Genomic DNA, 115,343 nt, shown 5'->3' with positions numbered 1-115,343 from the left:
AAGTGCTTGAATAAAGCTTTGTTCAATTTTTGGCGCTTTTACAAATGTTCCTTTACTTTTTACCCTATATAACCAACCTTCCTGAACAAGCTCAGCTACTGCTTGACGTACAGTCGTGCGACTAATGCCATAAATAGCGCTTAATTCTTTTTCGACTGGTATTGCATCACCTACTTGCAATGTTCCATCTTTAATATCGTTTAGAATCAATTCCTTTAATTGGTAATATAAGGGAATAGGTACTGATTTATCTAATTGATGAGCCATATTTATACCTCCAAAATGCAGTTGTTTAATCATGAATAAGTCCGTTTTTTAGTCAGTAAAGTTCCATCTATAAAAGGAGCTTTCCATAAGATTATTTTATATAAAGATTCTAGTTAAAAGCAAAGTATTCTGGAATATTTATGTATGTGCTTCTTCATAAATTTGATAATATTAGCAGTACATATTTTACAACACTTATTAATTATTGTATAAATTAGACTTTACTCATAGAATTCAAATGTAAATGACAAATTTTTATTGCCTATAAAAAATGGCTCATGATTTACTAATTCCATTAACATTTTGCAAAATTTTTATTCCCTTACAATAAACTAGCTTTTATAAGAAAGATATGTATGGATCGCTCACCTCTACATACAACCAATAATGAGGATGGGCTCAATAAAATAGGAAAACTAGTACTGCTCATTATTAGTTTATATTTTGCAATATTCAGACTTGACTAACTAGTAAACGCTTACTTATAGTTTATTATATCATTAAGTTGAAATATATCAATGTTATTATGTAGTGACATAATGATTTTAGAGGAGGAAGTAAGGAATGAAATACGGTGTTTACTATGCTTATTGGGAAAATGAATGGGCTACATCTTTTGAAAAGTATATTCAAAAGGTAAAAAAACTGGGATTTGATGTTTTGGAAGTAGCTGCTCTTGGATTAGTGAACCTCTCTAACGAACAGTTAAAACATCTTAACTATTTAGCAAAGGAGCAGCAAATTTCATTAACAGCTGGGATTGGTATTCCCCAAGAATATGATATAAGCTCACCTAACAAGGAAACACGAGAAAAAGGGCTTCAATTTATGAAAAATATATTGAATAAATTAGAAATAGCCGGAATAGATCGTATAGGTGGTACAGTTTATTCTTACTGGCCTGTAGACTACTCCCAGCCTTTTGATAAAGAAGAAGTACGTAAATATTCTATTGCTAGTGTGAAAGAACTTGCTGATTATGCAAAACAAAAGGGTATTACTTTATTAATAGAAACATTGAATCGTTTTGAGCAATTTTTGATTAACGATGTGGAAGAAGCACTTGTCTTTGTTCGCGAAGTTGACAAGGAAAATGTGCAAATTATGTTAGATACATTCCATATGAATATTGAAGAAGACTCTATTCCAGATGCCATTCGAAAAGCAGGGGAGCATTTGGGGCATCTACATATAGGGGAGGGAAATCGAAAGGTTCCAGGACAAGGAAACTTAAATTGGCAAGAGATAGGTGATGCTTTAAAAGATATTCACTACGATGGATTTATCGTTATGGAGCCATTTGTCAAGATGGGTGGACAGGTTGGAAAAGATATTAAAGTTTGGCGAGACTTAAGTAAAAATGCCTCCGAAGCACAATTAGACCAAGAAATTAAACAATCCTTAACGTTTGTCAAATCTATGTTCACGCGTTAGCATTCATTTCTTTATTTCCGTATAAAATAGCAAGGGGCTCTTCATTAAAAGATATATTGAATGAAGAGCCCTGTTTAAATTATTTTACATTATATACCTGTCAAAAAGTTATACAACTAGCTCTCACACCATACATCCCCTATTAGAAATACCATCCTGCACGGTTGATATTGGCATTGCATTCCTTCCTTTTTAAAAAAGAACTGCTTCAATAAATCGCAGCAAGTAGTATTAACAAAAGGGAGATTGCTATGTCATTAGCGGACATGTGGTGTCAAGAAGGCAAAGCAAAAAGACTAGCCGAAACAACCATTCTTTTATTAACACAAAAATTTGGAAAAGTGCCTTCAGATATGAAAGAACGTATCACAAAAATGGATACAGATAGCTTAAAAATATTATTTATCAATATCTTTAATTTCACAGCTATTGATGCAGCAAAATACTATCTTCAATAACTTTTTGGGAAAAAATAAAAATCAAACTATATTCTAAAATGTAGCCTGATCTTTATATAACATTATTTATTCACTAAAAATTGTACTCATCATTTGGATTTCTTCAGCCGTTAATTGGACATCCAATGTTTTTAAATTATTTAAAAGCTGCCCTGCTCGCTTATTCGGCTCTTCCAATAAAGCCCCATTTCTCCTACTAGATAAAACAATAAAAATGGATTTGGCAAACGAATTGTTGACCAAATCCATTTTATTCTTATTTAATTGGAATCCAAATTTCAGAGTAGGCATCAGGGCCATAGGCATCTTCATTTGGATAGACCTCAAGCTCAGCCGTCCCTGCTGGCTCGTATGGATTGGATGGGAACCACTCTGAATAAATTTGCTTCCACGTATTTTGCATCGCATCTGGCATAGGACCATGTACCTCAAAGATCACCCATTTAGATGCAGGTACTTCCATTGTAAGAAGCCCCTCTTCCGCATCACCTACATGATCTGTAGCAATCCAGTAATCAATAAAGCCTTTTTGTCCTTGGCTTGTATTTGGTACACAGACCCCTAGCACGCCATGGATATTACCATTATTTAATTGGAAAAGCTGATAGTCGAAGCCATTTTGATTCACCTCTTGCCAAAATAGCGGAATTTCTCGTGTGTTTTCTCCATCCTGACAATTATACGTTCTTTTTATACCGACAATTTGAAACTTTTCTTTTTCTACGATTTTATATTTCATTGGCTCTGCTCCCTTCAAGCTTACCTGAATAATCAGGCGATTGTATGATTGTAATGCTCCTTGCCTTTTTCTTGCTTCACTAGGCGTTACATAATGCTGCTTACGAAATGCTTTTGTAAAAGCCTCAGGAGTTTCATAGCCATATTTGTAGGCGATGTCGATTATTTTATGCTCTGTATTAATTAATTCTTCTGCAGCTAGTGTTAATCTTCTCCGTCGTATATAGTCTGCAATCGACATATCCGTTAAAATCGCAAATGTTCGTTGAAAATGAAAGACAGAAGCATTCACCTCCTGTGCAATCTGTGCAATGGTGATGTTCTCTAATAAATGCTCCTCTATAAAATTAATAGCCTTTTGAATCGACTCAATCCAACTCATTGCTCTCACTCCTTGATACCATCTTAAGTTAGTTCATGCTACTTATCCTGTCTTTTTATGCTATCCTTGGACAGTAAATTTTGAGAATGATGTTGTTAATTGTAGTGAGTTGGAAGGTACGTTGCATTTGTGGAGTATACGGATTTCAGCTAAGGTAGGGTAAAGCTCACTCATGATAACTATAAATAATTAGAGCTGAATGAATAATGGTTTGCTCCCCTATATAAAGAGTATTATATTTAATATCAATAATAAAAAAGTCACTTAAATCGACTAACGCACGATTAATATCATGTTCAAATTGCACAATATCATTATTTTGTATCGTCACAACTTGGGTTGTTTGTGTCATTGTCCACGCTCCTTTTCTCTAATCATAGAACAGAAGGAAGTCATTGTCACATACTAAAAATCCACTTCACTTTCCAATATAATGAAGTGGATGTTATCATTTCAAAAAAATGGCTTTAATACATCGTTAAATATTCCTCGCGCTCCCAAGTATGAACGCGTGTGCGATATTTATTCCATTCTATTTCTTTAGCGGCTGTAAATTTTCCTAAAATATGGTTACCTAATGCCTCACACACTACAGTATCCATCTCCAATTCAATAAGTGCATGTTCTAGTGAAGAGGGCAAGCTCTCAATGCCATTTAGCTCCCGTTCATCTTGAGACATTTTATAAATATTACGATTAACCGCATCAGGTGGTGTTAAATCCTTCCGTATGCCATCGAGACCAGATGCTAGAATAACTGCCATTGCCAAATAGGGGTTTGCGGCTGGGTCCACTGAACGTAATTCAACTCGCGTTGATAATCCACGTGCTGCAGGAATACGAATTAGTGGGGAGCGGTTTTGTGCAGACCATGCTACATAGCAAGGCGCCTCGTAGCCAGGCACTAAGCGTTTATAGGAATTCACAAGCGGATTCGTGACCGCTGTAAAGCCATGCACATGCTTCATAATCCCTGCTATAAAGCTACGTGCTGTTTGGCTTAATTGTAGCTCTGCATGCTCATCATAGAAGGCATTTTTATCACCTTCAAATAAAGAAAGGTTAAAATGCATGCCTGAGCCATTAACACCAAACAGTGGCTTTGGCATAAATGTCGCATGTAGCCCATGTCGTGCAGCGATTGTTTTCACAACAAGCTTAAACGTTTGAATATTGTCACATGCTTCAATGGCACTTGCATACTTAAAGTCAATCTCATGCTGACCGGGCGCTACCTCATGATGAGAAGCTTCAATTTCAAAGCCCATTTCTTCTAATTCCAGAACGATATCACGACGACAATTCTCTCCAAGATCAGTTGGCGCTAAATCAAAATAACCACCGCTATCATTTAATTCAAGCGTTGGATGCCCTTTATCATCCAACTTAAAAAGGAAAAATTCTGGCTCTGGCCCTAAATTAAATGATGTAAAGCCTAATTCCTCCATTTCCTTTAAGACACGCTTTAGATTGGAACGGGGATCACCCTCAAAAGGTGTACCATCTGGTCGAGTAATATCACAAATAAAACGTGCTACCTTACCCTTCTCTGCTGTCCAAGGAAAAATAACAAATGTATCATAGTCAGGCTTTAAATACATATCCGATTCCTCAATACGTACAAAGCCTTCGATGGAGGAGCCATCAAACATCACTTTATTGTCTAATGCTTTTTCTAGTTGACTAACAGGAATCTCTACATTTTTAATTGTTCCTAATATATCTGTAAATTGTAGGCGAATAAACTTCACATTTTCTTCCTTTATTCGGCGTATAATATCTTCTCTTGTATAATGTTTCATTCTTCACCACTCCAATGTAATTTAAATTAACATCAATTATTAATAACTGCTTTTAAATTACATTAAAAAGAATATTCACGCAATACATATGTTATATTTCATTACATTGTTTTTTTCGAAGATATTAATGTCTTTTTAAGATGAATGATGGTTGGTTCGATTATAAATAGTTACGTACAGTCCTAACATATGTGTTTTTTTACCAATTAAAAAACATCTCTAGTAGTGAATGATTTTAAACGCATGTTCTCAATCCCCTGCGATGCCCTAAAGCCAGTACTAGCAAAGAAATAAAGATTCCCGAGGGATGAAAAAGAAGAATCAGTGAAATGAAAGAGAACCTTCATCAATTAAGTTTCACTTTATATCACAAAAGTCTTGTATAATGGCATATTTATTGGTAAATTTATAGCAAATTAGAATTTTTATTTTATTCATGAGCTAAGTAAAGATGGCGTATATACTTATAGTTAGAAATTATTACATCAGATTCCTAGAATTCTTCTATTGAAAGATACATAAGGCGGTGAATTTAGTAAGCATGTCAGTATTAATTATTGGCAACGTGAGTAATGATGTATTGCGTCTGCAAAAATATTTTCATCGTATCAACATTCAAAATATTCATTGCTTTTCAACGCACGAGGCAGCAATGAATTATTTATTCAATTCTTCTTTAAAAGAAGAGCTGGAATTAATTATACTTGATGTTAAAATGACGCTTAAAAATTGCGAGGAAATTTGCCAGCACATTCACGCATTGAAAAACTGGATTGATGTCCCTATTCTGCTATCTACAACTTACGAAAAAACCGTTACAATTGATAGAGCTTTTGAAGCGGGTATTTTCGATTTTATTTTAAAGCCATTTGATTTCACCCAGTTTAAGACACGCATTCAGGTCGCCTCAAAATACCAGCAGGAGGTCAAGATTCGAAAACAGCAAGAGAGCATGATTCAAAAGGATTTATTTGTCGCAAAAAGGTTTCAAAAGAATGCATTATCTCCACCATTAAATCTCGAGTATGTTCAGATTGATGGACTTTATGTAACATCTAATACATTGGGTGGCGATATGTATTGCTGGTTTAAAATTAATGACCATTTAACGGGCATTCTTCTGTATGATGTAATGGGGCATGGCATCGCTGCGTCACTCGTTACTATGTCTATTCGATCTCTCTTAAAGGGCATCATTACAAAATTGATTGATCCAGTAGCAGCTATTCAGGAACTTAACCGCCAAATTTATGAACTATTTTCAGATGAAGATATGGATCGATTTTTAATAACCGCGATCTACATTCTAATAGATACAAAAAACAGAACTTTACACTATGTGAACGCGGCTCATCCTTCTGGTTTTTTATTTGGAAAATATGGAGAAACGGTATTCCTCCCAGCGAATACGCCTATCCTCGGACTATTCCCTACTATTCAAATAAATAAAAAGATGATACCTTTATCAGGTTGGCATCGTATTATTCTTTATACAGATGGCTTATTAACTGTGAATGGACAAAATTCAATTGATATGGACTTTTTCTATACGTATGCTTCACAAGATAATAGCTATGCGCTGCAAAAATTCTCTCAAGAATACAATTTATTTGATAATGATTACACTGATGATATAACAGTCGTTTCAATAACCATTACATTACAGGGTAGGTGATTGATGATGGAATTCACGCTCAATGTAAATCCTGATACACACGCTATAGCCTTTATTGATCAAGTTATAGAGAATTACACAAATATATACAATCTACCTTATAAAAGAGAATTACGCTTTGTTGTACATGAATTAGTTATAAATGCCGTCGAGGCTATGGGAAAAATAGAAACATGCACAAAAAAAGAGATTCAAATACATGTAATGCAATCCCTTGAGGAAATAACAATAACCGTCACAGATGAAGCTAAGGGGATTGCTGAAAGTGAGTGGGATAGTATTCTACAATTTGATTTAAACAAACTCGATTATTCCGATCGGGGCCGTGGTTTATTTTTTGTTAAAAAGATGGTCGACCATCTTTGGTTTGAAAATATTTCTGAGACAAAATTTTTAGTTGGTATTTCAAAAAAAATTCATCTATAACGCAAATTTGGAGGTATTTTCATGAAACTTTCTATCCGAAAAAAAATAAATCTGCTTATATTTGGCTGTATTCTATTACTTACAACCCTATTAGCAGGCATAAACTTCTTTATTGCTAAAAGTAACCTTTTAGAAAGTGCCGATACAAAGCTGTTATCAGATATTCAGGTAAGTTATGAATATTTAGATGCGAAGTATCCTGGAGATTGGTCTATCCAAAATGATCAGCTCTATAAAGGCGATGTTAATATGGTAGAAAACTTTGAGGTAGCTGATAAAGTTGGCGAGCTTACAAATGGGAATGCTGTATCTATCTTTCAAAACGATACGCGCATTAGTACAAATGTAGTTGAAAATGGTCAGCGTGCATTAAATACAAAAGTATCTGATGAAGTTGCGACTGTTGTATTAGGTGAAAAAAAACGTTTTATCGGTTCGGCAACTGTTTTAGGGAACATGCATCAAGCCGCCTATGATCCGATTTTAAATCGTCAAGGGGAAGTGATTGGCGTATGGGCGACTGCTGTTCCTATTGCTCCCTATGTCAGCATTGCCACAAAATCTGCACTTGAAAATGTAGCAGTGTCCGTAGTGATTGCCATTATCATGATCGGTGGAATTAGTTGGTTTTTACAAAAGCAAATTATTAATCCTATTAATATTCTAAGTACCAATGCTAAGGAACTAGCAGATCTGAATTTAGATGTAAAATTATTAAACCCTAAAGGTCAAGATGAGATTGCTGATTTAGCACGTGCCTTTAGTCATATGAAAAATCAGTTAACAGAGACGATATCGATCGTGGCTAGTAGCGCCAATCAAGTCGCCAACTCCTCACATTCTTTAGCCGAATCATCACATCAAACAAGTGAGGCGTCTAACCAAATCGCACTAACAATGAATGAAATCGCAGTTGGTACTACGACTCAATCTGACCAGGCTGAACAAATTGTATCCATGATGCAAAAAACGCTTGGGGAAGTATCAAACAGCTTACAACAGGCTGAAGCCACTTTAAATAGCGCAATTGAATCAACGCAGATCGCTCGTAAAGGTGAAGAAGCCATCAATGAAGCAATTAAGCATTTAAGTGATGTTACAAAAACCGTGTCTTATGCAACTGATTCTATCCAAAAATTGGGCAAACGTTCTGAAGAAATTGGTGGCATTATTACTGTAATCACTGGCATAGCGGAGCAAACAAATCTACTGGCACTAAATGCAGCGATTGAGGCAGCACGAGCAGGCGATCAAGGAAAAGGCTTTGCTGTTGTTGCATCAGAGGTACGTCAGCTCGCAGAACAATCAAGTTTAGCTGCTGGACAAATTACAAATCTTATTAATGATATTCAGGCCGAAACATCTGTAACCGTAAGAACGATGGAAAGTAATCTATTGGCTGTAGAAGAGCAAGTAACCATTATTAATAAAGGAGGAAGTGCCTTAAAGGAAATCGTGGAGAAGGTTGTTGAAACGGAAGAAGGCGTTGAGCAAATGAAAACTGCATTTACCAATGTAAATAATAATTCCTTAGGTGTGCAGCAGGCTATTCAAGATATTTCTCGTATCATTGAGGATTCTGCAGCAGCAACTGAAGAAATTGCCGCTACATCTGAAGAGCAATATGCAACGGTTGCAGAAATTACGCAAAATTCAGATGAGCTATCGTCAATTGCTGGTAAATTACAACACGAAGTAAATAAATTTAAGTTTTAAATTTTTAGAAGACTTGTAGCGTTGGCATAAGACCCCTATCGCTGACAGCTCAAAGTTTCACAAGAAAAAGAAAATGGAGGCGCTATAGTATGAATCAGAAGAAAATTGCGATGGACATTGGCACAAAGACTGATTATATTTTGATTGCGTTTACTGGTGATTTAGAATATGGGCTAATTGAGGACATAAAAAAGGATCTTCAAGCGCTTAACTTGAACACAAAGCATGGGTACATTATTGATATGCAAAAGGTAACGAATATTGATAGTACTGGTTTTGGTATGATCGTGAATTTTGCAAAAAAAGTATCTGTAAAAGAAAAGAAAATCGCCATTATCGTCGTCGATGATTTCATTCGCAACTTGTTTGCCATTTCGCAGGTCGATAAAGTATTCCCTATTGCAAAAAGCGAGGAGCAGGCAAGGAAGATGATTAAAGAAGATTGGCTAGGTGAACTATCGCTTAACGATTATTAACGCTATTGTGGCCCCATATAGGGTGTATTCCTAGGAGAAGGAATACACCCTATTTTCTTTAATATTGTAAAAGCATGTTGATTAGTACAACGAGAATCACAATGGGCACTACCACTAACATTAATATACGGTATGTCGAATAATACCCTTGTCCCAACTGACTGCCCATCAATAATTCTTTTTTCACAAATTCTTTATCCACAACATGGACAAGGAAAATGGCTATTAATAGATTTCCTAATGGTAGCATTAAGTTTGATACTAAAAAATCAGTAGCATCAAAAATACTCTTCTCAAAAAAGGTTACATTTGCTAGCATACTAGAGGAAAGCGCCGCTGGAATCGCTGCAAGAAATACGATAATACCTAGTAAAACCGACAACAGCAGACGAGATTTCTGAGTGATTTCCATAAATGCCGCTACAATAATTTCATATAAGCTAAATGAGGATGTTAATGTAGCAAATAAAAATAACAACAAAAACATTGCTAAAAATACTTCACCAAATGGCAGTTGACTAAATGCAGTTGGCAACACCATAAATAGCAAACCAGGTCCTGCTGTGGGCTCTAAATCAAAGGCAAAAACAACAGGGAAAATTGCTAATCCTGCTAAAAATGATACAAGCACTGTTAGTATCACCACAGACCCTGCTGAATTTGGCAGACTTACATCCTTTTTTAAATAAGAGCTATATGTCACAAGACAAGAAAATCCAACAGCTAAACCAAAGAAGGATTGACCTAATGCATCTAGCAACGCTCTTCCTGTAATATTCGAAAAATTAGGCCATAAAAAGAATTTTATCCCTTCCATTGCTCCCTCTAATGTTACCGCACGTACAACAAGCACGACGAACATGATGAAAAGCAATGGCATCATCCATTTATTTGCCTTCTCAATACCATTTTGTACGCCTAACGAAATAACAAGTACATTTGCTAGCGTAAATAAAGCTAGTCCTACTAATGTAATCCAAGGTGTTCCAATAACTTTGCCAAATAGTTCAGTTGGATCCGTTGCAGGGTCAATGACAGCACCACTTATACCAAGTCCGCTGTAAATAAAAATCCAGCCTCCTACAACACTATAGAACGTTAATAGTAAAAAACAGCCAAGCACACCCAGACGGCCAATCCAAGCCCAGCCTAGTTTGGTTGGCGCAATTTTTTTATAGGCGGTTACTGCCTCTGACTGTGTACCCCGCCCTAAAATGTATTCAGATAATAACATTGGTAAGCCGATTAATAATGTAAATAGCACAAAGATTAGGAAAAATGCACCTCCCCCACTTTGTCCTGTTACATACGGTAGCTTCCAAATCGCTCCTAGACCGATGGCAGCACCTGCTGATGCTAAAATAAACCCTAATTTGCTAGACCATTGTCCCTTTTTTTCACTCATCTCTTCAATCTCCTCAAACATGCTAAACTCATTCCTATTTTACATGAAAATAGCACACGCGCCTAGGGAGGGCTTCGCTTTTGAGCCCGTCTATCCATCAATTTTGAAGTTCTATCCTACACTTTCACAATTCTATCCGTCAGTCTACGCACTCTATCCACCCCTTCACCTCATCCACATAAAAAAACCTCAAGCATACCATATGCCTGAGGTCCATTTTCTTTATTTTGTTATATACATCGCGCGCTGGCGGTCGATCCATTTACGCATTGTTGTAAATAGTAACGCCATAATAGCCGTTAATAAAATACCTTTTACAATATTAAATGGTAAAATTCCAGCAACGATCATTTTGTAAAGTGAATCACCTACAACAGGCTCCATCCCTAAGAAGTACGTATACATTGGTAAAAATACAGCATAGTTTAAAAAGCTCATGCCTAGTGCCATTACCACTGTTCCAGTCGCTAAGCCACCAATTAAGCCTGTCATGGATTTAAAGCGATTAAAAATAAAGCTTACTGGTAAAATAAACAAAATACCTGTTGTAAAGTTTGCAATATGTCCTACTGGAACACCAGTTGGCGTACCTGAGAAAATCCAGTCCAACACATTTTTAAATAGCTCTACTAGAATTCCAGCCACTGGGCCCATTGTAATAGCTGCTAATAATGCAGGCATATCACTAAAGTCTACTTCCAAAAATGCTGGGAATGGCGGAATTGGGAAATTAAACAGCATTAATAAAAATGAAATACTGCTCAGCATGCCAATCGTAATAAACGATTGAAGTTTAACATTTTTCTTCATAGAAAACTCTCTCCTCTTTGCTGATTCAATCTCGCAAGAAGAAAGGTGACGATCTGCACAATCATTGTTCATATAAAAAACCCCTATGCATTGAAGCATAAGGGAGAAAGGCATGACTAATAAACGTCAGCATTAACTATTTTTGAACACTTTTGATAAAGACATACTAAAAAAGCGTTCGCTCATAGTTAAATTTTCATAACAATGAATGACGATCGTACCTCCATCTTCTCCCATCCAGACTTTAACTGTCGGCCTTGGAATTACACCAAGTCAGCCATGCAAATAAATTTACACAGGTCGCGGGCTGAAGAGTTTAGCATAAATCTCTCGAGTTAATGAAAAATCATTAACGATTTACAACTCTATTACCGCCGGTCGGGATTTTCACCCTGCCCCGAAGATGAATCATATTATTTTATACTACAACTTTACTATAAATAATTATGAGGGAAAAGTAAATAGTTCTGCTTAAAAAAATCCTATTAGTTTTGTATGTATTGTGAAGCAATTGCATCCGAGCCCTCTTGTCATCGCTCAACGCTATAGCTGAATTCAGTAATGCTTTGTACAGCCACTGAATAGCACCAAAAATGAAAATAGAGCATTCTCCTATTGTGAGAATGCCCCATTTCACTTTATTTCTTTGATTCTTCTTCCATGTATTGCTTATTTGGCCCTACAGGCTTTGGTAAATAATTTGTTAAATCGAATCCTTCCCAGCTTTTTTGAATAACATTGTCTAAACGCAGTTGTTGATCAAAGCTAGCAGCTGTCAGCATCATTGCCTCAATTAACTGTGTAGCACGAACTGCTTCCATTGCTGTTAAATCAAGCGGTAGATCAAATGTAACAACAACACCTGCCGTTTCCTCTTTTACGCTGTATGTGATATTTTCAGGAACAGCAGGTATATAGACATCATCATTTTTATTTTTCATTTGTGATAATGCCTCTGTCACTGTTGAGAATGTTTGGCGAAAATCAGGTGATAAATATTCGCTTCCATTTTCATCTTTGTATACATAATAATTAAAATGTTGAGGACCTGTTAAGGACATTGCTAAACTTGGTGTCCCCTCTTGAGAGAACTCATAGGGTGTCCCGTCTTCATTTTGAATCTCAAGTTCTGTATATTCAGAGTCAGAGAATGTATCTTCCAAGGTCCCTTTATACTCATTTTCGGTAGCCGTTGCCACATCATAATCATTTTCTTTCGGCAATACATGGACAAGCTTATCCTCTTCTTCCTTTAGCTCACCCTTATAAGGATGATAATCTGTAAAGCCCTTTGCTTCCTCATCAATTTGAGGAGCGTATTTTTCATACATCTGTAGGGTAGAGGGCTTTTCTCCTTCAAAATCAGCTGCTACACGCTCATTGGGGATTACATAGGTCATTGGGACACTTTCTGCGTCACGTCCTGCCAAACCAATACGGAAAGCAACAGCATCCGTTAAATCATCCTCATAGACAGAGGAACGTAAGGATAAAAAGCGTTCATGCTCCTTTACAATATTGGACTGGAGCGCCTCGTTTGATATAGAGGCATCCTTTGCAGCAGCGCTTTCCTCTACAGCATCGTTCTCTGGTGTAGCTGCATACTGAGCTGTTTCAGCAGTGCTAGCCTGGTCTTTTTGCTCAGCCTTGTTATTCATCAATACTGAGCCTACAAGTAGCGTTAACGCAAAAACTGCTGCAACGCTCATAAAAATCTGCATTTGACGAAGCTTCGATCGTGTTGTTGGTTCTTGTCCTGCAGAATGATCCTGTTGATTTTGTTCATCTTCTATTGGTTGTTGCATAGCTTCCTGTAGGTGAACATTATCTTGCAAGCGGGCATCCGCCAATAACCGATTTAATAGCTCTTCTTTAGAACGGTGGTCAGAAAGCTTAGGGGCATTGTGTAATACATGTTCAAGGTGTTCATCATCAAATTGCTTATGCGTCATTGCCGTTTCGCCTCCTGTTCTTTAATCGGCTGTAGCTGTTGCCTTAAAAACTTAATGGCACGATGCTGCGTTGTTTTCACCTTTGCTTCTGTCCAATCTAATATCTGTGCAGTTTCTGCAATCGATAAATCCTGAAAATAGCGCATAATAATGACCATTTTTTGATCACCTGAACATTTTTCAAGTGCTGATGCTACTTGCATAAATTCATCACTGGCCTGTAGCATATCCTCCGGTGATGGTGTGGTTGAATGGAGCTGTTCCGTTTCCCAGTCAAAGAAATCAAGTGAATGCTTTTGACGCACTGCTTGTTTGCGAAAATGATCAATGGCAACATTTTTCGCAATTGCAAATAGCCATGTTTTCTCACTGCTATTGCCTGCAAATTGGTCATATGAGCGCAATACACGGACATACACTTCATGCGCCAAATCTTCCGCAAGCGTACGATTTTTTACTAAGTATATTAGAAACTGGAACACGTCTTGATGATATGCATCGTATAGTCGATGGAACACGGAGTCATTCAAAGCACTCCACCCCCGTTCTATAATATTTGTCGTTTTACGTTCCCAGAAGTTACAGCCAATTAATAGTAATCACGGTTATTAATCGAACGGTAAATAAAACGTAAAGGTTGTGCCTTCCTTCAGCACACTGTCTACCATAATATTGCCTGAGTGTGCCTTGATAATATTTCTAGCAATGGCTAAGCCAAGCCCTGTACCACCTTTAGAGCGAGTGCGTGCCTTATCTGCCTTATAAAAACGTTCAAAAACATAAGGTAAATCTTCCTGAGGAATGCCATGTCCTGTATCCTGGACAGAAATTTTTGCAAAGGTTGGCTCCTGCTCTACTTTTACAGTGACCGCTCCTTCATCTGTATGTCGAAGTGCATTATCCACTAAATTTGTCAGCACTTGTTCAATACGATCCTCATCTATATTAATCATAGCATCATTATTAAATTCACTATCAAAAACTAAACGTACATGCTTTTCCTTAGCCACCTGTGCAAATTTTTGCGTAATTCGTTCGAATGTAGAATTAATCGGTAATTCATCTTTATACAACGTCATATGTCCTGATTCCATACGTGCCAAATCTAATAAATCTGTCACAAGACGTCCCATTCGTTTGGATTCATCATAAATAATTTTGGTAATTTCATTGCGCTCTTCCTGGTCTTGAATAAAATCATCATCCATCAATGCCTCTGAATAGCCTTGCAGCATGGCAATAGGTGTACGCAGCTCATGAGAAACATTGGCAATAAAATCTGAACGTAGCTTTTCTAAGCGATGCTGCTCTGTCATATCACGAATCACAGCGACAGCTCCTCGTATCATTTCACCGCTATAAAGGGGGCTAATCGTAAATGTGTAATAGCTACCGTCCATTTCAATTTCCTCTTCCAGCTTATCCTCAAACATTAACACATGATCAAGCATATGATAGAGCTCAGGTGGAATTGGCTTGGCACTTTGTGAGCCTTTATTAACAAACCACTTTTGCATTAAACGCTCTGCTGGTGGGTTACTTAACAGAATTGTACGGTCACGATTAAAGGTAATTACTGCATCTGTCATCGATGTTAAAATATTCGATAGCTGTTCATTTTCTTGATTAATCACCTCTAAATTATGCTTTAATTGACGCCCCATTTGGTTGAAGGCAACCGCAAGCTGACCAATTTCATCGTTTTGAGCTGTTGGCATTTTCGCTTCAAAATTCCCTTTCGCAATTTCAAATGCTAGCTCTCGCATTTTTCTAAGCGGCGAGGTAATACGCGAGGATAAGAAAAACGCAAAAAATGTTGTTAACACAAATGCGATAAAAGCGGCTAAAAAGACAATTTTCGTTGTTTCTTTAGACGTTTTATGTAATGCATCTGGACTTTGATAAATAAAAACAGCCCCGTGTACAGCATTCTCCACATTCAATGGAAAGCCAAGCACAACATAGGATTCCATTTTTTCTTGATCCACAGAGGACGGCATCATCATTTCTTTAGTGATGGGTTGATCTGATTTAAAAACTTCATGAAATGATCGATTCGCTAAGATTGTATCTTGTATTTCCTTTTTATTGACACCCTCTTGCATCGCAAAGGAAACTTCATTATTACTAATAGCGATAAGCGCGTTAGTACCTGTAGGCAAAATATCCTTTAACAATGCCGAAGTAGATTCCGTTGTTTCATTATCATCTACGATACTTGCGACTGTTGCAGCAGTTTGACGCAAAGACATTTCTGCTTGCTGCATATGATAGTTTTGAAGAAACTCAAGCATTAATACCGTGAAAACAAATAATACAAATGAAACGAGAAGCAATATGGTTACCCATAGCTTCCCGACAACGCTGTTCCATATTCTATTCATTGACAACCTCAAACTTGTAGCCAACGCCCCAAACTGTCACAATCATCTTGGCAGCGTTTTCTGACACACGATTGAGCTTTTCACGCAAGCGCTTCACATGTGTGTCAACTGTACGTAAATCCCCAAAGAAATCATAATGCCAAACCTCTTTTAGTAATTGTTCACGGTCAAATACTTTGTCTGGCGATTTTGCTAAGAAGTAGAGTAATTCATATTCCTTTGGTGTTAAATTCACCTCAATGCCCTCCGCTGTCACGCGATGTGCATCATGGTCGATCATCAGATGCTGGAACACCACTAAATCCTTTGAAGAAGATGCATTTGTTGCTGGTGAGAACGCTTGTGAACGACGTAAAATAGCCTTCACACGCAACACAACCTCACGAGGACTAAATGGTTTTACAATATAATCATCTGCGCCAAGCTCAAAGCCCTGTACACGATTCGCTTCCTCACCTTTTGCAGTTAATAAAATAATTGGTGTTGTTGCTCGTTCTCGAATTTCTGCACACACTTCCAGCCCATCTTTTTCGGGCATCATAATATCAAGTAAAATACAGTGATACTCTTTTTCTAAAGATTTTTCGATCGCTTGTTCACCATTTTCTGCCTCGTCAACAAGGTATCCTTCTCGCTCTAGGTACATTTTTAATAAGCGGCGAATACGATCCTCATCGTCTACTACTAATACTGAAATATTTTCTGACACTTTCACGATCCCTCTCTTCTAATCTTTCTCTACCTTCTATTGTACATGGTGTGACACATATTGAAAAGAAAAGAAAGCCTTTTCGCCACAGCGAAAAGGCTTATTGTGTCACAAGTTATGCGTAAGAGTGTAAACCTGCGAGAATTAAGTTAACAGCAATTAGGTTGAATAAAATAATACCGAAACCAATTAATGCTAACCAAGCAGATTTTCGACCTTCCCAGCCCTTTGATAGACGTAAATGCAGGAATGCCGCATAGAATAGCCATGTAATAAGAGCCCATACTTCTTTCGGGTCCCAGCCCCAGAAGCGACTCCAGGCAATCTGTGCCCAAATCATTGCAAAGATTAAGGCACCTAAAGAGAATAACGGGAATCCAATAAGCACTGAACGATACCCTATCTCATCGAGCAATTGTAAATTCACACGTTTCACAAATGGTTGGAAAATAGCACTAATACGTCGTCGCGCAATTAAGCGAATCAATATATATAAAATAGAACCTACGATTAATGACCAAACAACAGTTGTTAATTTTTTCGCATTAATAAGTGCTGGCATTTCAACGATTGGTGACATGCCCTGCTCTTCAATTGCTTCATATTCATGCATCCCAAAAATTGGGGGCAAATTATAAATGATTTTATGAGGCGCTCCTTCTTTATCAATATACGTGTAGCTAGACTCATAATCCATTGCATTAAATGTAGAGGTTACTGCCACAAACCCAATAACTACAACAAGACTATACATCACTGCCTCTAACCAAAAACGTTGTTTAGAGGGCTTTGTTAAATCCACTACTTTTAATAAATAGATAAGCCCTGCTACTGCACTAATAGCTAAAATGGACTGCCCTAATGCTGCTGTAATAACATGAATCGTTAGCCAATGACTTTGTAATGAAGGCACTAATGGGCTTACTTCATTTGGGAACATTGCTGCATACGCAATGATTAAAAGTGCTACCGGTAACGCGACTAGCCCAAGTGCCGTTAAACGATAAATAAAGTAAATTAAGATAAACGCTCCAACAATAAACATACCAAAGGCAGTTGTAAATTCAAACATATTACTTACAGGTGCATGTCCTGTATAGATCCAACGTGTAATAAAATAGCCAAGCTGTGATAAGAACCCAATAATGGTTACTACAATGGCAAGCTTACCCCATTTATCAATATTCTTACCAGTCGCATTTGCTTGTTTAATAGACCCGCCAAACAGTAATGTTGCAATTAAATAAGCAACAAACGCTACATATAGAAGGTTACCACTTATATCAATCAAACTCATCAGGTGTTGTCACCGTCCTTTTCTTTAATGCCACCATTTGCAGACTCTTCGTCCCCCTCTTCTTCCAATTGATCTTTATACGGAGGTAATACAGCAAATGCCGTGACAGTATCTAAATCCTTTTTCATGCTAAACATATTTTTATTAACATGGGCAGCCATTAACACACGGCCATCTGGTTCCACCTGAAGCCATAAACGACGATGATTCCAGTAAGATCCAATAACCACACCAAGCATAAAAATAGCACCGCCAATAAATATAATCGGAATGGTTTTATCTTTACGCACAGTAATACCTGACATATCACGCATCTCTGCCTCAGCAAACTTCATTCTATATTGATTTTCGCCCAGCGGCTCTAAAGGTGGTTGCATAATTTCTACAAAGCTTACCTCACCCTCTGGCGTTTCTGGTGTTGTCATTTTAAATAAAAATGCAGGATTATTTGGCACGGATGTTTTTGTTCGTGGCTCACCATTTTCAAAGCCATCAAAATCTGGTGTATAGACAAGAATCTGCACAGAAGAGCCATTGCCTAAATCATACTCTTTTTTAGGATTTGTTAAATCAATTTCCACCTTGCCAAGCGATTCTTCTGTTGTTTTATGCACTAATTCAAAATTCATTTGCTTTAATTCATTCAAGCGGTAGTCCATTTGATAAAGGGCAAAGCCATCTTCCTTCAAAGGATGATTAACACGAATCGAATAGTCTTTCACTTTTTCTAAATTTTCAGTGTCACCAGGTAGTGCATCTTCTGGCTGCTTATACAGCGTAACATCTGTTTGGAAGTTTTTTGCTACTACGTTAACACCTTGTTTTACTTGCTCTCCCTGTGGCTCATTATCATGTGTTTCTAAAATAAAATCACGATTTTCAATAAAATAACCATCCATGCTAGGAATAGCACGTGTTTCACCTTCACGCACCCAGATGGATTCATCCACATAGAAGCCTGGGAGCAAACGTAGCATGACTCCACCTAAAAAGATAATAAGACCCACATGGTTTATGTACGGACCGTAACGAGAAAAGCGTCCTTTTTCCGCTAAGAGAGCGCTACCATCTCGACGAACTGAATATTTCATCTCCGTCATTTTTTGTGCAACTTTATCAAGCGTTTCTTCAGCACCAGCCGTTACTTGCCCTTCTGCCACAATGCGTTGACGCTTCATAAAGGTTTCATGTCTTTTCACGCGTTGGTTCTTTAATGATTTATGCAGTGGTATCCCTCGGTCAAGACTCGCTACAATAATTGATACAGCTAGCATACCAACTAGAATTTGGAACCACCAGGAGCTATACAAATCTGAAAGACCTAATGCGTAATAAATTTTACCAAATACACCGTATACATCTTCGTAATAAGCACCCTTCTCCATATCGGAAGCTTTTACATAAAATTCTTGTGGTAGCAATGTTCCGATTGAAGCAGCAATTAATGTGATAATAATTAAGGCTATGCCCACTTTAACACTCGAAAAGAAATTCCAAATCTTATCAATAATTGATTTATTATAAGTTTTAGAACGAATCGCCATGCCATCATAGCGCATATCAACAACTTTATTTTGCTTCTCTTCTTCGGTTAAAGGACGACCACATTTTTCACAGAGCTTCGTGCCATATGGGTTACTATGACCACAAGCACAAATGATTTTTTCCATCGTCATTTACTCCTTATTTTGGTTTCACTGATTCCATGAACGAAGCAATATGTTCCTCTGTCATTTCACCTGTAATAATTTTTGCAACTTTACCGTCGGGATCAATTAGCACCGTAGCAGGTAATTGACCAACATTATAAGCTGTCATCACACTTTTTGTTTTATCGATGACTACTGGGAATGACAAATTATGTCGATCAACAAAGTTCTGTACTTCAAAATCCGTCTGTGCAATATTCACCGCTAAGGTTTGTACACCTTTGTCTTTAAACACTTGATATTGGTTGTCCATTGCAGGCATTTCCTTTTCACAAGGCTTACACCAAGTTCCCCAAAAGTTTAAAAATACTCCTTGCCCTTTATAATCAGACAATTTATGTTTTTCCCCGTTTAAATCGATTAACGTGAAATCAGGTGCTTCAGAGCCAATTGCCACTAACTCTACTTTTTCTTTTGTTGCTGTTTCATAAACCGTGTATCCAATTGCCAATGCTAAAACTGCCAAAATAATCGTGCGGAGTACAAGACGTTTTTTCTTTTTTTCCAAGCTAATAACCCCCCATTGCCTATTTTCAATAAAAGACGTCATCGAACTTTTTTATTATATCTACGTCTTTATACATGCTATAGCATTTTTAGATGAAATATGACATATGTGTACTATTCTCACCTATTATAGCAAAATGCTCTAAAAACACTTAGCGTTTATTTATGAATGATTTATGAACGTTTTCACCACAATGAAAGTGAAAACTTCACAGTAATCTCACATTTTACGGGCAATGTTCGGTCAATCGAGTTTTCCTGTTTCAGCTAACACACGCAGTTGCTTCACCTCATGCTTTGTCAGCTCTCGGTATTCACCTGGTGCAAGTCCATATAAATCTAAAAAAGCAAAGCGCTCACGTTTTAGCTTCACAACAGGTGTACCAATTGCCTCAAACATACGACGAACTTGGCGATTTCGCCCCTCATGAATCGTAATTTCACAGATCGCCTTGCCAGCCTTTTCGTCAAAGGATGTCATACTCACTTTGGCTGGTGCTGTTTCACCATCCTCTAATTTAATGCCGCGCTGAAGTTTTTTTAGCCCTTCAATCGTTGGAACACCTTTGACACGCGCAATATACGTTTTGTCAATTTTAAACTTTGGATGTGTCAGCATATAGGAAAATTCCCCATCATTTGTCAATAATAATAAGCCAGATGTATCATAATCAAGACGACCCACTGGGAAAATACGTTGCGGAATATGATGAAACAAATCTGTGACAGTTTTGCGTCCTTTATCATCTGTCACAGCCGAAATAGTCCCACGTGGTTTATACAGTAAGTAGTAAACCTTATCTTCCTTCTCAAGCTTTATTCCTTCCACTTCAATTGTATCAGCGTTCGATACCTTTGTACCTAGCTCACGCACTACTACACCGTTTACTTTTACCTTGCCCTCTACAATCAATTGTTCTGCCTTCCGTCTTGAAGCAACACCTGCGTAGGCAATCACCTTTTGTAATCTTTCCATTTTTTCACCTCTAGTTTTCTTTCACTTTCATCATTATATCAATATTTGATCTCGTTCAAATGAATAGGGTTATGGTTCCCGCTAATCTGTGAAAATTATGTCATACTTTTAGGCATTATTAAAGAAAAACAAATTTCACATTTGTTTTTAGAGTATTCGCAATAATTTTTCATTCATGAATTAATGGCAACCTTTGCTCATTATCGTTAGTATGCACTTTTTCCTAACAAGTGAATCGTTTTTCATATTTGCTATTGTAGACATGAAAAAAGCCACCATTTGGCAGCTTTTCTTACGGTTATTGTCAATTGACTTCTACTAATTTGTTAACAAGGAACCGTCCATGCCTGCAGAACAAAAGATTTTTTTACTTACACACTATTATTTTAATAATGTCAATATTCCTTGGCTCATTTGATTAATTTGTGCCATCATTGCTTGGGAGGATTGAAGTAATAATTGATCTTTTTTTAGTTTAGACATTTCCTGCGCCATATCAGTATCTCGTAGTAAAGATTCTGCATGTATTAAATTTTCCTCAGCATTTTGAACATTATTGTAGGCATATTCAAGTCGATTTTGAACTACCCCCACTTAGTTATTGAAGTGGGAGATTCCTAAGAACACCAGCGTCACCGCCAGTTATGGATTAGGCTATCCCCGTAGTCCCTACGGTTAGCAGTCTTATTGCTTCATTTTTAAGATTTTGTCCTGCGTTCATATCTCTATCATGATGTGTGCCACAAGAAGGGCAATCCCATTCACGGAGGTTGAGATGCTTAACGTCTTTGTTTTGGTAGCCACAAACTGAACATAATTGAGAACTTGCAAAGGTTTTAGATACAGCCACTACCTGTTTGCCATACCACTTTGCTTTGTACACTAACATCGTTCTAAATTGCGACCATGATGCTTCACTAATTGCTTTCGCTAGTTTATGGTTCTTCAACAGATTTGACACTTGCAAATCTTCGATACCGATGACATCGTGGTTTTTGATGATGTCAGTAGAGATTTTTTGCAAATAGTCTGTTCTTGCATGCGCTATTTTTTCATGAATACGCGCGACTTTCACCTTTTGTTTTTGGTAGTTTCTTGCTTCCTCTAACGACTTCTTTTGCTGCAATGCCATTTCTTTTCGCCTTGACAAAATACACTGTTCTTTCGCCAGTTTCTTTTCAAGTGAACGGAAAAACTTCGGATTTTTATACACCGTTCCAGTAGAAAGAATCGCAAAATCTTTAAGACCAACGTCCATACCGACAGAAGAGCCTGTTTTTTCTAATGGTTGCACGTCTGTTTCAGCAAGAATCGAGACAAAGTATTTACCACTTGGATTTCGTCTGATGGTCGCGTTAAGAATACGCCCTTCAACCTCACGACTTTTTGCAAACTTGACAAATCCAAGTTTGGGTAACTTGATTTTGTTTCCTACAATCGTAATATTGCCGTTCGTGTGCTTTGTTATGTAGGATTGTACTTTATTGTTTTTAGACTTGAAACGTGGTGCTTTATTCTGTTTCTTGAAAAATCGTGCATACGCATCCGCAAGGTTTTTAAGGGAGGATTGAAGCGCAATGCTGTCTACTTCTTTCAACCATACGAATTCTTTTTTTAACTGCGTTAATTCGGCAGAACATGAATGGTAAGTGAATCCTTTGCCTGTTTCTTTATAAGCATCCTTCCATTTTGCTAAAAAATAATTGAAGACAAAACGCGAACAACCGATTGTTTTAACCATGAGGATTTCTTGTTCTTTGTTTGGGTAGATACGGAATTTGTATGCTTTGTTGACCAACACACGAAACACCTCCCTCTTTACCCGAATGTTTGTTTCTATTTTAAACGAAAGGGAGTGGCTTTGGCTATCACCAACCGCCATTTATCGCCTAATTACGCATTCGGCTACGCCCTACCCATTCCTTGAAGGGGGCGTCTTCTGTTGGAAAACGATAAATTAGGGTCTGTAATCGTCCCTAATCCACCATCAACTGTTTGTAATAATAACAGACCATTTTGAATATTTCCTCCAGCCCTATGTAACCCTCTTATTTGCCCTCGCATTTTTTCGCTAATGCCTAAACCTGCCGCATCATCCGCAGCTTGGTTTATTTTATAGCCTGAGGACAATTTATTTAATGTGTTATTCAATTGTGATTGGGTATAATTGTAGCGATTTTGAGTAAATAGACCTTGATTATGTCGTATTAGCATTTCTTATCTCCTAATTGTGATTAGTTAAATTATACCACTTCGCGTTTAGTCGTCAATTAAATAAACAAGGAAATCCAGTATTCAAGCAATTTTAAAGCATATAAAAAAATCAGCGAACCGTTTTTTAACGATCCGCTGATTCCACTTTTACTGGCACTGCATAAATACGCTCTTCTCCCAAGAAAATAGATAACACAGCTTCTTGACGCTTTCTTGACACATGTAATACCTGCCGTACCTGCTCTTGCTCCTCTTTATTTAATTGTAAACGAATCGGCTGCTCTAAACGAATTGCTACTTTTTTATTAACATTATATTTACCCTTTTTCACAACTGTTTCAAGCCTATAATCTTGCCAAACTTTATTGGCTAGCCCTCTATGAACATTCCAATCATCTGATTCATTTAATGTCACGACAATACATATTTGCCCGTCCTTGTGAAAGGCTGTTGCGAGCGTGCGTCCAGCGACCTTTGTAAAGCCTGTTTTGCCTGCAAAAGCCATACCTGTAGCGGATTTTAAAGAACTAACAGGCTGCTCCGTTTCATCATCAATTTCTGCAACCGAGCCTGAGCCTTCCCTTAGTAGTCGATGTTTATTTTCCCAAAGCATACCATTGACCGTATTTGCTCGATAAAGGACCGTCGAAGCAATTTTTTCAAAGGTTTTATTTTGCAGAGCAATTCTTAGCATCTCCGCGGTATCTCTTGCTGAGGATAAATGCTCATCATGATGCAAACCAGAAGGATTCATAAAAACGGTATTGGTTAGCCCAGCAATAACCGCTCTTTCATTCATTAACTTTACAAAACCCTCCACAGAGCCTCCTACATGCTCTGCTAAAGCTGTTGCAGCATCATTGCCTGACCGCAACATTAGACCATATAACAATGTTTCCACTGTGACTGTTTCACCAGCTTGTAAATAGATAGAGCTTCCTTCAGCCATAGCAGCCTTTGGCGAGATCACAACCTCATCTTGTAGATTGCTATTTTCAATGGCGACAAGTGCTGTCCAAATTTTTGTTAAGCTTGCAATAGGTAGACGTGCCTCACTATTGGATGCTAACAACACACGCCCTGTATCTCCATCTAGCACAGCATAGCCGCTTCCTCCTCTTGCCAAGCTAGCTTGTGGCAATATTACCATTAACACAAAGGTTATAGTGATGATTAAACGAACGAAACGAAGCAACGGGCCACTCCTTATTCACTAAGATTAGATAGATGATGCCAATTATTTTGCATCGCTAAATGTTTCTTGAAATTTCGTCATAAATAAATCTGTTTCTTGCTCTGTGTCAGCAAATTCCTCCTCAGGTAAAGGCGGCATTTCCTCTAAACGATTTAAACCGAAATAATGTAAAAACTCTTTTGTGGTACCATACAGAATAGCACGTCCAGTTCCCTCTGAACGCCCAACCTCTTTAATAAGACCTCTTGACACTAATGTTTGAATTGGTCGCTCACATTTGACACCGCGTAAATCTTCAATTGCAACACGGGTAATGGGCTGTTTATAGGCAACGATTGCCAATACTTCGAGAGAGGCTTGGGATAATGATTGCGAGGTTGGATTTTCTACTAAGCGTTGAATCGTATCAGCAAACTCTGTTTTTGTAATAAGCTGATACACCCCTGCTATTTCTTTGACCGTAATGCCTCTTGTCAAATCTTCCTCATATGCCTTTCTTAAGGCAACCAATGTCTGTGTAATAACATCCTCTTGCTCACCTAAAAGCTGTGATAATTGTTTAATTGTTAAGCCATCATCGCCAACAACAAATAATAAGGCTTCAATTTTACTCTGTAACATCAATGCTTTCGTCATCTTCCCATTCCTCCTTCTGTAAGGTAACTGTTAAATCTTCAAAGTTACCAGCTTGCTCTACGATGACGACCTGACGTTTCATTAATTCAAGAAGGGATACAAACGTCAAAATCAGTGTTGGTTTATCCTCATAGGGAAAAAGCTCGAAAAATGATGCACGTCCACCTGTTAGGCGTAAAGAATCGACAACAGAGCGCATTTGATCTTTTACAGAACGTTCCTGCCTTGCTACAGTCGTTTTGAGAGGCTTCTTTAATTTTTTTCGACGCATTAATTTTTGAAACGCGCCCAGCATGTCATAAATATTGACATTCAAATCAAATAAAGCCATTTGTTCTTCTGAGGCTAAGCCTGTTAAATCAGCTGGTGGCCTTGTAAATACTTGTGCTCGGTCTGTTTCTAGCTCCTGTAAATGACTAGCTGCTTCCTTGTATTTTTTATATTCAATTAAGCGTTGGACAAGTTCTTCACGTGGGTCTGGCTCATCAACCTCTAATTCGGCATCCTCCATTTCTCCCTCATGAATTGGCAAGAGCATACGGCTTTTAATGGCCAATAAAGTTGCGGCCATCACCAAATATTCGCTTGCTTCATTCAATTCTAATACCTGCATAGCATGTATATGGTCGATATATTGTTGTGTAATTTCAGCCATTGGAATATCATAGATATCAATTTCCAATCTGTGAATTAAATGCAATAATAAATCAAGAGGCCCTGAAAAGGCATCTAATTTTACTTCATAAGACATGATTTTACCACCCTGAGATTTTCTGTTCTTTTAGTATAGTGGAAAGGAGTTTAAAATGCATCCACAGCATCATACTTTATTTATCGATTACTGTGCCTATTTCAATGGCAATCATGATTTTTTTGAGTGCCATGAGGTGCTTGAGGAATACTGGAAGGAAATTGCCCCAGGTGATAAAATGCACCCTCTTGTCGGCTATGTGCAGCTTGCAACAGGCTTCTATCATTGGCGACGTGGCAACGATATTGGTGCAAAAAGAATTTTATCAAAAGCACTTACTAATTTTCAGCGCAATAAAGGGCATATCTTTTTCCATGAACTTGATTATCAGCAGCTTCTAGCACAGGTAGCCGCTACTATTTCTGCCATTACTGTTGGGAAGCCCTTTCAAGCATTTCAGCTCCCGCTTTCACCAAACTTACGGGAATTGGTGATAACACGTATAGAGCTCCTGCCTTCAGCAACCTCAAACTATCTTCTTCATAAACATATGCTACGAGATCGCTCACATATTCTTGCAGAGCGACAAGAAAGCAAACAAAGAAAAAGCAGACGTCCTTAATCGTCTGCTTTTTCATCTATACAATTGATACACTTTTGCACAAAGGCACGTGTTTCATCAGTGGCACGTACACTTTGATACTGACCAAGTTCGGCTACTTCCTGAAGCATTTCCTTCGCAACGCCCTCGCCCCTGTAGGAAGGAACAACGGATACATGTTGAATAGTAGCATTATTATGCTCATCCGTTATAAGTCCAACGATGCCAATGTATTCCTCATTCTTTTTCCATAAATAAAGAACCCAATGATCATCATTTTCATAAGAGTCGATTGTCTCTGTAAGCTTTTTTACGTCTTTTTCGTTCGGCATAAAGGAGAGTAACCCCATCGCTATTTTCTCCAACGCTTTTTTATATCGAATTAACATATTTGTCTATTCCCTCTTTTTCTAGCTGTACATAATCTTTGACTATCCTACACGATTTGTACTTTTCCCGCAAGTCAATTTCTGTCTTACGAACCAGGTCCGAGAATACCTTTAGACGCCAACACCCAATAGACAACGCCCCATAATACAATAAAAACTGAAATGGACGCTAATAGTACCCATTTATTCTTTCTCAAATTTACTCACCCTTTTTTAACGTTAGCGGGAGATCGTTTTGCACAATATCTTCATAACTTTCGCGGCGAACAGCTAGTTGATGTTGCCCATTCTCTACAAAGACAATAGCAGGTCGTGGTACACGGTTATAGTTGCTAGCCATTGAATACCCATATGCGCCTGTACAGAAAATAGCTAAAGTATCACCTGAAGCTGTCTCTTGTAGCTTCGCATCAATAATTAACTTATCGCCAGATTCACATAACTTACCAGCAATTGTGTAGATTTCGTCTTTCGGCGCATGTGCTCTATTGGCAATAACCGCCTCATACTTAGCATCATATAATGCTGGACGGATATTATCACTCATACCACCATCGACAGCAATATATTTTCGCACATCTGGCACTGTTTTTTGTGAACCAATTGTGTAAAGAGATGTCCCTGCCTCACCTACAAGTGAGCGACCTGGTTCAATCCAAATTTCTGGCATTGTTAGTCCAAGAACCGTTGCTTTATTTTTTACAACAGTAATCATATCCTCTACATATACTTGTGGTTCAAGCGGCGCATCTTCTTCAGTATAACGAATACCAAAGCCCCCACCTAAGTTTAACACAGTACACGTAAATTGGTGAGTCTTGTGCCAATCAGAAATTTTATCAATTAATTTTTCTCCTGCTAGGGCAAAACCAGCAGTATCAAAAATTTGTGAGCCAATATGACAATGTAAGCCTAGAAGTTCTAGGAATGCATGGTTAAACGTTTGCTGGAAAGCCTCATCCGCTTGGCCATTGTTTAAATCAAAGCCAAATTTAGAATCAGCTTGACCTGTCGTAATAAAATCATGTGTATGTGCTTCAACCCCTGGTGTCACACGCAATAAAATACGCATTTTTTGTTGACGGCGCTCTGAAATTTCTTTTAAAAGCTGTATTTCATAGAAGTTATCAACAACAATACAGCCAATAGTGGCATCAAAGGCTTGCTCTAATTCAGCAATGCTTTTATTGTTGCCATGGAAATGAATGCGCTCAGCAGGGAAACCAGCCTTTAATGCCGTAAATAATTCTCCACCTGATACAACATCTAATGATAAATTTTCCTCTGCTGCTAATTGATATACTGCTACACATGCAAAGGCCTTTGAAGCATAAGCTACTTCTGCTTTTACGCCTAGCTTTTTAAACGTATCGATAAAGCTACGTGCACGCTGGCGAATCAATGCTGTATCGTATACGAATAATGGTGTACCATACTCTTTTGCAAGTTCAAGTGTATCTACCTGTCCAATTGTTAAATGACCTTCTTCAGAAATCGCTTGTGTTCCATATAAATGCATGTGCATCTCTCCCTTTTCATGTCGTACCACCTTGTCATTTTTCCTTTTTATTGTCATTCTGCTAGCCTTTTCTCGAATAACAATAATTTTTGTAAAAATCACAAAATACTATACGTGAACTTTATCACATGAAAAAAACGAGTGCAACGGCTCCTATGATCTTTTTCGCTGCTTGGAAGCGACTACATAAGGTCGTAATGCATCATCCGTCATTGGGAAGCGAATGAGCACACGTAACATTGCCTTTGGAAAGAACGGAACAAGCGGCCATAAGTAGGGGGCCTGCATTGGTCGTAATGAACATAAATACGTAAACAATAAAAAAAGCCCTATAAATAATCCATTTACACCCCAAATACCTGCCATGATTAATAACAGTAGCCTAAAAATCTTGATGGAAATACTGAGCTCATAGGATGGAATAATAAAGATCAGTATGGCAGCAACAGCGGTATATAAAACAACCTCAGCTGAAAATAAGCCGACATCAATCGCAATTTGACCAATAATAACACCTGCAACCAAGCCCATTGCCGTCGATAATGGAGATGGTGTATGAATAGCAGCCATCCTTAAAAATTCAATGCCTATATCGGCGATCAGTATTTGCAATAATAACGGCACATGTGATTTTTCCTCCGCCCCTAAAAAGGAAAGGGCATCAGGTAGTATTGATTCATTGGTAACAAACACATACCATAACGGCAATAACAGCAGTCCCATAATAGAACCAAAATAGCGCATAAACCGTACGAACGTTCCTACAGCAGGTGCCTGTCTATATTCCTCTGCATGCTGTAATAAATGAAAAACCGTTGCAGGCACAAGGATAACAGATGGCGAAGTATCGACTATAATCGCGATATGCCCTTCAAGTAAGTGAGCTGCTGCAATATCAGGTCGCTCTGTATAGCGTACAAATGGCACGGGATGAAACTTTTGTTTAAAAAGCCATTCTTCTAGTGATTTATCCGCCATTGTCAAGCCGTCATGATGAATCTGTTCAAGACGCTGTCGTAATTTTTCAAGCATATCTTCATTGGCAATATCCTTCATAAATGTGATGGCAACATCTGTTTGACCAATTTTGGATATTTTATGTAGCTCGAATCGTAAATTACTATTACGAATTCGTCTACGTATTAAAGCTGTATTTTGAGAAATGCTTTCTGTAAAGCCATCCCTTGAACCACGTATAACCTTTTCATTATCAGGCTCCTCTGGAGAACGGCCTGGATAGTCTCTTAGCTCAGCAACGTAGCAATAGCCACTTTTCGTAATAAAGGTTACTTGTCCACTTAAAATGGCTAATAAATAGGCTTTACGTTCCGTCTCCTCTGAGCGACCATAGAAATTAAAATAGGACTCAAAATAAGCTGTCTCATCCTTCACATCAATTTCTAAGTCCTCATCTGGCAGTACACTGGAGAGTAATTGTGTTAACGTTTCTCCATCCACAAGCCCACTAATATATGCACAAAGAACTGGCAAATCTTTGACAAATAAATGCTTGATGCCAACGTCAAATGATTCGCCATCCCCAAACTGCTCTTTTAAAAAATCTTCTGCCTCTTCTAAGCTGTTAAATAATTTATTTGTCATGCTGTCACCATTTTCTTAGATGTCTTTTTTTAAAGATTCTTCCTCCACTGTGGCACTTGTAGCCATCCAGCTTTTTAGCTGTGCAAGAATTTTTTTCTCTAATCGTGAAACTTGTACCTGTGATATCCCCAGCCTATTAGCAATTTCCGTTTGTGTACAATCGGAAAAATAGCGTAAATAAATAATAGACTGCTCCCTTGGCTCAAGCCTTGTCAGCACTTCTTTTAACGGAATATAGTCAAAGGGCTGCTCCGATTTTTCATCCTTCATTTGATCCATCAATGTAATGGAATCCCCTTCACTTTCATATAATTGCTCATGTAAAGAGGCTGGATCTCTTAATGCATCGGAAGCTGTAATAATTTCTTCTGTTGTCACATCAAGCACCTGCGCTAGCTCCTGAATCGTTGGTGGATGCTCATTCTTTTTAATAAATTCATCTGTAGCATGTCGGATTTTAAAATTCAGCTCACGTATGGAGCGACTGACCTTCACCATGCCATCATCCCTTAAAAAGCGTTGAATTTCACCGATAATCATAGGTACTGCATAGGTAGAAAATTTTACATCGTAGGTTAAATCAAATTTATCTACCGATTTCATCAGCCCTATGCAACCAATCTGAAATAAATCCTCAAGCTCAACACCCCTTGTGGTAAAACGTTGAACAATGGACCACACAAGCCTCGTATTACCTTCTACCATTCGCTTACGAGCCTCATGATCGCCCTGCTGTGCGCGTGCAATTAAATCACGCATTTCCTCCTGAGACAATAGCTTATCGGACGACTGTTCTAATGGCTTCACGATGCTACCCTCACATTACCATTGTGCGTACTGTGTGAAATTTCTTCGTAAACGTGACAGTTGTGCCTTCTTGCCATTTCGATATGACAGTCAACTGATCAGAGAAGCTATCCATAATGGTAAAGCCCATACCTGAGCGCTCCATCGCACTTTTCGTTGTAAATAACGGCTCCATGGCTTGACTAACATCCTCAATACCAACGCCGTTATCCATCACAGACACTGTAACAATATCATTCTCACGTTTTGCATGAACGGTCACAACACCTTTGCCATTCTCTTCATAGCCATGAATAATGGCATTGGAAACGGCCTCTGAGACAACTGTTTTAAATTCAGACAGCTCATCAATGGTTGGGTCTAATTGTGCAATAAAGCCTGTCACTGCTACACGTGCTAAGGCTTCATTTTCACTAAGTGCTAAAAAAGTTAATGTCATTTCGTTATCCATTTACAATCCCCCTTACGCGATCAATCGCTTGTTCCTCTGTTCCATCCATCATCCATGGACCAAGTCCTGAAAATTGAAATACTTTTCGCATTGTCGGCGATGGATTTAGTAAAATCGTTCGCCCAGCAACTGCCTCTAACTCACGCATTCGACCAAGCACTAGGCCTACACCCGAACTATCCATAAAGGACAGCCCTTCTAAGTTCCAAATGATGGTCGTCACAGTGCCTTGAAAAATTGCTGCAGAAATTTTCGCTCGAATTTGCTCTACTGCATGATGATCGAGCTCCCCAAATAAACGTATAACAACTGCCTCTTTTGTAACCATTTCTAATTGAAAATGCATGAACATCGCCTCCTCCTTCGTGCAATTCCACATGCGATGTGGTGAATCCTTGCGGCTGACAGAACTAGTGCAAAGTCTGCTGAAATAGTGTCAAATCGACATACTTATAGCTTTTTAGGTTTATGTGCAGTATGGGATAAAGTAGCATTTTCTAAACGCGGTGGATACTTGAATTAGAAATTCTTATAAATATGTGGTGTAGGACACTATCTTCCGCTCCATTAAAACTCCTCATTTAAGCATCCTTGCATGGGCTCTATCCGTCACTTTTGCTATTCTATCCGCTTATTACAGGGGTCTATCCGTCAATCTCATTCCGCTATCCACCACACAACTCCAATAAAAAAGCGAGGGCGCTCTTAATAATGAGCGTCCTCGCTAAATATTGTTATACAATTGTATAAGCTTTTTGTACTTTATTTACAGTTTCTTCACTAATTGGGTTGTTTGAATATAAATAAGCAATTGGATCACCGCTAGTAACATGGTCGTCTTTTTTCGCGATCAATTGAATACCAGCATCATAATCAAGTGCTGATTCCTTTGTTACACGTCCTGCTCCTAGGTTAACGCTTGCTTCTCCAATCAATAACGCATTAATGGTTTCCACTGTGCCTGTTGAGGAGGCTGTTACCGCTACTTTATAAGCCGTGTCCTTTTGCACAATATCAGCGATTACGCCACCCTGTGCCACGATAAACTCTTCAAATTTTGCGGCTGCAGAACCATCTGCTAAAACGCGCTCAACTGCTGCTGTAGCTTCTGCCTCCTTCACTCCGGCAGCTACTTGATACATTAAGGAGGCGATGACCACACATTCATCCAGCAAATCATCGTGTGTTTCTTCCATACGTCCACTTAATAAAGCATAAGCCTCTACTACCTCCAGCTTATTGCCAATCATTTTGCCTAATGGATTATCCATATCGCTAATATGAGCTACAACTTTACGTCCAAGCTTTTCGCCAATCGCTGTCATTGTATCTGCTAAACGCTGTGCATCTTGCTCAGTTTTCATAAATGCTCCTGAGCCACATTTAACATCCAGAACAATGCCATCTGCTCCACTCGCGATTTTTTTACTCATAATAGATGCAGCGATTAATGGAATAGAATCAACTGTACCCGTTACATCGCGCAATGCATATAATTTTTTATCGGCTGGTACAAGATTACCTGTTTGTCCAGCAACCGCAATTTTATGTTGATTGACATTATCGATAAACTCCTGTGATGAAAGCTCTGTTTTCAAGCCTTCAATCGACTCTAATTTATCAATCGTTCCACCTGTAATGCCTAGTCCTTTCCCACTAAATTTAGCTACTGGAATTCCTAAGGAGGCAATAATTGGTGTCACAATGAGTGTCACTTTATCACCAACGCCGCCTGTAGAATGCTTATCAATTTTAAAGCCCTCAATGGAGGTTAAATCAATGACATCACCTGATTCAATCATTGCCTTTGTTAAATAAAATGTTTCATCATCCGTCATACCCAGCAGGCGAATAGCCATGAGCAGGGAGCTTGCTTGATAATCAGGAATCGAACCTGCTGTATAGCCTTCAACAAAATAGTCAATCTCAGCCTGTGATAGTGCTAATCCTTGTTTTTTCTTTTCAAACAGTTGTAGCATATTCATTGGGAAATCCTCCTTATTCTAAATCGCCTAAGAAACTTTTACCGAATGGGGGTGCCTCCACTTGGAAGTTTTCAGCAATAGTCGCTGCAATATCCGCAAACGTTTCACGAAGAGCAAGCTCCGCTCCACCATTAAAACGTGGAGAGTAAACAATTAGCGGTACATATTCACGTGTATGGTCTGTGCCGTGGAAGGTTGGATCATTGCCATGGTCCGCTGTAATGATCAATAAATCGTCCACTGACATTGCTTCGATAATTTCTGGTAAACGTGCATCAAACTCCTGTAATGCCTGTCCATAACCTAATGGATCACGGCGATGACCAAAATTGGCATCGAAATCCACTAAATTTAAGAAGCTTATACCACGGAAATCACGACGTACAACTTCAGCAAATTTATCCATACCGTCCATATTGTTTTTTGTTCGTACCGCGTCCGTTACACCCTCACCATTGAAAATATCAGAGATTTTTCCAATCGCAATGACATCGAAGCCAGCGTCCTTCATCACATTCATTGTGGTACGACCAAAAGGTTTTAATGCATAATCATGTCGATTAGCCGTACGCGTAAAGTTTCCTGGTGTGCCAATAAATGGACGTGCAATGACACGACCCACTAAATACTCTGGCTGTAATGTTAATTCACGTGCAATTTCACAAATTTTATATAATTCTTCTAATGGTACAATTTCCTCATGGGCTGCAATTTGTAAAACAGGATCAGCAGATGTATAAACAATAAGTGCTCCTGTCTCCATATGCTCCTTACCAAATTCCTCAATTACTTGGGTACCACTTGCTGGTTGATTGCACAGTACTTGTCGACCTGTACGTTGTTCTAGCTCAGCAATTAACGCAGCAGGGAAGCCTTCTGGATAAACTTTAAATGGCTTATCAATATTTAAGCCCATGATTTCCCAATGACCTGTCATCGTATCTTTTCCTACAGATGCTTCCTGCATTTTACCGTAATAAGCTTTTGGCTCAGTAGTTGCCTGTAGTCCTGGCAACGGTTCAATATTTGCTAAACCAAAGGACGCCATGACTGGCATTGTAAGCCCATTCATTTTTTCAGCGATATGTCCTAGTGTATGTGCACCAACATCTCCAAAGTTAGCAGCATCTGGCGCTTCACCAATGCCAACGGAGTCCATTACAACAACATGGATTTTATTAAACGGTTTATTCATAATCATTGCCTCCTACTCTCTTGACTCTATTTTACCAAAAAAAAGCGAAAAATAAAGGTCAGACATCTGACTAAAATAGATTTTTTATGCCCGTGGATGAAATTGCTTGTATACCTCTGATAATCTTTTTTTACTAATATGTGTATAAATCTGTGTTGTGGAAATATCTGCATGACCAAGCATCTCCTGCACAGCCCGTAAATCTGCACCATTTTCTACTAGATGCGTGGCAAAGGAATGACGCAATGTGTGAGGTGTTAGCTTATGTTGGATGCTTGCTTTTAAAGCATGCTCCTTCATTAATTTCCAACAACCTTGCCTTGTTAAACGTTTTCCCCGTTGATTAATAAAAAATGCATCTGTTTTTGGGTATTTTCCTTGTAATTGACCACGTGCACCGTTTAAATAGTCGTTAATGGCTGAAAGTGCACTTTTGCCAAGAGGAATAATTCGTTCCTTGCCCCCCTTACCAAACACACGCACAAAGCCCATCGTGACATGGACATCCGCTAAATCCAGTGCGATCAGCTCACTAATTCGCATACCAGACCCGTATAATAACTCCAGCATTGCTATATCACGAGTGCCTTGTGGCTTGCTACGATTCGGCGCTGCTAGTAATGCTTCGATTTCCTCAATCGATAGAACATTCGGTAATTTTTGCTCGATGGTTGGCATTTCTAAATGAACAGTTGGATCTGTTTCTGCACGCTTTTCTCGCAGTAAAAATTGATGAAAGCTACGAATGGATGAAATATGACGCGCAATTGTACGGCTTGTTTTTCCTTGCATACGCAACTGCTCTAAATGCCGTAAAATAGTTGTCCGTTCCACACGATTAAAATCAACCATTCCTTCCACTTTCTGTAAAAAACGCACATAGCTTTCTAAATCTCGGCGATAAGATGCTAATGTGTTCACAGATAACTGCCGTTCTACCTGAATAAAATGGATATAATCCTCTACTGCATATTGCAGTTCATTCATCATAACGCCCCCTCCCAATCAACTATGCTCTATTTTAGCACGGCACTAAAAAATGTGCGAAAGCCTCCCCTATCAGACAGCATTCAGCTATAATCATGCTAAATCGACGTAATATTTAAAAACAAAAAACTGCCCGATTCAATCTAATAAATAAGATTAAAACAGACAGCTTTTTGTTATTTTTCTTCATTTGATTCGTCGTTTTTATCATGACAGCGCCAGCATATGCCGTGAAAAGTTAGTCGATGATCCTTTATGATAAAGTTCCAACGCTTCTCAACAACGGCTTCCACATCTTCAAGCAAATCCTCTTGAATTTCATCCACAGCACCACATTCGATGCAAACAAGATGATGATGGAAATGGGCAGCTCCCTCTTGGCGTAGGTCATAGCGTGATACACCATCGCCAAAATTGATTTTGTCGACAATTTTGAGCTCCGTTAATAATTCTAACGTTCTATAAACAGTAGCTAGACCAATCTCTGGTGCTTTTTCTTTAACTAAAAGATAAACATCCTCAGCACTAAGATGGTCTTCCTCGTGCTCAAGCAAGACAGCAACAGTTGCTTCTCGCTGCGGCGTCAGCTTGTAACTAGCACTATGCAGCTGTTTTTTTATACGATCAATTCGGCTCTCCATGTGACGCCCCCCTAAACTCATTCCATTATACCAAAGGAGTAAATCTTATTACAAGATAATGAATAGATTTCTAAAGTGCTTCTACTTTTTATCTGATCTTTTATTTTTGTTCATTCAATCTCTTATTTTAACACAAAAAACACAACAATAAACTCTGCAACTATTATGATGAAAAATGCGATAAAATTCAACAAAATTGTCTGACCAGATACTTGTTTCCCGATTTTTCGCTTTGACCAAGCAGGTACAAGCAAATTGCATAGGACTAGCAACAATATACAATAGATAAGCTGAAATGGAAACCACCAAATCGTATAAAGCCAAAAAGCTTCAAGTTTTTGTAATAAAAAAACCGAGCTAAAGCCAAAAAAGGTTGCACGCATAGCAACTGTGACACGAACTAAAATCTTTAAATAGCTATGTGTTGCCAATAATAGTATAAGACCTATAGAAATGATAACAGGTAGCACCATACGAAAAATAGACTGCCTGTCCCCATCTGCTAAACGAGGCTCTATCAATAAAATAAATGGTTCAGCTTTCGGCCCACCAATAATATGAAAGAAAATAACGCCACAAACAAAACTTACCGCAATGATGGAAGCGTGATAAAAAATAGACACCGTACGAGACATAAACATGCTCCTTTTCTATCAAGGTTTGTACAGCTTATGCTCGTCCGTCTCTATTATGCTTAAAGATTATTTTGTAAATTTGCAGCCAACCAGACGACTGCAAAGGCTGTTTTAGCATCATATATACGCTGATCTACTATCATTTGTTGTGCTTCTTCCAACGAAACTTCCAATAATTCGACAAACTCATCCTCATCTAAATCTGCCTTTTGATCGATTTTATATAATCCCTTTGCCACAAATAGATAAATCACCTCATCTGCAAAGCCTGGGGACGTGGCAAAGGCTTGTAAAAACCTCAAACTTCGTGCTCCGTACCCTGTCTCTTCCTCTAGCTCGCGATGTGCTGTTACCACTGGCTCCTCACCAGGCTCAAGTTTCCCAGCCGGAATTTCGATAATAGAACGTTCAAGTGCTTTACGGTACTGCTCTACTAGCACTAGCTTTCCTTCATCCGTAACAGCAATCACAGCTACAGCACCTGGATGCTTAATAATTTCACGTTTAGCTGTTTGTCCATTCGGTAATGTAACATCATCAATTTGTAATTTTATAATTCTACCATCATAGATGGGCGTTGTTTCAATCGTTTTTTCCTCAAACTTTTTCATCAACGATAACCTCGCTTGTTCTTCAGATATGTTCATTGTACCATTACAAATAGAGAAATCGAAGGAGGGCGTTTTAATGAAAAAAAGACAGCTTGGTACAAGTGACTTGTTTATTTCAGAGATTAGTTTAGGAGGTATGTCTTTATCAACAGATAAAAAGCAAGCTACTAGTATTGTTGATATGGCACTCGATGCGGGCATCAACTATATTGATACTGCTGATTTATATGATTTTGGTGTTAATGAAAAAATTATTGGAGAAATTTTAGGCAACCGTCGCCAACAGGTAATTCTTGCCACAAAGGTAGGAAATCGCTGGACAGAGGGTGTTGAGGGCTGGCATTGGGATGCTTCTCCTTCCTATATTAAAGAAGCTGTACATGCTAGCTTACAACGTTTGAGTACGGACTATATTGATGTCTATCAATTACATGGCGGCACAATAGAGGATGACTGGGATGCTATTATTGATACATTTGAAAGCTTGAAAAAGGATGGGCTTATTCGGGAATATGGCATTTCCTCTATTCGACCAAATGTACTAAAACGTTTTTTACCAGCAAGTCATGCCAAAAGTGTGATGATGCAGTATAGTGCCCTAGATCGTCGCCCTGAGGAATGGTTTGAATTTATTGCAAGTGAGGGTGCATCTGTTGTTACACGTGGTACGGTTGCAAAAGGCTTATTAACAAATAACTGGCAGCAACGGCTTCAGCGTAGCAATGGCTTTAACAGCTATACAGCAGAAGAGCTAGCCACAACACTTACAGAGCTCGCTTCACACTATGATCATTTACATGCGTTAGCCCTTGCCTTTAATTTAAAGGAATCCGTCATTGCTTCAACAGTGATTGGGGCAAGTTCACAGGAACAGCTAGCACAAACGCTTGCTGCCTATGAAAAAATAGATGCCATCGTAGATTTTACAGTGGTCAATAAACTAACAAAACAAGAACAATATCGAGAACATCGATGAAAAAGTGGCTGGTCTTGATTGCTTGCCTCGTTGTGCTTGTGATCTCCTCCAGCATGACCTATGAGCAACAAAGTATACTACCAGAACTAGAACAACTATTAGCCAATAAACCTTTTGAAAAACAGTTAGCTCTGTTAAAAATTCCTTATTGGGACACAGTCGTTTCCATTGAAGAACGTGGGTATTTTCCATTTGTCGAATTTTTGATTCGTAAATTAACACATCTTCTTGGCTTTGGCTGTATTGCACTAGGTCTCTATTTTGCATGGGGCAAGCGTCGTTTTGCAGCAGCGGTGGCAATTTTCGGAACTGCTCTCATTGCTATATTGGATGAATTTCGACAAAGCTTTACACCAGGGCGTATGATGAGTGGGCAGGATGTGTTTGTCGATCTAGCTGGAGCCATTCTATTTGTCGCAGCTATTGTCGCATTAAAGAAAATACGAAAAGCATATCGAGATAGCAGGGCATGCTGACAAACTAAAAAGGTACGAGAAATCATTTATTAAAACATTGATTTCTCGTACTTTTTAGTTTTCTGGTCAACTACTACTCTATTAAGTGATAGATCAATTAGCTGTTAAATTATTTATCTATATCCTTTGTTTTTAATACTTGGACCCTTTATCGCCATATTCATGTAATAGCTCTTCAAAGGATTTATTTTTTTCACGCTGCTTGCGTTCAAACGCTAGCTTTGCTTGGCGTTCTTCCTCTGCTGCACGTTCTTTTGCTGTTAAATCCTGCTTGGCCGCCTTTAGCTTAGCAAGAACATCGCCTCCTAGCTGATCGGCTAATGTGACCGTGTCTTGTTTTGACAGGCTAGTGGTTGTATTATGATCTGCTCGTTGCTGTTGCTTACGTTTCTTTCCCATTGCTTTCACCTTCTTCTTGACATTAAGGGCGCTTGACCACCGTTGCGACGCCTTGTCCACCACCGATACATAATGTGGCTAAGCCCGTTTTAGCATCACGCTTTGTCATCTCATGAAGCAGCGTAACTAAAATACGAGCGCCACTTGCACCAATTGGATGACCAAGAGCGATTGCCCCCCCATTAACATTTAGTTTATCATGATTAAAGCTCAATTCACGATCTACAGCAATCGATTGTGCTGCAAATGCTTCATTCGCTTCAATTACATCTATCTCGTCTAATGCGATACCTGCTTTTGTTAGTACTTTTTTCACTGCTGTAACAGGTCCTGTTCCCATAATGGCAGGGTCAACGCCTGCGCTTGCATTCGCTGCAATCATTGCCATTGGTTGAATGCCTAACTCCTGTGCCTTGTCCTTTGACATTACCACAACCGCTGCGGCGCCATCATTAATACCGGATGCATTTGCTGCTGTGACGGAGCCATCCTTTTTAAAGGCTGGACGTAGCTTTGCTAAGGACTCCACTGTCACACCTGCACGTGGAAATTCATCCTTATCAAATAAAATTGGCTCTCCCTTGCGCTGTGGAATCTCTACAGCAACGATTTCATCCTCAAATTTACCAGCAGCAATGGCCGCCTCTGCTCGTTGCTGAGAACGCGCTGCAAAAGCATCCTGCTCCTCGCGCGAAATTTGATAAGTATCACATAAATTTTCTGCTGTAATGCCCATATGATAATCGTTAAACGCACACCATAGACCATCGTGAATCATTGTATCCACAACCTTTTGATCGCCCATACGGAAGCCTTCTCGCGCATTTTTTAAGATATAGGGCGCTTGACTCATATTTTCAAAGCCCCCTGCTACAATAATATCTGCATCTCCTGCCACAATGGCCTGTGCTGCTAAATGAACAGCCTTTAAGCCAGAGCCACATACTTTATTAATCGTTAAAGCAGATACCTCATGAGGGAGTCCGGCTTTAATGGCTGCTTGACGTGCTGGATTTTGACCAAGTCCAGCCGCTAAAACATTCCCCATAATCACCTCATCGACCTGTTCGCCTGCTACTCCTGCACGTGCCAATGCTTCTTTAATGACAATACTTCCCAGATCTGTTGCTGGTACACCTTTTAATGTGCCCTGAAATGAGCCAATTGCTGTTCGTACAGCACTTACGATTACTACCTCATTTGTCATGTTCATCCTCCTCTTTTCCCCGTTCAAAAACAACACTGCATGCATATGCTAGTAGCAGATATGTCTATCTTAACAAATGTTTTGATGATTTTCGATAATAGGAATAATCGTAGCTTTACCAAAATTATTGTATGTAAAATGTTGTCGTGTTTTAAACAATCTCAGTTGGGAACATTACAAATAAGGAACAGCATGTGGAGGTGTTTAGTTTGAAAAAAAAGAAGATGTTTTTATTCTCTGGTATTACAACAACGCTAGCTGCCGCAGCAACCGGGCTGTTCGGCTTTGCGCTTTCCAATAAATTAATGTATATCCAGCAAAAAGACCCTGAATTTATTCGTGAACGTGAAACAACTGCCAAACGCTTTGATGAAGTTTGGTACAACAACAATTTGAAATGCGAGCTCAATATTGATTCGCCGAATGGCTATACAATTCGAGGTATAATGTTTCAGCCTTTACAAACCAATAACACCATTATTATTTGCCATGGTGTCACGGAAAATAAGATTAACTCCGTGAAATATGCACGACTATTTGAACGACTCGGCTATAATTCCGTTATTTTTGACCACCGTCGCCATGGTGAATCTGGCGGCAAAACAACAAGCTATGGTCACTATGAGAAATATGATCTCGATGCTGTTGTGAAAACGGTGAAAGCAATGATTGGTGAGGATGCTATTATAGGTATTCATGGTGAATCAATGGGTGCTGCAACGATGCTGCTTTATGCTGGAACGGTAGAGGATGGTGCTGATTTTTATATTTCTGATTGTGCCTTCTCCGATTTTTCAATGCTACTCAGGCAGATCGTCAAAACCGAATTTAAATATGGCTCCATTATCCCTATTCGCTTTGCTGACTTTTTTGTACGTCTACGGGATGGCTACTCCTTCAAAAGTGTGACACCTGCTGAAGCCGCAGCACATATTCAAAAACCTGTGCTTTTTATCCATAGTATTCCAGACACATTTATTCCAGCATCAATGTCGCTTGATTTATACAATAAAAAAGCAGGACCTAAGAAATTGAAGTTATTTGATACAGGTGAACATGCCCAATCCTTTAATGAAAATATGGATGAATACGAAGATTTAATTCATGATTTTTTAGAAAGTTTTATTTATCAAAAAATCAATCAGGAACCGTCCTCCTCTAATGTCATACCATTCCATTTTTAACACATATAAAAAACTGCACCTCCAATTGTTAGATGGTCTTTAACAATTGGAATGCAGTTTACTCTAGCAATTTTTCGTATTTATTATTCTGCAAAAACAATGTGCCACTCATCACGTTTTGCTAAAAACGCTTGTGCCAATGCCTGCGCCCCTTCTAAGCTATGACTAGCTGCCCAGCCACATTGGACTTCGTTGCAGGCAGGTACGGCTGTTGCCTTTGTAACATCTGTAAACGTCTTTTCTAAGATAGTTAATAAATCCTCATAATCATTATGATTAATAAGTGATACATAGAAGCCTGTTTGACAACCCATTGGACTAAAATCCACAATATTCTCTGAATAATTACGAATAATATCCGCTGATAAATGCTCTAAGGAATGCAGGGCAGGCATTTCCATATACTCCTTATTTGGCTGTTTAAAGCGAATATCATATTTATATACCTCATCGCCATTTTTTCCAGTTTTTACGCCTGCTAAACGCACATATGGAGCCTTTACCTTTGTATGATCTAAATCAAAGCTCTCTACATTTGTTTTTTCTTTCGTCATAGTGGACAACCCCTTTTCACTTACTCTCAATTATTATAACGAGTTTTATTAAAAAAAGCGAAAGGATGTCACATTCTTGCAAAAAGTTACTCTATCTCCTCTTTTTGAACAGTCTATCCATTGATTTTATAATTCTATCCTTCAATTCGAGCATGCTACCCGTCACTTTCACAGTCCTATCCACCGCTTCCATATAAAAAAACTGCCTAGAAAGTGATATCTTTCTAAACAGCTTTTGCATTGTTCCAACTATTTTTGGAATTTATTCATTTGTGCCATCATTTGACGTACTTGTTTTTCAGACGGCGTACGACCCATTTGTGCCATCATCATACGAATCATTTGCTCATTAATAGGTGGGTTTTCTTTTAAATATTTCATCATAGCCTGACGAGCGAAATAGAAACCAAGTGCTGCGCCCGCTGCTAATGCGATAATTACGATAATAATCCAGCCCCATGTAGGCATACAACCAACCTCCTCCACTACAATATACCGAGAAAAAACTCTCCACGCACCATTATACATGAAATAATAGCGTGTTACTATATATTGTAGTGAATTTTCCTAATGCATTGTATACTTCATCGGCTTTAGCCACCCACATTCATTTTCTTGCTTATTAAAAGCAATAAAGCGTTCACTCATTTTGGCAAGCATTTGAAATAAATCTAAATCTAGCATACGCGACCCTTCACAGTATACGCAAATCTTGCGATCAACTAAATAAATCGCCATTTTCCCTTTTATTGGATGTTCTAAAAACAAAGCATTACGAGCCTTCTCTAAATGTGCATATTTGGAATCAAGTTGCTGCTCCAGCATTCGTGCAATCTCATCGAAATACACAGATTCACATATATAAGCAAGCTCTTTTAAGGATTTCTCATTCGCATCTTCACAGCCCTGCATCATCTCTAACAACTTACGCTCTCTGCCAAAAATAAACGTTAAATGCTCTTCTTTTATCTTATATATAGAATAGGTTCTCACCAGAAATCCTCCTTCGCTCAGCTTCTTTTTCAATAGTATAGCTCATTCAATCTTGTTAATTTGTCAAATGGAGGAGGAAGCTATCTTCTATTTTTGTCGAAAAGCTTCTAGTTTCCGTTCTAAAAATTACTTTATGGCAAACGATCAATATTGCTAGAAATAAAGTCATTTTTCTATCCAAAAATAAGCTAAGTTAGCATATTGAACACTCAAAATAGCCTCTTCTCTAGCAGCTTAGAAAGTACTCAGTCTCAAGACCTAGTGCAAAATCAATTTCGAGTCCGTTTTAGATCGTCGTGTAAATCGGTAACATAAAGGTACAAACGAAAGGAGCTAAAACATATGAAAAAATTTCTTTTATTAACTGGAGGCATCATCGCAGCATGTGTGGCACTTGCCTTAATCGGACCACTGGCAGGCTTATTATTCTCTGGATTATTTGTAGCACTTGGGATGCACTTCTATATCGCAAGCAAGTCAACATTCGGCAAAATCTTCTGGTTTACAGTTGGTCTAATCGGTGTCCTATCAGCAGTGTCCAACATTCCAGCAATGATTGGTCTTGCAGCTATCGCTACGATTTACGTGATCTATAAAAAATGGAAGGGCGAAGATGTACAAATCCCTACAATTGAAGGAACAAAAGAAGAAGACCCATTTACAAACTTTGAAAAAGAATGGTCAAACCTAACAAAATAAAAGGAGCGAATTTAAATGAATTTATTTCAACGTTTTAGATATACAGTAGAGGCAGACTTACACCAATTATTTGATAAAAAGGAACAAAAAAATCCGATTGCGATGTTAAATCAATACATTCGCGAAGCAGAAAAACAAACGGAGCAAACAGGTAAATTATTAGAGCGACAAGGGCAATTAAAAGAAAAGCTAGAGCAAGAATATAAGGAGAACGCAACATTACTAGCAAAACGTGAATCGCAATTGGCTTTAGCACAAACTAGTGGCGAACAGGACTTAATTGACTTCGCTACGGATGAAGTAACAGCTTACACAACTCGTAACCATACATTGCAAACGAGCATTGAAGCAAGTACACGAGAATACTTCGAGCTAGAGCGCAAATTCGAAACAATGAAGCATAAAATTAAAGACATGAAAGTACGTCAGTTACAGCTAATGGGCAAAGAAAATGTCACACGCGCCCATCATCAAATGGACGGTATGATTGCCAAAAACAATAAAACAAACTTTGAAGATTTAGAAGCTTATATCGATAAATTAGCTTACCAAATCGATAAAGATCATGAGGTAACAACTTTTGAGGCAAGGCTGGCAGAATTAGAGAAAAAAGCAACAGAAGATAGCTCACCACTGCTAATTGAAAAAAAATAACATGGTATAATATAAAGAAATAAGGGATGCCTCTATTTAGGAGCATCCCATTTCTTTGAAGAAAAATAATCTGTTTTTTCATAGAGAGGGTTTGCACTTCATAGCTATGAAATTTTTAATGTGTCATATTTTACACATAGCTCTTCCTCCATACCCCTCAGTATATTATTTTGTCATGAAGCATTTTTCACTGGCAGCTTATTGGCTTTTAGTAGCTATGCTGCTGTGGGCATCATACTGCCAGTTAATACTGGAAAAAGGAATTTACAAAGATGAAAAATAAAAAGTGGATTCATCATCTGATTAAAATAAGCCTTTATGCTTTAATTTTTCTTATCATACTTATGCTTATTTTATTAAGCTATCGTTTCATCATTCAACAGCAGATCAAACAACAAAGCGCTATCATTATAGAAAATGGCGGTATTAGTGAACTAAAAGAAATACATGTAAATGGAGATAAACAATATATATTAGTGGAAGGACAAGATAAGGAGAAGCCTTTTTGTTTATTTCTACATGGTGGACCAGGGTCACCATTCCCCTATGGCGTAAGCGCTCGAACATTATATCCTGAAATAACCGAGAATTGTGTAGCAGTTTATTATGATCAAAGAGGTTCAGGTAAAAGCTTTAACAAGGAATTATCAATTGATACCATGAATCTTTCTCAATTTACTGAAGATGCTACTATAATAGTTGATTATATTAGAGAACATTATCGACAAGAAAAAATCTTTATCATTGGTCTGTCATTTGGTACGGTGATTGGAACGCAATTAGTGTCTAAATATCCCGAGAAATTCCACGCCTATGTAGGTATTTCTCAAATAACCGATATAACTAAAGGGCACGAACTCGGTTATAGCTGGTTACAAAAAGAAGCTATAACTAACAACGATGAAAAAACGCTCCGTATTTTAGAGGAGTTAGGAAAAGGCCCTTATTTAGCAGAAGAGGAGGATCAATTTAGCGACCTTATCCATCAATATAAAGGCATGAATTATTTTGATGATACAATCGAGAAAGTGAATCTCTTTGGTTTGATAAAAGGCGCCTTCACTTCCCCTGATTACTCTTTACTGGATTTATATAAAGCTTTTATTTCAGGACCACAATTTAGTCTTGTAAAAAGTCAGGAATTAAAAAAAGAAATTATCCTTACTAATTTTTTTGAAACTGTAAAAACTATAGCTATTCCTGTGTATATTATTCATGGAAAATACGATAAACAGGCAAATTATGAATTATCAAAACAATATTACGAGATGTTAGATGCACCAAACGGCAAGGAATTTATTACATTACAACACTCTGCTCACTATCCAAACAAACTCGATTTCACTTTAATAAATGACACATTAAAAAAGATGCTTGAAAAATACTAGAAACTTGTAGAGAAGTTCGGCTTCTCACATCAATTTTTAGAAGGAAGGGTGACACTCTTGCAAAATTTCACAACTAATAAGCTTACATTTTGGGTGCTATGCTTCTTTTTACTCATCTTTGTGGAGCTAACCGTTTTTAATAATGGTGGCGCATTCTGTTTATTGATCGGGGCTGTACTGCTTTATTTAAGCTTTTCTAAAAAAATTCGCTTTTTTAAATGGACAGGAATTTTCTTCATTGTTATTGCTCTGTTCACGATGTGGAGCTTACGTTTATTTATCATTTCAATCCCTTTATATATGCTTTATCAATATTTACAGCGAGAAAATGAACCAAAAGTAGTTGGTGAAGAACTTTTTGAGCCGCTTCCCACAACAAAAAACGATTTAATTGGCACAATGCCTGCACCTACAGAAGCATACAAATGGCAGGACGTGCAAATTCAGCGTCTTGCAGGGGATATTACCATTGATACAACACAAACGATTTTACCGACTGGCACTAGCCTGATTACCATCCGTCAAGGGATTGGCAAAGTACAAGTGTATATTCCTTATGAAATTCCTTTCCGTTTACACTATACAACACTATTTGGGGAGCTGACTTGCTTACATGGAGGACCACAACGTATAGTCAATGAAAGCATTCAGTTCTCTGACGGAAATCCTGAGGATGCGAAGCGTATCCTTGTCATTCATGTGGCAACATGGCTTGGAGATTTGGAGGTGCTACGTAAATGATTGCCTTTATTTCAAGATTATTTACCTTATTTTTCATTTTAATAAGTGCTGCATTCGGCCTACTTGTTGCCATATGGGGAAATCCAGATGAAAAAACATGGGGGCCTTTATGGCAGCAGCATTACGATGATATTCCTTTTGGAGGCATTATCATTCTTAGCCTTTTTGTCCTTAGCTTACTGATTGCAAGCTGGATTAGCATGACAGCTCGTGCACGAGAGGCGCAGGCAACACGTCTTGTAAAGCAATTAATCGAGCCTGATTTTGAGCTTCCCAAGAAGCAAGCTCTTCCCAAGTCATTAAAAAAAGCCATTGCACAAACGAGTGAATTAATTGATACACAGCGTAAAAGTTTACAGCGTCTGTCCAATGAACGGGCGGAAGCAAATGATAAAATTATTCAAGAACGTATTATTGCAGAACGTCAACGTCTAGCTAGAGAGCTGCACGACTCCGTGTCACAGCAATTATTCGCAGCCTCCATGTTGCTTTCTGCTTTGACTGAAAATGACGAGAATGCTGCTAGCTTAAAGCAGGTGGAAAAAATAGTACAACAGGCACAGCTAGAGATGCGTGCTTTATTGCTTCATCTACGTCCTGTAGCTCTACACAATAAAACACTAGCACAAGGCTTAGAGGAACTCATTATTGAGCTTCAGCAAAAAGTCTATTTTCATATTGACTATGAGCTAGAGGAAATGGCATTAACAAAGGCAGAGGAAGATCATTTATTCCGTATTGCACAGGAGGCCCTCTCCAATACACTCCGTCATGCCAAAGCAAGCGAAGTCGAATTACTGCTTGTGGCTCGTGATGATTTAGCCATTTTACGAATTCAAGATAATGGCTTAGGCTTTGATGTGGAGGCAGATAAATCAACTTCCTATGGCTTGCAGAATATAGCGGAACGGGCAGTTGAAATTGGCTGCACCTATAAAATTGTCTCCGTGCCTGATGAAGGAACGATTGTGGAGGTTAAAATTCCACTACAGAAGGAGGAAGAGCATGACGATTCAAGTGCTAATAGCGGATGATCATGAAATGGTACGGATTGGTGTAGCAGCTTATCTTTCAGCACAGCCAGATATTACCGTTGTAGGTGAGGCTGAGAACGGTAAAGAGGCTGTTGAACATGCCCTTGCGCTAAGGCCTGATATTATTTTAATGGATAATGTGATGCCTATTATGACAGGAGCTGAGGCAACAGCCGAAATTTTAGCGGCATGGCCTGAGGCGAAAATTATGATGGTCACTAGTTTTTTAGATGATGATAAAGTCTACCCCGCCCTAGAAGCTGGTGCAGTAAGCTATATTTTAAAAACATCGAATGCGAAACAAATTGCTGATGCTATCCGTAAAACAATGGGTGGTGAAACGGTATTAGAGCCAGAGGTCACTTCCAAAATGATGCACCGTATGCGCCATGGCAATAATACGCCCCTTTACGAGCAACTGACAGACCGTGAAATGGAAGTATTATTGCTCATGGCACAGGGCAAAGCCAATCAGGAAATTGCTGACGAGCTATATATTGCATTAAAAACGGTAAAAACACATGTTAGCAATATTTTAGCAAAGCTAGAAGTGCAAGATCGTACACAAGCGGTTGTCTATGCCTTTCAAAATGGGCTAGCGAAATAACAATCTATCCATTACGTTGCCACAGGACGTGGCATTCTTAGATGGAGCTCCTTTCTAGTCAGTAGGCATCCTGTCACCTGCTGAACCAAGATAAAAAAACTGCATGTTTAATATGCAGTTTTTTTATCTGTGCGATTTAGGAAGGCGATTAATTATTTAGAAAATCTACTTATTTCCTAAGATAGCAAGCACTCTTTAGCAAGTAGCTTAATTTTCTACTTTAAAGAAATTTATTAGCGCCTCTACACTATTCACCATATATGTAGGCTTTTCATTGTTTAATTCCTCTTGTGTGCCATAGCCGTAGGTCACAGCAATCGAATCTATTTGATGAGCATGTGCCCCAATGATATCGTATTTGCGATCACCAATCATTATAAATTGCTCTCTTGGATACATAGCAAAATGCTGGAGCACCTCTGCAATAATTTCACTTTTAACAGAACGTGAGCCATCTAAATGGCTACCTACTACGAGATCAAAAAACGAAGCGATCTGAAAGTATGTTAAAATTTGTTCAGCAAATACAGTTGGCTTGGATGTTGCAATCGCTAAGTGATAGTCCTGTTGCTTTAAAGTGGCTAGCAGAGCTGGAATATGCTCATATAGCTTATTTTCAAACATCCCTTTTTCTGTGAATCGTTCTCTGTAGTGATAAATGGCTTGCTTAATCTCTACACCATTTAAGTCATAAATGTCACGGAAGGATACTTGTAAGGGTGGTCCAATAAAGCTTTCTAGCTCATCTAAATCACTTACTTCTATCCCTGTCTTTTGTAATGCATATTGTACTGATTTTGTTATCCCTACCTTTGGATCAGATAATGTACCATCTAAATCAAATAATATAACATGATAATTCTTCATACACTCACCTTTCTTTATACCTCAGAACCTTTTTGTATTCTATACGTTAGACTCTGTAAAAGGAGGTCTTTTATGGATAGTCGTTTCACTTATCACCATTTTATAAAAAATAATTCGTTTGCCTTACTTGATCCTGTTTTTATGGTACTTCTACTGTTCTCCATGATCATCCTCGTTATGGTCTTGATTAAAAAAGTACCGATTTGGTTATGTGCCCTTTTTGCCAGCTTAACCATTATTGTCGCTGCTCAACTACTTTGGTTCTCTGGTATTATTGCTGATGAACTAGGTATTGGTGGCAGTGCCAGAAGCTTCAGCCTTTTTATCGGCATATTTATTATTCAATGCTTTGCTTTATGGATCGCTATAAAGAAAAATCCTAAAAAAGTACCGCAACGCTCGGCTAATTTTTAAGGCTGCCAAGTGTTGCGGTATTTGCATATAGATTATAGAGCTTTCACTTTTGCTACTACATTTTTTACAGTGAAGCCATATTTTTCGATCACTAATTCACCTGGAGCTGATGCACCGAACTTGTCAATTGCAAGAACATCACCTTCAAAGCCAGTATATTTATGCCAGCCGAATGATGCGCCCATTTCAATTGCAAGACGTTTTGTTACAGCTTTTGGTAGAACAGATTCTTTGTAAGCTGCATCTTGTTTTTCAAAGCGGTCCATAGATGGCATGGACACAACTGCTACATCCACACCCTCTGTTTTTAAAGCTTTTTGTGCTTCGACAGCCAGTGAAACCTCAGATCCTGTTGCAATTAAGATAGCATCTGCTACTTCCTTTGTAGCTGGAGATACTGTGTAAGCACCCTTCGCCACGCCCTCACGTACTGTTTCAATAGAAGCGTCAAGAACAGGTAGGTTTTGACGAGATAATACTAAAACGGTTGGTGTTTTTTCTGATGCTACTGCAAGCTCCCATGCAACTGCTGATTCATTTGCATCTGCTGGACGGATAACAGATAGGTTTGGCATTGCACGTAATGATGCAAGGTGTTCGATTGGTTCATGTGTTGGACCATCTTCCCCTACTGCAATCGAATCATGTGTGAATACATATGTTACAGGAAGACCCATTAATGCAGAAAGACGAATTGCTGGACGAACGTAATCAGAGAATACGAAGAATGTACCACCAAATACATTTAAACCACCGTGAAGAGCCATACCGTTCATAGCAGCACCCATCGCAAATTCACGAACACCGAACCAGATGTTGCGACCAGCATAGTCGTCTGCTGAGAAATCTCCTGCACCCTTCATCGTTGTTTTATTGGAGCCAGCAAGGTCAGCTGAACCACCAAAGAATGAAGGTGTTTTCTTCGCAATAGCATTAATTGCATCGCCTGAAGAAGAACGAGTTGCTACAGATTTACCTGCTTCATATACTGGTAACTCAGAAGCAAAGTCCTCTGGTAATTCACCATTCATCGCTTTCTCGAATTGAGCGGCTAATTCTGGGAATTCTTCTTTGTATGCAGCAAATTTAGCATTCCAAGCTTCCTCTGGCTGTGCGCCTTGCACTTCAGCAGCCGCATTAAATGTATCGTAAACTTCTGCAGGAATTTGGAATGGTTCATGTGCCCATTCATAAGCAGCTTTCGTTAAGACAACTTCATCTGTACCAAGTGGGGCACCGTGTGAATCTGCTTTACCAGATTTATTTGGAGAACCAAAACCAATCACTGTTTTCACTTCAATTAATGTTGGTTTGCCAGTAGATTTTTTCGCTTCTTCAATGGCTACATTAATAGCATCTACATCTGTACCATCTGCCACTTTTAAGTAATTCCAGCCATAAGATTCAAAGCGTTTTTGCACGTTTTCTGAGAATGACTTTTCTAAGTCACCATCTAAAGAAATATCATTAGAATCGTAAAGCACGATTAATTTTTCAAGTTTTAAGTGACCGGCTAATGAAATCGCCTCAGCCGCTACACCTTCCATTAAGTCACCATCACCACATAGTGCAAATGTGTAGTGATCAACGATATCATGATCTGGTTTATTGTAAGTAGCTGCTAAATGACGCTCAGCCATTGCCATACCAACAGTCATCGCAATTCCTTGTCCTAGAGGACCAGTTGTTGCCTCAACACCTACCGTATGACCATATTCAGGATGTCCTGGCGTTAATGAGTCCCATTGGCGGAAGCTTTGAATTTCCTCCATTGGTAAACCATAGCCTCCAAGGTGAAGTAAGCTGTATAAAAGCATGGAACCATGACCTGCTGATAGTACAAAACGATCACGGTTAAACCATTTTGGATTGGCTGGATTATGGCGTAATTGTTTTGTCCATAGCGTATAAGCCATTGGCGCTGCCCCCATAGGTAAACCTGGGTGACCAGAATTTGCTTTTTCAATAGCATCAATTGATAAAGTTCGGATAGCATTAATTGCTACTTGATCCGCATGTTGAGTCATTATGTTGTGACATCCTTTCTCATCCTATATCTTATTCTTCTACAGTTTAGTCAACATTGTCTTAGAAAACAATGCTTTTGTTAGATGATTTGTATTTTTAAGCATACATTTATCAAATATGTCACATTAATTTAGAAACTTATTTTTCTTCGCTTGTTTTACCTTTTCTGGCGTTACATCATTACCTTCTACGTCCACTACTTTGACGTTTTCAATCGTATGACGCATCGTTGCTCGAAACGTATCTAAATATTCCTTGCGAAGTGCTGTTTGCTCCCTAGCCTCTGCCTCTGTTAATTGACCACTTTTGGCTTTAGCAGAAAGTTCATTAATACGGTTAAGTTTTTCCTTTGATAACATGATTACACACCTTTCAGTACCTAGCTTAATAACCTTAGTATGCAAAGTATAGCATGGTTTCCCTTAAAATGCAGTTATACCAGCCTTTAATCATTCTTTTACTATGGTACTGCTTCAGTCAACCTACACTATAAAATGTTATTGGTAGTAGACAGAGTGATCAGCTAGAGGAGCGGGTGTAACCATAAAAAATGCGCTTAAGTTATGCTTTGCTGAACATCAGGAGCAATATCATGAGTAATATACTTGATAAATGTCTAACCTATTGGACATTTATCGAGAAATTTTATATACTAAATGTCTAATACTTTGGACAAAACGGAGGGATATAGGTGAAAAATATTATGAAAATCCTAAGAACAAAATTAGGGTTAACACAGGCCGATCTTGCACAGCAATGTGGTGTTGTTAGGCAAACCATTAACTGTATAGAAAATGATAAGTATGACCCGACTCTTGAATTAGCCTTTAAAATTGCTAAAGTATTAAATAGTCGGATTGATGAGGTATTTATTTATGACTAAATTTCCTTCAGCCTATACGATTACAATGAAGGATTTCGTGAAAGAGGACTCCCCTTTACTACGCAAAAAAACAACTGAGGTGACGATACCTGTTACAAAAGAGGATCAAGATACTTTATTATCTATGCTACAGTACTTAAAAAATAGCCAAGATCCCATATTAGCGAAAAAGTATAAATTACGACCAGGAAGTGGACTATCTGCGAATCAAATCGGACTGGATAAACGAATGTTTGCTGTACTTTTTAATGACCATGAGCAAACGCAGGAAATGATGCTTATCAATCCTAAAATTATGAGTCATTCATTGAATATGATCTACTTACCTGAAGGAGAAGGCTGTCTTTCTGTCAATCGACCTGTTCATGGCTTTGTACCGCGCTACGAGCGAATTAAAGTAAAAGCTTATGATATACACGGACAAGAATTTATTGTGTCGTTAACAGGTTATGGTGCGATTGTTGTCCAACATGAAATAGATCATTTAAATGGTATTATGTTTTATGACAGAATCAATAAAGAAAACCCATTTAAGCTACCAGATAATGTAATAATTGAAAGCTTATACTAAAAAGGATTAGCAGGCTTATTATTTGCCTGCTAACCCTTCTTGATGTTCTCTGAAGCGACGATGAACTGTGGCTTTACTCACCTCAAAGCCTAGTCCTTTAAGCGTTATGGAAATTTCCTCAAAGGTAAAACCTCGCTTACGTAGGTTGACAATTTCCTCTACAGGCAATTCCTTGCGCTCCTGCCCATATGGATTGCCACGATTTGATAAATTATTCTCAGGACGATAGCCATTTTCCACGGCTCGTCGCATCCCACGACGGATTTTAGCATTATGGATTCTACGCTGATACTCCTCTACAATAGCTAAAATCTCAAGCAGCATTGTATCCATTTCATTTAATTGAACGGGTCCTGCATCATGCATGGAAAACACATCAGTTGCTGATTTTTGCAATAAATGCAGTACCGCCATTCTCGCATTTCCACGACCTAAACGTGTTTCATCTTGTACAAAAAGGGCACTCACATTTTTTTCTTTAATGAAATCAAGCATTTCAAGCAAGCCTTCTCGTTCTACATCATAGCCACTATGCTTGTCCTTAAAAACGCCCTTCACTTCATAGCCCTGCTCTTTGGCATAGCGTTGCAGTTCTTCCTGCTGACGCTCTAAGGAGGAGCTTTGTGTCTCTTTTTCAGTGCTCACACGACAATAGACAACGGCTGTTAGTTGATTATTTCTCATTGTTCACTTCTCGCAATTTCAATGATTTTGATGGGATTGGCTTGATCACCCAATACAGGTATGACTAATGATTTTCCTGCTACAATTTTAATATCTGTTAACTCATTCTCCATTTTAACAAGCTTAATCCAATCATCTGAACTCATTTTACCACGATATTGCTCTGCTAACGACCATAAGCTATCTCCATGCTCAATTTGAATTTTTGTGTAACTTATATCTCCTGGATCAGTCATGTAAAGGTATGCTGCAAACAGTAAACAAGCTCCTGCTAAAATTGAGATATGCGTATTCTTCTTTAACCAAGTCATCATCATAACCCCTTTTCCAGAATGTTTGTTCGGAATATACGTTCTATAATAAAACGAACAAACGTTTTTGTCAAACACTTTTCGAACCTATGTTTGCATACATGTTCGCATTCTGTTATACTATCAAATAAGAAGAATGATATTAAAAAAAAGAGGTGAGCAAATATGAAAAAAGTGACAAAAAGACAAGAGGATATTCTAGCTTTTATTAAGGAAGAGGTGCGCACGAAAGGCTATCCGCCATCAGTACGTGAAATTGGAGAAGCAGTTGGACTTGCTTCAAGCTCAACCGTTCACGGTCATTTAGCTCGGTTAGAACAAAAAGGTCTTATTCGCCGAGATCCAACGAAGCCACGTGCCATTGAAATTTTAGAGCCAGAGGATGCGATTCAAAAGCAAAATGTTATTCATGTCCCGCTTGTCGGGAAAGTAACGGCTGGTTCTCCTATTACGGCGATTGAAAACATCGAAGAGTACTTCCCGCTACCAGATGCCTATGGGACAAGTGAGGACCAATTATTTATGTTAGAGATTATGGGTGAATCCATGATCGAAGCAGGTATTTTTGACGGGGACTTAGTTATTGTCAAGCAAAAGTCCACTGCTGATAATGGAGATATTGTTGTGGCGATGACGGCTGAGGATGAAGCGACTGTAAAGCGTTTCTTTAAGGAAAAAAATCATTTCCGTTTACAGCCTGAAAATGCAACAATGGAGCCAATTATCGTTGATCAGGTTTCCATTTTAGGACAGGTTGTAGGCCTTTATCGCCGCGTTCATTAATGCTTTATAAAAGTAAGCTTTGAGGATTATGCATTTCTTTGCCAAGCATATATCCTCTTTTTTCTGTGAAAATAAATAATGCCTTTGTTTTTTGAATATTATTAAGTGGACTAGGTCATTCTATAAATAACGAAAAAAGCCAATGAGAAAGCAAAGGTACCTGTCGGAAGGTATCTTGGTTTATAACTTTTGGTTTTTGGTTAAACGAAACCAATTGTGGTTCTTTATATGGCTCCTTGTTCAGTAGCATGGAGTAAATAATTCGAAGCATTCGATGCGAAATCGCAACGAGTGCTTTTTTCTTGCCTCTTCGTGCTGCGAGTGACCAATATTTGTTCGCTAACCAACGATTTCGACTTCTTGAAACTGCCCAAGCTGCCTCACACATGGCCGATTTAATGTGTGGATTTCCCTTAATAGAACGCGTACTTTTTCTTTTTCCTGCACTCTCATGATTACCAGGAGATACGCCTGCCCATGAAGCAAGGTGTTGTGATGTGGGAAACTGATTCATGTTTACACCGATTTCTGCAATGATAACTGCGGCAGTATCTTTTTTTATACCTGGAATTGTCATTAATAATTGAAGTTCTTCATGATAATTTTGTAATAGTTGATTAATCCGTTCTTCAATTTCTAAAACCAATGACTCCAAATATTCAATGTGTCGCCAAGATTGGCGAATAAGAAATAGTTGATGTTCATTGAGTGTTCCAAATAAAGAATCGGTAATCAATTGTTTTTTAGGGGCTAACCTTCCATGAATATTCTTTTCGACATCGGCTTCATCTACATAACCTTGTTCAATTAATCGATTTAGTAATTTACGCCCGGATACGCCAAATACATCTGAAATCACAGTACTTAGTTTGACATTTGAACTTTCTAATACTTTTTGAATGCGATTCTTTTCAGAAGTTAAATGACCAATCCACTTTTTCCGAAGTCTTGTTAAATCTCTGAGTTCTCGAATCTCCACGGGTGGAACAAAACTCTTTTCAATCAAGCCATGACGTAATAACTTCGCAATCCATTCTGCATCTGAAACGTCTGTTTTTCTGCCAGGAACGTTTTTGATTCGTTGGGCATTCGCAAGTGTACTATCAAAAAAGTCCTCCAAAATATTAAATACAGGTTTCCAATACACACCCGTACTCTCCATCGCAATATGTGTAACTTCATGGCTTTCTAACCATTTCAATAGACGAAACAAATCTTTCGTGAGCGTAGGGAAAGTTTCTGTTTCTTGATATACTTCGTTTTCGTGTCTCCCTTTTAAAACGCAAGCAACAATTGTCTCAGAATGCACATCTAAGCCTGCACAATTCTTAATAAATACCTCCATAAAAATCACTCCAAACAATAAAGATCACAAACAGTGAGTGAATTTGAAAATAAGCATTTTTCTGTACGTAGTCATCCGACTATCAAGTGGAGCTAACAAAGGGTTGAACACCAAATTCACTCAAACAGTTTTATGCCCAGGGTCTAAGCCACCAAAAAAAGCCGCGTCTTACATCCTGTTTGTGTCCCTACCATTATGGACAGGAAGAACTTATTTTCATGCCAGGGTTGGGAGAAGAAAGCTCATGATTGTTTTATGCACAAAAAGCTAAATAATAAAAACTCGAACGATTCCACAACACTCCATGCATGTTTCGTAGGATCATTCGAGTTTTAAATTTAGCGAAAAATTTTTTATCCTGCTATTTCCTTCCTCTTGAATTTCAAGCTAGCCTCAATAAACGCTGAAAATAGCCTTTGTGCATGTTCGTCTCCTACAGTAGCTAATTCCTCTGGATGCCACTGCACTGCTAAACAAAATGGCAACTCCTCGTACACTATTGCTTCGACAATACCATCACTTGAGGTTGCTGCTATTTTGCATTGATCAGCTAGCCTATTTACGGCCTGATGATGCAATGAATTTACGGCGATTTTTTCCTGTCCTATTATATCCATTAATAAATTATTAGCCGCTATTTGCACATAATGCGTTGCTACCGTTCGACCTGATTGTTGCGCATGCTGTAACAGCTTTGTACTGGCATACTCACTATCAATATCCTGATATAATGTTCCCCCTAAGGCAACATTTAATATTTGTAAACCACGACAAATACCGAAGATAGGCATTTTTCGCGTAATGGCTTCTTCAATTAAAGCCACTTCTACAGCATCTCTTGCTGGATGAACCTTGCCTATTGTTGGTGAAGGCTCTGCCTCAAATCGAAATGGATGGATATCATGCCCTCCAGATAATAATAAACCATCTGTCAGCGCTAAAATTTCTGCTACATCCTGCTCTACACCAATCGGAATAATCAGCGGTATTCCGCCAGCTTCAATAACGCTTTTACTATAGGCAGCATTTAATTGTGACGACAAATTATCGTCGACAAACGCTGTAATACCAATAATTGGTTTCACCCAATCCCCTCCATATTAATCAAAAATACAATCATTACCAAAACCCTAAATACCAATTTACGAACGAGTCACCATAGAAATAAACAAGTATTGCCGCTAAAGCAATTGATGGTCCAAATGGAATAGGTGTTTTTCTTCCCTGTTGTCGTTTCGTTAATATCAATACTCCGACAATCATACCAATAACGGCTGCTAAAAATAGCGTTAACAGTACATTCATTGTACCAAGGGCAAGACCAATTAAAAAGAATAATTTAATATCGCCTCCACCCATACCGCCATTTGATACAACAGCAATAGCATATAATAAAGCAAAGCCAACAGCCGCCCCTAAAAGGCTATCCCACCATGGTGTTAATGGTGACAGTACTCGCCCTATCACAAGAAAGGGTAAAAAGAATACTAGCACTTTATCGGGAATAAGCATATAAGCAAAATCGGATACGACAACAATCACTAATAAGGATATAAAGAACAAGGCGACCATTAATTCGACGCCCCAGCCTAGCTGCCAATAGGCAAAGGCAAATAATACACCTGTTAGCAATTCAACCAATGGATAGATCCACGAAATTCGATAACCGCAGCTTCGACATTTCCCGCCTAAAAACAGATAGGACAAAACAGGCACTAAATCACGTGCAGTCAACTGTCTTTGACAATTCGTGCAATGCGAAGGCGGGTGGACAATGGATTCCTCTTTCGGTATTCGTAAGCCAACAACATTGTAAAAAGAACCAAAGACAAGCCCAAAAAGAAAAAACATAATTGCATAAACCATTTCCAACTGAATATCCCCCTAAATAAATAGACGCCCATACAGTTGAAGTATGGTGCGTCTATAAGTGTTATTATTGTTCACCTTCATAATAGAACGTCGTCACTTGAACTGTAGCCTGTAAGGTAAGATCCTCATTTTGCGTTAGCTGGTCTTGCTCGCCTGGCAGTTTAAATTCAATCTTATCCGTTTTCATCACACGCTCTAATTGCTCAATCTCCTGTAAAAAGCTTTCGAGCGAAGCAAAATCAAGCGCTCCAACCTCTAAATTAAAGGTAATTAGCTTTAAATTAGCTGGCAATGAATCTGTTGAAAGAGATGCAAGTGGCGTACTTTCCTGCTCTTCCGTCTGTTCACCATTGACCTCTGCTTCAGCTTTCTCCAGCATATTGAGATCCTCTGATACATCTGCTTCGGAAGGAGCTTCACCATCGTTATTGACCGTTAATGAGGCAATGCGCGTACCTGTCACTTCCTCAATCTCTGCTAAATCAAGGATAATTTTTTCCACTGCCCTTGTTGCAGGCAGCTTCTGTCTTAGTGTTAAAATATTGACTGTGGGCTTGCCTTGCTCCTTATCCAATTGCTCAAGCTGTTTGTTGACATTCGAAATTTCTTGCTGGATCTGTGAGACACTCGTTTCTCTTTCTGCCACCTCATCTAGCTTTGGTAATAACAAATAATAATAGAATGCAAATAAAATAGCGGCTACTAAAGCAGCTAAAAGAATAATTGATGAATTTTTCCCACTTGTTAATTTATTCATGAGCGACGACCTCCAGCTAAATACATAAAGTCAATTGTCGCTGTAATAGACACAGAATAACGAGGAACCTCTTTAAACCTTTGCTCAGGCGTTAGTTCCTTCTGTTCACCAAGCTCAATCTCAAAGTTGGATACCGTATTAATTTGCGCATCTGAGAAAAAGTTACTCAATAAAAGACGCTCCACATAAGCTGATATATCGGTCATCGTTTCAAAATCTACTTCAATATTGACTGTATTTGCGCCAAAGGCATAGCTACGCAAATACGATTGAGCAGGTAATAAGATTCTCGTCTCATCAATAAGCGGTGTTACTGGATAGGAAACATTTTGAATAAAGGTCACCGATTCTTCTAATGAACCTTGATCGACACTTTTCCTTGCGTCCAGCTCCTCCTGTAATTGTTTAAGCTGTGCGGTTAATGCCTGTTCTTCAGCAGTTAAACGGGCTACATCATTTTTAGACGTAAAAAATAAAAATAGAAAATAAGCAATGATGATTCCAACCATTACTAGCATTAAGCCATAAAGAAGCTTGGGAGAAGCTTTTCTTTTTTCAAGCTGCGGTAAGAGGTTAATATCTGGAACCATTAATGAACCTCCTTTAAGGCTAAGCCAAGCAACGTTGAAAATTCTTTCTTAAAGTTTGGAAAAAACTGCTCGATCTGTGTACCATCAATAACTATCAATGGGGTATCTAAATTGGAAGCTAATAAATTGCCTATAGACTTCAGCAACGGATTGTCTCCAAGCATAATGATTTCATCCACTGTCTTTTCACCTTTATGGAGAGAAAATTTAAAGAAATTCATGATGCGATCAATCTCTAAAACTTGATCCATCACAACCATTTGGTATTCCTCTGTTTCCCCACTATAAATAAATTGATAACTAAATTCATCCTCCATTTTCCCTTGCCATTTTTCCATATCTATATCAATTGTTTGATAACGTAAAAATTCCACCTGACCATTGGAAAAGATACTTATGGAAAGTTCATTGATAGACCACTCTGCAATTAAATAGGTTTTATCAGGTGCGAGCAGTTTCATATGCGCCAGCAAGCGAATATTACATAAAGCCCGAATATCAGCAGCTTCAGGCTCTAACGAAACATCTAACAGCATCCCGACCATTTTCGTAATCTCCTCAGAGGGGGCAGCAAATAAGACAGCCTTACCATCCTCCGCATCCGCATCATACACATCAATAAGAGGATCCTGAAAGGGTAAATGAATCGAATGCCCCAGCTCCATTTCAGCATAACCACGTAATTCTTGTGGCTGTACATCCTTCGGGTGCTCAAAGGTTTTTAATAGCACTGTTGTATCAGGGACAAACATACGCACAGCTGGTTTTTTACCTGTCCATTTCACCACCTGCCCCTTAATAATCTCAAAAAGAGCCACCTCATCCATAATGGTGCCATTTTCAACAATACCAGCGACTAAAGGATACTCATAGGCTTGCCACTGACTAGGCTCTGGTCCTTTCGCCACAATCGCACGCAGCACATAATCCTTTAATTCAATCGAAACATGCGATTTTCTTTTTCTCTTAAACATGAGAAAAGACCTCCCTTCCTACTTCAGTATAAAGGATTTTTCCAATTAGTCATCCATTTCCCACACAGAAACGCAAGAAAATTTACGTTTCTGGATGGGTTGGGATGACTAATTATTAACTGCCATCTCCTGAAGGTGTTGGTGTTTCGGTTGGTTTACCGCCCGAATTTGTTAATGCTGTATTAAGTGTTGTTTCAGGTACTGGAGTTGTACCATTAGCTCCACCAACTTGGAGCTCCGTGTTTTTAATCTCTCCAAATCTACTATACGTAACTGCCCATCCTTGACCAGTTCCCGTAGGAGTATAAGTAACAGAGACTTCATACTTAGTGAAGTCAATACCATCTACAAAACCTGCTAAATCATCTTCGTTACATGTATTATCATCGCATTCACCATCCAGATGAGCAATCTTTGCTCCAGCTAGAATATTTGATCCTTCTGCTAAAATCGCACGGTCTCTGGATTTGTTAATAATATTACCAATAGCAGGTACAGCGATTGCTGCTACAATTGCTAGAATCACGATAACAGCTAATAGCTCAATTAACGTTAAACCTTTTTGATTCTTTAACAATTTTTTGTTTAATAGCTTCTTAAACATAGTTATTTCCCCCTTAATTTATTTTTTTATATGAAGTGTGTATCCACAAGCTTCTGAAAATTATGACGAGCCTGCACAATCTCGCCCGATACATCTGCCACCGTAGCCTCTACTGCCCTTGCGAATATCCTCTGCAATATGCTCGATGGTAGCATTGTCAAAATTAATATACTTTTCTTTGCTATAATAAATGGCATGTGCATTTAAATAATAGACACCATTTATAAATTGGACATTGGCAGTTTGCCCTGGCCTATCAGCATCTAATATTTTACCTGCACTGTCTAAATAACCATCCGCTACTAATTGTTCTACCTCAACCATTTGCCATTGATCAGCAGTTGGATGATCCATAAAATAAAACTGTGCGGCATGAAGCACACTGATGGCGTCTGCCTTTAAAGCCTTGTAACGTGAGTTATCAATGATATTCCCTATGGCTGGAATTGCAATGGCTGCAACTACAGCAAGGATCACAATAACGGCTAACAGCTCGATTAATGTCAAGCCTCTTTCGTTCTTTAGCACATTTCCCATGTCCAGCCTCTCCTTTAATACTTAGCTGTGAATAGATACCTAACCTTCCACTTTCTGTTGTGAGCATCATCAAAGTAAGTATTTTCCATTAAGCGGAACAAAAGGGCATCCATCTAATCTTTGTAGACATTACATATTTTCGTATAATTGGAACATCGGTAAGAAAATTGCCGCTACAATTACACCTACCACAAGAGCAAGCACTACAATCATTAAAGGCTCAATCAGTGATTTAATTGTATCGACAGCACGGTTTACCTCTTCCTCATAAAAATCGGCAATTTTTTCAAGCATATAATCTAAGGCGCCAGTTCGCTCTCCAATGGAAGTCATTTGCGTAACAAGGGGTGGAAATAGCCAGCTTTTTTCAAGTGGCTCGGATAATGTGCCACCCTTTTCTAAGTTATCACGTGCCTCTAGTACCACCTTACCAATAACTGGGTTCTCACCGATTTTTTCAACAATCGTTAGGGCTTGTAAGATCGGCACGGAGCCGCTAAATAATGTGGCTAAGGTTCTTGTCATTCTCGCTATTACATCCTTTTGCAAAAGCTGCCCAAAGATAGGCATACGTAGTAGAAAAAGACTCATAGCATAATGAAACTCTTTATTATTATTATAGAAAAAGCGAAAACCAATTACTGCTGCCACCAAAGCAAGTAAGACAAGTAGCCAAAATTGAATAAGCCAGTCACTAATACCTACAATAATTACGGTAATTAATGGCAATTCTAAATTCATTTCCCTAAATGCATCCATAAAGGTCGGGACAATAAAAACCATTAAAAATATACCAACTACCACTGTTAGCAATGATAATAAGGCTGGATATGTCATCGCAGATTGAATTTTCTTCTTAATGTTATATTGTTTTTCAAGTGTGCTGGCTAAGCGATCTAATGTATCGTCTATACTACCTGTTGCCTCACCTGCACGCATCATATTGACAAAGAGCAACGGAAAGACCTTTGGATGCTTTGCTGCTGCGTCTGAAAAAGCCAGCCCATTACGAATATCCTCTTCAACCTGCATCAATGCCCGCTTTAGTGGTTTACTACGTGTTTGCTCCCCTAAAATATGCGTAGCCTCCACGACAGAGACACCTGCACGAATTAAGGTGGCATATTGCCGACAATAAATAACAAAGTCTTGATGCTTTACTTTTACACCAATAGCAATCTCTTTATGGAAGATGCTATTGGACTCTTGCAGCTCTCGTGCATTGATGCCCTGCGCTCGCAGCTTTTCCATTGCAACATTTTTATTGGGAGCCTCAATAATGCCCTTTTGAGGCGCGCCTGTTTTTGTACGACCACTATAACGAAATACCGTCAACTATAATCACCAGCATTCATATAGGGTCGTGCATCCTCTAATGAAATTTTCCCTGTGGCAATTAAATGCTGCATGGAGGATTCTAAGGTGTGCATACCCAATGCTTTACTTGTTTGCATTACACTTGGAATCTGATGGATTTTTTCATTACGAATTAAATTAGAAATCGCAGGCGCCTGCACTAAAATTTCTGTTGCCGCAACACGCCCTTTGACATCCTTACGCACAAATAAACGCTGGGATACAATGCCCTGTAGTACATTGGCAAGCTGTACACGAATTTGCCCTTGCTGGTGTGGCGGAAAGACATCAATAATACGGTCAATGGTCGTTGGCGCACTACTTGTATGAAGCGTAGCCATTACTAAATGTCCTGTTTCAGCAGCCGTAATCGCTGTTGAGATTGTTTCATAGTCTCGCATTTCCCCTACTAAAATAATATCGGGGTCTTGACGCAAGGAGGCACGTAAGCCATTGGCAAAGCTCATGGTATCAACACCAACCTCACGCTGATTGATCACTGACTTTTTATGTGTATGCAAATATTCAATTGGGTCCTCTAAGGTAATAATATGTTTAGATCTTGTTTCATTAATATAATCAATCATAGCTGCTAGTGTTGTAGATTTACCAGAGCCAGTAGGGCCTGTTACTAAAATAAGTCCCTGTGGCTTTTCCGCAAGTCGGTATAGCACCTGCGGCATATTTAGTGCCTCAATAGAAGGGATTTTTGCTTCGATTAAACGAGCGGCTATTGTGACTTCATTGCGCTGATGATAGGCATTAACACGGAATCGACATTTCCCAGGCAATGAAAAGTTAAAGTCCGTCTCTCCCTTTTCTTCAAAATCCTGTTGTTTATGCACAGGTAGAATAACCTTGATCATTTCCTTTAAATCTTCTGATTCTAGTGGCACTGTGCCATATTGCTGTAGCTGCCCATTGATACGGTATACTGGTGGTATACCCTTTGTAACATGTAAGTCTGATGCTTTTTCCTCAAATGCATATGTTAATAACTCAACAATTGAATACGCGGTCATTTCTATCACCCCTAATCTGCACTGGCAACCCGTAAAATTTCTGCTGTGGTTGTTTGACCCTCCACAACCTTTAATAGTCCATCTATTAATAATGTGGAATAGCCTTTTTCCTTCATATAATCCTGTAAAACCATATCTCCCGTACGGTTTAAAATCATATCCTTTACCTGCCGATCAATCGGGAGAATTTCATGGATTGCCATACGTCCCCGATAACCTGTATGGCTACATGCAGGACAGCCACGCCCTTTTTTCCCATGCGTAACACCTTCAATACCATTTTCCTCTAGTATTTCAAGCTCACGTGATGTAAACGCATATGGCTCTGCACAATCACGGCAAATTCTACGCACAAGACGTTGCGCCATAATACCTACAAGCGAGGAGGATAGCAAAAACGGTTCAATACCCATATCATGTAAACGAGAGATGGATTCTACAGCACTATTTGTATGCAGTGTGCTTAACACTAAATGTCCCGTTAGCGAAGCACGAGTTGCAATTTGCGCTGTTTCAAGGTCACGAATTTCTCCCACCATCACGATATCTGGGTCTTGTCGTAAAATGGAGCGCAAGCCAACTGCAAACGTTAAACCAACCTCTTCCTTTACTTGAATCTGATTGATGCCATCTAACTGATACTCCACAGGGTCCTCTACTGTAATAATATTCACACCCTCTTCATTTAGATGGGAAAGTGCTGCATACAATGTGGAAGATTTTCCTGACCCCGTTGGACCCGTAATAAGCATAATACCGTTGGGGTGGGCAATCATTTTTCTAAAAAGTGCCTCATTTTTTTCACTAAAACCTAATTTATCAATATCATTTGCTGCATTGGTTAAGTCTAAAATTCGCATAACCACCTTTTCTCCATAAACGGTTGGTAATGTGGCTAAACGAATATCGACAGGTCTAAAATTAACAGTTGTTTTAATCCGTCCATCTTGCGGGATACGATTTTCTGTAATATTGAGATTTCCCATAATTTTAATACGAGCCAGTACGACATTTTGCATATGCTTTGGCAATGACCGTTCAGTACGGAGCACACCATCTACCCGATAACGTACACGTAACTCTGTTTCCTGTGGATCAAAATGAATATCACTCGCGCGCTGTGCAACACCATTGGCAATAATTTGATTGACGAGGCGCACAATGGGTGAATCCTCGTTTTCGATTTCCTCTTGTGTTTCTGTAGTTGTGGCTGCTAAATCTAGCATCGCAGCATCCATAGATTCCTGCAAATCATAGTATTTCGTAATGGTACGATATAAATCATCTTTAGCTGCAATACTTGTTTCGATTTGACAGCCAGTTGCCATACGAACTTCCTCAATGGCAAAATAATCCATTGGGTCCTCCATCGCAATAAACAATTTATTCTTTTCCTTACGAATTGGCATAATATTGGTGCGCTTCGCCAGTTCAGCTGGAATTAATTGCAATAATTCAGGACTAATAGAAAATTGATTTAAGCTAATATGTGGAATACCAAGTTGGAATTCCAATACTTCAATTAACTGCTGCTCTGTTAAGAAATTTTCCTTAATTAGAAAATCTCCTAGCTTCTCATTTTTCGATTTAGTTGTTAATGCATGTTCTAGCTGCTCGACTGTAATAACGCCTGATTCTACAAGTAAATCCCCTAAACGCTTTCGTCCTGGCTTCATAGCCATTCCTATTACCCCCAATCGTTATGGACTTGTTTGTACAAAATTACCACCTTTATCATAGTAGCCATAGACAATTTCAGGTCCATCCTGTGGCTTAGATTCCTCTGCTGTCGAAGATTCTACATCAGGTAAGCCATTGCCATCTAAGTCTATTTCTAAATCAGGGTCTGATGTACCTACACCTGTGTTTTGTGTTGGTGCTGTAACAGTAGCAGGCTCTTTTGACGAACGTGTAATAATTCGATTTTGCGGCGCATAGTAATCTCTGCTAATAAACTGCTCCTCCGTTGCACCATTTTCCACAATAGAACGATAAACCGCCACGCGCGCTCCCTCTGTACCCTCTTGCTCAATACGCTCTTGCCCAGCCTTTAAATCATCGGAATAGCGATAAATAACACGTGGTTTCACAATTTTATCCTTGCTCACACGAACCGTAATATCCTTGTCTTTGACCGCTGCAAAAATTTCTATTTTCAATTGATTGCCTTCCATTGTTGCTTGTAATTTACCAAGCTGCTCAGATCGATTAATGAATTGCAGGTCTTTTGCTAAAGCAGCATCCATATCCGCTTCTATCCCCTGCTGCAAATAAGGCGGACTTTCTTGCTGAGAATGTCGTTCTAAAATTTCATAGTCTGTTTGAAGAAGCACACTATATAACGTGGATGCCACAAAATCTAAGCCAGCATCATTCACAGCACCTACCTGCTCCCCTAGCAGCGTCAATAAGGAAAACGCTTGGTTTGGTACAAGGACGACATCATTTAATAATGGTATAACTTGAGCAACGCCCTTTTCAGCGGCTGGCAAATCGGCCATTTGAAAGGCTATTCTTTCCCCAGCCTGCAGCATTGCATCATCTATCGCAGCTTCAACCTTATGCTCCTTTAAATAGCTTGCCTGCATAAGTACTTGTTGAAGCGTTTTATCTGTATCCCAAATACCCACCTGCTCTATTTGCTGAACAGCAGCAGCATTGAGCTTTACCGGAATTGGAATATGTACAACCTTCTCCTTTTGCCAAAATGCATACCAAGGTTTTTTTGTGAGGCTTTCATACTGAGTAATGGCTGCCGAAACATCAAAAATTAATTGATCAGCCTGAATGGTTTGTGAGGCATCAGCACTACTAATAACTATTTCCGTCTGCTGCCAATCTAAAACCGCTTGTTCTAATATTGTTAATAAATCTGAATGGTCATCTGTCTCGACTTTTATTCCACCAATTGTTGAATTTTCAGCATTATCATTGGCAAAAACTGTATCATTTAACACAAATGATGGAATAAATATCCCTACGATTAGAACAATTGCTAAAAACAAGCTAATTATTTTTATGTACGTCTTCATTCGCATCATCCTTTAATTAAACTTTTAGAATTTCTTGTATATAAAAATGATACTACAACTATAGTATTTTGACACTACCAAAAATGCAACTTTATTCCGATTTCGTTTATAATATTTACATAAAAATTCGAAAATAATTCGGTAATTAGTTATAAAGACCTATAAATAAACTTAAATTTCATTCGATACATGTTTAGAATTTGTTATAATAGCCTTGATCATTAATTTTTATCCAGTTACCCCTATGAGCGTATTGGCATAGGAAGAAATGTTTAAAAATCATATAATAACAAGCTGAAATAAATTAAAATAGAGAGGGGTTAAAAAGTGAATTCTAAAAAATTATTAAATGAACGGGGTATGTCTTTAGTGGAAGTTGTTGCCGCTATTGTATTATTAGCTATTATTTTAGTTTCTGTTATCAATCTACTTCCACAAATAGGATTGAAAAGTAAACAAAACGAAGATAAACAAGTAGCAGTAAATTTAGTAACTAAAGAGCTAGATTGGTGGCAATCAACGCTAGAAGGTGAACTCACTAACCTATTAGCTAATCCCGATGGTACATTTTCCTTTATTGAACCTAGTGACACGCTTATAAACGATGGCAATACCATTACAATTCAAACAGCTACAACCAAATCAATGACTTCAAAATATACAACTGAAGTAAAAATAATGAAAATACCCGATTTAGATACATCACCTAAAAAAGCTAATCAAATTGGTGTTTTTATCTATAAAAATAATTCAATTTTGGTAACCGAGAATTATGGCTATGTCTTTTATGAAGGGTGAGGATAATGATAATTAAAAATCAACGAGGGCTTACTTTAGTAGAGGTGTTAGCATCAATCATTATTTTGTCTTTAGTTACTATTCTAGCTTGGAATATATTCTTTCAAGGTACAAAATATTCACAGAAAACTATTTCTAAAAATCAGATGCAGCAAGAAGCTAATGTTATTATAGCTAATTTAAATTCTATCCATAAGCGCTCTAGAGAATATAGTGTTTCATCTAGTGATTGTAGACTATCAGTTGTATACACTGATCAAAACAGGACAGAAAAAGAGGAAATCTTTGAAAATAGTCAAATGTGTATACAAGCTAATGCTCTTACTGTAATCCCTAAAACTTCTAATGCAGAAGTACATTTAATAATTGAAGAAAAGAATAATCCTAACAATACAATTGAAATCAATACTCTATTAAGCCGCTTAAAGGAGGAGGAGAAAGAATGAAGCGTATTATAAATAATGATAAAGGCTATGCATTAGCATTAGTATTAATTATTTCTATCGTATTCACGCTAGTTTTTTTATTATTTTTAGCAATTTCCTCCAACACAACAAAACAAAATAACATTGTAGAAAGTACATTTCAATCCCAATCAATCGCAGAAATGGGCGCAAGTTATTTCCAACATGCCATGACCAATGAAATCATTACTCGTCAAGATAAAATTATTCAAAAAGTATTAACCAACAGAGAACAAGATATTAAAAATGGGATCATTAATGGAGATGAATACTATATAAGTTCAGTAATTGGGGAAATGGAATCGGAATTAAAAGGTGAGGCAATTCCATCTTTAAATACTAATATGACTATACATTCAAATTCACAAAACCATTTTGAAATTGATTCTATAGAATTTCCATCAGAAGATAAGATGCTAGTTATTAAATTTATAAGTATAGGATATGATGAAGCTAAACGTATGGAAATTGGTGGAACAGTTACAGCCGATTTCTCTGATATGATTGACCCAACAGCTAATAATGAAACTGAAGAAACAATTATTACAGGCAATACAATTCCTGATCCAGGTACAAATTTAGATATTTGCTCCACTGGAACAAGAGCAGATTTATCCAACAAGCATTGTCAAATCAATGGAGATATTAGTTATCATCAAAATGATGAATTAAGATTCAACAACTCCACCTATCGAGTAAGTGGAAGTCTTAATGTTCCTAATATGAATTACTCTAGCTCTAACTCAACACTTTATATAGTTGGCAGCTTGAATGGTCAAAACTTAAATACAATGACGAATGTAAAATTGCATATTGGTGGTTCACTTAATATAAGTCAGCTTAATGGTCGTATAGTTGACTCAGTTATTGAAGTAGCAGGAAGTACTACTTTACATGGGAATTTAGATAATCTAAATAACTCCACTATATACATCGGTGGGAGTTTTATGATGGCGACAATAAATCAAATTACAAATTCAACTATATATGTTGGTGGAGATGCACATTTCTATCAACATATGAATCTTGGTAGGAATGCAACGATTTGCGTTGATGGAGATTTAATTATAGGAAACAATTTAAGTACAGGAAACATCAATAATAATTCAGGCGGTACTAGTAAAATTTATGCGCGTAGTAGCAGACATCAAGCTGTTATTACTGGCAATGCTGAATTCGAAGCTGCTTGTTTAGGGGGCGGTAGTCCTACTGTAAATCCTGATTTCAGTCCCCCTATTGAATATGAATATTCTTATTAATTAGTGAATTATTTGTTAACAAATAAAGGTTATTTAGAGTAATGTATTTATGACCTCACTCTAAATAACCTCTTTTTTATTTCCGCAACAACCTACCTGACAATAGCATCCCAATACCACCAATTGTGATAAATAAGATGGCTCTAATTAATAAATCAAGGGCGGATAAGTCGAAGAAGATTAGCTTTATAAATGCAACGACTAAAATAAGAAAACCTGTTGTACGTAATGCTTTGAACTGATGGGTTGAACTAAGCCATAGAGCAATGCTAGCGGTTAGGAATAATGTTAGCGTTGTAAAGGCAATGCTTACTTTCCAATCAAGCATATGATTATACGTAAATTGTTGTACAAATCCTAAAATGGACACCATCGTTAGTACAATGCCTGATGTGACAATAGCATCTACATATTTCGCAATATGCTTTTCATATAAGCAATAAATATAGCCTTTGACAATAATATCTATAACAATTGCTACAATCACAGCAAGGTAAATGATTCTTGTTCCAAGATTTAAGCTTTCCATCATTGCTGGCTTTGTGCCGATCATAATCGCAAATAATAAGAAAAATGCACCAAGCACTGGTGTTAAGGCACGCCCTTTATAGTGCTCCTGTACAAACAGTGACCCTGTAAATAACGCTGCCAATGCAATACACATCATATACGGAACATTATCCGTGCTAACAATATAAGCTGTATCTAGCTTGCTAATATACGCTAAGAAGTAGCCTACTGTGATAACAGCTAAAATATCAATTATATATAAATCTTTCATAACCTTTTCAAAAGACGATAATACCTCTTTTGGACGTCTTGCATATATATAAATCACAACAAGATATACAATGGGCATCACTAGGCTTAAATGGTCAATGCTAAAGAATGGTACTGGTTCATGGAAGATAAAGTTAAGCACCAACGTGATGATAAAGCTACCCGAACTTACAACCTTCATCATACTTGCACGTAAGCGTAAGCTCATCATGACACCTGCAAAGGTAATAAGTAGGTAAAGTAAATCTTCTACATTATTTGGTATATTCATAATTAAAAGTGCATTACATAAAATAACAAATGCAAGCGTAATCGCACTATCAAATACTTCCTGCCACTTTTGTCGGTAACTGTATGCAGCTACAGCAGCTAATAAACCTATAAAGATAAATAGTAACCATTCCCCTCCATTAAGAGAAGGGATTATTAAGTTCATTAATAACAAACTAAATGTACTCAATGTAAAATAACAGCCAATGTGGAGTGGTTTCCATTTAGATTGTGCATTATATAAAAGACACCAGCTTGCATAAAAGATTGCTAAAATAGCAAGCAGACCTAGTGAAAATACAAGTCGTTGCTCATAGTTCATAAATGCTACAATACTTACAGCAACGACAGAGAAAAATGTTGCCACATAAAGTGCTAGCTTTTGCTTATGCTGATAAATCACCATTTGTAGCATCGCAAATAACACGATAACAAAGGTTGAAATAATAACAGCGTTAAAATCCATATATTCTAGTAAATACGGTAATAATAAAGAGGTAAATGCAACAAATATAGTAAGTGCTTCGTTTTTCTTAAAATAACTAATGGCAATACCATAGCCAATATAAACAAACGTAATCCCAAGAGCTGGTGTTAAAGCGATTATGTTATATAAAATAGCGCTAGCTGCTGTTGTTAAAATACCAACAATAAAGGCTCCACCATATAATGAAATGGTAATGGCAGATGAGCCTGCTTTTTTGCGCTCTAGTGCATAGGCTATGGCTGCTAGCCCTACTGATAATGCATAGGCGAGGATGATTTTTACATCATTCGATAAATAACCATAATCACTAACAAGCTTTAGTCCCCAAAGCACCCCCATTACTAAAATAACCATAAAGACCTTTGGAAGTGCCCACATAACACGTTCCTCCATCGTTGGCTGTGGTTGCACCTCTTTTGGTGATACTTTAGCTTGCTTTGGTGCAAGTTCTGGTTTATTCAGTGGTTCTCGTGTTGGTTTTGGTATTACTAGTTTTGCCTGCTCAATCATTGTTTGTCTGGCATCAAGTGTGTTTATTTTCTCAGAACCTTGCGTATGTTTTAAACGCTGTAATTCCTGACGTAAATCCGCCATCTCCTCTTCAAGCTTAGCAATTCTTCGCTCCAATTCAAGGGACATGCAATCACCCTCCCTACTCTATCAATTTTTTAACATTATAACATATACAGTTGAATTGTAAAATTACACTTTTTGTTTATTTTATCTTGGTCTCCGATACATTAAAGCCCGTTCACTATCACTCGTGCCCTTTGTTGTTGGATCTACAACTACACCTAGTAGCACAAGAATGGATAAAACTGTATTAAAAATAGAAGAAATTTGATCTCCCATTGCGTTTGTTAATTCATAGCCAAAAATAGCTGCTACCTGCTGTGCAAGTAAGAGTAACAACGAAAATAGCCCTAGTAAAAATGGTATATGTTGAAGACGAACCTTCCAGTTAATTCTCATAAAAGCTCACCTCCCCCCTTTAGCTACAGTATATGCACAGCATTTCTAGCACATATATGCAAAAATGGAGATGTTACAATCTATTTAAAGATTTTTAATAATATTTTGCGGTTTATACGATTAAGAGAAGACTTATAACAAGAGGGTTCTTTATCGTTCTATAGCCCTTTTTGCTAAGAAAGAAACATGTTGCGAAAGATCAGAGAATGCTATGCTTACCCATGAAAGAAGATTATTAATTTTCTCTTTACTTCTTTAAAAAAAGTGCAATAATGAAAAGATAATTATTTCGCAAGTCGAAGGAGAAAGAATCATGTCATTATTTTTAATTATTTTGCCAGCACTCGTTATCTTTTTGATCGGCTTCATTGCACAAAAGGTAATTGGCTTTGACATCAAATCAATTTCTGCGATGTCACTATACATATTGTCGCCATGTTTAGCCTTTCGAACATTTTATACAAACAATCTAACATTGGATTATGTTTATATAATGATCGCTGCGCTATTGCTAAGCTTTACATTATTGATCATTACATATATCGTTGCAAAAATAACAAGAGCAAATCAATCTGAAAGCTCTGCGCTTATGTTAAGTAGTGTTTTTATGAATAGTGGCAATTATGGGGCTCCTGTTGTACTATTTGCACTTGGCCCTGCAGGATTTGATTATGCTGTTATTCTTATGGTGCTTCATTCGCTGCTAATGAACACGCTTGGTATTTTCTTTGCGGCCCTTGGTGGACAAGAAGGCGGTGGGCATAAGCAAGCATTGCATAGTGTCGTACGCATGCCTGTGCTCTATGCCGCAATATTAGGCATGTTTTGTCATTGGATCGGTTTAGAGCTATCCGCTCCTTTTCAAGATGCACTTGAGCTTGTATCAAATGCGACAATTCCTATTATTATGCTTGTGTTAGGGATGCAGCTTGCGGTTATTTCTCGTAAAAGGGTGATATATCGCTTTGTGATTGGTGCTAGTATTATACGGATGGTTGCTTCCCCTCTTATAGCTGTGCTTATTTTATCGTTTTTACCATTAAATAATTTAGCGAAAACCGTGTTTATTATTCAAGCGGCAATGCCGGCAGCCGCCAATACAACGATGCTTGCTTTACAGTATGATACAGAGCCTGACCTCGTATCATTTACAACACTGGTAACGACAATATTAAGCATTCTTTCTTTACCAATTGTGTTGTATTTCGTTGGCGTTTAAGACAACTGAATAAATCAAATAAAGCCAAACCATTGCGAAACTATAAGCTAACGTTTCGCAATGGTTTGGCTTTTATCATAGAAAAATTCTTAGAATCAGTGACCTTATCTATTATATCGTTATATTTTTATATCATCTGCATTCAACATTTCATACGGTTTTATATGGTAACTAAAAAATCTTTTGACATCTGAAATACTCCATTATATAGTTAGTTACATAAGTAATTAACCAACGAACAAGTGAGGTGGATTGTGATTTATTCTTTAACTAATGAAAAGCCTATTTTCCAACAAATTCGTGAACGGGTAGAGGATGCTATTTTAGATGGACAGCTACAGCCTGAAGATCGCATTCCATCCACAAATGAATTTGCAAAGGAATACCAAATTAATCCTGCTACTGCTGGGAAAGGCGTGAATGAGTTGGTGGATAAAGGGGTTATTTATAAAAAAAGAGGTGTAGGCATGTTTGTGCATCCCAATGCGAGAGAAATTTTAGTTGCTGAGCGTAAAGAAAATTTCTTACAGCAGCATATTGAGCCATTGAAGAAAGAGGCTCGACGTCTAGGTATCTCAAATGAAGAACTACAAAAAATGCTACAGGGAGGTCAATAAAGGAAAATTGAAGTAAAGGATGTTGTAAAGTCCTATAAGCATAAAACCATTTTAAAAAATGTCACCTTTACAATGGAGGGTCCAAAGATTATTGGACTATTGGGGCATAATGGCGCTGGAAAAACAACCTTTTTAAACTTATTAGCAGGACTGATGGCAACAACAAGTGGCACTATTTTAGTGAATGGTGAAAATGTTTTTAACACCCCTTCTACGTTACGTGATATTTGCTTTATCGCGGAGAGTGGCAACTTTCAAGAGGATATGACCATTGCGCAAGCTTTAAAGGCAAACAGCTTTTTCTATCCAAAATGGGATGAGGCGCTTGCACAGGAATTGCTACAAGTATTTGCGTTAAACCCAAAAGATAAAGTACGCAACTTATCAAAGGGTATGGTATCTGCACTTGGCATTATTACAGGCTTTGCTAGCAATGCTGCTATTACAATCTTTGATGAACCGTATATCGGCTTAGATGTTGCCGCACGTAGTATGTTTTATGATTTACTGATTGACCAGCAAATTGACAATCCACGATTATATATTTTATCGACACATTTAATAGATGAGGCTAGCGAGCTATTTGAGGAAATTTTTATTATGCAAGAAGGCAAGCTATTGCTGCAAAAAACGACTGATGAATGGCATAAGCATATTGTTGCGGTTAAGGGCAATGCCGCTGATGTTACTACAGCTATAGGTGACTTAGCCATTATCCATCAGCATATGTTTATGCAAGAAATGACTGCGATTGTTCATACAGATGGTCAGCCAATCCAAGGTCACAATCTAACACTTGAATCGGTTTCCCTGCAAGATATGCTTGTGTATTTAAGTAAACAGAAGGCGAGGTCAGGAAAATGAGTACAGTAAAAGGAAGCTTTTATGTCCTATTTCAAAGCTATAAGAAACACAATATTATTTTTTGGAGTATTTTATTCTCCATTATACTGTTGTCATTTTTCTTAGATGCATTTTTCGGTCAATATGTATCATTCGCTATGACAATATCAATACCTGTTTATATTTTTTATAGTTCAATGGCAGCTAAGTTTTTAACAAAAACCTTACCTTATTTTCTAAAGCTTGGCTTAAGTCGCCAGCAATATATGTTGAATATTGGACTCTTTTTTATTAGCTGGAGTCTTATGGGAGCCTTCGTTATTGCATGTGTACATCAAATTGTTGTTTATGTTTCCAGCCTATACAGTATAAAAGATATTATTATCATTCATCCAACGTTATTCTTTGATGTCTCCCCTTCATTTTTACAAATGATGGCATTGGATACAGTTTTATTGTTATTTTGCCTTAGTTCTGGACTTCTGTTAAACGTTGTTTTTTATCGTTTAGGCATTGTAGGCGGCTATAGCTTTCTTGGACTACTTGCGCTAATACCGATTGTTATGATTATTTTTGACTGGTATTCCCCCCTATTTAACTTCCTGTCAAAGTCATCAGCCGCAGTACTTATTGGAGGGCTACTTATTTGGAGTATTATACTATACCTTACGATTACAGCCAGCATGCGTAAGGTCTCTGTAAACCCTGCATAAAATAAAACACCTCAAAAGTTAAACAGTGACACTGACTTTTGAGATGTTCATTGTTGGCTGAGTGAGTACTGTTAGGAAATTTTATCTATATTCTACACCTTGTTAAACTCCCTAAATGGAAAAATTGGATTTTTAAGATGGAACGTATAGGTAGCTTCATCTACATTCCCTACAATGCTATCACTATCATAAAGCTCGATTAAAAAGCCAGCCATTTCTTCTGCTGTATGAAACTTAGGAAATTGTCCTTCATATTGAAATGCATCTATCTCCAAGGAATGCAGTTCAAATTCTGTTGCTGTCACAGCGGGGGCTAACACTTTCGCTCGTAGCTTTGAACCTTTACTTTGCAGCTCTTGAGCCAAGCCTTCTGTGAATGCACTAACGTAAAATTTAGTTGCAGAATACGTCACAAAATTGGCTATCATCATATAGCCACCTGCTGAGGAAACATTTATAAGCTGTGCCCCTTCCACATTTTCATAGTCTCTGACAAATAAAGTGGAGAGGATGGTAACTGCTTCGATATTAACATGTAGCATTGATTCAATTTTAGCTAAATTTTGTTCTTTTACCGAGGCAAAGTTGCCAAATCCAGCACAGTTTATCCATGTTTCCAGCTCATATTTCTTTAAGGATTCATAAAGGCTATAGAGCTGCTTCGTCACTGATAAATCAACGGGCTTTACAGATTACATCTATAGTTTGACCAATCTTCTTTATTGCAGCTTTCAATGCCTCTAGCTTTTCTTCTCTGCGGGCTACTAAAATCAGATTTTTCTTACGCTCGGCAAAAGCTAATGCTGTTGCATAGCCGATGCCTGAGCTTGCCCCAGTAATCACCGTATATTTCATGGGCTCTCCTCCAGCTTTCATTAAATTAAAAAGAGGAAACCATATTCAATGCTTTCCTCCAAATATTATTCTATTGCTCAAATCGAATCGCATGGAGCCGCGACACTTCATCCAAGCTTCGAATATTTAATAGTAGGCTTTCCTCCAGATCCAATGTTTTAATTTGGTTCATATCTTCGCTACTTAATACAAAATCGTCGACATTGAAATTTTCCTGAATGCGTTCAAGACGAACCGATTTGGGAATAGTAATAATGGCATGTTGTCTAAACCATCTTAAAATAACTTGCGCTGGGCTTTTGCCATATTTTGCACCAATATCCGTCAATAGCTTATTCGTAAAAATACCGTTATTGCCCTCTGCAAAGGGAGCCCAAGCCATCGTTTGAATCGTATATTTTTGCATAAGAGCTCGCAGTGCTTTTTGTTGGGAAAATGGATGCATTTCAATTTGATTCACGGCTGGTACAATTTCGTGACTCAATAGTAAATCGACTAAACGATCCTCAAGAAAATTAGAGACACCGATCGCTTTAATTTTGCCAGCGCGGTATAATTCCTCCATTGCTCTCCAGCTACCGTGATAATCACCATAGGGCTATGGATTAAATTTGAACTACCTCCACTTAGTTATTGAAGTGGGGGATTCCTAAGAACACCAGCGTCACCGCCAGTTATGGATTAGGCTATCCCCGTAGTCCCTACGGTTAGCAGTCTTATTGCTTCATTTTTAAGATTTTGTCCTGCGTTCCTATCTCTATCGTGATGTGTGCCGCAAGAAGGGCAATCCCACTCGCGAAGATTTAAATGCTTAACGTCTTTGTTTTTGTGGCCGCAAGCTGAACATAGTTGAGAACTTGCAAAGGTTTTAGATACAGCCACTACCTGTTTGCCTTACCACTTTGCTTTGTACGCTAACATCGTTCTAAATTGCGACCAAGATACTTCGCTGATTGCTTTCGCTAACTTATGGTTCTTTAACATATTGGATACTTGCAAATCTTCGATACCGATGACATCGTGGTTTTTGATGATGTCAGTAGAAATTTTTTGCAAATAGTCTGTTCTTGCATGCGCTATTTTTTCATGAATACGCGCGACTTTCACCTTTTGTTTTTGGTAGTTTCTTGCTTCCTCTAACGACTTCTTTTGCTGCAATGCCATTTCTTTTCGCCTTGACAAAATACACTGTTCTTTCGCCAGTTTCTTTTCAAGTGAACGGAAAAACTTCGGATTTTTATACACCGTTCCAGTAGAAAGAATCGCAAAATCTTTAAGACCAACGTCCATACCGACAGAAGAGCCTGTTTTTTCTAATGGTTGCACGTCTGTTTCAGCAAGAATCGAGACAAAGTATTTACCACTTGGATTTCGTCTGATGGTCGCGTTAAGAATACGCCCTTCAACCTCACGACTTTTTGCAAACTTGACAAATCCAAGTTTGGGTAACTTGATTTTGTTTCCTACAATCGTAATATTGCCGTTCGTGTGCTTTGTTATGTAGGATTGTACTTTATTGTTTTTAGACTTGAAACGTGGTGCTTTATTCTGTTTCTTGAAAAATCGTGCATACGCATCCGCAAGGTTTTTAAGGGAGGATTGAAGCGCAATGCTGTCTACTTCTTTCAACCATACGAATTCTTTTTTTAACTGCGTTAATTCGGCAGAACATGAATGGTAAGTGAATCCTTTGCCTGTTTCTTTATAAGCATCCTTCCATTTTGCTAAAAAATAATTGAAGACAAAACGCGAACAACCGATTGTTTTAACCATGAGGATTTCTTGTTCTTTGTTTGGGTAGATACGGAATTTGTATGCTTTGTTGACCAACACACGAAACACCTCCCTCTTTACCCGAATGTTTGTTTCTATTTTAAACGAAAGGGAGTGGCTTTGGCTATCACCAACCGCCATTCATCGCCCCTTACGTATTCGGCTACGCCCTACACATTCCTTGAAGCGGACGTCTTCTGTCAGAAAACGATAAATCCAAATAGTCTGTTTGTAGGTTTTGCAATGTTTTTTCAAAGGATTTCATTGTTTTATCATAGCCAGCGTCTTGAATCCAAACCTTTGATGTAATAAATATTTCTTCTCTTGCAATGCCACTTTTCTGAATCGCTGTGCCAACAGCTTTTTCATTTCCGTAGCAAGCGGCTGTATCAATCATTCGATAGCCTGTCTGTAAAGCCTGTAGCACACTTTGCTCACATAGTGCTAAATCTGTAACTTGGAATACGCCAAACCCTAAAAGCGGCATCGTTACATCATTGTTTAATTGAATTGTATCCATTTTTATAGCCCCTTTACTTCGTTACCATGGCTGATTTGTTGGTCCAATCGTAAATTCATTGATATTGGTATCTTCTGGCTGATCAATGGCAAATGCAACAACATTGGCTACTCGCTCTGGGCTAATACCGTATTGATTGTATATGACATCAAAATCTTTTGCCGTTTTCTGATCTGTAATGGTATCTAGTAACTCGGTATTAATGGCAGCGGGATAAATAGTTGCTGTTCGGATATTTGTTCCTTCTTGTGCTGATTCCATACGCAGCACTTCCATTAAATCGCGGACAGCCCATTTTGTTGCACCATATACAGCGCCTCCAGGATAAGCTTTTAATCCAGCTACGGAGGAAGTTGTGATGACATGGCCGAATTTTTGCGTTGTAAACTCTGGAAGAACGGCTTCCAAACCATTTAACACACCCTTTAAATTGACATCTACCATTTGATGCCATTCAGCCGTTTTTAATTTTGATAACGGTGAGTTCGGCATTAAACCTGCGTTTAAAAAAATTACATCCACCTTACCAAATATAGCTTTTGCAAACGCAACTAATTGATGATTATCCTCAGCTTTGGTAACATCCATTACCTGGTAAACAGCTTCTCCACCAGCTTTTGTAATGCTATCCACCAATGTTTGTAATTTTTCTTCTCGACGAGCACCTACTACAATTTTGGCTCCCTTACTTGCCAATAGCTTAGCTGTTGCTTCCCCAATTCCAGAGGAAGCCCCTGTGATAATTACTACTTTATCCTTAATTGCCATTGATAATTCCTCCCTCTACTCTGAAAGCTGAATGCGATAGAGTTTATCATCATTCTCCTGTGGATTGCCACGCCCATCTGAGTTATTGCTAATAAAATAGAGGAAATTGTCTTCGATTAATACATCTCGAATTCTACCTAAATCTGTGATAACATTGTGCATTTCTTTAGTGTCTAAATTAAATTGGAGGACGGCTGTTCCTCTTAGTGCTGCTACATATAAAGAACCATTATGATAAGCCATGCCAGATGGAGCCCATGTTGTATTACTACCTGACGTAAATAGTGGTGTAATGAGGTTTTCTTGTGTTTCATTTCCTTCGATAAGCGGCCAGCCATAGTTTTGCCCTGCCTGAATAAGATTGATTTCATCATTTGCGCTATTGCCATGCTCACTGGCATACATTGTGCCCTCTGTCGTCCAAGCTATTCCCTGTGGATTTCGATGTCCATAGCTATAAATATAGGAGTTTGCGATTGGGTTATCGTCTGGAATCGACCCATCTAAGTTGATTCTTAAAATCTTCCCACCTAATGACTCAAGATTTTGTGCAATTGCACGATCAGATGCATCACCTGCTGTTGCATAAAGTTTTTGATCTGGTCCAATTTTTAACCTGCCTCCGTGATGATACGTGCCACTTGGAATTTCATCTACTAGTACACGTATTTCTTTCCATGTGTTCTCTTCCAATTGAAGAACAACAATGCGATTAAATTGTCCTTCATCGTTTTCATACGTATAATAGGCATACGCTTGATTGGATTCCGAAAAATCTGGCGCTACAACAAAGCCAAGCAAGCCTGCCTCTGATGCTGTGGATAATTTTTCTGCAAGCACCACCTGCTGCCTTACCATCTCATTATCTGTGATTTTTACAATGCTTCCTGCTCGCTCTGTAAGATAAAATAGATTATCGAGCTTATTGATCGACCATGGTATATTTAAATTTTCTGCAATTACTTCTAACTTTTGCTCAGATTGTTGTAGGGCTGCTGGTGTATCATTCGATGGCTGGCGATTTACAGCTTGTTGTTCATTTGCAGAGCATCCTACTAATAAAGAAACAGCGATTGTATATGCCGCGAATGCTTTTTTCATGGACATCCCCCTTATCATTTTCTAGTCAATTTTTTCAATCGTTATTTCAAAATTACCATGTAGATTTTCAAGTTTTTCAATGCCTGCTTCAAGCGTTCCTAATTTAATAAGTCCGTTTGAAAAGCGAAAATCTTGATAAAATAGTGCTAAATTGCCCCAAGGTGCATAGTACGTTAAATCGCCCCGCTTCGGCTCAACGCCATTTGGTGCTCCCTCTGTTACTAATTTTTTAGACAAGTAACCAATTCTCTCTGTTCCTGCATAATCCTCAAACGGTAATGTCAGTGGTAATAAAGATAAAAAATCTTGCACCACTGGCGTGTTATCCATCTGCACAATCACCTCTTCATTTGCAAACGTTAATTTTACTTTGGTAGTCCTCATTGTATTTTCCTCCTCACTCTTTTTTTCGGTTTCATCAGCTTTAGATTGATTTTGCTGCTTATTTTCACTACCACAAGCCGTTACTACTAGTAACAAGATCATTAAGCAAATCGTAAAATTTTTCATAACACACCCCAAGAATAAAATTATACAGCCGTAGATTTATACAACGTATTGCGTAGCACAATACAGATAAAGCCTATGATTAATGCAGCGATTCCAACCAATAAAATATATTGCATGCCCATCTGTGCAATCACAATACCCGCTAGACTAGCACCAATCGTTGTCCCTAAATTACACGATGTTAAAAATAAGCCATTGGCGAAATCAGGTGCTTTTGGTGCAGCGGACATCATCCAATATTGATTGATATTTCCACCAATCCCCCCTAAAATACCCCATAGTAAAATAATGATCGCGGTGGGAATGACAAGGTCTGCTACAAAGAAAAAGACGAGATACAAGGCTGTTAAAACAATGGGGTAAATAAACACTGTACGCTCAGGAGCAGATGTTAATAACTTTCCTGCTACAATATTCCCTATAATGTTCGCTGCACCATAAACAAATAATAGGATACTAATTAAATTTGGTGTGATTTTCGTCACAACATCTAAATATTCCGCGAGATAGCTATAAATACCAAATACAGCGCCATTTAAAAATGTGACCGCAAGAATGGAGAGCCATGTGATGCCCTTTGTTAAAATTTTTAACTGTGAGCCGTAGGAAAGCTTTTCTTGCACAGGCATTGATGGCACAAAAAAGATAGTCATCATAAATGCGAAAATATTAACAACAGCAAAGAAGGCTAAGGCGATTTCCAGCGTAAACGTATTGGCAAGGAAATTGACGATTGGTACACCTACTACCATACCCGCTGAAACGCCAATAAACACTTTAGCAACTGCTTTTGGTGCTTCCTTTGCATCCACAGAAGTTGCTGCTACAGATAAAGCCATTGATACATATACAGGATGGAAAAAGGCTGGAATCACCCGTGCTACTAAAGCAATGTTAAAATTTGTAGTGAAAATCGCAATGATATTACCAATGATAAAAATAGCTAATACAAATAGCATCACCGTTTTTCGATTCATCCCTGAAAACACTAATGGCAGTGTTGGTCCAGCAATAGCGATCGCCAGCGCAAAAAGACTGACCATTAATCCTGCCTTTGGCACACTAACCTGAAAATACTCCGCTAAAGCAGGAAGGATGCCAATGTAACCCATTTCAGTGTTCAAAATACCGAAAACACCTACTGCTAATATAAAAATTAATAAACTTCTAGAATCCTTCATCCAACTACTCCAATTTCTCAATTAATTTTGTTACTGTAATTATAAAATGGTAGTATAAAGATAACAAATACCTATATTGAATAATCTTCTATACAAAAAAAGCATATTAAGAGGTGGTTATCATGGATATCCGTGTATTGCGTTATTTTATTGCTGTCGCCAATGAAGAGAATATTTCAGCAGCCGCAAATTATTTACATCTATCACAGCCAACATTATCGAGACAATTACATGATCTCGAAAAAGAGCTAGGCACGACTTTATTTATAAGAGGGAATCGAAAAATTACATTAACAGATGAAGGATTATTTTTATTAGAACGTGCAAAGGAAATTGTGGGTTTAGTCGATAAAACAGCAGCTAATTTTAATCAACCATCCGAAATTATTAGTGGGGAAATTTATATTGGGGGTGGAGAAACAGAGGCAATGCAGCTTATTGCAAAAACAATAAAAAAAGTAGTAGCACATCATCCTGGTATTAAATTTCATTTATACAGTGGTAATGCCGATGATATTACACTTAAATTAGATCATGGTTTATTAGACTTTGGTATTGTGATCGAGCCTGCGAATAAACAAAAGTATGATTATTTAAAATTACCTGCTGTCGATGTTTGGGGCGTACTGATGCGAAAGGACGATCCATTAGCAGGAAAACCTTTTATTGAACCAAAGGATTTGTTCAATCAACCTCTCATTATTTCAAAACAAACCGCTACTGGCAGTGTATTATCAGGCTGGTTTGGAGAAGCCGTTGAAAATTTAAACATTGTCGGGACATATAATTTACTCTACAATGCCTCCTTAATGGTGAAAGAAGAGATTGGCTATGCTCTCTGTCTTGATAAACTGATGAACACCTCTGAGGAAAGCGAGCTTTGTTTTCGACCATTACAGCCAAAATTAGAGGCTGGATTAGATATACTTTGGAAAAAACATCAAACTTTTTCTCGTGCAGCAAAGGTTTTTTTAAACTATTTGCGCGAAAGCATTTAGCATTTAGGCAATAAATCAAACATTTTAGTCAATAAATCAATTATTTTGGGCAATAAACCTATGTTTTTATAGAAGAGGCTCCGCTTAATTTTTAAGTAGGAGCCCTTCTTTTTACAGCATTTTCGTTAAATTTGCCATTTCAATAGCAGCAACAGCAGCATCATAGCCTTTATTTCCTGCTTTTGTGCCAGCTCGCTCGATAGCCTGCTCAATGGTTTCTGTTGTAACAATGCCAAAAATCGTTGGCACACCTGTTTGTAAGCCCACACTCGCAATCCCTTTTGCTGCTTCATTACAGACATAATCATAGTGTGTGGTTGCCCCGCGGATAACCGTACCGAGCCCAATAACAGCATCATATTTTTTAGACTCTGCCATTTTTTTTGCTATAAAGGGCACCTCAAATGCGCCTGGCACCCAAGCAACTTCAATGGCATTATCCTCTACACCATGACGCTTTAAGCCATCAATAGCACCTGCTAATAATTTATCATTAATAAAGTCATTGAAACGTCCAACGACAATCCCTATCTTTAATCCTGTACCTACAAGTTGTGCTTCCAGTGTTTTGACCATACTTCATTCCCCCTATAATAAATGCGCCATTTTTTCTTTTTTTATCTTCATATAATTAGCATTTTCTGCTACTAAACCTGTAACAAGCGGTACACGCTCCACAACTGTAATACCGTATCTTTCAAGCTGTGCTACTTTATCAGGATTATTCGTCATTAAACGAATAGATGTGACACCTAAATCTTTTAGTATTTGTGCACATAAACTGTAATCACGCAGTTCACTTGCAAAGCCAAGCATTTCATTTGCCTCTACTGTATCATAGCCTTGCTCCTGTAATTCATAGGCTTTCAATTTATTTAATAAGCCTATACCTCGCCCCTCTTGTCGCATATAAAGAACTGCTCCTGCTCCTTCCTGTTCAATCGTAGCAAGTGCTGTTTGGAGCTGTGCACCGCAATCACAGCGTTTTGAGCCAAAAATATCACCTGTTAAACATTCCGAGTGAATACGAATAAGTGGTGCTGTGGTATGCTGTAAATCCCCTTTAATAATGACAACATGCTCCTTAGCATCAATAGCATTCGCATAGCCAATCATTGTAAATTCACCATAATAGGATGGGAGCTGAATATTTGCCTCACGTGAAATAGCCTGCTCCTTTTCGAGGCGATATTGGATTAAGCTTTCAATAGTAATCAGCTTCATATCAAAATTTTGTGCAAGTTCTTTTAATTGCGGTAGGCGAGCCATTGTACCATCCTCATTCATAATTTCGCAAATAACACCAGCTTTTTTACTGCCACAAAGCGTTGCTAAATCAACGGCCGCTTCTGTATGTCCAGGTCTTGCAAGAACACCATTCTCCTGTGCAATTAATGGAAAAATATGACCCGGGCGGCGAAAGTCCAGTGGCTGTGCATGCTCATCCAGCATTTTTTCAATCGTTAATGCCCGTTGAAATGCACTAATTCCCGTAGTCGTGTCCATATGATCAATGCTTACTGTAAAGGCTGTTTGATGATTGTCTGTATTATGCTGAACCATCGGAGCTAGCTTTAGCGATTGCGCTATTTGTGCACTAACAGGGGTACAAATTAGCCCTTTCCCATATGTAGCCATAAAATTAATAATCTCTGGCGTTGCATGTTCCGCTAATACAACAAAATCCCCTTCATTTTCACGATTCTCATCATCGACAACAATAATTACTTTGCCTTGTTTTAAGTCAGCTAGTGCCTCTTCAATTGTGTTAAACATATTATCCCCCCTAAAATCCATGTTGTTGTAAAAAATCTGCTGTTAATGTTGTTGATTTCGCCTGTAACTGCTTTGCAATATACTTTCCTAGCATATCTGTTTCGATATTCACAAGATCCCCTTCCCGCTTAAAACCAAGTGTTGTTTCACTAAATGTATGCGGAATAATAGATACTGTAACAAGCTCTTTTTGTACATCAAAAATGGTTAAACTAATGCCATCAATCGCAATTGAGCCACGGGGTATGCATAACGCACTCGCCTCTCGAGAAATTCTTATATCAAAATAAACCGCATTGGCAAACGGACGCTTACGCAAAATCGTTCCTACTTCATCAATATGTCCTGATACAAAATGTCCGCCAAATCGACCATTGGCAAGCATGGCACGCTCTATATTAACCGCAGCACCTATTTGTAATTGCGAAAGGGCTGTGACATGTACTGTTTCTGGCATTACATCAGCCATAAATTTCGTAGTGGTAAAGCTTGTGACCGTTAAACATACGCCATTCACCGCAATACTATCGCCAATGTTCAAATCATGCGTAATCTTTTGTACACCAATCGTCAAAACAATGGATGCTTGTCCTTTTGCCATTTGCTTAATCGTTCCAAGCTCCTCAATAATTCCCGTAAACAAATGCTCACCTCATTTCATCGTTAGCGTTAACTTAATATCCTCACCTATTTTTTCAACCTCAGTAAAAGTAAATGCTCCTTGTAAAGCCCTCGTTGCCATTGAAAGTGCCTCAGCGCCCAATAATTTTGGCGCAATATATAGGATCATTTTTTGGACAAGTCGTTGCTGTAAAAAGGCATCTGCCATTTGACAGCCAGCTTCAACGTATACTGTCATAATGCCCTCATCTGCTAATATCCTCAAAATATTATGCAGGGAACAATCTGCTATTACAAATGTACGAATTCCTGCAAAACAACGAGGTGTTGCTGTAAAAAGCCATGTTGGAGCTACGTTATCGTTCAATAGTTTCGCCGAACTCGGAACATTGCCAGCTCGATCAATCACAACTCGAATCGGCTGCTTCGTTAATGTACCTAAACGATTTGTTAAACTTGGATCATCAATACAAACAGTGTTTGAGCCAACTAAAATTGCATCATGCATTGCTCGTGTATGATGAACATCCTCCTGAACTTGTTGACCTGTAATGGCTGTTTGTTTCCCCTTTTCAGCAGTAATTTTGCCATCTAGTGAAATGGCTTGCTTTAATGTCACATAGGGTAAGCGCTGCGAAATATAGTAGAAAAATGCTTCATTTAATGCTCTTGCTTCATGCTCACATAATCCTACACTTACGGTAATACCCGCCTCCTTTAACCTTCGAACACCTTGCCCAGCAACAAGTGGATTCGGGTCAAGCGTTGCAATAAAGACATGTCCTACCTGTGCCTGAATAAGTGCCTCCACACAGGGACCAGTTTGTCCAATATGACTACAAGGCTCAAGTGTGACATAAACCGTCGCACCCCTTGCTTTTTCCCCCGCAATTTTTAGCGCATTAATTTCGGCATGTGCCTCACCTGCTTTAAGATGTGCGCCAAAGCCGATAATCTCCTGATTTTTTGTGATAACACAACCAACTAGTGGATTGGGAGAAGTTTGATTACTTCCTGCTTTCGCCAAATTTAAGGCAAATTGCATCATTTGTTCGTCATTCATTTCATCACCTCCTTTAAAAAAATAAAAAAGCCGCCTTAAAATAAGGGGCTTTTACGGAAAAGGCATCACTAAATAAACCAGCATAATCGCTAGTTTTTTGCCTACCTTCTCTCATCCAGACTATTACTGTCGGCTTCGGAATCTCACCGAATCCTGCTTATCAAAAGCTCGCGGGCTTTACCGCCGATTGGGACTTACACCCGACCCCGAAGGACTTTTATTCAATTAAAAAATGACCCTACATTCTACTGTGGGGTCAAAATTAGCATCGTCAAATAAAGCCACATTTCTGTCGCTTTTTTGCCTACCTTCTCTCATCCAGACTGTTACTGTCGGCTTCGGAATTTCACCGAATCCTGCTTATCAAAAGCTCGCGGGCTTTACCGCCGATTGGGACTTACACCCGACCCCGAAGGTTTTTATTCAATTAAAAAATGACCTCACATTCTACTGTGGGGTCAAAATCGGCATCATCAAATAAAGTCACATTTCTGTCACTTTTTTGCTTACCTTCTCTCATCCAGACTATTACTGTCGGCTTCGGAATCTCACCGAATCCTGCTTATCAAAAGCTCGCGGGCTTTACCGCCGATTGGGATTTGCACCCGACCCCGAAGGTACTATTCATATTGCGTCTAATTATACAGCAATCATTAAAAAAATCTAGCCATTTAATAAAAATACTTTACAACCCAAAAGTCATTAGTTAAATATTCAACTATATCAGTTCAGAGAGGCGTATGCTGCTATCTAAAGGAAGATACTATCTCAAAAAGCTCAGTAAAAAGCACTGAACTATTGAATCAGAATAAGGCATTTTCCTTTACAGCCTTTTCTTTCTTCAATAAGTCCTGTGCTTTATTTAGTATAAAATTATGGTGCATAAAATCCAATTGTATAGTATGGTATATTTTTATTCGAGAATTGCACGCCTACCAATGCATGGGTAAAGTCAGATTTTAAAATATTTGCGCGGTGTCCTGATGAGTTCATCAATGCTTCATGGGCATAAATAGCACTATATTGACCATACGCAATGTTTTCACCAGCATAGGAATAGTTTATACCACCTGCCTTCATACGATCCCAAGGTTCTTGTCCTGTAAGATTTGTATGACTAAAGTAATTATTATTAATCATATCACGACTATGAAGACGTCCGATTTGATTATATTGCGATGTATAGGAAAGTGCTGATACTCCCTCTGTAACACGTGCTTGATTCATTAAATGAACCATTAATTCCTCAAAGCTATCTCGGCGTGCATTAGATGCTTGGGCGTAGAAGCCATTTTTTGATAGCTCCGTTTCCCTTGTTACCCATAAAATTGAACGCACCGTATTTTTAGCATATACATCATAGAAAAACGTTACATATTTTCCGTCTATTAAGTATGTACCATGTGTCGTCTGGCCAAATCCATCTGTATAAGACTGCGTATAATTAGTATTGCCCTTCAAAATGTTTTTCACAGGTGTACCATACTTTTTTGTAACAGTTGTCTGAGATGCACCAATTTTAATATCAAACAAAGACTGACCTTTACGTGTATCATAGCCACCAACAATTTTATTACCCTTACGACCGACTAGATAAAATTGATCATAGTTCTTAGTTGCCATTTCCCAGTTCATATCATATTCAGATGCAAATGTTCTATAAGATTTTTTCTGACTTAATGGCTTTTTTATCGTTGTAACTGCCGTGTCTCCATTTGCACTGGCATATGTCAAAGGGGCTAATGCAGGAAATAACAACAAAACTACCACAAACATAGCAATCCACTTTTTTAGCATAAGTAACACCCACCTTGTCTATTTATAGTAATTCTTACCCTAATTTTACTATTTAAATTCCAGTTAATCCATAGCCGAATATACATAAAAGACAAGGATAATAGCGTAATATCTTGATAATTATTGTCAATAACTTGTTAAAAAATTAAATAACCAACCATTGCTGCAATCGGCAATGAAATAAATGTACGTAGGATAAATAAGATAACGAGATCGAGAAATTTCAATGGGATTTTTGTTCCTAAAATAAGCCCACCTACCTCAGACATATAAATTAGCTGTGATACTGAAACAACTGCAATCACAAACCTCGTTACTTCTGATTCAATGCCCGCACCTAAAATAGAAGGAAGGAACATATCCGCAAATCCTACAACCATTGTTTGCGCTGCCTCTGCGGCTTCAGGTAAACCAAGCACTGTTAAAATCGGCTCAAATGGCTTCCCTAGGATTGAAAAAATATTTGTAAACTCAGCTAGCATTAATGCAATTGTACCGAAAGCCATTACAATCGGTGCCACACCAATCCATAAATCAACAACATTTCTTGAGCCATCCTTTAAAAATTGGCGTGGATCACGGTTTTCATGTGCAACAGCAAGTGCATTTTCTAAGCCATGTGATACAGCATTATAGCCTTTTGGTAATTCCTCACGCGAATAGTCTACTGGCGTACCATCTATATAAGTATCTTCTTTTTTAGCCAGTGGATAAATTCGTGGCATAATAATTGCTAGCACAATACCACAAAGAACAACTGTTAAATAATATGGAATAAAGTAGCGTGCTAAATTTACCGTCTCCAATACAACAATACAAAATGTAATGGACACAACAGAGAAGCTCGTTGCAATAATAGCCGCTTCTTTTTTCGTATAGTTCCCCATCTCATATTGCTTACTTGTCATTAACACACCAATTGTACCATCGCCAACCCATGATGTAAGAGCGTCTATGGACGAACGCCCTGGACTTTTAAACAACGGACGCATAATGCGAACCATCATTGTACCAAAAAATTCAAGCAGTCCGAAGTTTGTTAAAAAAGGTAATAGGAACCCGGCAAATAAGAAAATGGTAAATAAAAATGTCACAAGTCCCCCATTTGGATCCATTAGTAGTCCACCCGTATTTTCATTGTTAATGGCAGCAGGCCCGAAGGTAAAGACCACCATTGAGGCAAACACTAAACCAAGGCAGCGCGCAATCGTCCAAAACCAATTGACATAAAATAGTGTATCTAAAATACTTGGCTCTTTCGTATTTTTACGAGGAATAACTTTAGCGATAAGTGCTCCAAGTGCAGAAATGGCAAACATTATAATTGTAAAATAACTAATAATAGATGCAACAATACTTGCAAATTGATTAGCTAAAATAGCAATTGGTACTTTCCAGCCCTCTTCTGTTAAAATCGGTGTCATAAATAAAAATACTCCGATTAAAGATGGAATAATAAAATAAAAATACGTGGAAGTAGCATACTTTTTCATTTTTTGATAAAACCTCATTTCTTTTTTCACTAGTACAATTTTTTATAAACAATCATCATTTCCCTATATGTATGTAAAACGGCTATTCTATCATTAGATTTCTCATACGTATTACGAATTGCCTAAACATACCTCTTTAGTCGTTACACAAAATATTAGTTTAATTATCATCTTTTATTCAATATGACACTCCCCCTGCTATTATAGGACTTTTACAAAAACTTTGAAGTTTGATGATTCATCCAGAAAAAAATAACTTCATTCATGTTTTTATAACAAATTCACTTTATAAAACCATTGTAAACGCTATCATAAGGTCGGTTCAACCTAACATTTTTTTGAATATTTATGCAAAAGAAATACTGCTACTTCAAGTTTAAGACTATCTGCTTATACAACAGTATTCCCCTATTTTTAGTGAAATATAGTATAAAGTTAGTCATAAAAGTTTTTTGGTAAATTTCTCTCGCCCGTGGAATAGGCATATGTAAAGTTGATGCTAAATTTCTATTATTTTTGTGGTTTGTGAGATGGATCTACTGTTTAATAGGCAAATAAATAGACCCTCTGCACAGCTATCTCATATGTTAATAATGAACTACAACTTATCAAAACAGGGGGTAATAACATGTTTCAACGAAGACGCCATTCGGCAAAAGGTCCACATTGCTGTCCACCACAAATGATGCCAACGCAATTTGATCCACCACAAGTTTTACCAGCTGAACAATATGTTCGCACGAATTATATTCATACTGTCGTTCCACATGTACAGCCTGCACATATTACAACAGTCAACAAACATATGATTGATCACCAATACTATTTCCCATATACAGAATCTGTTGTCAATGAATGCTGTGAAAACCACACATTATGCGGCACACCACATAACCACTGCCATACACCATCATGTCATCATAGACCTAGAGGCTTTTAATGAAAAACACGATGGGGTTATCTAAAATACCCCATCGTGTTTAATCCATATAAAAAAGCGGCTAGGCACTATCCTAGACGCTGTATCATCACCATTTAATTTTAAATTCACGCTGACACAAGCCTAATCTAGCATTATTTTTGCAGGCATCTCTACATACTTTTGTCTTTTTCTATAGTTAAGGCTAAATCGCCCACATAGCAGATTTATGCTCTTCTCTTTAATTGAAAAATTTCACGTTCATGTTTTGAAATTTTTATATCAAAGTAATCTAAATCCTCTTTAGTTGCTAAAGCTTCGAAACGAGCCATTGCTTCGTTATGGTATTCAGACAATTTACCTGTTTGCTCATAGACAATATATTGTTTCGCCTCAATACTCTCCAAGCGATCGTTCGCTTTCTTTTGCTCAGTCTTCAAATCTTGGATATCTGCTTTCATACCTTGCATTTCTGTTTCTATGCCTCGGATCTCTACTTTCATTCCTTGGATTTCTGTTTCTATGCCTCGGATATCCGCTTTCATTCCTTGGATTTCTGTTTCTATTCCCCGGATGTCCGCTTTCATTCCTTGCATTTCTACTTTCATACCTTGCACATCTGTTTTCAGGCCTTTAATATCTGCCTTCATACCTTGCATTTCTGTTTCTATGCCTTGAATATCCACTTTCATATCTTGAATATCTGTTTTCATACCTTGCATATCTGTTTTCATGCCTTGCATATCTGTTTTCATGCCTTGCATATCTGTTTTCATACCCTGCATATCTATTTTCATACCTTGCATATCTGTTTCCATGCCTGTTACTTTTTGTACTAGTAATTCAAGTAGTTCGCGATCTGTCATAAGTATACTCCTTTCTATCTAGTCTCTATAGCTATATCATAGTATAAATAGATATCGTAGTAAAGGATCAAGATAAATAGACCTTTATTGAACTTTATCCCTATATAATTCTCAAAATATTTATACTTTCGGGGCGTACCTAATAGAAAAGATGCCTCAAAATCATTTGAGACATCCTTCTTACGATTAAAACATTTTTAAATACTGATCGCGCTCCCACTGATGGACAGTTGTACGATACATATCGAATTCGATTTCTTTTGCCTCTTTAAAGTTTGCGTAAATATGCTCACCTAAAGCTGCTTGTGCCACTTTATCTTTTGCAAGTAATGCTAACGCATCATCCAGTGCTGGTGGTAGGTTTTCAATACCATTCGCTTTACGTTCTTCTTCTGACATTACATAGATATTACGATTAATCGCTGCTGGTGGTGTTAATTGTTGACGAATGCCTTCCAGACCCGCCTCTAAAATAACAGCCATCGCTAAATACGGATTTGCAGCTGGATCTACAGAACGTACCTCTACACGAGTAGAAAGACCACGTGCTGATGGGATACGGATTAATGGTGAACGGTTCTGTGCAGACCATGCCACATAACATGGTGCTTCATAGCCAGGTACTAGACGTTTATAAGAGTTAACAGTTGGATTTGTGACAGCCGTGAAGCCTTGGACATGTGCAAGAACACCTGCCATAAACTGCATCGCTGTTTCAGAAAGTCCTAACTCAGTAGACTCATCATAGAATGCATTTTCTTTGCCTCTAAATAGTGATACGTTAAAATGCATACCAGAGCCAGCTTCACCAAATAAAGGCTTTGGCATAAATGTAGCGTGTAAGCCATGTTTACGAGCAATTGTTTTTACCACAAGCTTAAATGTTTGAATATTGTCACAAGCTGTTACAGCATCTGCATATTTAAAGTCAATTTCATGTTGCCCAGGTGCTACCTCATGATGAGATGCCTCGATTTCAAAGCCCATTTCTTCCAACTCTAATACGATATCGCGACGACAGTTTTCACCAAGATCTGTTGGTGCTAAATCGAAATAGCCACCATGGTCATTTACTTCTAATGTTGGCTCGCCTTTTGCATCTAATTTAAATAAGAAGAATTCTGGCTCAGGTCCCAAATTGAAGCTTGAGAAGCCCATGTCCTCCATTTTTTTAAGGATTCGCTTTAGGTTATTACGTGGGTCACCAGCAAACGGTTCGCCTTTAGCTGTGTATACATCACAAATAAAGCGTGCCACTTTTCCTTTTTCAGAAGTCCAAGGAAACACTACGAAAGAATCAAGATCTGGATATAAATACATATCTGATTCTTCAATGCGAACGAAGCCTTCAATAGATGAACCATCAAACATCATTTTGTTGTCTAGTGCTTTGTCTAATTGACTTACAGGAATCTCAACATTTTTGATTGTGCCAAGAATATCTGTAAATTGTAAACGAATAAAGCTTACATGTTTTTCTTCGATAAGACGTTTAATGTCCTCTTTTGTATATTTACCCACAGTTTTCCACGCTCCTATAATTTGTCTAGCTTGTATGTTTACTCGCTCCTATGTCATTAATAGAATCGAGATAAATCCCCACGTCGGATGGATGATTTTTGCATGCGCTGTGCTTGACGCACTTCTTCACGCATAATTTTGCGTAGTTCTGAATCACTTAAATCTTGTTCATCAATAATAACAACAGGGTCATTCTTTTTAGCAAATATTTTTTTAATCTTCGCCATATTCATACCCTGCTCTAAGTAATCTTTAATTTCAAGCAATATGTCGACATCATTTAATGAAAACATTCGACGGTTGCCCTCTGTTCGGTGCGGCTCAATTAAATGGTGTTCCTCATAATAACGAATTTGTCGTGCCGAAAGTTCTGTTAATTGCATCACAATACTCATCGATAATAACGGCATAGTTCGTCTAATTTCACGACTCATTTAAGTCCTCCTCCAATACCCGCTAATCATATAACGAAATTTTTGCACTGTCAACCAATCATGTAAGGTTACCTTACACGATTAATTATATTTTTTTAAACCGATGAAAAATTGTAAAAAACTCTTCAAATTTATGTTCATCGTCTATTATTTTTGAATCGCCTGCACAGCACTACAAATAGCAAATTTCACATGCTCATATGTTAATCCACCCTGGATAAAGGCTGTAAATGGTGGACGTATAGGGCCATCTGCTGTCAGTTCAATGCTGGAGCCCTGGATAAATGTACCTGCTGCCATAATGACATCATCCTCATAGCCTGGCATATAAGCTGGCTCAGGAGCGTAATGAGCATTAATCGGTGAGTTTGCTTGGATTTCACGACAAAAAGCAATCATTTGCTGTGCTGTTTGGAATGAAACAGATTGAATTAAATCTGTGCGACTTGCCTTATAGCTTGGCGACGTGCTCATCCCCACTTCCTCTAGCATTGCTGCTGTAAAGATCGCTCCCTTTAATGCTTGTGATACAACATGTGGCGCAAGGAAAAACCCTTGATAAAAGTCAGCCAATGTATTTAACGTTGCACCTGCCTCTGCTCCGATGCCTGGAGAAGTCATACGATAAGCACATTTTTCCACTAAATCTGCACGTCCTGCAATATAGCCACCGATTTTCGCTAAGCCACCACCTGGATTTTTAATAAGTGAGCCTGCCATTAAATCCGCTCCAACCTCTGTTGGCTCCTGCGCCTCTACAAATTCACCATAGCAATTGTCAACAAAAATAACAGCTTGCGGTGCTAATTTACGCACTGTCGCACACATATCCGCAATCTCAGCAACTGTCAACGATGGACGCGTTGCATAGCCTTTAGAACGTTGAATCGCAATCATTTTTGTATGCTCTGTAATGGCTGCTGCCACTCCATCCCAATCAATGGCTTGATTATCCAGTAAATCCACATGTCGATAGCCAATTTTGTAATCCTTTAATGAACCAGTATCCTGATCACCACCATCGACAATGGCTTGCAATGTATCATAGGGCTGACCTGAAATATAAAGCAGTTCATCACCAGGTCGCAGCACACCGAATAGGCTAAGCGTAATCGCATGTGTTCCTGAAATAATTTGTGGTCGTACAATGGCAGCCTCTGCGCCAAACACCTCCGCATAAACACGCTCTAAATTATCGCGACCCTCATCATCATAGCCGTAGCCATGTGATGGATGTAAATGGTAGTCGCTTACCTGATGTTTACGAAAAGCTGCTAGCACTTTTTGTTGATTAAAAAATGCCATTTCTTCTACTTTTGCATGATAAGGTCGAACTTTCTCCTCTATTTTTGCCGCCAATGCTAGCGTTTGTGCTGATAAATTTGTCGTAAACGTCATTCTTTTCTTCTCCATTTCACAGTTGTCCCGTATATTTACACTGACGGATATTTTACTTTATTTCAATATTATCTTAACAATTTGTCTGTCTCCCTGCAAAACTTGTCTATTGTTTCTTTATGTAATTTGCGCTAAGCTAATGTGCGGACTATTTAGCAATAAAATTTTGCTAGAAAATTCATAGATTTTGTTAATTAGAAGGGATGAAAGAAATGGCTTGGGAGGTTTTTAGTATTATTGGAACAATTGCCTTTGCTATTTCAGGGGCAATTATTGCGATGGAAGAGGAATACGATTTATTCGGTGTTTATATATTAGGGATTGTGACAGCCTTTGGTGGCGGAGCTATTCGAAATTTACTAATTGGACTGCCCGTTACAACCTTATGGGGGCAGGATATGATGTTTCAAATTGCACTTGCAGCCATTACAATCTTTTTTATTTTTCCGCATCATCTGATCCAGCACTGGCATCGCTGGGGCAATTTCACAGATGCCATTGGTTTATCAGCATTTGCGATCCAAGGCGCACTCTATGCTGTAAAGCTTAATATGCCGATTAGTGCTGTCATTGTCGCTGCCGTCCTAACAGGTTCAGGAGGAGGCATTGTGCGTGATTTATTAGCACGACGTAAACCGCTCGTGCTACGTGATGAAATTTATGGTGTTTGGGCTGCGCTAGCAGGACTTGTCATTGGTCTTAATATTTTTTCAGGGGATGTATTTCTCTATCTTTTATTTGCTGTCATCACGATGTTACGTATTCTTTCCTATATAATGAAATGGCGTCTACCTTTGCGGAAATTAAACCGAGCATAGTTTGCCTAAAACGGGATTTTTCCATTAGTTTCAGCGGAGCTATCCGTTACTTGGAGAATTCTATCCATTATTTTAGAGGTTCTATCCGTCACTTTTGAGGGGCTATCCAGCACTTTATGGGAGCTATTCACCATTTTGGCAGTTCTATCCGCCACTTTGAAAGGGCTATCCACCGCTAATAAAAAACCAAACGATGTCCTAACACATTGTTTGGTTTTTCTAATTTTATCGCTTTGCTAAAAGATTCATCGATTGCTCTAGTGTCACCATATTTTTCATCATTGAGCAAGCCGCGTCTAAAATAGGAAAGGCTAAGGCTGCACCAGAGCCCTCTCCTAAGCGCATATTCATATGTAGCATCGGTTCAATACCAAGCAAGTCAGCGGCAATTTTGGCCCCCGGTTCCTCTGAAGCATGAGAAGGAATTATATAATCCTTTACTTTCGGTTCAAGCTTATAAGCAATAAGTGCAGCAATGGTCGAAATAAAACCATCAATAACAACAGGCTTACGATAGGCAGCAGCGGCAAGGATAATACCAGCCATCGCTCCTATTTCCAGCCCTCCAACCTTAGCTAGTACATCAATTATATCTTTAGGATTCGGTTGATTAATCTCAATCGCCTTTTTAATAACAGCCACTTTATGTTCAATTCCTCCTGCCCCAACTCCTGCCCCAAGCCCTGTGACTACAAGAGGATCACAGCCCGTCATAACAGCTAATATGGCAGCGCTTGGTGTTGTATTTCCGATACCCATTTCTCCTGTTCCAAGTACATTGGCCCCCAGTGCTATTTCTGCTGTTGCCACACGAATTCCTACTTCAATGGATTGAATCGCTTCCTTTCTGGACATGGCAGGACCTTTTGCCATATTAGTAGTGCCGTGTTTAATTTTATGCATAATAATACCAGCATCAGACGGAATATCTCCCTTGACGCCAACATCTACTGTTACAACCTTGGCATTCGTTATATGGGCAATCGCACAAACACCTGTACCACCTTTAGAAAAATTTAATGTTTGAAACAACGTAACATCCTGTGGATTAGACGTGACACCTTCCTCCCAAACACCATGATCTGCTGCACAAACAATCATTACCTTCTTGTCAAGCATCGGCAATAATTGTCCTGTTATACCAGCAAGCTGCACCGCAATCGACTCCAGTTTTCCTAAGCTACCAGGAGGCTTGCAGAGTGCATCTATCCGCTTTCTTGCCTGCTCCATCGTCTCCTTATTAGCACCTTGGATATTTTGAATCGCTTCTTGTAATAAAGTCATCATCATTTCTCCTCTCCTGTAAGACAACATAAAAAGCCTGTAGTTTATTGTCATGACAAATAAACTACAGACTTTTCCATCATCTATATTCTCTCGAAGCAAATAGGCAGGTCTCCTGGCTCAAGTTCAACATTCCATAGCACCTTCCCAGCAATATACTAGTGGCATTTACCATGAAATTCCCTTATACAGTGGCGGGTCCGCTAAAGCTTTTCACTTTATTCCCTATTCTCCCATTATGGGCACCTAATGCTTTATCCAATTTCTTTTAATTTACTGCAAAGATTTCTTACTGTCAATATAACTAAATTAAAGTTCTTTCTAAGCTAATTCTCGCGCTTGACATGCCTTAGACAGTAGACTCTACTGTAAAGGCATCGTTGGAGGTGCTATTGATTGGAATATATTACTCATTCTTTTTATGTTCAACTCGATCGCGCTCTATATTTATTTTATCAAAACCCACTTACTATTTAAATCGTTCGATATTTTGCTGGTGTCATACCAACATATTTTTTAAATACTTTACTAAAATACTCTTCATTACTATAGCCCACTAGCGAAGCAATTTCATTATTTCTCTTGTCACTATGAACTAATAGCTGCTTCGCCTTGTTAATTCTAAGCTCATTTAATAGGTGGATAAAATTTTTATCAATGCTTTTTTTAATTAATATACTTAAATTTGCTTGGCTTTTGTTAAAAATACCTGATAAATAATTCAAATCCAGCTGCGGATCATCAAAATGCGTATAAATATAATCGACTATTTTTTTACCTAAATCCTCTCTATTGCCATGTAAATTAAGTATTTTATCAACGAGCGGCATGATATAGCTTTTTACTATTTTCGATAAATTGTCTTCTTTAATCATTTGATGCTGGATACCAATAATCTTTTGAGCGCTGTGATACGTTTCCAAACAATTGAAATAGATACTATATTGCAATAAGAACATAATCATGATTTCTAATCTTTGCTGAAAATCTATTTTTGTATTTTGTAAAATCGTCATAAATTCTTGTAATTTTAATTCATCTGTAAAGATTTGATTATCAAAAATGGATTTTCTTTTATTTAGCACAGTACCACCAGTATTTAGATGCCTCTTCAGTAGTAGCTCCAGCACGGCTTGATTTAAATCATGTAAGTCATTTCTTTGCAGCACCATATGATTGTCCTGACTATATGACAATACAAAATCGGTATTCATAATCTCAATATATTCCCCAAAAATATTAAAATAAAATAGCTCATGAGCGTGTGAAATCCCGATATTTTTTGTTTGATTGATGCTAACAATAAAGTATTCAAATGAATAGATACTACTATCTGTCATTTGTTGATCAAAGGCCAATAGTAAATTTAATAATTGATTATATTTAATGGAATAATCTACTTGTTTTTTCATGCTCAATGCTTCCATCATTTGTGATAGCTTTAGCTTTAGATTTTTATAATCAATCGGCTTTAAAATGTAATCCTCAGCACCAATTTGAATAGCACTTTGTAAATATTGAAAGTCATCATAGCCAGATAGAAAAATTACCTTAAATTGATGAAACTTTTTTAGCTCCTGAACAGCCTCTATTCCACTCATACCGGGTAAATTAATATCTGATAAAACGATGTCAGGAGCAATATCTTTAGCTGCCAGTAGCATATCCTCCCCCGTTGTATAAGAATAAACATGTAAGGATTCTATAAAATTTCTGTTGATAAAAAAGCTTAATCCCTCTCTAATAAAGTTTTCATCCTCCACAATAAATAGATTCATAGAGCTCACCTCACCATTAAAAGACATTATTTCTTATATGGTAATAAAATTCTCGATACAAAATATTGTTGTTCGTTGACTAGCACCGTTACACCATACGCTTCTCCATATTTTAGCTTTAAACGTCTATTTACATTTTTTAAACCAATGCTACCCTCATGATTTTCTTCATTTATTTTGTCATTTAGCATCGCTATTTTAGCAATATCCTTATATTCGCTCTTATTATAAGTTTCAATTATTACATAATTCTCTTTTCGATAAATTCTGATATTTATTGATAGAGGTTCTTTATGGCTGTATCCATGCTTAAAAATATTTTCTACAATTGGCTGTAGTGTAAATTTTAAAATGGCATTTTGTAATAAATCGTTTTCTTCTATCTGAATGTCAAATACTAAAGAAGAAACTCTTATTTTCATAATATTAATGTATTCTTCAATAATCTCTAGCTCTTTTACAATGGTTGTTTCATTTTCACTGTTATCCGTGTTATATCTAAAAAGCTTTGCTAGCCCAACACTCAATGTAGAGATTTCTTCAACCTCATGAATCATAGCTAATTGATTAATATTATCTAAGGTATTGTAAAGAAAATGTGGATTAATTTGGCTTTGCAAATTATTCAATTGCGCTTCGTAGTTTTCTCGAACATAGCCTTTTTCCTTTTCTACCATATAAGCAATGGTTTGGTTTAATTGTTGATTGGCAATATCCAACTCATCATTAATCCAAACAGGCTTTTTCTCTTTCTCTTCAAAATGATAAACTGCTTTTCTATAAGAGGTAATACGCTCAATAAGCATTTGTAAAGTTGTGCTAATTTTATTGGAATATAAAAAAGTGATGATGGTTAACAGTAAGGTGGAGGCAATTGCAAAAGCCATTAAATCCTCCTTTTTATTATTCAGCTCCTTAAAAATGGAATCAGACGTAGCAATGACAACATAGTAACAATTATTAAAGGAATCAAATGAATACATTAGAATTCGTTCTACATTCAAATAATCAATTTTATAGTAATTGGTTTTCTGGGGCTCCAATTTACGAAAATACTCCTCATGCTCTGATATATGGGAATTCGTGCTGAATTTTATATCCTTTTGCTCTGTTAATAAAAGAAAATCAGAGTAGCTGCCCCAAATTGAATTTAACACTTCATGATATACTTTTGTGCTTGCTTGATTACTTTCAAAAGACGAATTAAAATAATGAATTTTTTTTAATACCTCTAGTCTTGTTTCGATTAAAAGCTTCTTTTGATACTCTCCAACATTATTTATATAAATTATGGTCATCATAAAATAGGGCAAAATAAATACAACAAGGGTAAGAATAAGATATTTATATTTTAACGATAAATACATCATTCCCACCCTTTCTAGCTCCTTAGCAATGTTCCTCTTCCCAGATCGACTGACCGCTTGATACACCACCATCAATGACAATTTCACTACCCGTAATATAGGATGCATCCTCGCTACCTAGATAATAGACCATTGATGCAATTTCCGCTGGATGTCCCAATCTTTTTAATGGTACATACTTTGCCTGATCCTGTGGCGTCTTATTTGATTTTTGTGCTGCATATTCAATCATTTGTGTTTGAATATATCCAGGATGAATAGAATTCACTCTTATATAAGGTGCAAATTCCATTGCTGCATTTTTTGTAAGTGTTCGTATGGCACCTTTAGTAGCACCGTATATGCCTAAGCCTTTTGCACCAAAAAAGGCGGCATTGGAAGATGCATTAATAATCGAGCCCTTTTCCTGTTTATACATAATAGGTGCAATATATTTTAATGCTAAAAAGCTGCCCTTAACATTAATATCAAACATAGCCTGATATTCTTTTTCTGTAGTTGTAGCAATATCATTCATGACAAATATCCCAGCGTTATTAAACAATACATCAATTTCATAGTCTTTGTCATGTATATATCTTTGTAAATTTACCCATTTATTTTCATTTGTAACATCTAATTCTATAAAATCAACCTGAGCACCATAAATATCACTTAGCTTGTTGCCTTCTTCTACATTAATATCACATGCAAGGATATGAAAGCCCTCCTGATAAAATTTATCGAGAGTTGCTCTGCCGATACCAGCGGTAGCTCCTGTAATTAGAATACGCTTCGTCATAAATACCTCCATTACTAATCTTTATTTCGCAATCCAACCACCATCAATTACTAGCTCACTGCCTGTTACAAACTTCGCCTCATCACTCGCTAAATATAAAACACCATAGGCTACATCTTTAGGCTTTCCAAGCAATGGCAATGGCGTTACTTCCTTCATCCATTTCGCTTTTTCGTTATTCTCAAAAAGATCTCGTGTCATTTCCGTTTCAATCATGCCAGGATGCACAGAATTCACGCGTATATTGTATTCTGCTAAATCCATTGCTGCTGCCTTTGTTAAGCTTCTGATAGCTCCCTTTGAGGCATGATAGGAAACATAGCCTTTTTCGCCAATAATTCCATAGACAGAAGAGATATTAATAATACTTCCTGCTTGCTGCTTCATCATTTGCTCAGCACATTTTTGAACGCCTAAAAAAGTACCTGTGGCATTAATGGTCATCACCTTATTCCAGCCCTCTAAATCCTCGTGTATAACGGAGCTTCTTGAGGGAATGCCCGCATTATTTACTAAAATATCTAAACGTCCAAACAATTGAATAGTCTTTTGGATAACGCTATCCCACTCTGTTTCAGAGGATACATCATGTTTATGCACAAAAAGATGATCATTTCCCATGTGCCGCTTCTTTAAAAGCTCTAATGCCTCCTCATTAATATCTGTGGCAACCACTTTCGCTCCCTCTTGTAAAAACAATTCAGCCTCTGCCAGCCCTTGTCCATTTCCCGCACCAGTAATGATGGCTACTTTATTGTGTAAGCGCATTTTATTCATCCTCTCTATTTCTGAATCTTCGAACGACCATAAAAATCAATCATAACAGCAACAATAATAATGGCACCTTTAAAAATTGATTGCCAATAAGTACTGATGGATAGACTATCAAAAACATTTGAAATCATGATTAGAATACTTCCACCAATAAATGTTCGCCAAATTGCCCCCTGCCCACCTGAAAGGGAGGTACCGCCAATAACGACAGCAGCTATTACATCCAAAACAATTGATTCCCCTATATTTGCCTGCCCCTGTGCAAGTCGAGAAGATAAAATGATACCGCTCATAGATGCACATAGACCACAGATGATATAGGTGCTAATGATTAGTCGATTTGTCTTTAATCCTGCTAATCTACTAGCCTCATTGTTACCCCCTACAGCATATAGTGCCTTGCCATATAGCGTGTAAGAGAGAATTGTCCCTAGTGTAATAAAAATAACAGCTAGAATAATAACTGAAACGGGAATGGGTCCAATATAATGCGAACCGAAAAACTTATAGGCTGGGTCTTTCACAAAAAATGGCTGTGCCTTCGAATATACTAATGCAAAACCAGTGAAAATAGAGCCTGTTCCCAGTGTTGCTACAAAGGGAGGTACTTTTAAATAAGTAATTAACACACCATTTAACAAGCCTGCAATAAGGCCAACTGATAAACCGACTAGCACAGCTACAAAAATAGATGTGCTATCAACTAAGCTTGCAGCGACAACAGCCGTTGCAGCGTATAATCCTCCAATAGACATATCTAAGCCGCCAGTGATCATCACATAGGTCATTCCAGCAGCCATGATGCCAATAATGGCTAATTGACTTAGCATGTTTAATATATTAGTAGGATTTAAAAACCCATTGTAAACAATCGATGAAATAATAATTAGCACAAAAAATGCGAAAACTACTCCATACCTAAACCCAAAATTTTTAATATTACCAAAATTCAGACTTCTATTTCCGGAAGAAGTCAAATTCTGCTCCTCAGATAGTTTGTTCATCATGTCTGGTGACTCCCTTCCAAAAACGTTGCTTCAACGATTTTATTTACACGAATATCCTTGCCCTTTAATTCACTAACAATTTCTCCTTTAGAAATAACAAGTACACGATTGCTGACAGCAACAACCTCTTCTAGCTCTGAGGAAATAATAATGATACTCATACCTTGCATCGCTAACTCCTTTAATTTACGTAATACATCTAATTTAACGCCAACATCAATCCCCCTAGTAGGTTCATCAACTATTAAAACCTTAGGATTAACACTTGTAACCTTCGACAATAAAACCTTCTGCTGATTTCCCCCCGATAAATTTTTAACAATGGAGTTAATCGGTCGTGTGAGCTTAAATTCCTGTATATATTGTTGTGCAAGCTTTTTTGATTTTTTAGTAGATAAAAAACCATAGGAACCAATACGTTTTAAATCAATTAGATTAATATTTTCATGTACTTCAAAGCCTAAATGAAGACCCGTTTTTTTTCGATCCTCTGGGGCTAATACAATTCCATTTCCAATTGCTTGTCTTGGTGTAGAAGGGATTTTAATGAACTGTCCTTGTATTTTAAGTGTTCCCCTACAATTTTCTCCTAGCCCATAAAGTGTGTTAGCAATTGCACTTCTGCCTGAGCCCACTAAGCCACCCAAGCCTAAAATTTCTCCTTGCTTTAATGTAAAGGATATATTTTTTAAAAAGTGGAAGCTCTCCAAATTTTCAACCTCTAATACAATCTCCTCTGAAGGAATTTGATGAGGATACTCCTGCATTAAAATTTCTTTAAAATCGCTATCAATTTCCTCGCCAAGCATGGCATGCACAATTTTTTGCTTTGTCCATCCCTCTATGCTGCTATGCTCTGTCACTACACCATTCTTTAATACCGTAAATGAATCACAGATTTTCATGATTTCATCCAGATGATGACTAACATAAAGGATGGTGATGCCTCTTTTTTTCAATTCCATTAAAGCCTCTAATAAAGCCTCTCTCTCATTTTGTGCTAAAGAAGAAGTAGGCTCATCCAAAATTAATATTTTGGAATCTAAATTTAAACATCTCATAATTTCAAGAATCTGCTGATCGGCTACAGATAAATCAATTGCATAAGAATTTGGTGAAATACGAGTATTTAGAAGTTTGCTCAATTCATAAAATCGTTCTAACCGTTTTTTCCGATTGACCAAAATAGACTTTCCTTCCTTAAAGCCAAGAAATACATTATCTAAGGCAGTCATGTTCGGTATGATGGTTAATTCCTGAAATATTGTAGCAATGCCAGCCTCTCTCGAACTATGAGGATCGCCATAATGTAATTCATTTTGATCAATAAAAATATTACCTTCTGTAGGCTTAATTCTGCCTGAAAGCATGCCAATAAGCGTTGATTTGCCTGAGCCATTTTGCCCAATAAAAGCGTGGCAATGGCCTTTTGATATTGTAATATTAATACTCTGATTAGCAAAAAATTCACCATATTTTTTTGTTAGATTAGTGATGTTGATAATGGGTGTTGCCTTTGTCATAAAATCACTCCCCTTCTGATAGAGCAAGCACACAAGATGATTGAAAAGGTCCCGTGAACTTGCCTATATTTTTACAATGACTTCCATCTAATATTCTGGTAATCCTTTTGTTTCAAAATCTGCGATATTATTTTTATTTACATAAGGTGTGCCTGGTAAGATTTCCTCTTGTGTTAAATCATAAAACGATTGATAATCTTTCCCTTCAAAATGATTTTTAATCGCTTCCATTCCTCTTTGTACCTCTTCTTTTGGAAGCATAATAACAGTTTGTTCAATATCACCATTTCTGACGGCTTCAAAGGACCACTCATCTCCGCCAAAATCATAAATTTTCACTTTTCCTTTTTTACCTGCAGCATTCACAGCCTCTACAACCCCTGCTGACATACCTGAATAGTTTGAAAAGATAACCTTCAAGTCAGGATGTGCCTGCAATGCGTTTTGTGTTATTTGGAACGCTTGATTTGCCGTGTAATCTGTTGAATATGGGCCAATGATTTCCCATTTATCATTATTAGCTATTTCAAGCTCCATGCCCTTTATATTATTTAAATAGGGTGTACCAGTGGATGGACCACCAATAATAGCAATTTTCCCACCATCTGGATTGTTTGCGACAATATCCTTGTAAATATCCTGATATACATTAACACCTTGTCCACCGACAAATGTAAGTGTTCCCTCAGCAGCATCATCCACTGCTCCGCACAATTCAATATTGATGGCTGAAACAGCAATATTTGCTGGGAGAACTGAGCTTTGAACCATATCACATAGCTGATTGCCATCCACCGCTTCAATTAAAAAGGCATCAAACTTATTTTGTGCTACAGCATTCTGAAGCTGGTTAAGCTGGTTAAGTGGATCAAAGCCGCCATCAAATATTTCAATTTTCCATCCGTATTCCTTTGCGACCTTTTCAGCCTCTTTAATGCCTGTTTGTAAATAATTATTACTAGCTCCTGCAGAGAAAAAGGCAATCGTTTTCTGATCATCAGAGGATTGCTTATCATCCGAGCTGCCTGAATCATCCGTACTACTACACGCTGCCAAAATGATCGTAAAAACGAATAAACAAACTGTTAACCATTTCTTCATAAAAACACCTCTTACTTATTATATTTTTGATATATATCATTTCTTCGTTTTCTATCATGGAAAGTAGTAGCGACACCACTTTTTCTTTTGTCATATAACGTATCTATTTCTAGTATAGAGGTAATAACCTCAAAATCGCTTGTAGTACATTCTTCCATTATTCCGTTAGGTGTCCATGGAAGCTCACAGGGCGATAAATTAGCAGAATTGCCAAAGCCCGTTTCGATGACGCCATCCACTTCTCCGATAATAGGGGAATGAATAACGTATAGCTGATTTTCAATACATCTTGCTTCAGCACAATGACGAACTCGCCAAAAACCATGTTCAGTAAATGTATAGGAAGGACAGAAAAGAATGTCCGCTCCTTGTCTACTATAAATTGTTGCTATTTCAGGTATTTCAATTTCATAGCAAATAGCTACAGCAATTCTTACTGGCCCAATATCAAATGTTTTAAGGGTATCTCCTTCTTTTGTATCCCAATCGGATTCTGCTGGGAAAATATGTGTTTTTCTATGCTTAGCATAATTCCCTTTTCCATCAAAAATATAGGCTGTATTATAAGTATGGGGTCCTTCCTGCTCAAGCGTGGAGCCAGCAATAATAATTTGTTTTCTAGCTTTAGATAACGTATTGAATAGCTCAATATAATCATTTAAAAAATTAGTAAGCTTACGATTATCTTGACTTGTGAATGTGTGATAATCGTCATAAGTTGTGAGTAAGCCAATCGTTACGAGCTCTGGGAATAAAACATAATCACTATCTAAAGGAATATCTTTAAAAATACGGTGGATTGTGTTAGCAAAATCCTCAAAGGATGAATAGCTTTCAAATTTAAATTGTACATTCGAAACCTTTACTTGCATGGATATATTTCCTCCTTTTTGTCCGATCATTTAATTTGTGTCTTCCTCATATGCTAAGCAAATATTTTCAAGTGTTGTGAACCAAGCTCCCTTCTCCTCCATATATTGGATTAGCTTTTCTAGCATTTGAATATTATGTGCTCGTCCTATTGTTTGAGGATGAACAGTTAAAATATAGCAGGCCCCCTCTACATGCTCGACTGCATAATCGAAAATAGATTTCCAGCGCTCATATACTTCTACGTTTGAGCGAAGACCCTCTCCTCCTCCGATCACATATTCTTGGGTTGGAAAATCATCTAAATACCATGAAACAGGAATTTCAATAATGTGACTTGGAGCGCCAAAAGTGTTGCCATTGTCAAAATCGACATTTACTTCTCTTGGTCGATATGGATGTAAATCATTCCCCATTAAACTACTATCATATTTAAAATTATATTTTTCTAATAGCTTTAATGTATTTGGACTATAATCCCATGCTGGGGAACGATAACCCACTGGCTCAACCCCAACTCGTTTTAAAGCCTCTAAACCCTTTAACATAATGGATTCCTCTTGCTCATAGCTCATATTTGTTGGATTTTCATGGGCATAGCCATGATGGCATATTTCATGTCCAGCTCTAATAATGTCTTTAACCGTTTCTGTGTGCGTGTCTATCGTATGTCCTGGAATACAAAATGTTGTCGTAATATTATATTTCTCAAATAAATTCAGTAACCTTGGCACACCGATCTCAGCTCCAAACTCTCCTCTTGCTAAATAGGCTGGTGATGTTTGACCAAACGTGCCATACCATACAGATGCTGCATCAAAATCTACACCAATGTTTACTGCGACTTTCTTTCCCTCAGGAATTCTCACTTTCCCAGTACTTTGCATGTTCATTCCTCCTTCATTTCATTACAACAAAAATATACATAATTCTGATTATTTTTAAAAATTCAAAAAATTAAAAAGCAGCTATTTTTTAAATAAACACAAAAAATAGCTGCTTTTTACTTCAATCTTCTCATTAGTAGTTTTTATATATTTTAAACGAATAATTTTGGGAGTGTGCATAATATCGCTTCAAGCTTTAACAAGTTTCTCTTCCTAGTAGTATAAATACTATTCAATCCTGCACATATTTGGCAAAATAAAAAGTCCCCGCATACTAATGCGAGGACTTTAAAATCAATATTATTTAAACTCTAGCTCGCCATCATAAGCAAGCATGCCACCTTCTAGGTTTATTACATCAAATCCTTGAGCTTCTAAATACGCACAGGCATTGGCAGAGCGTCCTCCTGCTTTACAAACAATAATATATGGCTTTGTTGCATCTAATTCTTCTAGGCGTTCAGGGATTGTAGCAAGGGCAATATGCTGTGCGCCAGGAATCATACCATGTACTACTTCATCGTCTTCACGCACATCAATAATATATAGATCCTCATTTGCATCTAATAGCTCTAATAATTGTGTTGTTTCCATTGATTTCATCGTTAATTATCCTCCAAAATATCAAATTCCTCTCTTATTATAGCCTGAAGCCTAAAAAACAGCTAGTGCGAAGAACCCACTAGCTGTTTCATAATCTTTTATCCTTCTGTCTCCAAAACTTCTACTTGCTTTGCTGGAACGAATGTAGAAATGGCATGCTTGTAGATAAGATGTTGCTTTTGTTCAGCATCCATTAATAAAACGGTAAAATTGTCATAGGATTTCACCGTTCCCTTTAGCTGAAATCCATTTAATAAAAAGACAGTTACAAAAATATTGTTTTTGCGTAGTTGATTTAAAAACGCATCTTGCAAATTAACTGATTTCATCCAATAGCCTCCCTGCTAACTTTCTACCTCTTCATTCCTATAGTAGCATGTTCTGCCAACTTATCAATTAGTAATTTAAGGAATTTTCTCGTTATAGAGAAAAACATTAGATTATAATTGCTCATTCACCGCAATAAAATATACGTCCATTTTATTGCGGAAATAGGTGAGCTGTCTTTTGGCATAACGGCGCGAGTTTTGTTTTAAGCTGTCAATGGCATCCTCTAGTGAGCATTTGCCATCTAAGTAATCATATAATTCCTTGTAGCCAATTGCTTGAATGGACTGCACACCTCGAATATTTTGCTGCCATAAGCCTTTTACTTCCTCTAAAAGTCCCTGCTCCATCATAATATCAACACGACGGTTAATACGCTCATATAGCATTTCGCGTGGCATATTTTGCCCTAACCCAATAATAACATGCTTATACAGCGGAACTTGTCCACGGTTTTGCGCTTCAGCCACCTTTGATACACCACTTAACTCTAACATTTCCAATGCTCGAATCACACGGCGTGTATTATTAGGGTGAATGGTTTCTGCTGTTTTTGGATCTAGCTTTTGGAGCTTATGATGCATTGCCTCTGGCCCAAGTGCTGCTAGCTCATTATAGTAAGCTTTACGTGCCGCTTCATCTACCCGTTCCTCAGTAAATTGGAAATCATAAAGTACGGCTTGGATATATAAGCCTGAGCCGCCAACTATAATGGGTAGCTTCTGCCTAGCTTGAATTTCTGCAATTTTGTCCCGTACTAACCTTTGATAATCTGCCACAGAAAAAGCTTCCGTTGGCTCTAAAAAGCTAAGTAAATGATGAGGAATTCCCTCCATCTCCTGCTCTGTAATTTTAGCTGTACCAATATCTAGCCCTTTATAAATTTGCATGGCGTCACCATTAATAATTTCTCCATTATATTTTTTGGCTAATTCAATGCTTAAGGCTGTTTTACCAGAGGCAGTGGGGCCAACGATGGCTACCACTTCAGCCTGCTGTATTTTAGTTTGTATCATATTTTTCTAACCACCGTAATAAAACTTGGAAAACTGCTTGTTGATTATTTTCATTTAAAATTTCATGACGTTTATTCTCAAATAAATAAACCGTTACGTCCTGTATCCCTGCTGCTGCGAATTGCTCAGCAACTGTATAAACACCTAAGCCTTGTTCACCAACAGGGTCCTTGCTACCGCTTATCAAAAGAATCGGCAAATCCTTTCTTACTTTAGCGATTTCTTTTTTACGATTCAATGTTGTAAAGCCTGTTGTTAAATCAACGAAAAATTGATTAGTGGGAATAAAGCCACAATATGGATCATCGATATATTTTTGAACCTCTTGCTGGACAGAAGTTAGCCAATCGTAAGCCGTTTTTGGATTTGGGAATTGCTTATTAAAACTACCAAAGCTGAGCTGATTTAATAGCTGACTCTCTGTTTCTTTGCCAAGCCCTTTTGCTAATGCCCTAGCAAGAAGATTCCCCACCGCATGTAATGCTGTCACATTACCTGTTCCGCATAAAATCACTCTATCAACTTCATCGCCATATAATTGAATATAGCGTCTTGTAATAAATGATCCCATACTATGGCCAAACAGTATTACTGGGACATCAGCAAATTGCTTGTGTAACAGTGTAATAATTTCATGTACATCTTTTACAACGCGCTCAAAACCATTGTGTTCACCAAAAAAGCCTAAAGTGCCATTATAGGCAGCAGTTTCTCCATGCCCACGATGATCATGCATCGTCACGGCATAGCCTGCTGCAGTAAGTGTATGTGCAAATTTAAGATAGCGTCCACTATGCTCTGCCATGCCATGTAAAATATGAATATGACCAATGCAGGGCGCTGTAGGCTGTAATGTGCGAGTAAAAATAAAATGTTTATCTGACATTTGAATATAACGTGTCATCCCTTACTCACTCTCTTTCGCAAAATATATCGCATCCATAATCGCTTCATCTAGTTGTGCCATATAAATATTTTTTTGTGCATCTGTATAATTTAAACGCTGCTGCATCACCTGTGCGACCTGCTGTTTATACAGTTTAACTGCCTCAATATCAAAATACAATAAGCCTGTACGACGAATAAAGAAGTCACTTGGTGTATAGACCATTTCCGCTTCAATACCGTAGAGCAACATCGCATGTAAAGCTAGAGGCATTGTGCTACCATGCTCATGCAAATATTTTACACGATCAAATAATGCATCGATATTTGTGCCATATTTTTGCACAAGCTGCTTTGCTTCATCATAGTTCAAGCCATATTGCACACCTTCTCGCGCTTTATAGGCAATATAGTCGGGGAAATTAATAGCATTGATGCCTTTTGCACCCGAAAGTGAAAGTTCACGTGTTAGACAAGGGCCTGCATGCTTATAGCGACGAAGCTTCACAATTTTATCTACGATTGTTTCTGCCATTTGGCGATAGCCTGTTAATTTACCGCCTGCAATGGTCATTAAGCCACTTGATGCTGTCCAAATTTCATCTTTTCTGGAGATTTCAGAGGGGTCCTTACCTTTTTCATAGATAAGTGGGTGTATACCTGCCCAAGTCGATTCAATAGTTTCTCTTGTTATCGTAGCCGTTGAAAATATCCGTTTGGCTGCTTCTATTAAATAATCGACGTCTTTTGTCGTAGCAACAGGATGTAGTGGGTCACCCTCAAAAACCGTATCCGTTGTACCAATATACGTTTTGCCATCACGTGGAATAGCAAAAGCCATTCGTCCATCAGCAATATCAAAATAAACAGCCTGCTTTAATGGAAAATTCTTTTGACTAAGGACAATATGAACGCCCTTTGTTAAACGTAATTGCTTGTTATCTGTCACTTTATCCTTTTGTCGTACTTGATCTACCCAAGGACCTGTTGCATTCACAATTTGTGCAGCATGTACATCAAGAATTCTGCCTGTTATCTGATCCTTCACCTTAACCCCAACAAGCTTTTTCTTATCATAAATAAACGCTGTCATCTCAGCATAATTGACACACAGAGCCCCATACTCTACGGCTTTTTTCAATACTTCAATGGTAAGTCGTGCATCATCTGTACGGTATTCTACATAATAGCCGCCACCAATTAGTCCCTCTGGATTTAGTAAGGGCTCTAATGCCAGCGTTTCCTGAGCATCTAGCATTGTTCTGCGTTCATCCTTTTTAACACCAGCTAAACGGTCATAAACCTTTAATGCCAAAGATGTAGTAAGTGGGCCAAGTGAGCCCTTTTTATATAAGGGTAAGAGCATTTTTTCAGGTGTTGTAACATGAACAGCATTATCATATACAATCTCACGCTCGCGTCCTACTTCTGCCACTACGCTCACATCGAATTGCTTTAAATAGCGTAACCCTCCATGAATAAGCTTTGTTGAACGACTTGATGTACCAGCTGAAAAATCTTGCATCTCAATTAATGCCACAGATAGACCTCTCGATGCAGCATCCAGTGCAATTCCTGCTCCTGTTATGCCTCCACCTACAACGAGTACATCAAAACTATAGTGCTCTAAATAGTGTAAAATTTTAGGACGCTGCTCAAATGAAAACATACTTTTCTCCCCCAGTAACTATAATTTAAAAATTCGCGTGGCTTCCACAGCCTTTTGCCAGCCTTTATAAAGTACCATTGCTTGGTCTTCCTCCATTTGTGGTTGATAGGTTTGCCCGCTTGTCCAAAGCGCCGTTAGTGCTTCTTGATTTTGCCAAAAACCTGTAGCTAGTCCTGCTAAATAAGCTGCTCCAAGCGCTGTGGATTCATTGAGTTTCGCTAGCTCTACCTGAAGTTGCAAAATATCACTTTGGAACTGCATTAATAGGTCATTGCTGACAGCTCCCCCATCTACACGTAATACTTCAATCGGCATACCAGCCGCTTCCTCCATTGCATCCAGTACATCCTTTGTTTGATAAGCCAGTGATTCCAGTGTTGCTCGAATAAAATGTTCTTTCGAGGTTCCACGTGTTAAGCCAAAAATAGCACCACGAGCGTCTGTATCCCAATAGGGTGTGCCTAATCCAACAAATGCAGGTACAACATACACACCATCCGTATGTTCCACTTTTTTCGAGTACGTTTCTGAATCCTCAGCAGTACGAATCATACGTAGACCATCACGGAGCCATTGGATAGCTGAACCTGCTACAAAAACACTTCCCTCCAATGCATAGGTAACATTTCCATCTATTCCCCAAGCAATGGTTGTAAGCAAGCCATTGTCAGATTTTACTGCTTGCTGTCCTGTATTTAAGAGCATAAAGCAGCCTGTGCCATAGGTGTTTTTTGCCATTCCCTTTGTAAAGCAAGTTTGCCCAAAAAGAGCTGCCTGTTGATCACCAGCAATACCTGCAATGGGAACTTTTTCGCCAAAGAAAATACTTGATGCTGTTGTTGTATAAATTTCTGATGAATTTCTTACCTCAGGTAGCATGGACATGGGGATAGCTAATAGCTGACAAAGCTCCTGGTCCCATTGCAATTCGTGAATATTATAAAGCATTGTGCGTGCTGCATTTGAATAGTCGGTAATATGAGCCTGTCCTTTTGATAATCGCCAAACAATCCAAGAATCAATCGTACCGAACAATAAATTCCCATTTTCAGCCTTTGCACGTGCACCTTCCACATGATCTAAAATCCATTTAATTTTTGTCGCTGAAAAATAAGCATCTAGGCGTAATCCTGTCTTTTGCTGAAACAGTTCTTCATGGCCCTGCGCTTTTAAGTCATTGACAATATCCTGTGTTTGACGTGATTGCCAGACAATGGCGTTATAGATGGGCTGTCCTGTATGTTTATCCCAGACAACGGTTGTTTCTCGTTGATTTGTAATACCAATCGCATGTACCTCGCTGGCTTCATGTCCACTTTCTGTGAGCACGGCGGCGATTACAGCGAGAATGGAGCCCCAAATTTCATTGGCATTATGCTCTACCCAGCCAGCCTTAGGAAAAATTTGCTGAAATTCCTTTTGTGCAACATGGACAATTTCACCCTTATGATTAAATAAAATAGCTCTGGAGCTTGTTGTTCCTTGATCAATTGCTAAAATAAATTTCCCCATTGCTTCTCCCCCTTTGTACTACATCACTCGTTTGAACATTTTTTCTACTTCATAGGTTGTAAAATGAATCAGCACTGGACGGCCATGTGGGCATGTAAATGGATTAGCTGCATTGCGTAAATCTCGCAGCAATGCCTCCATTTGCTCCTTTGTTAAATAATGATTCGCTTTAATAGATTTTTTACAGCTCATCATGATGGCTGCATCCTCACGCAGCTTTTTAACATCTGTCTTTTTGGTTGTAAGCACTTGTTCAATTAAATCCTCAATAATTTCTTGCTCCTCACCTTTAGGAAACCAGCTTGGATGCTCACGTATCACAAAGGACGACTGTCCAAATTCCTCTAAAAACACCCCTACAGCTTCTAATTCATGCTTATTTTCTCGTAAGACAAGGGCCTCGTCGGCTGCATAGTGGAATGTAAGTGGCAGCAATAATGCCTGACGTTCATGCGGATTTACGTGACCAACCTTTTCACGAAAAAACTCATATTTAATGCGTTCCTGTGCAGCATGTTGATCTATGAGATAAAATCCATCCTCCATTTGCGCAACAATATAGGTGCCATGAATTTGCCCCACAACCTCAAGCTCTGGAAAAGGTTCTTTCGTGGACTGTTGTTCTACGTCTAGCACTTCTTCAACTGCTGCCGTCTCTTGCTGTGGCATTGGCTGCCAGCTATCCTCCATCACTGTAGCAATAGGCGCTGGCTCTACACTATTATCAAGTGCGGATTCCTTGACAGCTTGGACATCATATAACTTTTCTACAATGGCATTCATTTTATCAACATCCATTTTAGGTGCTGGCTTCCATATATTTAATTGCTCAGTGGCAGGCTTTACAACTTTTTCTTTTTTCTCCATTTGTGGTACACGTATCACTGAACGTATTGCCTCTCTTATTGTTTCCCCAATTAATGTTAAAAGCTCAGGCTCCTTACTTAAACGGATTTGATGTTTAGCAGGATGGACGTTCACATCTGTTAAATATGGATCGCCCTCTATATAAAGAACAACAATTGGAAAGCGCTCAATCGGTAAATACGTATGGTAGGCATCCACAATCGTTTTTTGCACTAAATAATGCTTCACCCAACGCCCATTGACAAAAATGGTCATATAATTTTTCGAAGCTCGCGTTATCTCTGGTAACGACAAAAAGCCAGAAACTTTATAATCATGTGACTCGCCCTGGAAGGACACCATTTTCTTGGCATTGTGTACACCATAAATCGCAGCAAGCACTTGCTGCACATCGCCTCGTCCATTTGTTTGCAGCAATTGCTGACCATTATGCAATAGCCGAAACGCAATTTGTGGATTGCCAAGGGCCAGACGGTTTATCAGGTCAATGGTATGCCCGAGCTCAGTTTGAATCGTTTTCATATATTTTAAGCGAGCAGGTGTGTTAAAAAATAACTGTGAGACGGTGATATCTGTTCCCTTACGTAAAGGACCAGGCTTGTGTAACATCATATGTCCACCCTCAAGCTCTACATATGTACCCGATTCACCATCAGATGTAATCACTGTCATTTTAGAAACGGAGGCAATGGAGGCAAGTGCCTCTCCACGAAAGCCGAGTGTACGAATGCGAAATAAATCATGCTCCTGATAAATTTTACTTGTAGCATGGCGTGAAAATGATTTTAAAGCATCCTCCTCATCCATCCCACTACCATTATCAATCACTTGAATAGAAGTAAGACCTGCTTCTAATAAAAAAACATCAATGGACGTGCTACCAGCATCAATCGCATTTTCAACAAGCTCTTTGACAACAGAGGCTGGCCGTTCTACCACTTCCCCTGCCGCAATTTTATTAGAGAGCCATTCGTCCATAATTTGTATGTTTCCCACGCTCGTCTCACTCCTTTATTTTTTAGCGTTGACTAACTCTTGCTGTAGCTCATATAAAATATTCATCGCCTGCATTGGTGAAGTGCCCAAAATATTAATCTTTTCTAATTTTTTTAGCACCTCTGCCTCAGCTGGTGACAAAGGCTCCTCCTCTGCAAATAATGACATCTGTATAGGCTGTTCTATTACTTGCTGCACTTCAGCCACTACCTCTTTACCCGCCTCAAAGTTTTCTAGTAAAACACGTGCCCTTGCTAAAATTTCCTCTGGTAATTGAGCAAGTTGTGCCACATGAATACCATAGGATTTATCAGCCGCACCCTTCTTCACCTTATGCAAAAAGACAACCATACCATTTCTTTCAGTAGCCGATACATGCACATTTTGCAGGCGTGGCAAATCCTTTTCAAGCGCTGTTAATTCGTGATAATGCGTAGA

The 115,343-nt window shown here is 38.1% G+C and carries 119 protein-coding genes, 4 pseudogenes and 5 riboswitches (2 of these 128 running past the window's edge); of the genes and pseudogenes, 31 read left to right on the top strand and 92 right to left on the bottom strand.

Translation table 11 applies throughout. From position 1 onward, the window contains the following. A protein-coding gene (locus tag MHB44_RS06830) for a GntR family transcriptional regulator (RefSeq protein ID WP_341302098.1) crosses the window boundary here: on the bottom strand, window positions 1-267 show its 5' portion. Its footprint begins 474 nt before the window's first position; 267 of the gene's 741 nt are visible here — the first part of the coding sequence; the start codon lies at window positions 265-267; its stop codon lies beyond the left edge, outside the window. Window positions 268-831: 564 nt separating this feature from the next. On the opposite strand from MHB44_RS06830, the gene MHB44_RS06825 reads away from it, so the two are divergent. Beyond that, window positions 832-1,701, top strand: coding sequence for a sugar phosphate isomerase/epimerase family protein (locus tag MHB44_RS06825; protein ID WP_341302097.1), 870 nt, complete (start codon window positions 832-834; stop codon window positions 1,699-1,701). Window positions 1,702-1,952: 251 nt separating this feature from the next. Beyond that, window positions 1,953-2,159: a DUF4351 domain-containing protein gene (locus MHB44_RS06820; protein ID WP_341302096.1), complete on the top strand. Its 207-nt coding sequence runs from the start codon at window positions 1,953-1,955 to the stop codon at window positions 2,157-2,159. A 256-nt stretch (window positions 2,160-2,415) separates the two neighbouring features. Here MHB44_RS06820 and MHB44_RS06815 read toward each other — a convergent pair whose 3' ends face one another. From MHB44_RS06815 to glnA (MHB44_RS06805), 3 genes are all read right to left on the bottom strand, one after another. Next, window positions 2,416-3,279, bottom strand: a complete 864-nt coding sequence (locus MHB44_RS06815) for an AraC family transcriptional regulator (protein ID WP_341302095.1) — start codon at window positions 3,277-3,279, stop codon at window positions 2,416-2,418. Between the two features lie 166 nt (window positions 3,280-3,445). Next, entirely contained in the window at window positions 3,446-3,631 is a 186-nt protein-coding gene (locus tag MHB44_RS06810) for a sporulation protein Cse60 (protein WP_341302094.1), read from the bottom strand. 115 nt (window positions 3,632-3,746) lie between these two features. After that, the gene (glnA, locus tag MHB44_RS06805) at window positions 3,747-5,081 is read right to left on the bottom strand and encodes a type I glutamate--ammonia ligase (RefSeq protein ID WP_341302093.1); all 1,335 of its coding nucleotides are present in this window, start codon (window positions 5,079-5,081) and stop codon (window positions 3,747-3,749) included. A 541-nt stretch (window positions 5,082-5,622) separates the two neighbouring features. Between glnA (MHB44_RS06805) and MHB44_RS06800 the strand changes: the two genes are divergently transcribed. The 4 genes from MHB44_RS06800 (at window position 5,623) to MHB44_RS06785 (ending at window position 9,374) form a co-directional block, all read left to right on the top strand. Next, on the top strand, window positions 5,623-6,756 hold the full coding sequence (locus MHB44_RS06800; protein ID WP_341302092.1) for a SpoIIE family protein phosphatase: 1,134 nt from the start codon (window positions 5,623-5,625) through the stop codon (window positions 6,754-6,756). Between the two features lie 3 nt (window positions 6,757-6,759). Continuing rightward, window positions 6,760-7,182 (top strand): ATP-binding protein, encoded by a 423-nt coding sequence (locus tag MHB44_RS06795; RefSeq protein WP_341302091.1) that lies wholly within the window; start codon window positions 6,760-6,762, stop codon window positions 7,180-7,182. Between the two features lie 21 nt (window positions 7,183-7,203). Then, complete coding sequence (locus MHB44_RS06790; protein WP_341302090.1) at window positions 7,204-8,898, top strand: methyl-accepting chemotaxis protein; 1,695 nt, start codon at window positions 7,204-7,206, stop codon at window positions 8,896-8,898. An 89-nt stretch (window positions 8,899-8,987) separates the two neighbouring features. Further along, window positions 8,988-9,374, top strand: coding sequence for an STAS domain-containing protein (locus MHB44_RS06785; RefSeq protein ID WP_341302089.1), 387 nt, complete (start codon window positions 8,988-8,990; stop codon window positions 9,372-9,374). Between the two features lie 58 nt (window positions 9,375-9,432). Here MHB44_RS06785 and MHB44_RS06780 read toward each other — a convergent pair whose 3' ends face one another. The 16 genes from MHB44_RS06780 to MHB44_RS06705 form a co-directional block, all read right to left on the bottom strand. After that, the gene (locus tag MHB44_RS06780) at window positions 9,433-10,779 is read right to left on the bottom strand and encodes a sodium-dependent transporter (protein WP_341302088.1); all 1,347 of its coding nucleotides are present in this window, start codon (window positions 10,777-10,779) and stop codon (window positions 9,433-9,435) included. A 222-nt stretch (window positions 10,780-11,001) separates the two neighbouring features. Then, the gene (locus MHB44_RS06775; RefSeq protein WP_341302087.1) at window positions 11,002-11,589 is read right to left on the bottom strand and encodes an ECF transporter S component; all 588 of its coding nucleotides are present in this window, start codon (window positions 11,587-11,589) and stop codon (window positions 11,002-11,004) included. 221 nt (window positions 11,590-11,810) lie between these two features. Continuing rightward, window positions 11,811-11,998: riboswitch (FMN riboswitch) on the bottom strand. 229 nt (window positions 11,999-12,227) lie between these two features. Further along, complete coding sequence (locus MHB44_RS06770; protein ID WP_341302086.1) at window positions 12,228-13,541, bottom strand: RNA polymerase subunit sigma; 1,314 nt, start codon at window positions 13,539-13,541, stop codon at window positions 12,228-12,230. After that, window positions 13,538-14,092, bottom strand: a complete 555-nt coding sequence (gene sigX / locus MHB44_RS06765) for an RNA polymerase sigma factor SigX (RefSeq protein ID WP_341302933.1) — start codon at window positions 14,090-14,092, stop codon at window positions 13,538-13,540. Before sigX ends, MHB44_RS06770 begins: the two co-directional genes overlap by 4 nt. Before the next feature lie 57 nt (window positions 14,093-14,149). Further along, window positions 14,150-15,925: an ATP-binding protein gene (locus MHB44_RS06760; protein WP_341302085.1), complete on the bottom strand. Its 1,776-nt coding sequence runs from the start codon at window positions 15,923-15,925 to the stop codon at window positions 14,150-14,152. Further along, complete coding sequence (locus tag MHB44_RS06755) at window positions 15,918-16,634, bottom strand: response regulator transcription factor (protein WP_053994132.1); 717 nt, start codon at window positions 16,632-16,634, stop codon at window positions 15,918-15,920. Before MHB44_RS06755 ends, MHB44_RS06760 begins: the two co-directional genes overlap by 8 nt. A 115-nt stretch (window positions 16,635-16,749) precedes the next feature. Next, window positions 16,750-17,931 carry a c-type cytochrome biogenesis protein CcsB gene (gene ccsB, locus MHB44_RS06750; RefSeq protein ID WP_341302084.1) on the bottom strand — a complete coding sequence of 394 codons (1,182 nt, stop codon included), beginning with the start codon at window positions 17,929-17,931 and terminating at the stop codon, window positions 16,750-16,752. After that, window positions 17,931-19,601, bottom strand: coding sequence for a cytochrome c biogenesis protein ResB (locus tag MHB44_RS06745; RefSeq protein WP_341302083.1), 1,671 nt, complete (start codon window positions 19,599-19,601; stop codon window positions 17,931-17,933). The genes ccsB and MHB44_RS06745 overlap by 1 nt, the downstream gene beginning before the upstream one ends. Before the next feature lie 13 nt (window positions 19,602-19,614). After that, complete coding sequence (gene resA / locus MHB44_RS06740; protein WP_341302082.1) at window positions 19,615-20,148, bottom strand: thiol-disulfide oxidoreductase ResA; 534 nt, start codon at window positions 20,146-20,148, stop codon at window positions 19,615-19,617. A 243-nt stretch (window positions 20,149-20,391) separates the two neighbouring features. Next, on the bottom strand, window positions 20,392-21,123 hold the full coding sequence (locus MHB44_RS06735; RefSeq protein WP_341302081.1) for a pseudouridine synthase: 732 nt from the start codon (window positions 21,121-21,123) through the stop codon (window positions 20,392-20,394). A 381-nt stretch (window positions 21,124-21,504) separates the two neighbouring features. Continuing rightward, complete coding sequence (locus tag MHB44_RS06730; RefSeq protein WP_341302080.1) at window positions 21,505-21,717, bottom strand: flagellin; 213 nt, start codon at window positions 21,715-21,717, stop codon at window positions 21,505-21,507. 55 nt (window positions 21,718-21,772) lie between these two features. Next, window positions 21,773-22,924, bottom strand: a complete 1,152-nt coding sequence (gene tnpB, locus MHB44_RS06725) for an IS200/IS605 family element RNA-guided endonuclease TnpB (RefSeq protein ID WP_341302079.1) — start codon at window positions 22,922-22,924, stop codon at window positions 21,773-21,775. A 104-nt stretch (window positions 22,925-23,028) separates the two neighbouring features. Beyond that, complete coding sequence (locus MHB44_RS06720; protein ID WP_341302078.1) at window positions 23,029-23,337, bottom strand: hypothetical protein; 309 nt, start codon at window positions 23,335-23,337, stop codon at window positions 23,029-23,031. Between the two features lie 124 nt (window positions 23,338-23,461). Next, the gene (locus MHB44_RS06715) at window positions 23,462-24,532 is read right to left on the bottom strand and encodes a serine hydrolase (protein WP_341302077.1); all 1,071 of its coding nucleotides are present in this window, start codon (window positions 24,530-24,532) and stop codon (window positions 23,462-23,464) included. 42 nt (window positions 24,533-24,574) lie between these two features. Then, window positions 24,575-25,168, bottom strand: coding sequence for an SMC-Scp complex subunit ScpB (gene scpB, locus MHB44_RS06710; protein ID WP_341302076.1), 594 nt, complete (start codon window positions 25,166-25,168; stop codon window positions 24,575-24,577). Next, window positions 25,140-25,919: a segregation/condensation protein A gene (locus tag MHB44_RS06705; RefSeq protein WP_341302075.1), complete on the bottom strand. Its 780-nt coding sequence runs from the start codon at window positions 25,917-25,919 to the stop codon at window positions 25,140-25,142. Before MHB44_RS06705 ends, scpB begins: the two co-directional genes overlap by 29 nt. A gap of 55 nt (window positions 25,920-25,974) precedes the next feature. Here MHB44_RS06705 and MHB44_RS06700 point away from each other — a divergent pair, with 55 nt between their 5' ends. Then, the gene (locus MHB44_RS06700; protein WP_341302074.1) at window positions 25,975-26,481 is read left to right on the top strand and encodes a DUF309 domain-containing protein; all 507 of its coding nucleotides are present in this window, start codon (window positions 25,975-25,977) and stop codon (window positions 26,479-26,481) included. Here MHB44_RS06700 and MHB44_RS06695 read toward each other — a convergent pair. The 12 genes from MHB44_RS06695 to MHB44_RS06640 form a co-directional block, all read right to left on the bottom strand. After that, complete coding sequence (locus tag MHB44_RS06695; RefSeq protein WP_341302073.1) at window positions 26,478-26,849, bottom strand: GNAT family N-acetyltransferase; 372 nt, start codon at window positions 26,847-26,849, stop codon at window positions 26,478-26,480. The two genes, MHB44_RS06700 and MHB44_RS06695, sit on opposite strands and share 4 nt — an antisense overlap. Window positions 26,850-27,048: 199 nt before the next feature. Continuing rightward, window positions 27,049-28,368, bottom strand: coding sequence for a diaminopimelate decarboxylase (lysA, locus tag MHB44_RS06690; RefSeq protein WP_341302072.1), 1,320 nt, complete (start codon window positions 28,366-28,368; stop codon window positions 27,049-27,051). Between the two features lie 153 nt (window positions 28,369-28,521). Further along, the gene (locus tag MHB44_RS06685; protein ID WP_341302071.1) at window positions 28,522-29,970 is read right to left on the bottom strand and encodes a spore germination protein; all 1,449 of its coding nucleotides are present in this window, start codon (window positions 29,968-29,970) and stop codon (window positions 28,522-28,524) included. Window positions 29,971-29,985: 15 nt separating this feature from the next. Next, complete coding sequence (gene sigF / locus MHB44_RS06680) at window positions 29,986-30,777, bottom strand: RNA polymerase sporulation sigma factor SigF (protein ID WP_341302070.1); 792 nt, start codon at window positions 30,775-30,777, stop codon at window positions 29,986-29,988. Between the two features lie 10 nt (window positions 30,778-30,787). Then, window positions 30,788-31,228: an anti-sigma F factor gene (gene spoIIAB, locus MHB44_RS06675; RefSeq protein WP_341302069.1), complete on the bottom strand. Its 441-nt coding sequence runs from the start codon at window positions 31,226-31,228 to the stop codon at window positions 30,788-30,790. Continuing rightward, on the bottom strand, window positions 31,221-31,574 hold the full coding sequence (spoIIAA, locus tag MHB44_RS06670) for an anti-sigma F factor antagonist (RefSeq protein ID WP_053994117.1): 354 nt from the start codon (window positions 31,572-31,574) through the stop codon (window positions 31,221-31,223). Before spoIIAA ends, spoIIAB begins: the two co-directional genes overlap by 8 nt. A 388-nt stretch (window positions 31,575-31,962) precedes the next feature. Then, window positions 31,963-33,213 (bottom strand): thymidine phosphorylase, encoded by a 1,251-nt coding sequence (locus tag MHB44_RS06665; RefSeq protein WP_341302068.1) that lies wholly within the window; start codon window positions 33,211-33,213, stop codon window positions 31,963-31,965. 13 nt (window positions 33,214-33,226) lie between these two features. Then, window positions 33,227-34,408, bottom strand: coding sequence for a phosphopentomutase (deoB, locus tag MHB44_RS06660; RefSeq protein ID WP_341302067.1), 1,182 nt, complete (start codon window positions 34,406-34,408; stop codon window positions 33,227-33,229). An 84-nt stretch (window positions 34,409-34,492) separates the two neighbouring features. After that, window positions 34,493-35,395 (bottom strand): site-specific tyrosine recombinase XerD, encoded by a 903-nt coding sequence (gene xerD, locus MHB44_RS06655; protein ID WP_341302932.1) that lies wholly within the window; start codon window positions 35,393-35,395, stop codon window positions 34,493-34,495. A gap of 176 nt (window positions 35,396-35,571) precedes the next feature. Continuing rightward, window positions 35,572-36,036 (bottom strand): Fur family transcriptional regulator, encoded by a 465-nt coding sequence (locus MHB44_RS06650; RefSeq protein WP_004232171.1) that lies wholly within the window; start codon window positions 36,034-36,036, stop codon window positions 35,572-35,574. 122 nt (window positions 36,037-36,158) lie between these two features. Next, the gene (locus MHB44_RS06645) at window positions 36,159-36,671 is read right to left on the bottom strand and encodes a hypothetical protein (protein ID WP_341302066.1); all 513 of its coding nucleotides are present in this window, start codon (window positions 36,669-36,671) and stop codon (window positions 36,159-36,161) included. A gap of 59 nt (window positions 36,672-36,730) precedes the next feature. Further along, a complete protein-coding gene (locus tag MHB44_RS06640) occupies window positions 36,731-37,282 on the bottom strand; it encodes an NUDIX hydrolase (RefSeq protein ID WP_341302065.1) in 552 nt (183 codons plus the stop codon). Between the two features lie 76 nt (window positions 37,283-37,358). Between MHB44_RS06640 and MHB44_RS06635 the strand changes: the two genes are divergently transcribed. Both MHB44_RS06635 and MHB44_RS06630 read left to right on the top strand, forming a co-directional pair. Beyond that, complete coding sequence (locus MHB44_RS06635) at window positions 37,359-38,258, top strand: aldo/keto reductase (protein WP_341302064.1); 900 nt, start codon at window positions 37,359-37,361, stop codon at window positions 38,256-38,258. Next, window positions 38,255-38,734, top strand: a complete 480-nt coding sequence (locus MHB44_RS06630; protein ID WP_341302063.1) for a VanZ family protein — start codon at window positions 38,255-38,257, stop codon at window positions 38,732-38,734. The genes MHB44_RS06635 and MHB44_RS06630 overlap by 4 nt, the downstream gene beginning before the upstream one ends. Before the next feature lie 132 nt (window positions 38,735-38,866). Here MHB44_RS06630 and MHB44_RS06625 read toward each other — a convergent pair whose 3' ends face one another. Next, window positions 38,867-39,133 carry a YqkE family protein gene (locus MHB44_RS06625; RefSeq protein ID WP_341302062.1) on the bottom strand — a complete coding sequence of 89 codons (267 nt, stop codon included), beginning with the start codon at window positions 39,131-39,133 and terminating at the stop codon, window positions 38,867-38,869. A gap of 22 nt (window positions 39,134-39,155) precedes the next feature. Then, window positions 39,156-40,340, bottom strand: coding sequence for an acetyl-CoA C-acetyltransferase (locus tag MHB44_RS06620; RefSeq protein WP_341302061.1), 1,185 nt, complete (start codon window positions 40,338-40,340; stop codon window positions 39,156-39,158). A gap of 209 nt (window positions 40,341-40,549) precedes the next feature. Here MHB44_RS06620 and MHB44_RS06615 point away from each other — a divergent pair, with 209 nt between their 5' ends. After that, window positions 40,550-41,524, top strand: a complete 975-nt coding sequence (locus MHB44_RS06615; protein ID WP_341302060.1) for an alpha/beta hydrolase — start codon at window positions 40,550-40,552, stop codon at window positions 41,522-41,524. A gap of 83 nt (window positions 41,525-41,607) precedes the next feature. On the opposite strand, the gene MHB44_RS06610 is transcribed toward MHB44_RS06615, so the two are convergent. From MHB44_RS06610 to sirA, 3 genes are all read right to left on the bottom strand, one after another. Then, the gene (locus tag MHB44_RS06610; RefSeq protein ID WP_341302059.1) at window positions 41,608-42,078 is read right to left on the bottom strand and encodes an S-ribosylhomocysteine lyase; all 471 of its coding nucleotides are present in this window, start codon (window positions 42,076-42,078) and stop codon (window positions 41,608-41,610) included. Window positions 42,079-42,327: 249 nt separating this feature from the next. Continuing rightward, complete coding sequence (locus MHB44_RS06605) at window positions 42,328-42,546, bottom strand: YneF family protein (protein WP_004232154.1); 219 nt, start codon at window positions 42,544-42,546, stop codon at window positions 42,328-42,330. Window positions 42,547-42,645: 99 nt separating this feature from the next. Further along, on the bottom strand, window positions 42,646-43,071 hold the full coding sequence (gene sirA, locus MHB44_RS06600) for a sporulation inhibitor of replication protein SirA (RefSeq protein WP_053994104.1): 426 nt from the start codon (window positions 43,069-43,071) through the stop codon (window positions 42,646-42,648). Between the two features lie 342 nt (window positions 43,072-43,413). Between sirA and MHB44_RS06595 the strand changes: the two genes are divergently transcribed. Genes MHB44_RS06595 through MHB44_RS06565 form a run of 7 tightly spaced genes read left to right on the top strand, consistent with a single transcriptional unit; the run spans window position 43,414 to window position 48,194 of the window. Continuing rightward, entirely contained in the window at window positions 43,414-43,770 is a 357-nt protein-coding gene (locus tag MHB44_RS06595; RefSeq protein WP_341302058.1) for an ABC transporter permease, read from the top strand. 15 nt (window positions 43,771-43,785) lie between these two features. Beyond that, on the top strand, window positions 43,786-44,424 hold the full coding sequence (locus tag MHB44_RS06590; RefSeq protein WP_341302057.1) for a PspA/IM30 family protein: 639 nt from the start codon (window positions 43,786-43,788) through the stop codon (window positions 44,422-44,424). 55 nt (window positions 44,425-44,479) lie between these two features. Further along, entirely contained in the window at window positions 44,480-44,707 is a 228-nt protein-coding gene (locus tag MHB44_RS06585; RefSeq protein WP_341302056.1) for a hypothetical protein, read from the top strand. Next, window positions 44,697-45,812, top strand: a complete 1,116-nt coding sequence (locus MHB44_RS06580; protein WP_341302055.1) for an alpha/beta hydrolase — start codon at window positions 44,697-44,699, stop codon at window positions 45,810-45,812. The genes MHB44_RS06585 and MHB44_RS06580 overlap by 11 nt, the downstream gene beginning before the upstream one ends. Before the next feature lie 57 nt (window positions 45,813-45,869). Further along, a complete protein-coding gene (gene liaF / locus MHB44_RS06575) occupies window positions 45,870-46,553 on the top strand; it encodes a cell wall-active antibiotics response protein LiaF (protein WP_341302054.1) in 684 nt (227 codons plus the stop codon). After that, window positions 46,550-47,587, top strand: a complete 1,038-nt coding sequence (locus MHB44_RS06570) for a sensor histidine kinase (RefSeq protein WP_341302053.1) — start codon at window positions 46,550-46,552, stop codon at window positions 47,585-47,587. The genes liaF and MHB44_RS06570 overlap by 4 nt, the downstream gene beginning before the upstream one ends. Further along, a complete protein-coding gene (locus MHB44_RS06565) occupies window positions 47,559-48,194 on the top strand; it encodes a response regulator transcription factor (protein ID WP_341302052.1) in 636 nt (211 codons plus the stop codon). Before MHB44_RS06570 ends, MHB44_RS06565 begins: the two co-directional genes overlap by 29 nt. Window positions 48,195-48,401: 207 nt before the next feature. Here the strand turns inward: MHB44_RS06565 and MHB44_RS06560 are convergent, their stop codons facing one another. Beyond that, a complete protein-coding gene (locus MHB44_RS06560; RefSeq protein ID WP_341302051.1) occupies window positions 48,402-49,061 on the bottom strand; it encodes an HAD family hydrolase in 660 nt (219 codons plus the stop codon). A gap of 72 nt (window positions 49,062-49,133) precedes the next feature. Between MHB44_RS06560 and MHB44_RS06555 the strand changes: the two genes are divergently transcribed. Continuing rightward, window positions 49,134-49,475 (top strand): hypothetical protein, encoded by a 342-nt coding sequence (locus MHB44_RS06555; protein WP_341302050.1) that lies wholly within the window; start codon window positions 49,134-49,136, stop codon window positions 49,473-49,475. A 32-nt stretch (window positions 49,476-49,507) separates the two neighbouring features. Here MHB44_RS06555 and tkt read toward each other — a convergent pair whose 3' ends face one another. After that, window positions 49,508-51,502 carry a transketolase gene (tkt, locus tag MHB44_RS06550; RefSeq protein WP_341302049.1) on the bottom strand — a complete coding sequence of 665 codons (1,995 nt, stop codon included), beginning with the start codon at window positions 51,500-51,502 and terminating at the stop codon, window positions 49,508-49,510. Between the two features lie 126 nt (window positions 51,503-51,628). After that, window positions 51,629-51,862, bottom strand: a complete 234-nt coding sequence (locus MHB44_RS06545; RefSeq protein WP_053994063.1) for a DUF896 domain-containing protein — start codon at window positions 51,860-51,862, stop codon at window positions 51,629-51,631. A gap of 332 nt (window positions 51,863-52,194) precedes the next feature. Here MHB44_RS06545 and MHB44_RS06540 point away from each other — a divergent pair, with 332 nt between their 5' ends. Further along, on the top strand, window positions 52,195-52,386 hold the full coding sequence (locus MHB44_RS06540) for a helix-turn-helix transcriptional regulator (protein WP_341302048.1): 192 nt from the start codon (window positions 52,195-52,197) through the stop codon (window positions 52,384-52,386). Continuing rightward, window positions 52,379-52,957, top strand: coding sequence for a peptide deformylase (gene def / locus MHB44_RS06535; RefSeq protein WP_341302047.1), 579 nt, complete (start codon window positions 52,379-52,381; stop codon window positions 52,955-52,957). The genes MHB44_RS06540 and def overlap by 8 nt, the downstream gene beginning before the upstream one ends. An 18-nt stretch (window positions 52,958-52,975) precedes the next feature. Here def and MHB44_RS06530 read toward each other — a convergent pair whose 3' ends face one another. Continuing rightward, entirely contained in the window at window positions 52,976-53,641 is a 666-nt protein-coding gene (locus tag MHB44_RS06530; protein WP_341302046.1) for a recombinase family protein, read from the bottom strand. Then, window positions 53,638-53,958 carry a LysM peptidoglycan-binding domain-containing protein gene (locus MHB44_RS06525; RefSeq protein ID WP_341302045.1) on the bottom strand — a complete coding sequence of 107 codons (321 nt, stop codon included), beginning with the start codon at window positions 53,956-53,958 and terminating at the stop codon, window positions 53,638-53,640. The genes MHB44_RS06530 and MHB44_RS06525 overlap by 4 nt, the downstream gene beginning before the upstream one ends. A 159-nt stretch (window positions 53,959-54,117) precedes the next feature. Here MHB44_RS06525 and lexA point away from each other — a divergent pair, with 159 nt between their 5' ends. Then, complete coding sequence (lexA, locus tag MHB44_RS06520; RefSeq protein WP_053994058.1) at window positions 54,118-54,735, top strand: transcriptional repressor LexA; 618 nt, start codon at window positions 54,118-54,120, stop codon at window positions 54,733-54,735. A 208-nt stretch (window positions 54,736-54,943) separates the two neighbouring features. On the opposite strand, the pseudogene MHB44_RS06515 reads toward lexA, so the two are convergent. The 12 genes and pseudogenes from MHB44_RS06515 to MHB44_RS06460 all read right to left on the bottom strand — a co-directional run. Then, window positions 54,944-56,080, bottom strand: a pseudogene (locus MHB44_RS06515) (IS110 family transposase); the annotation flags it as partial. Between the two features lie 353 nt (window positions 56,081-56,433). Continuing rightward, window positions 56,434-57,165: a gamma-glutamyl-gamma-aminobutyrate hydrolase family protein gene (locus MHB44_RS06510; RefSeq protein ID WP_341302044.1), complete on the bottom strand. Its 732-nt coding sequence runs from the start codon at window positions 57,163-57,165 to the stop codon at window positions 56,434-56,436. Between the two features lie 34 nt (window positions 57,166-57,199). Then, entirely contained in the window at window positions 57,200-57,952 is a 753-nt protein-coding gene (locus MHB44_RS06505) for a prepilin peptidase (RefSeq protein WP_341302043.1), read from the bottom strand. A 64-nt stretch (window positions 57,953-58,016) separates the two neighbouring features. Next, window positions 58,017-58,709 (bottom strand): hypothetical protein, encoded by a 693-nt coding sequence (locus MHB44_RS06500; RefSeq protein WP_341302042.1) that lies wholly within the window; start codon window positions 58,707-58,709, stop codon window positions 58,017-58,019. After that, complete coding sequence (locus MHB44_RS06495; protein ID WP_341302041.1) at window positions 58,706-59,299, bottom strand: hypothetical protein; 594 nt, start codon at window positions 59,297-59,299, stop codon at window positions 58,706-58,708. The genes MHB44_RS06500 and MHB44_RS06495 overlap by 4 nt, the downstream gene beginning before the upstream one ends. After that, complete coding sequence (gene pilM / locus MHB44_RS06490; RefSeq protein ID WP_341302040.1) at window positions 59,299-60,273, bottom strand: pilus assembly protein PilM; 975 nt, start codon at window positions 60,271-60,273, stop codon at window positions 59,299-59,301. The genes MHB44_RS06495 and pilM overlap by 1 nt, the downstream gene beginning before the upstream one ends. Window positions 60,274-60,388: 115 nt before the next feature. Next, the gene (locus MHB44_RS06485; RefSeq protein ID WP_341302039.1) at window positions 60,389-60,877 is read right to left on the bottom strand and encodes a prepilin-type N-terminal cleavage/methylation domain-containing protein; all 489 of its coding nucleotides are present in this window, start codon (window positions 60,875-60,877) and stop codon (window positions 60,389-60,391) included. 60 nt (window positions 60,878-60,937) lie between these two features. Continuing rightward, complete coding sequence (locus MHB44_RS06480; protein ID WP_341302038.1) at window positions 60,938-61,414, bottom strand: prepilin-type N-terminal cleavage/methylation domain-containing protein; 477 nt, start codon at window positions 61,412-61,414, stop codon at window positions 60,938-60,940. Window positions 61,415-61,543: 129 nt separating this feature from the next. After that, a complete protein-coding gene (locus MHB44_RS06475) occupies window positions 61,544-62,749 on the bottom strand; it encodes a type II secretion system F family protein (protein WP_341302037.1) in 1,206 nt (401 codons plus the stop codon). After that, entirely contained in the window at window positions 62,746-63,792 is a 1,047-nt protein-coding gene (locus tag MHB44_RS06470; RefSeq protein ID WP_341302036.1) for a type IV pilus twitching motility protein PilT, read from the bottom strand. Before MHB44_RS06470 ends, MHB44_RS06475 begins: the two co-directional genes overlap by 4 nt. An 11-nt stretch (window positions 63,793-63,803) precedes the next feature. Beyond that, window positions 63,804-65,474: an ATPase, T2SS/T4P/T4SS family gene (locus MHB44_RS06465; RefSeq protein ID WP_200908517.1), complete on the bottom strand. Its 1,671-nt coding sequence runs from the start codon at window positions 65,472-65,474 to the stop codon at window positions 63,804-63,806. A gap of 18 nt (window positions 65,475-65,492) precedes the next feature. After that, window positions 65,493-66,824, bottom strand: a complete 1,332-nt coding sequence (locus MHB44_RS06460; protein WP_341302035.1) for a G5 domain-containing protein — start codon at window positions 66,822-66,824, stop codon at window positions 65,493-65,495. 327 nt (window positions 66,825-67,151) lie between these two features. Between MHB44_RS06460 and MHB44_RS06455 the strand changes: the two genes are divergently transcribed. From MHB44_RS06455 to MHB44_RS06445, 3 genes are read left to right on the top strand one after another with little or no spacing between them, the layout of a single operon-like run. Further along, on the top strand, window positions 67,152-67,622 hold the full coding sequence (locus MHB44_RS06455; protein ID WP_341302034.1) for a prepilin-type N-terminal cleavage/methylation domain-containing protein: 471 nt from the start codon (window positions 67,152-67,154) through the stop codon (window positions 67,620-67,622). 5 nt (window positions 67,623-67,627) lie between these two features. Next, a complete protein-coding gene (locus MHB44_RS06450) occupies window positions 67,628-68,068 on the top strand; it encodes a prepilin-type N-terminal cleavage/methylation domain-containing protein (protein ID WP_341302033.1) in 441 nt (146 codons plus the stop codon). Continuing rightward, on the top strand, window positions 68,065-69,345 hold the full coding sequence (locus MHB44_RS06445; RefSeq protein WP_341302032.1) for a hypothetical protein: 1,281 nt from the start codon (window positions 68,065-68,067) through the stop codon (window positions 69,343-69,345). Before MHB44_RS06450 ends, MHB44_RS06445 begins: the two co-directional genes overlap by 4 nt. 76 nt (window positions 69,346-69,421) lie before the next feature. Here MHB44_RS06445 and MHB44_RS06440 read toward each other — a convergent pair whose 3' ends face one another. Together MHB44_RS06440 and MHB44_RS06435 are read right to left on the bottom strand one after the other, a co-directional pair. Then, on the bottom strand, window positions 69,422-71,521 hold the full coding sequence (locus tag MHB44_RS06440) for an ABC transporter C-terminal domain-containing protein (RefSeq protein ID WP_341302031.1): 2,100 nt from the start codon (window positions 71,519-71,521) through the stop codon (window positions 69,422-69,424). Window positions 71,522-71,602: 81 nt separating this feature from the next. Continuing rightward, window positions 71,603-71,854: a phage holin gene (locus tag MHB44_RS06435; protein ID WP_341302030.1), complete on the bottom strand. Its 252-nt coding sequence runs from the start codon at window positions 71,852-71,854 to the stop codon at window positions 71,603-71,605. 313 nt (window positions 71,855-72,167) lie between these two features. Between MHB44_RS06435 and MHB44_RS06430 the strand changes: the two genes are divergently transcribed. The 4 genes from MHB44_RS06430 (at window position 72,168) to MHB44_RS06415 (ending at window position 75,246) form a co-directional block, all read left to right on the top strand. Next, complete coding sequence (locus MHB44_RS06430) at window positions 72,168-73,073, top strand: AEC family transporter (RefSeq protein WP_341302029.1); 906 nt, start codon at window positions 72,168-72,170, stop codon at window positions 73,071-73,073. Between the two features lie 254 nt (window positions 73,074-73,327). After that, window positions 73,328-73,690: a GntR family transcriptional regulator gene (locus MHB44_RS06425; protein WP_341302028.1), complete on the top strand. Its 363-nt coding sequence runs from the start codon at window positions 73,328-73,330 to the stop codon at window positions 73,688-73,690. A gap of 6 nt (window positions 73,691-73,696) precedes the next feature. Further along, the gene (locus MHB44_RS06420) at window positions 73,697-74,554 is read left to right on the top strand and encodes an ABC transporter ATP-binding protein (protein WP_341302931.1); all 858 of its coding nucleotides are present in this window, start codon (window positions 73,697-73,699) and stop codon (window positions 74,552-74,554) included. Then, window positions 74,551-75,246, top strand: a complete 696-nt coding sequence (locus MHB44_RS06415; RefSeq protein WP_341302027.1) for a hypothetical protein — start codon at window positions 74,551-74,553, stop codon at window positions 75,244-75,246. The genes MHB44_RS06420 and MHB44_RS06415 overlap by 4 nt, the downstream gene beginning before the upstream one ends. Window positions 75,247-75,338: 92 nt before the next feature. Here MHB44_RS06415 and MHB44_RS06410 read toward each other — a convergent pair. The 8 genes and pseudogenes from MHB44_RS06410 to MHB44_RS06375 all read right to left on the bottom strand — a co-directional run bounded on the left by MHB44_RS06410 (window position 75,339) and on the right by MHB44_RS06375 (window position 81,954). Beyond that, window positions 75,339-76,101 (bottom strand): annotated as a pseudogene (locus MHB44_RS06410) (SDR family NAD(P)-dependent oxidoreductase). Between the two features lie 70 nt (window positions 76,102-76,171). Further along, window positions 76,172-76,699, bottom strand: a pseudogene (locus MHB44_RS06405) (aldo/keto reductase); the annotation flags it as partial. Window positions 76,700-76,782: 83 nt separating this feature from the next. After that, a pseudogene (gene tnpB, locus MHB44_RS06400) lies at window positions 76,783-77,934 on the bottom strand (IS200/IS605 family element RNA-guided endonuclease TnpB). A 103-nt stretch (window positions 77,935-78,037) separates the two neighbouring features. Then, window positions 78,038-78,394, bottom strand: a complete 357-nt coding sequence (locus MHB44_RS06395; protein WP_341302026.1) for an aldo/keto reductase — start codon at window positions 78,392-78,394, stop codon at window positions 78,038-78,040. A gap of 21 nt (window positions 78,395-78,415) precedes the next feature. Then, window positions 78,416-79,162 (bottom strand): SDR family oxidoreductase, encoded by a 747-nt coding sequence (locus MHB44_RS06390; RefSeq protein WP_341302025.1) that lies wholly within the window; start codon window positions 79,160-79,162, stop codon window positions 78,416-78,418. Window positions 79,163-79,177: 15 nt separating this feature from the next. Beyond that, window positions 79,178-80,263: a sorbosone dehydrogenase family protein gene (locus MHB44_RS06385; protein WP_341302024.1), complete on the bottom strand. Its 1,086-nt coding sequence runs from the start codon at window positions 80,261-80,263 to the stop codon at window positions 79,178-79,180. 21 nt (window positions 80,264-80,284) lie between these two features. Beyond that, entirely contained in the window at window positions 80,285-80,773 is a 489-nt protein-coding gene (locus MHB44_RS06380) for a cyclophilin-like fold protein (protein WP_341302023.1), read from the bottom strand. Between the two features lie 20 nt (window positions 80,774-80,793). Beyond that, window positions 80,794-81,954 carry an MFS transporter gene (locus MHB44_RS06375; RefSeq protein WP_341302022.1) on the bottom strand — a complete coding sequence of 387 codons (1,161 nt, stop codon included), beginning with the start codon at window positions 81,952-81,954 and terminating at the stop codon, window positions 80,794-80,796. Window positions 81,955-82,076: 122 nt separating this feature from the next. Here MHB44_RS06375 and MHB44_RS06370 point away from each other — a divergent pair, with 122 nt between their 5' ends. Continuing rightward, a complete protein-coding gene (locus tag MHB44_RS06370; protein WP_341302021.1) occupies window positions 82,077-82,952 on the top strand; it encodes a LysR family transcriptional regulator in 876 nt (291 codons plus the stop codon). A gap of 111 nt (window positions 82,953-83,063) precedes the next feature. On the opposite strand, the gene ribE (MHB44_RS06365) is transcribed toward MHB44_RS06370, so the two are convergent. The 6 genes from ribE (MHB44_RS06365) to MHB44_RS06340 all read right to left on the bottom strand — a co-directional run bounded on the left by ribE (MHB44_RS06365) (window position 83,064) and on the right by MHB44_RS06340 (window position 89,702). Further along, entirely contained in the window at window positions 83,064-83,528 is a 465-nt protein-coding gene (ribE, locus tag MHB44_RS06365) for a 6,7-dimethyl-8-ribityllumazine synthase (RefSeq protein ID WP_341302020.1), read from the bottom strand. Window positions 83,529-83,540: 12 nt separating this feature from the next. Beyond that, complete coding sequence (locus MHB44_RS06360) at window positions 83,541-84,728, bottom strand: bifunctional 3,4-dihydroxy-2-butanone-4-phosphate synthase/GTP cyclohydrolase II (protein WP_341302019.1); 1,188 nt, start codon at window positions 84,726-84,728, stop codon at window positions 83,541-83,543. A 10-nt stretch (window positions 84,729-84,738) separates the two neighbouring features. After that, the gene (gene ribE, locus MHB44_RS06355; RefSeq protein WP_341302018.1) at window positions 84,739-85,371 is read right to left on the bottom strand and encodes a riboflavin synthase; all 633 of its coding nucleotides are present in this window, start codon (window positions 85,369-85,371) and stop codon (window positions 84,739-84,741) included. A 9-nt stretch (window positions 85,372-85,380) separates the two neighbouring features. Beyond that, complete coding sequence (ribD, locus tag MHB44_RS06350) at window positions 85,381-86,412, bottom strand: bifunctional diaminohydroxyphosphoribosylaminopyrimidine deaminase/5-amino-6-(5-phosphoribosylamino)uracil reductase RibD (RefSeq protein ID WP_341302017.1); 1,032 nt, start codon at window positions 86,410-86,412, stop codon at window positions 85,381-85,383. A gap of 99 nt (window positions 86,413-86,511) precedes the next feature. Next, a riboswitch (FMN riboswitch) is annotated at window positions 86,512-86,630 on the bottom strand. Window positions 86,631-86,714: 84 nt separating this feature from the next. Further along, window positions 86,715-86,833, bottom strand: a riboswitch (FMN riboswitch). An 83-nt stretch (window positions 86,834-86,916) separates the two neighbouring features. Beyond that, window positions 86,917-87,035: riboswitch (FMN riboswitch) on the bottom strand. Window positions 87,036-87,285: 250 nt separating this feature from the next. After that, the gene (locus MHB44_RS06345) at window positions 87,286-88,209 is read right to left on the bottom strand and encodes a CAP-associated domain-containing protein (RefSeq protein ID WP_341302016.1); all 924 of its coding nucleotides are present in this window, start codon (window positions 88,207-88,209) and stop codon (window positions 87,286-87,288) included. Window positions 88,210-88,346: 137 nt separating this feature from the next. Next, on the bottom strand, window positions 88,347-89,702 hold the full coding sequence (locus MHB44_RS06340) for a YjiH family protein (protein WP_341302015.1): 1,356 nt from the start codon (window positions 89,700-89,702) through the stop codon (window positions 88,347-88,349). A gap of 628 nt (window positions 89,703-90,330) precedes the next feature. On the opposite strand from MHB44_RS06340, the gene MHB44_RS06335 reads away from it, so the two are divergent. Next, window positions 90,331-90,642, top strand: coding sequence for a CotD family spore coat protein (locus MHB44_RS06335; protein ID WP_053994032.1), 312 nt, complete (start codon window positions 90,331-90,333; stop codon window positions 90,640-90,642). Window positions 90,643-90,848: 206 nt separating this feature from the next. Here the strand turns inward: MHB44_RS06335 and MHB44_RS06330 are convergent, their stop codons facing one another. From MHB44_RS06330 to MHB44_RS06315, 4 genes are all read right to left on the bottom strand, one after another. Further along, window positions 90,849-91,487: a hypothetical protein gene (locus MHB44_RS06330; RefSeq protein ID WP_341302014.1), complete on the bottom strand. Its 639-nt coding sequence runs from the start codon at window positions 91,485-91,487 to the stop codon at window positions 90,849-90,851. Window positions 91,488-91,673: 186 nt separating this feature from the next. Beyond that, window positions 91,674-93,008 carry a type I glutamate--ammonia ligase gene (gene glnA / locus MHB44_RS06325; RefSeq protein ID WP_341302013.1) on the bottom strand — a complete coding sequence of 445 codons (1,335 nt, stop codon included), beginning with the start codon at window positions 93,006-93,008 and terminating at the stop codon, window positions 91,674-91,676. 56 nt (window positions 93,009-93,064) lie between these two features. Further along, window positions 93,065-93,442 carry a MerR family transcriptional regulator gene (locus tag MHB44_RS06320; protein WP_341302012.1) on the bottom strand — a complete coding sequence of 126 codons (378 nt, stop codon included), beginning with the start codon at window positions 93,440-93,442 and terminating at the stop codon, window positions 93,065-93,067. A gap of 147 nt (window positions 93,443-93,589) precedes the next feature. Further along, window positions 93,590-94,840: a methionine gamma-lyase family protein gene (locus MHB44_RS06315; protein WP_341302011.1), complete on the bottom strand. Its 1,251-nt coding sequence runs from the start codon at window positions 94,838-94,840 to the stop codon at window positions 93,590-93,592. A 212-nt stretch (window positions 94,841-95,052) separates the two neighbouring features. On the opposite strand from MHB44_RS06315, the gene MHB44_RS06310 reads away from it, so the two are divergent. Then, window positions 95,053-95,658 carry a trimeric intracellular cation channel family protein gene (locus MHB44_RS06310; protein ID WP_341302010.1) on the top strand — a complete coding sequence of 202 codons (606 nt, stop codon included), beginning with the start codon at window positions 95,053-95,055 and terminating at the stop codon, window positions 95,656-95,658. Window positions 95,659-95,883: 225 nt separating this feature from the next. Here the strand turns inward: MHB44_RS06310 and cobT are convergent, their stop codons facing one another. The 18 genes from cobT to mutS all read right to left on the bottom strand — a co-directional run. Further along, window positions 95,884-96,942: a nicotinate-nucleotide--dimethylbenzimidazole phosphoribosyltransferase gene (gene cobT, locus MHB44_RS06305; protein WP_341302930.1), complete on the bottom strand. Its 1,059-nt coding sequence runs from the start codon at window positions 96,940-96,942 to the stop codon at window positions 95,884-95,886. 87 nt (window positions 96,943-97,029) lie between these two features. After that, window positions 97,030-97,207, bottom strand: a riboswitch (cobalamin riboswitch). 208 nt (window positions 97,208-97,415) lie between these two features. Then, window positions 97,416-98,720, bottom strand: coding sequence for a response regulator (locus MHB44_RS06300; RefSeq protein WP_341302009.1), 1,305 nt, complete (start codon window positions 98,718-98,720; stop codon window positions 97,416-97,418). A 26-nt stretch (window positions 98,721-98,746) separates the two neighbouring features. Next, the gene (locus MHB44_RS06295) at window positions 98,747-100,090 is read right to left on the bottom strand and encodes a histidine kinase (protein WP_341302929.1); all 1,344 of its coding nucleotides are present in this window, start codon (window positions 100,088-100,090) and stop codon (window positions 98,747-98,749) included. A gap of 19 nt (window positions 100,091-100,109) precedes the next feature. After that, window positions 100,110-100,868 carry an SDR family oxidoreductase gene (locus MHB44_RS06290; protein WP_341302008.1) on the bottom strand — a complete coding sequence of 253 codons (759 nt, stop codon included), beginning with the start codon at window positions 100,866-100,868 and terminating at the stop codon, window positions 100,110-100,112. A 21-nt stretch (window positions 100,869-100,889) separates the two neighbouring features. Beyond that, complete coding sequence (locus MHB44_RS06285) at window positions 100,890-101,636, bottom strand: glucose 1-dehydrogenase (RefSeq protein WP_341302007.1); 747 nt, start codon at window positions 101,634-101,636, stop codon at window positions 100,890-100,892. A 14-nt stretch (window positions 101,637-101,650) separates the two neighbouring features. Continuing rightward, window positions 101,651-102,649, bottom strand: coding sequence for an ABC transporter permease (locus tag MHB44_RS06280; protein ID WP_341302006.1), 999 nt, complete (start codon window positions 102,647-102,649; stop codon window positions 101,651-101,653). Continuing rightward, window positions 102,646-104,172: a sugar ABC transporter ATP-binding protein gene (locus MHB44_RS06275; protein WP_341302005.1), complete on the bottom strand. Its 1,527-nt coding sequence runs from the start codon at window positions 104,170-104,172 to the stop codon at window positions 102,646-102,648. The genes MHB44_RS06280 and MHB44_RS06275 overlap by 4 nt, the downstream gene beginning before the upstream one ends. An 87-nt stretch (window positions 104,173-104,259) precedes the next feature. Beyond that, window positions 104,260-105,273 (bottom strand): sugar ABC transporter substrate-binding protein, encoded by a 1,014-nt coding sequence (locus MHB44_RS06270; protein WP_053994019.1) that lies wholly within the window; start codon window positions 105,271-105,273, stop codon window positions 104,260-104,262. A gap of 11 nt (window positions 105,274-105,284) precedes the next feature. Further along, on the bottom strand, window positions 105,285-106,145 hold the full coding sequence (locus MHB44_RS06265; protein ID WP_341302004.1) for a nitrilase-related carbon-nitrogen hydrolase: 861 nt from the start codon (window positions 106,143-106,145) through the stop codon (window positions 105,285-105,287). 30 nt (window positions 106,146-106,175) lie between these two features. Further along, window positions 106,176-107,030 carry a polysaccharide deacetylase gene (locus tag MHB44_RS06260; protein WP_341302003.1) on the bottom strand — a complete coding sequence of 285 codons (855 nt, stop codon included), beginning with the start codon at window positions 107,028-107,030 and terminating at the stop codon, window positions 106,176-106,178. A gap of 300 nt (window positions 107,031-107,330) precedes the next feature. Then, on the bottom strand, window positions 107,331-107,633 hold the full coding sequence (locus MHB44_RS06255; protein WP_341302002.1) for a rhodanese-like domain-containing protein: 303 nt from the start codon (window positions 107,631-107,633) through the stop codon (window positions 107,331-107,333). Between the two features lie 98 nt (window positions 107,634-107,731). Beyond that, complete coding sequence (gene hfq / locus MHB44_RS06250; RefSeq protein ID WP_053994013.1) at window positions 107,732-107,962, bottom strand: RNA chaperone Hfq; 231 nt, start codon at window positions 107,960-107,962, stop codon at window positions 107,732-107,734. A 111-nt stretch (window positions 107,963-108,073) separates the two neighbouring features. After that, entirely contained in the window at window positions 108,074-108,976 is a 903-nt protein-coding gene (gene miaA / locus MHB44_RS06245; protein WP_341302001.1) for a tRNA (adenosine(37)-N6)-dimethylallyltransferase MiaA, read from the bottom strand. Next, the gene (locus MHB44_RS06240; protein ID WP_341302000.1) at window positions 108,963-109,880 is read right to left on the bottom strand and encodes an alpha/beta fold hydrolase; all 918 of its coding nucleotides are present in this window, start codon (window positions 109,878-109,880) and stop codon (window positions 108,963-108,965) included. The genes miaA and MHB44_RS06240 overlap by 14 nt, the downstream gene beginning before the upstream one ends. Window positions 109,881-109,883: 3 nt before the next feature. Continuing rightward, window positions 109,884-111,530, bottom strand: a complete 1,647-nt coding sequence (locus MHB44_RS06235; RefSeq protein WP_341301999.1) for a glycerol-3-phosphate dehydrogenase/oxidase — start codon at window positions 111,528-111,530, stop codon at window positions 109,884-109,886. 18 nt (window positions 111,531-111,548) lie between these two features. Continuing rightward, the gene (gene glpK, locus MHB44_RS06230) at window positions 111,549-113,042 is read right to left on the bottom strand and encodes a glycerol kinase GlpK (RefSeq protein WP_341301998.1); all 1,494 of its coding nucleotides are present in this window, start codon (window positions 113,040-113,042) and stop codon (window positions 111,549-111,551) included. Window positions 113,043-113,060: 18 nt separating this feature from the next. Beyond that, on the bottom strand, window positions 113,061-114,905 hold the full coding sequence (gene mutL / locus MHB44_RS06225) for a DNA mismatch repair endonuclease MutL (protein ID WP_341301997.1): 1,845 nt from the start codon (window positions 114,903-114,905) through the stop codon (window positions 113,061-113,063). 15 nt (window positions 114,906-114,920) lie between these two features. Next, window positions 114,921-115,343, bottom strand: the final stretch of a protein-coding gene (mutS, locus tag MHB44_RS06220) for a DNA mismatch repair protein MutS (RefSeq protein ID WP_341301996.1). The gene runs 2,148 nt beyond the window's last position; the window shows 423 of its 2,571 coding nt (coding positions 2,149-2,571); its start codon lies off the right edge, out of view; the stop codon is at window positions 114,921-114,923.

Source organism: Lysinibacillus sp. FSL H8-0500, from assembly GCF_038051955.1.
In the GTDB taxonomy this organism is placed as follows: domain Bacteria; phylum Bacillota; class Bacilli; order Bacillales_A; family Planococcaceae; genus Lysinibacillus; species Lysinibacillus macroides.
The sequence above is the reverse complement of the archived record's forward strand: the minus strand, read 5'-3'. Positions and strand labels throughout refer to the sequence as shown.

What these genes read in the sequence shown, in the direction of transcription:
- MHB44_RS06635 (WP_341302064.1), top strand. Translation starts at nt 37,359, where the DNA reads ATGAAAAAAAGACAGCTTGGTACAAGTGACTTGTTTATTTCAGAGATT.
- MHB44_RS06760 (WP_341302085.1), bottom strand. Translation starts at nt 15,925, where the DNA reads ATGAATAGAATATGGAACAGCGTTGTCGGGAAGCTATGGGTAACCATA.
- MHB44_RS06790 (WP_341302090.1), top strand. Translation starts at nt 7,204, where the DNA reads ATGAAACTTTCTATCCGAAAAAAAATAAATCTGCTTATATTTGGCTGT.
- spoIIAB (WP_341302069.1), bottom strand. Translation starts at nt 31,228, where the DNA reads ATGGATAACGAAATGACATTAACTTTTTTAGCACTTAGTGAAAATGAA.
- MHB44_RS06300 (WP_341302009.1), bottom strand. Translation starts at nt 98,720, where the DNA reads ATGAATCTATTTATTGTGGAGGATGAAAACTTTATTAGAGAGGGATTA.
- MHB44_RS06465 (WP_200908517.1), bottom strand. Translation starts at nt 65,474, where the DNA reads ATGGCTATGAAGCCAGGACGAAAGCGTTTAGGGGATTTACTTGTAGAA.
- MHB44_RS06625 (WP_341302062.1), bottom strand. Translation starts at nt 39,133, where the DNA reads ATGGGAAAGAAACGTAAGCAACAGCAACGAGCAGATCATAATACAACC.
- MHB44_RS06415 (WP_341302027.1), top strand. Translation starts at nt 74,551, where the DNA reads ATGAGTACAGTAAAAGGAAGCTTTTATGTCCTATTTCAAAGCTATAAG.
- MHB44_RS06375 (WP_341302022.1), bottom strand. Translation starts at nt 81,954, where the DNA reads ATGAAGGATTCTAGAAGTTTATTAATTTTTATATTAGCAGTAGGTGTT.
- MHB44_RS06590 (WP_341302057.1), top strand. Translation starts at nt 43,786, where the DNA reads ATGAATTTATTTCAACGTTTTAGATATACAGTAGAGGCAGACTTACAC.
- MHB44_RS06570 (WP_341302053.1), top strand. Translation starts at nt 46,550, where the DNA reads ATGATTGCCTTTATTTCAAGATTATTTACCTTATTTTTCATTTTAATA.
- spoIIAA (WP_053994117.1), bottom strand. Translation starts at nt 31,574, where the DNA reads ATGCATTTTCAATTAGAAATGGTTACAAAAGAGGCAGTTGTTATACGT.
- MHB44_RS06745 (WP_341302083.1), bottom strand. Translation starts at nt 19,601, where the DNA reads ATGGAAAAAATCATTTGTGCTTGTGGTCATAGTAACCCATATGGCACG.
- MHB44_RS06555 (WP_341302050.1), top strand. Translation starts at nt 49,134, where the DNA reads ATGGATAGTCGTTTCACTTATCACCATTTTATAAAAAATAATTCGTTT.
- MHB44_RS06280 (WP_341302006.1), bottom strand. Translation starts at nt 102,649, where the DNA reads ATGATGAACAAACTATCTGAGGAGCAGAATTTGACTTCTTCCGGAAAT.
- MHB44_RS06335 (WP_053994032.1), top strand. Translation starts at nt 90,331, where the DNA reads ATGTTTCAACGAAGACGCCATTCGGCAAAAGGTCCACATTGCTGTCCA.
- def (WP_341302047.1), top strand. Translation starts at nt 52,379, where the DNA reads ATGACTAAATTTCCTTCAGCCTATACGATTACAATGAAGGATTTCGTG.
- MHB44_RS06255 (WP_341302002.1), bottom strand. Translation starts at nt 107,633, where the DNA reads ATGAAATCAATGGAAACAACACAATTATTAGAGCTATTAGATGCAAAT.
- MHB44_RS06525 (WP_341302045.1), bottom strand. Translation starts at nt 53,958, where the DNA reads ATGATGATGACTTGGTTAAAGAAGAATACGCATATCTCAATTTTAGCA.
- glpK (WP_341301998.1), bottom strand. Translation starts at nt 113,042, where the DNA reads ATGGGGAAATTTATTTTAGCAATTGATCAAGGAACAACAAGCTCCAGA.
- lexA (WP_053994058.1), top strand. Translation starts at nt 54,118, where the DNA reads ATGAAAAAAGTGACAAAAAGACAAGAGGATATTCTAGCTTTTATTAAG.
- MHB44_RS06370 (WP_341302021.1), top strand. Translation starts at nt 82,077, where the DNA reads ATGGATATCCGTGTATTGCGTTATTTTATTGCTGTCGCCAATGAAGAG.
- MHB44_RS06470 (WP_341302036.1), bottom strand. Translation starts at nt 63,792, where the DNA reads ATGACCGCGTATTCAATTGTTGAGTTATTAACATATGCATTTGAGGAA.
- MHB44_RS06285 (WP_341302007.1), bottom strand. Translation starts at nt 101,636, where the DNA reads ATGCGCTTACACAATAAAGTAGCCATCATTACTGGTGCGGGAAATGGA.
- MHB44_RS06310 (WP_341302010.1), top strand. Translation starts at nt 95,053, where the DNA reads ATGGCTTGGGAGGTTTTTAGTATTATTGGAACAATTGCCTTTGCTATT.
- MHB44_RS06460 (WP_341302035.1), bottom strand. Translation starts at nt 66,824, where the DNA reads ATGAAGACGTACATAAAAATAATTAGCTTGTTTTTAGCAATTGTTCTA.
- xerD (WP_341302932.1), bottom strand. Translation starts at nt 35,395, where the DNA reads ATGAATGAACTGCAATATGCAGTAGAGGATTATATCCATTTTATTCAG.
- MHB44_RS06235 (WP_341301999.1), bottom strand. Translation starts at nt 111,530, where the DNA reads ATGTTTTCATTTGAGCAGCGTCCTAAAATTTTACACTATTTAGAGCAC.
- MHB44_RS06480 (WP_341302038.1), bottom strand. Translation starts at nt 61,414, where the DNA reads ATGGGAAATGTGCTAAAGAACGAAAGAGGCTTGACATTAATCGAGCTG.
- hfq (WP_053994013.1), bottom strand. Translation starts at nt 107,962, where the DNA reads ATGAAATCAGTTAATTTGCAAGATGCGTTTTTAAATCAACTACGCAAA.
- MHB44_RS06645 (WP_341302066.1), bottom strand. Translation starts at nt 36,671, where the DNA reads ATGTCTCGTACGGTGTCTATTTTTTATCACGCTTCCATCATTGCGGTA.
- MHB44_RS06385 (WP_341302024.1), bottom strand. Translation starts at nt 80,263, where the DNA reads ATGAAAAAAGCATTCGCGGCATATACAATCGCTGTTTCTTTATTAGTA.
- MHB44_RS06545 (WP_053994063.1), bottom strand. Translation starts at nt 51,862, where the DNA reads ATGTTATCAAAGGAAAAACTTAACCGTATTAATGAACTTTCTGCTAAA.
- MHB44_RS06605 (WP_004232154.1), bottom strand. Translation starts at nt 42,546, where the DNA reads ATGCCTACATGGGGCTGGATTATTATCGTAATTATCGCATTAGCAGCG.
- MHB44_RS06610 (WP_341302059.1), bottom strand. Translation starts at nt 42,078, where the DNA reads ATGACGAAAGAAAAAACAAATGTAGAGAGCTTTGATTTAGATCATACA.
- pilM (WP_341302040.1), bottom strand. Translation starts at nt 60,273, where the DNA reads ATGTTTAAGAGAAAAAGAAAATCGCATGTTTCGATTGAATTAAAGGAT.
- MHB44_RS06650 (WP_004232171.1), bottom strand. Translation starts at nt 36,036, where the DNA reads ATGGAGAGCCGAATTGATCGTATAAAAAAACAGCTGCATAGTGCTAGT.
- MHB44_RS06530 (WP_341302046.1), bottom strand. Translation starts at nt 53,641, where the DNA reads ATGAGAAATAATCAACTAACAGCCGTTGTCTATTGTCGTGTGAGCACT.
- tkt (WP_341302049.1), bottom strand. Translation starts at nt 51,502, where the DNA reads ATGACTCAACATGCGGATCAAGTAGCAATTAATGCTATCCGAACTTTA.
- ribD (WP_341302017.1), bottom strand. Translation starts at nt 86,412, where the DNA reads ATGAATGACGAACAAATGATGCAATTTGCCTTAAATTTGGCGAAAGCA.
- MHB44_RS06620 (WP_341302061.1), bottom strand. Translation starts at nt 40,340, where the DNA reads ATGACAAATGAGGTAGTAATCGTAAGTGCTGTACGAACAGCAATTGGC.
- MHB44_RS06630 (WP_341302063.1), top strand. Translation starts at nt 38,255, where the DNA reads ATGAAAAAGTGGCTGGTCTTGATTGCTTGCCTCGTTGTGCTTGTGATC.
- MHB44_RS06260 (WP_341302003.1), bottom strand. Translation starts at nt 107,030, where the DNA reads ATGCAAAGTACTGGGAAAGTGAGAATTCCTGAGGGAAAGAAAGTCGCA.
- MHB44_RS06500 (WP_341302042.1), bottom strand. Translation starts at nt 58,709, where the DNA reads ATGAATAAATTAACAAGTGGGAAAAATTCATCAATTATTCTTTTAGCT.
- MHB44_RS06580 (WP_341302055.1), top strand. Translation starts at nt 44,697, where the DNA reads ATGAAAAATAAAAAGTGGATTCATCATCTGATTAAAATAAGCCTTTAT.
- MHB44_RS06565 (WP_341302052.1), top strand. Translation starts at nt 47,559, where the DNA reads ATGACGATTCAAGTGCTAATAGCGGATGATCATGAAATGGTACGGATT.
- deoB (WP_341302067.1), bottom strand. Translation starts at nt 34,408, where the DNA reads ATGAATAAACCGTTTAATAAAATCCATGTTGTTGTAATGGACTCCGTT.
- MHB44_RS06665 (WP_341302068.1), bottom strand. Translation starts at nt 33,213, where the DNA reads ATGAATATGCTACAACTGTTTGAAAAGAAAAAACAAGGATTAGCACTA.
- MHB44_RS06440 (WP_341302031.1), bottom strand. Translation starts at nt 71,521, where the DNA reads ATGTCCCTTGAATTGGAGCGAAGAATTGCTAAGCTTGAAGAGGAGATG.
- MHB44_RS06345 (WP_341302016.1), bottom strand. Translation starts at nt 88,209, where the DNA reads ATGCTAAAAAAGTGGATTGCTATGTTTGTGGTAGTTTTGTTGTTATTT.
- MHB44_RS06265 (WP_341302004.1), bottom strand. Translation starts at nt 106,145, where the DNA reads ATGCAAGTAAAGGTTTCGAATGTACAATTTAAATTTGAAAGCTATTCA.
- miaA (WP_341302001.1), bottom strand. Translation starts at nt 108,976, where the DNA reads ATGATACAAACTAAAATACAGCAGGCTGAAGTGGTAGCCATCGTTGGC.
- MHB44_RS06700 (WP_341302074.1), top strand. Translation starts at nt 25,975, where the DNA reads ATGCATCCACAGCATCATACTTTATTTATCGATTACTGTGCCTATTTC.
- MHB44_RS06695 (WP_341302073.1), bottom strand. Translation starts at nt 26,849, where the DNA reads ATGTTAATTCGATATAAAAAAGCGTTGGAGAAAATAGCGATGGGGTTA.
- MHB44_RS06390 (WP_341302025.1), bottom strand. Translation starts at nt 79,162, where the DNA reads ATGGCAATTAAGGATAAAGTAGTAATTATCACAGGGGCTTCCTCTGGA.
- MHB44_RS06430 (WP_341302029.1), top strand. Translation starts at nt 72,168, where the DNA reads ATGTCATTATTTTTAATTATTTTGCCAGCACTCGTTATCTTTTTGATC.
- MHB44_RS06780 (WP_341302088.1), bottom strand. Translation starts at nt 10,779, where the DNA reads ATGAGTGAAAAAAAGGGACAATGGTCTAGCAAATTAGGGTTTATTTTA.
- MHB44_RS06800 (WP_341302092.1), top strand. Translation starts at nt 5,623, where the DNA reads ATGTCAGTATTAATTATTGGCAACGTGAGTAATGATGTATTGCGTCTG.
- MHB44_RS06560 (WP_341302051.1), bottom strand. Translation starts at nt 49,061, where the DNA reads ATGAAGAATTATCATGTTATATTATTTGATTTAGATGGTACATTATCT.
- MHB44_RS06770 (WP_341302086.1), bottom strand. Translation starts at nt 13,541, where the DNA reads ATGACGCATAAGCAATTTGATGATGAACACCTTGAACATGTATTACAC.
- MHB44_RS06720 (WP_341302078.1), bottom strand. Translation starts at nt 23,337, where the DNA reads ATGCTAATACGACATAATCAAGGTCTATTTACTCAAAATCGCTACAAT.
- MHB44_RS06360 (WP_341302019.1), bottom strand. Translation starts at nt 84,728, where the DNA reads ATGTTTAACACAATTGAAGAGGCACTAGCTGACTTAAAACAAGGCAAA.
- MHB44_RS06825 (WP_341302097.1), top strand. Translation starts at nt 832, where the DNA reads ATGAAATACGGTGTTTACTATGCTTATTGGGAAAATGAATGGGCTACA.
- MHB44_RS06485 (WP_341302039.1), bottom strand. Translation starts at nt 60,877, where the DNA reads ATGTTTAAGAAGCTATTAAACAAAAAATTGTTAAAGAATCAAAAAGGT.
- MHB44_RS06320 (WP_341302012.1), bottom strand. Translation starts at nt 93,442, where the DNA reads ATGAGTCGTGAAATTAGACGAACTATGCCGTTATTATCGATGAGTATT.
- MHB44_RS06815 (WP_341302095.1), bottom strand. Translation starts at nt 3,279, where the DNA reads ATGAGTTGGATTGAGTCGATTCAAAAGGCTATTAATTTTATAGAGGAG.
- MHB44_RS06705 (WP_341302075.1), bottom strand. Translation starts at nt 25,919, where the DNA reads ATGTCTTATGAAGTAAAATTAGATGCCTTTTCAGGGCCTCTTGATTTA.
- scpB (WP_341302076.1), bottom strand. Translation starts at nt 25,168, where the DNA reads ATGACGAAAGCATTGATGTTACAGAGTAAAATTGAAGCCTTATTATTT.
- MHB44_RS06270 (WP_053994019.1), bottom strand. Translation starts at nt 105,273, where the DNA reads ATGAAGAAATGGTTAACAGTTTGTTTATTCGTTTTTACGATCATTTTG.
- MHB44_RS06395 (WP_341302026.1), bottom strand. Translation starts at nt 78,394, where the DNA reads ATGGATACAATTCAATTAAACAATGATGTAACGATGCCGCTTTTAGGG.
- ribE (WP_341302020.1), bottom strand. Translation starts at nt 83,528, where the DNA reads ATGGTCAAAACACTGGAAGCACAACTTGTAGGTACAGGATTAAAGATA.
- MHB44_RS06295 (WP_341302929.1), bottom strand. Translation starts at nt 100,090, where the DNA reads ATGATGTATTTATCGTTAAAATATAAATATCTTATTCTTACCCTTGTT.
- MHB44_RS06450 (WP_341302033.1), top strand. Translation starts at nt 67,628, where the DNA reads ATGATAATTAAAAATCAACGAGGGCTTACTTTAGTAGAGGTGTTAGCA.
- MHB44_RS06435 (WP_341302030.1), bottom strand. Translation starts at nt 71,854, where the DNA reads ATGAGAATTAACTGGAAGGTTCGTCTTCAACATATACCATTTTTACTA.
- MHB44_RS06595 (WP_341302058.1), top strand. Translation starts at nt 43,414, where the DNA reads ATGAAAAAATTTCTTTTATTAACTGGAGGCATCATCGCAGCATGTGTG.
- MHB44_RS06785 (WP_341302089.1), top strand. Translation starts at nt 8,988, where the DNA reads ATGAATCAGAAGAAAATTGCGATGGACATTGGCACAAAGACTGATTAT.
- glnA (WP_341302093.1), bottom strand. Translation starts at nt 5,081, where the DNA reads ATGAAACATTATACAAGAGAAGATATTATACGCCGAATAAAGGAAGAA.
- MHB44_RS06290 (WP_341302008.1), bottom strand. Translation starts at nt 100,868, where the DNA reads ATGACGAAGCGTATTCTAATTACAGGAGCTACCGCTGGTATCGGCAGA.
- MHB44_RS06810 (WP_341302094.1), bottom strand. Translation starts at nt 3,631, where the DNA reads ATGACACAAACAACCCAAGTTGTGACGATACAAAATAATGATATTGTG.
- MHB44_RS06380 (WP_341302023.1), bottom strand. Translation starts at nt 80,773, where the DNA reads ATGAAAAATTTTACGATTTGCTTAATGATCTTGTTACTAGTAGTAACG.
- MHB44_RS06275 (WP_341302005.1), bottom strand. Translation starts at nt 104,172, where the DNA reads ATGACAAAGGCAACACCCATTATCAACATCACTAATCTAACAAAAAAA.
- MHB44_RS06775 (WP_341302087.1), bottom strand. Translation starts at nt 11,589, where the DNA reads ATGAAGAAAAATGTTAAACTTCAATCGTTTATTACGATTGGCATGCTG.
- MHB44_RS06820 (WP_341302096.1), top strand. Translation starts at nt 1,953, where the DNA reads ATGTCATTAGCGGACATGTGGTGTCAAGAAGGCAAAGCAAAAAGACTA.
- MHB44_RS06340 (WP_341302015.1), bottom strand. Translation starts at nt 89,702, where the DNA reads ATGAAAAAGTATGCTACTTCCACGTATTTTTATTTTATTATTCCATCT.
- ccsB (WP_341302084.1), bottom strand. Translation starts at nt 17,931, where the DNA reads ATGAGTTTGATTGATATAAGTGGTAACCTTCTATATGTAGCGTTTGTT.
- MHB44_RS06735 (WP_341302081.1), bottom strand. Translation starts at nt 21,123, where the DNA reads ATGGAAAGATTACAAAAGGTGATTGCCTACGCAGGTGTTGCTTCAAGA.
- cobT (WP_341302930.1), bottom strand. Translation starts at nt 96,942, where the DNA reads ATGACTTTATTACAAGAAGCGATTCAAAATATCCAAGGTGCTAATAAG.
- MHB44_RS06315 (WP_341302011.1), bottom strand. Translation starts at nt 94,840, where the DNA reads ATGACGTTTACGACAAATTTATCAGCACAAACGCTAGCATTGGCGGCA.
- MHB44_RS06640 (WP_341302065.1), bottom strand. Translation starts at nt 37,282, where the DNA reads ATGAAAAAGTTTGAGGAAAAAACGATTGAAACAACGCCCATCTATGAT.
- MHB44_RS06495 (WP_341302041.1), bottom strand. Translation starts at nt 59,299, where the DNA reads ATGGTTCCAGATATTAACCTCTTACCGCAGCTTGAAAAAAGAAAAGCT.
- MHB44_RS06795 (WP_341302091.1), top strand. Translation starts at nt 6,760, where the DNA reads ATGATGGAATTCACGCTCAATGTAAATCCTGATACACACGCTATAGCC.
- MHB44_RS06330 (WP_341302014.1), bottom strand. Translation starts at nt 91,487, where the DNA reads ATGACAGATCGCGAACTACTTGAATTACTAGTACAAAAAGTAACAGGC.
- MHB44_RS06685 (WP_341302071.1), bottom strand. Translation starts at nt 29,970, where the DNA reads ATGACAAATAAATTATTTAACAGCTTAGAAGAGGCAGAAGATTTTTTA.
- MHB44_RS06240 (WP_341302000.1), bottom strand. Translation starts at nt 109,880, where the DNA reads ATGACACGTTATATTCAAATGTCAGATAAACATTTTATTTTTACTCGC.
- MHB44_RS06445 (WP_341302032.1), top strand. Translation starts at nt 68,065, where the DNA reads ATGAAGCGTATTATAAATAATGATAAAGGCTATGCATTAGCATTAGTA.
- lysA (WP_341302072.1), bottom strand. Translation starts at nt 28,368, where the DNA reads ATGCATTTATATGGAACACAAGCGATTTCTGAAGAAGGTCATTTAACA.